Genomic DNA, 115,067 nt, shown 5'->3' on the forward strand with positions numbered 1-115,067 from the left:
ATACTGATCCGAGCGCTGATCCGGCGCGGCCCCCGACAGTTGCTCCGGCGAGGCATAGGTGATGGTCGCGGCCAGTGTCCCGGTGCGGGTGATCTGCGCGGAATCGTCGCGCAACCGCCCGATTCCGAAGTCGGTCAGCAGAATTCGACGTTCCTGCCCGGCGGCGTCACGACCGAGCAGGATATTGGCGGGCTTCACGTCCCGGTGGATCACGCCCATCGAATGCGCGTAGTCCAACGCCTTGGCCGTCTCCCCGACGATCCGCACGGCCTCGGCGGCGGGCAGGGTGAACGGGTCGAGCGCGGAGGCGTCGCCGCCGTCCACGTACTGCATGGCGATCCACAGCCGCCCGCCCGAGACGCCCCGATCGTGCACACCCACGATGTTCGGATGATCCAGCCGCGCAACGAGTTCGGCTTCCCGCTCGAACCGGGACCGAGTCTCGAGCTGGGTCACCAGCTCCCGCGCCAGCACCTTGATCGCCACCAGCCGGGGCAGCCGCGGATGCCGGGCGAGAAAGACCTCCCCCATCCCGCCCCCGCCGAGCTTCCGCTCGATCAGATACCCCGCGAATTCCGTACCCGCACGCACAATTCGGCCCTTCGCACCCCGCACATTCCCACGAACCTTACCCGCTCGGACCCGCCGTCTCAGCTCCTCGACACGGGCTCACCCACCGCCCCGCGCGGGTTCGGCCACCGCCCGCGGGCCGCGGCTACTCGGCCGTCCGGCGCCTCGCGAGCGCCGACCCGCGCGCGGGCCGCTCACCCTGTCCGGTTGCTCCAGGTATGCCCCGGTATTGCCACGGCGAACGGGCTGGAGCAGGCTGAGAGGCGTCGGCGGCGTCACCCCGGGCGTCGCCCCCGCAACAGAGGAGGTGGATCGAAGGTGTACGCACGCTCTAACACGATTCAGGCGCAGCTGTCCTCTATCGATGCCGGGATTGCATTCATGCGCGATGAAGTGATGTCCGAGTTGGGCGGTATGCCCGGCTGGGTGGGTCTGTCGCTGTTGGTGGACCGGGAATCCGGCCGCTGCATCGTCACCACCGCGTGGGAGTCCGAGAACGCGATGCACGACAGCGCCAGCCGGGTGCGCCAACTGCGCAACCGCGCCCGGGACATCTTCGGCGGTGACGGCCCGCTCATCGAGGAGTGGGAGATCGCCGCCCTGCATCGCCTGCACCACGCGGACGAGGGCGCGTGCGCCCGCGTGACCTGGACCCGGGCCGACGCCGATCGCATCGATTCGGCGATCAACGTCTTCCGCTCGATGGCCATGCCCGCCATGGAGCAGATGGACGGCTTCTGCAGCGTCAGCCTGATGGTCGATCGCTCCGCCGGGCGCGGCGTCTCCTGCGCCACCTTCGACAGCGCCGAGGCCCTGGCCCGAACCGCCCAGGAAGCCGCGGACATGCGGGCCAGGGCCGCCGCCCAGGCCGGCATCGCCGTCACCGAGGTCGCCGAGTTCGAACTGGCCCTCGCTCACCTCCGCGTCCCCGAACTGGTCTGACCCGCACCCCCGGATGGCGCGGTCGCCCCGGCCGCGCCACCCGGCTAATTTAGAACCCGTTTCAGCGGGCGGCGGCTTCCGGCCACCCGGCGATCGATGGGAGACGGGTATGTCGGGCAATGGCGGCGGTCGATTCGACGGCAAGGTCGCGGTGGTGACCGGAGCCTCCTCCGGCCTGGGCCGGGCGGTGGCGCGGCAGCTGATCGCGGGCGGGGCTCGCGTGCTGGGCGTCGGCCGCGACGAGGCGCGCCTGAAGGACACCTTCGACGGACCCGACACCGCCTGGCACGCCGCAGATCTCGCCGATCCGGCGGCGGCCGATCAGGTGGTGCGGGCCTGCGTCGACCGCTTCGGCGGGCTCGACATCCTGGTCAACGCCGCGGGCGCGCACACCATGCGCCACACCGGTCAGGTCACCGACGAGGAATGGCAGCACGACCTCGCCGTCAACCTCAGCGCGCCCTTCTTCCTCTCCCGCGCCGCCCTCCCCCACCTGCTCGAACGCACCGGCTGCATCGTCAACGTGGCCTCGATCGCGGGCGTGGAGGGCCAGGCCTACTCGGCGGGCTACTGCGCCGCCAAGCACGGCCTCATCGGCCTCACCCGGGCCATGGCCCTGGAGTTCGATGGCGCCGGCATCCGCGTCAACGCCGTCTGCCCGGGCGGCATGACCACGCCGATGCTCGAGAACTTCACTTTCCCCGAAGACCCCGACTACCAGCTCATCCTGAAGACCGCCAGCCCCCGCGGCCTCATGGAACCCGCGCAGGTCGCCAACATCATCAGCTTCCTCTGCTCCGACGAAGCCTCCGCCGTGCACGGCGCCGTCTACACCGTCGACAACGGCAAGATGGCTCTCTAGGCAGACGAATCGGCCCGGGCGACGCAGATGCCGTCGCCCGGGCCGATTCCGAGGTGGGTCGGGTTACTTCTTGCGGTCGCGCTTCTCGCGGACACGCACATTGACCCGGACCGGAGAACCGTCGAAGTTGAACTCCTCGCGCAGCTTCCGCTCGATGAAGCGGCGGTAGCCCGCCTCGAGGAAGCCGGTGGTGAAGAGCACGAACGTCGGCGGCCGGGTGGACGCCTGGGTGGCGAACAGGACTCGCGGGAGGCGGCCACCGCGCATCGGCGGCGGCGTGGCGGCGATGACCTCCTTGAGCCAGTTGTTCAGGCGGCCGGTGGAAATGCGCTTGTCCCACGACTCCAGCGCGGTCTCCATGGCCGGAACCAGCTTCTGGACCGCACGGCCGGTGTGCGCGGAGATGTTGACGCGCTGGGCCCAGCGGACCTGGACCATCTCACGGTCGATCTCGCGCTCGAGCATCTCGCGCCGATCCTCGTCGACCAGATCCCACTTGTTGTAGGCGATCACCAGGGCGCGGCCGGTCTCGGCCACCATGGAGATCACCCGCAGGTCCTGCTCGGTGACCGGCTCGGAGGCGTCGATCAGCATGACCGCCACCTCGGCGGCCTCGATCGCGCCCTTGGTGCGCAGCGAGGCGTAGAACTCATGGCCCGAGGCATTGCTCACCTTGCGCCGCAATCCCGCGGTATCCACGAAACGCCAAGGCTTGCCGCCCAATTCGACCAGCGAGTCGACCGGGTCGACGGTGGTGCCGGCGACATTGTGGACGACCGACCGTTCCTCCCCGACCAGCTTGTTCAGCAGCGACGACTTGCCCACGTTCGGCTTGCCGACCAGCGCCACGCGGCGCGGACCGCCGCTGAGACCCGTGCCCTCGCGGGGAGTCTCGGGCAGCTTCGCCAGAATCTCGTCCAGCAGATCACCGGTACCGCGACCGTGCGCGGCCGAGATCATGTGCGGCTCGCCCAGACCCATCGACCACAGCTCGGCCGCGTCGGCCTCCAGCTTCTGGTTGTCGACCTTGTTGGCGACCAGGATGACCGGAGTCTTGCTGCGCCGCAGCGTCTTCGCCACCGCCTCGTCGGCGGAGGTGGCGCCCGTGGTCACATCCACCACCACGACGATCGCGTCGGCGGTGTTCATGGCGACCTCGGCCTGCCGGGCCACCGACTGCTGCAGCCCCTTGGCGTCGGGCGACCAGCCGCCGGTGTCCTGCACCAGGAAACGGCGACCGGCCCAGGTGGCCTCGTAGGAGATCCGGTCGCGGGTCACGCCCGGAATGTCCTCCACGACCGCCTCGCGGCGGCCCAGAATCCGGTTGACCAGCGTCGACTTGCCGACATTGGGGCGGCCGACAATGGCCACCGTCGGCAGCGGAATGTGCTCGGCGTCCTGCTCGCCCTCGAATTCGGCGATATCCCAGTCGGATTCGTCCGACCAGATCCCATCGCCGGCGAAGGTGTCCTGCGTCACTGCGAGCCTCCCGCCGAAATCCGTGCGGCCACCACGCGATACAGCTCGTCGATGACCTCGTCCTTGTTCAAATCGCTGGTGTCGACCAGCTCCGCGTCCTCGGCGGGACGCAGCGGCGACACCTTGCGCGTCGAGTCCAGGGTGTCGCGGCGCTGCACATCGGCCAGCACACCCGCGAAATCGTCACCCCGGCCCTCGGCGATGTTCTGCGCGTTGCGGCGCTGCGCGCGGGCCTCGGCCGACGCGGTCAGATAGATCTTCACATCCGCCGCGGGCAGCACGGTGGTGCCGATGTCCCGGCCCTCCACCACGATTCGGCCCGCCGCCGCCGACAGCTCCCGCTGCAGCGCGACCAGCTGCTCGCGCACCTCGGGCACCGCCGACACCGCGGACACCGCCTGGGTGACCGCGTTGCCGCGGATCTCACCGGAGACGTCCTCACCGTCGAGCAGGATGACCTCCCGGCTCGGATCGGTGCCGATGGTCAGCGGCAGTTCCTTCACCGCGACGGCGATGGCGGCCGCGTCGTCCAGGTCCACGCCGCTGCGCAGCACGCGCAGCGTCGCCACCCGGTACATGGCGCCGGTGTCGAGGTAGCTGGCCTCGAGCCGGGTCGCCAGCATGCGCGACACGCTCGACTTGCCGGTGCCCGACGGGCCGTCCATGGCCACGACCAGCTTCGCGGAACCGGTCAGGGCGCCGGCCGCATCGATCAGAGATCCCACACCGTTCACAACGACACCGCCTCGTAGAGCTTCCCGACCTCGTCCCGGCCCAGCACGCGCAGCGTGCCCGGCCGCTGATCACCGAGCGCGATCGGCCCGACGTGCGTGCGCACCAGCGCGGTCACCGGATGCCCGACGGCGTCCAGCAGGCGGCGCACGATGTGCTTGCGACCCTCGTGCAGCACCACCTTCACCAGCGACTTGCCGTTGCCGACCTCGAGCACCTGGAACTTGTCCACCGACGCGGGCCCGTCCTCGAGCTCGACGCCGTCCTTGAGCTGCTTGCCGACCTCACGATTGCGGACCTCGCCGTTCACGGTGGCCAGGTAGGTCTTGGACACCTCGAAGGAGGGGTGCATGAGCCGATGCGCCAGATCACCGTCATTGGTGAGCAGCAGCAGGCCCTCGGTGTCGGCGTCCAGGCGGCCGACGTGGAACAGGCGCTGACCGGCGGCGATCCGCTCGGCCACGATATCGCCCACGCACGGGCGGCCCATCTCGTCGGACATGGTCGACTGCCAGCCCTTGGGCTTGTTCAGCGCCAGGTACACCTGCTCGGAGCGGATGACCACGCGCACGCCGTCGACCCGGACCACCGCGGTCTCGGGATCGATGCGCAGACCCTGCTCACGCACGATCTTGCCGTCCACCTCGATGCGCCCGGCGTCGATCATGTCCTCGGCCACGCGACGCGAGGCCACACCGGCCTTGGCCAGGACCTTCTGCAGGCGCTCACCCTCACCCCACGGCAGCTTCTTCGGAGCCCGCTCCTCGAAGTCCACGTGCTGGTGCCGGGCGGGCTTGGCATTGCTGATCAGCACGGGCGCGACGATCTTGCGCTCCGGCTTGGCGGTCTTCTTCTTGCCGGTGGTGTTCGGCGAGGTGTGCGGGGCCAGCGGGCGACCGCCGCCGATACCGCGAGACTGGTTGCCGCGCGCGGAGTTACCGCCCTGGCCGCCGAAGCCGGAGCCCGAGCCGCCGCGAGCGGGCGCGCCGCCACGGGAACCGCTTGCGCCCCACTGGCTTTCGCCGCGGGGAGCGGAACCGCCACGCGAACGATCGGAGTCACGACCGAACGAACCCGAGCCGCCACGCGAACGGTCGGAATCCCGGCCGTACGAACCCGCGCCACCACGCGAACGGTCCGAGTCACGACCGAACGAACCCGAGCCGCCACGCGAACGGTCGGAATCCCGGCCGTACGAACCCGCGCCACCACGCGAACGATCCGAGTCACGGCCAGAGGACCCCGTGCCACCGCGTGAACGATCCGAGTCCCGGCCGTACGAACCCGAGCCGCCGCGGGAGTCACCGCGGGAATTGCCGCCCCAGGAGGGCGAGTCGCCGCGCGAGCCGCGCGACGTGGAGCCGCCACGGGCTCCGCCATAAGAATTGCCGCCGGCAGCGGACCGGTCGTCTCCGGTCCGGCCTCGGGCGGCGCGGGAACCGCCACGGGGCGGTTCGCTGCCACGTTTCCTACGATCCGGTGTGCCATCTCGGCGAGCGGGTGTATTCACGTTGTCCTAATTTCAGTCTTCGGTGCCGAGGTCGATATCCGCCTCGGCCGGTTTCTTCAGCCTGGTGTACCGGGGGTCGGTCTCCAAGCTCTCGTTGATCTCGTCGATCAGGTCGACGCCCGGGAGCAGCGGGGCCAACGGCGGCAGATCCGCCAGTGACGCAAGCCCGATCCGTTCCAGGAACAGCTCGGTGGTGATGTACAGAGTGCCGTTGGTCTCCGGGTCCGCTCCGGCCTCCGCGATCAGCCCCCGCGCCAGCAGGGTCCTGATCACGCCATCCACGTTCACGCCGCGCACCGCGCTCACGCGTGCTCGGGTAACCGGTTGACGGTACGCGATCACCGCCATGGTTTCCAAAGCCGCGCGAGTCAGTTTCGATCGTGCGCCGTCCAACAGCATACGTTCCACATAGGGAGCGAATTCCGTCCGCGTGTAGTACCGCCAGCCGTCGCCGACGAACCTGAGATCCATGCCACTGCGCCGCGCGGTCAACTCCGCCGACATCTCCCGCAGCGCCGCCTCCACCCGGACCGGGTGATCCCGCAGTGCCGAGGCCAGCAGTTCCGTCGGCGCGGGCGCGTCGACCACCAGCAACATGGCCTCCAGCGCGGAGCGGAACTCCGCCTCCGACAGCTCGTCCTCGTCGTCGAACTCCTGCGGATCGACCGCGAGAGCGGGCGGCGCGGCGACTGCCCCCGTGTCCGCAGCTTCGGCCTGAGCCGCTTCGGCATCGGGCGTTTCGGCATCGGGCACTGTGACTTCGTTCGCTGCCGATGTGACCTCGTCCCGGAGCGCTGTGATTTTGGCCTCGCCCGGTGTGATGTCGGCCGCCCGCCCGGAGATTTCGGCATCAGACTCCGGGCTCTCGGTAGCAACCTCGAGCGGAAGAGCTTCGTCAGCGGGCACCACAGGCTCCGCCAGGGCCTCGGCACCGTCGGCGGTTGCCTCGACGCTTCCATCGCCGGGCTCGGCGGCCTCGGGCGTGGGTTCGGCGGCGGCCGCGGACTCGGTCGCGTCCGGTCCGGCCGCGCGGGCCTTGGCGGCCGCGGCCGCTTCGGCGATGATCTGCTCGGCCAGGGTCGGCCGGGGTGCGGGCTGGCTGCCGGCGGGCTGGTCCTGCGCGTCGTCATCCATGGTGTGCACCTCGGTCACCCGTAGTCCTCTTCAATCGTCACCGGTTGGGCGGGTTGGTCCTCGAGCTCGCCGATCCAGCTGACGGACAGCGGGCCCAGCGGGTCGGGCTGGTCGAACTCGATGGTCTTGCCGCGGTAGAGCTCGAGCAGCGCGAGGAAGCGGGCCACGATCTGGATCGGCAGCTCGCAGTCGGCGCAGAGTTCGTGGAAGGTCGTCCAGCCACCCGCGCCCGCGTTCTTGAGCATCTCCAGCACGAGCGCGGCCTGCTCGGCGATCGAGATGGCGTGGGCGTGGATGTGATCCAGCCCCACCCGCGGTCGCGGACGCGGCCGGAACACGGTGGCCGCGACCTCCGCGAATCCCGCGGCGTCCACCCCCAGCGTAACCTCGGGCAACAGCGCCAGATACCGCTCCTCGAGTGACACCGCGCGCGGATACCGTTGCAGCGCCGCCGCCTCCAGCTCGCCGAGCAGTTCCGCGACCTGCTTGAACGCACGGTACTGCAGCAGCCGGGCGAAGAGCAGGTCGCGCGCCTCCAGCAACTCCAGGTCTTCCTCGTCGGACACCTCGCCCGAGGGCAGCAGCCGGGCCGCCTTCAGATCGAGCAGGGTGGCGGCGATGAGCAGGAATTCGGTGGTCTGGTCCAGGACCTTGTCCGCCCGCAGGCCCTTCACCTCGGACAAGCGGGCGGTGAGTGCCTTGGTGTGGGCGATGAACTCGTCGGTCACCTTGTGCAGCGCGATCTCGGTGACGTCGAGGCGTCGCGAACTGATCAGTTGCAGCAGCAGGTCGAAGGGGCCCTCGAAGTTGGCCAGCTTCAGGTGGAATTTGCCCGGATTGTCCGAACTTTCGGATGCCACAGCGGCGTCCATCGCGGGGGGCTTCGCCACAGCGCCGGACCCCGCGATATCGGACACCACCGACGAACCCGGCGCGGTCGCGCTATCGGCGTTCTCGTCCGCACCGGCCCCGGCGATGTCCGCGACGACACCGGCCGGGTCCTGCCCGGCCACATCCGCATCGCCGATGTCCGCACCGGCAACGTCCTCACCAGCGCCGACGATGTCGCTCACTACCGGCGACCCGTCCCCGGGCATGCTGGAATCCGCGTCCGCGAGGTCGTGGCCGGACGCCGAGTCGAGAGGATCGCTCAACGGCCCGACCGCTGGATGACTTCCCGGGCCATGGCCCGATAGGCTTCCGCGCCACCGGATTTCGGCGCCCACGTGGTGATGGGCTCACCCGCGACGCTGGCGTCGGGGAAGCGGACGGTCCGCGAGATCACGGTGTCGTACACGAGGTCGCCGAACACCTCGACCACGCGCGTCATGACCTGGCGCGAATGCAATAGGCGGGCATCGAACATGGTGACCACGATGCCGTACAGGGTCAGCTCGGGGTTCAGCCGGTCCCGCACCTTCTCCACGGTGTCGTTGAGCAGGGCCAGTCCGCGCAGCGAGAAGTACTCGCATTCCATCGGGATGATGACGCCGTCGGCACAGGCCAGGGCGTTCACGGTGAGCAGGCCCAGCGACGGCTGGCAGTCGATGAGGATGTAGTCGTAGCGGTCGCGCAGCGGCGCCAGGGCGCGCCCCAGGGTCTGCTCGCGGCCGACCTCGTTGACGAGCTGGATCTCCGCGGCCGAGAGGTCGATATTGCTGGGCAGCAGATCCATGCCGTCGACCTTGGTGTTCATCAGCACGTCGTCGGGATTCACCTTGCCGGGGCCGACGAGCAGGTTGTGCACGGTCACGTTCAGATCGTGATGCGCCACACCGAGTCCCGCCGACAGCGCGCCCTGCGGATCCAGGTCCACCAGCAGCACCTTGCGCCCGTATTCCGCCAGCGCCGCACCGAGATTGATGGTCGAGGTGGTCTTGCCGACGCCGCCTTTCTGATTGCACATGGCGACGATCAGCGCGGGGCCGGTGTGGTCCGGTTCGGGCGGTTCGGGAATCTCGCGCAGCGGGCGTCCGGTGGGACCGACCTCTTTGCCGTCGGACACCACATCGGGTGCCTCCCACAGTGTTTGCGCGGCGGTTTCGATCCGCTGGCCCGCACCACCGGTAGTCGTCACGTCCGCTGCTCCTTCGACGTTCCTGCCCTTGCCCCGCCCACCGGCCTGGAATGGACGACGCACCCGGCCGCGTGTGCGATCGGGTTTCCTCCTAGACGCTACCGCCTGTTCGCGCGAGACCAACGTTCGGACACGCACCCTAAACCTGCACTTCAGACCCGGTACAGGCGCCCGAGCCGGGCCGAGGACCGGTCCTGGACGTCTCGTTGCACTGTGGCACAGCAGGTTACGGGTTCAGGGTCATGTTCCGCGCCCGAAGCACCGGATAAACCGGAATCGGCGGAATTGGAGGATACGGGTATGGCGCAACTGCGCCGCGAGCCCGGTCGGTGGAGTCCGGTTGCGGACAACGCGCTCTCACAGGTGCCCGTGGGCGTTCCACCAGTGACATCCCGTGCGTGCCACGCCCGCGGACCGCAGACCGGGTGGGAGAGCCTCGGGGCGACAATGCTTTTCGAGACCCGCGCCATTCGGGACGCCACGGCACTCTCACCGGGCGCGCGGGTGCGCGGTCGCCCAGACCTCGTGCAGCGTGCCGACCGTGACCAGGGTGTAGATCTGCGTGGTGGTCACCGAGGCGTGGCCCAGCAGTTCCTGCACGACCCGGACATCCGCGCCGCCGTCGAGCAGGTGGGTCGCGAACGAGTGGCGCAGGGTGTGCGGCGACACCTGCGCCGCGATGCCCGCGCGTTCGGCCGCGGATTGCAGGACCTGCCAAGCGGTCTGGCGGGACAGCCGGCCGCCGCGATGGTTGAGGAACAGGGCACTGTTGCCGCGGCCCCGCGCGGAGAGATCGGGGCGGCCGCGGACCAGGTAGTTGTCCAGGGCGGCCAGGGCGGGCCGGCCGATCGGGACCATGCGCTGCTTGCCGCCCTTGCCGCGCAGTACGACCGCGCGCTCGGCGGTGTCGATGTCGTCCACGTCCAGGCCGACGATTTCGGAGATGCGCGCGCCCGTGGAGTACAGCAATTCCAGCAAGGCCCGGTCCCGCAGCCCGCGCGGGCCGTCGGCGATGTCGCCGCCGGCCGCGTCGAGCAGCCGCGAGATCTGGTCGTAAGGAAGGGCTTTCGGCAGCCTGCGGGCGGGCGTCGGCGGTTTCACCGGATGGGCCACATCCGCGTCGGTGATCCCCTCCGCCGTCGCGAACCGGTGCAGCCCGCGCACCGCGACCAGCGCCCGCGACGCCGAGGACGCCGCCAGCGCGGGATGCTCGGCGTCGCCGGACCGCAGCGACACCATGTAGTCGGCAATGTCCGATTCGGCCACGCGCGCAAGCGTTTCCACCCCGCGCTCGGACAGGAAGTGCCGGTATCGCCCCAGATCGCGGCGGTAGGCGCTGAGCGTATTGCGCGCGGCGCCGCGCTCGACCGCCAGATGGTCGAGGTACGCGTCGATCTGCCGCTTCAGCACGGGTCACATCATTGCAGCAGCCACCGACGAACTCCCCCGGCCAAACCCTGGCAAACAGAACAAGTTTCCCAATCGGGATCTACTCCGCGTGCCCCCGCGCCTTGCGGTCCAGGAAGGCGGTCGGCAGGCCGGGCCACGGCGCGTCCGCGGGGCGCAGCACGGCCCCGGTGGCCCGGGCCGTCATCAGCGCGGTGACTCCGGCGACCGCGGTGGCATTGGTGATCTCCCCCGCCAGCGCGGCCTGCACCGCCTCCGCCAAGGGCATCCGCAGCAATTGGAGGTCGGCCTCCTCCATTTCCGGGTCGGGCCGGTCGGTTTCGTACAGCCCGGTGGCGAGATACACCCGCAGCGCCTCATCGGTGAACCCCGGCGACAGCGCCACATCCACCAGCACCGCCCACTCCCGCGCCGCCAGCCCCGTCTCCTCGGCCAGCTCCCGCTTGGCCGCCTCCAGCGGATCCTCCCCCTGCTTGTCCAGCAACCCGGCGGGCAATTCCAGCAACCGCCGCCCGATCGGATGCCGATACTGATTGATCAGCACCAGATTCTCGTCCTCGTCGAGCGCCGCCACCGCGACCGCCGCATGGTGCTCGATCACCTCCCGCTCGGCCACCTTCCCGCCGGGCATGACCACCTGGTCCAGCCGTAGCGCGACAATCGCCCCCGAGTACACGGTGCGACTGGACAGAACATCGAATTCGTGTGAACCGGGAACCGGACCGGAGGACGTCATCCGAGAACCGTAGCGCGAATCACCGTGCCGCCAGGACACACCGGACCCTCCGGCGGCGGGACCGTGGCGCACACCACGGGCACGCCGGCACGCCGAACGCGAGGCGCGGGCGGCACCCCCGGTGGAGCCAGGGCTCGAAACGCGAAACCGCCCGGCGCTCAGGGCGCTCGGGCGGTTTCGGGTTTCACCCTCGGTGGCGGGCTACTTGGAGACCTTCTCGCCTTCCGGCGCGGTGGCCTCGGCCGGGATCTCGACCGGGAGGCGTTCGGCGGCCTTGTACTGCAGCGCCGCCGAGATGAGCGCCGCGAACAGCGGGTGCGGGCGGGTCGGGCGGGACTTGAGCTCCGGGTGCGCCTGGGTGGCGACCAGGAACGGGTGCTGGTTCTGCGGGTATTCCACGAACTCGACCAGGTGGCCGTTCGGGGAGGTGCCGCTGAACTTCAGGCCGCTCTTGGCGATCTTGTCGCGGTAGGTGTTGTTGACCTCGTAGCGGTGGCGGTGCCGCTCGGAGACCTCGGTCTCACCGTAGGCCTGCGCGACCAGCGAATCCTTCTGCAGCACAGCCGGATACGCGCCGAGCCGCATGGTGCCGCCCAGGTCGGCCTCGCCGGCCACGATCTGCTCCTGATCGGCCATGGTCGAGATGACCGGGAACTTGGTGTCGGGCTCGAACTCCGCCGAGTTGGCGTCCTTCATGCCCACCGAGCGCGCCGCCTCGATGACCACGCATTGCAGACCCAGGCACAGGCCCAGCAGCGGAATTTTGTGCTCGCGGGCGAAACGAATGGCGCCCACCTTGCCCTCGATGCCGCGGATGCCGAAGCCGCCGGGGATCAGGATGCCGTCGACGTCGGCCAGGTGCGAGCGCGCACCGGCTTCGGTCTCGCACTCGTCGGACTGCACCCAGCGGATGTTGACCTTGGCCCGTGCGGCGAAACCGCCCGCGCGCAGCGCCTCGGTGACCGACAGGTAGGCGTCGGGCAGGTCCACGTACTTGCCGACCAGCGCGACGGTGACCTCTTCGCGCGGGTTGTGCACGCGGTCCAGTAGATCGCCCCAGACCGTCCAGTCCACGTCGCGGAAGGGCAGCCCGAGCTTGCGGACCACGTACGCGTCCAAGCCCTCCCGGTGCAGCACCTTCGGAATGTCGTAGATCGACGGCGCGTCCGGCGTCGAGATGCAGGCGTCCACATCCACGTCGCACATGAGCGCGATCTTGTTCTTCAGCGGCTGCGGCACATCGCGGTCGCAGCGCAGGATCAGCGCGTCGGGCTGGATACCGATATTGCGCAGCGCCGCCACCGAGTGCTGGGTCGGCTTGGTCTTGAGCTCGCCCGACGGGCCCAGGTAGGGCACCAGCGTGACGTGCAGGAAGAAGCAGTTGTCGCGCCCCACCTCGTGGCGGATCTGACGCGCCGCCTCGAGGAACGGCTGTGACTCGATATCGCCGACGGTGCCACCGATTTCGGTGATCACCACGTCGGGCGCCTGCCCGTGCAGATCGGGACCGGTCATCGCGAGGATGCGGCTCTTGATCTCGTCGGTGATGTGCGGGATCACCTGCACGGTGTCGCCGAGGTACTCGCCGCGACGCTCCTTGGCGATCACCTTCGAGTACACCTGGCCGGTGGTGACATTGGCGTCCCCGGACAGATCGCGGTCCAGGAACCGTTCGTAGTGGCCGACGTCGAGGTCCGTCTCCGCGCCGTCCTCGGTCACGAACACCTCACCGTGCTGGAAGGGGTTCATGGTGCCGGGATCGACGTTCAGGTACGGATCCAGCTTCTGCATCGTGACGCGCAGACCGCGCGACGTCAGCAGCTGACCGAGGCTGGAGGCGGTCAAACCCTTACCGAGTGAAGAGGCGACACCGCCGCTGACGAAGATGTGTTTCGTGGCCGCGCGCGCCGGAATCCGTGAATTACCCACGGGTCTTCACGGTAACACGGATTGCGGAGGCTGATCGCATGCCACGCGTGTTCGGCTGCCCGCGACCGACTCGGTTCCGCGTGTCGCGGGCAACCTTTCCGGTGCTCGGCGTTGGCTTTGTGTTCACCGCGGTCAATGCGGCATGGCGGCGACTGTGAGCGAGGTCGCCTTCGCACCCGTGCCGTAACGACCGGTACCGCCGTTCAGCTGCTCGGTGAGCCCGAGCACGGTGGTGATCCGCCCGATCTCGCGATCGGCGTTGTCGACGGTGGTGACGGCCGCCAGCCCCAGCTCGGAACGGGCCACCGCGATCGCGCCCGGCCCCTCGGCGGCCCCGTAGCGACCCGCCAGCACCACACCGGCGCCGTGGGACCGCAGCCCGCCCGCGAATCGGGCGATGATGGTGCCCCGGTTGTTCTCCTCGGCCCGCGCGCCGTCCCCGGTGACCACCACGGCCAGCTGGGCGGGCTGCACGTCCCCGGCGGGGGTCAGGAAGCCGCCGCCGCGCAGCGTCTCCAGGGCGAGGCCCCGCTCCTGCTGGGTGCCGCGTGGCTGCCCGCTGCCCGGATCGACCAGCAGCACCTGCCCGAGCAGATCGCCCGCGAGGCTGCCCTGGTCGACGGCGTCGACTTTGAGCTGCGCGCCCGCGGGCACCATGTTCACCAGCGCGGTCCGCAGCCGATCGCCCTCGGAGGAGTCGGTGAACGCGCCGGAGAGGCCGACCCGCCCGGTGACCGCGGCCCCGGCTGTGGTGAGTGCCGCGCTGACCGCGTCGACATCGCCGCTGTCCGCGTCGGGCGTGGTGAAGATCAGAACCGACCGATTGGCCAGAGCCCCGGTCAGCAGCTTGCCGGACGCGCCGGACAGGAAGGCGTCGGCCGCCTTCACCTGTTCGGTCAGCCGTCCGTTCTCGGCTCGCAGGTCGCCGACCTGCTGCCGCTCGCCCGTGCCGGAGAACAACCCGTTGCCTTGCGCCCGGGTGCCCAGCACCACGCCCACCGCCAGGGCCAGGAATACCGCGGCGATCGAAATCGCGTGGTGGCGAAAAGAAATCATTCGGTCCTCTACCTCTGCCGGTCCAATAGCCGCTCCACCCAGTGCCATCCGCGATCCCAGGTGTCGGAAATCCAGGTCACCGCTTCCGCGCCCATGTGCGTGGCCAGCACCGCGACCACCAGGGCCACCAGCGCGGCCAGCACCACCAGCGCGATCGCCCAGCCGGAACCCCGGTGCCGGTACAGCGAGGCCACGGCCTTGGCGTCCATGAGCTTGGTGCCCATCTTGAGACGGGTCAGGAAGGTCGCCGGATTGGAGTCGCGGCGGCCGCGGTCGAAGAAGTCGTCCAGCGAGGCCGCCGCGCCGACGGTCACGATCAGCGACGCGCCGTGGTGGTCGGCCAGCAGCAGCGCCAGATCCGAGGGCGCCCCCGAGGACGGGAACGTGGTCGCGCCGATGCCCAGATCCTGGATGCGCTCGAGCCCCTTGGCGTGGCCGTCGGTGTCGGCGGGCAGGATCACCTCCGCGCCGGACTTGAGCGTGGTGGCGGTGATCTCCTCCGGATCGCCGACGATCAGGTCGGGGCGATACCCGTGGCGGGTCAGGGTGTCCGCGCCGCGGCCCACGCCGATCAGGATCGGGGCGTACTCCTTGATGAACGGCTTGATGCGCTTGAGGTCCTCGATGTGCTCGGGACCGTCGGCCACCACCACGACATGCCGCTTCTTCATCTCGACCTCGACATCGGGCACGCCGATGCCGTCGATGAGCAAGGAGGACTCGGTGCGAATGAACTCTATGGTGTTGCCGGAGAACGCTTCCAGGTGGTCGGCGAGCCCGTTGCGGGCCTCGATCATGCGCTCGGCGATGGACGCCTCGGTGAGTTCGATGCCCTCCACGAGGGCCTCGGGCTCCTTCTTGGCGAGCTTGTCGGCGTAGACCACACCGCCCTCGACGCGCACCTTGGTGCCGTCCTTGATCTTCTTGAACACGTCCGAACTGACCGCGTCCAGCAACTGAATGCCGTTGGCCACCAGCACTTCCGGTCCCAGGTTCGGGTATCTCCCGGAGATCGAGGGTGAGGCATTGACCACCACCGCGACCTGGGCCTCGACCAGGCGGTCGGCGGTGAGCCGGTCGAGGTCGCACTCGTCGAGGACGACCACATCCCCCGGACCCACGCGCTGCAGCAAACGCCTGGTATTGCGGTCCACCCGGGCCATCCCGGTCAGACCCGGCAGCGTTTCGGTATTGCGCGACAGCAGGCCCATCATCTTCATAGCGACCGATGATCACCCCAAACTCTCAACCCATGGTGGAGGCGCGCCGGTCAGCATCACCATCTGATCGCCGAAATGTTGCTCGAGTCCCGGCGGTCACAGGTTGTCCGGTTCGCGGCTATCTTCTTACCGGCCGGTAAGGATATGCTCCGAGCACCGGCACGAAAGGAGACAATGCCGTCATGGCCAGCACCACGGTCGACACCGTCATTCCCGCCCCCCGCGACGTCGTGTACAAACTCTTCTCCGAGCGCGACAGCCTCAATCCCTTTCTGCCCATCAAGATCTCGCTGAAGAAGCCGGGCATCGGCAGCCCGTCCGGCGTCGGCGCCCAGTACCAGCTCGGCATCGCCGGCATCGGCCCGACCGAGGAGACCACCGAGCTCGTCCCCGGTGAGCGCATGGTCTACCGCGTCATCGCGGGCGCCCCGGTCAAGCGGCACGTCGGCACCATCGCCTTCTCCGACGCTCCCGGCGGCACCCGGGTCGTCTACACCATGGAATCCGAGCCGAGCCTCCCGCTGCCGGCCCAGATCCTCGAGCCCGGTCTGCGCGCCCTCACCAACGCCCTCATCGGCGGCGTGCGCAAGGCCGTGAAGTAGGACCGGCGCGACGAACGCACGAAAACCGGCCGGACCCGCTCGGGTCTCGGCCGGTTTTCTGTTCGGGGAGGCGTTATTCGCCGGAGGCGGCCGCGCCGACCTTCTCGGAGTGCGCGGTGGTGAGCAGCTCCCACGCGTGCGCGCGACCGGTCTCGGTGTCGCCCATGCCCGCCAGCATGCGAGCCAGCTCCACGACCCGTTCGTCCTGGGTCAGCGCCTTCACCCCCGACTTCACGGCCTGGCCGTCATCGAGTTTGTCGACCACCAGGTGGGTGTCGGCGAAGGCCGCCACCTGCGGCAGGTGGGTCACGACGATGACCTGATGGGTGCGCGCCAGACGCGCCAGGCGACGACCGATCTCGACCGCCGCGCGACCACCCACACCGGCGTCGACCTCGTCGAACACCATGGTGGTGCCGTGCTCGGAACTGGCCAGCACCACTTCCAGCGCCAGCATGATGCGCGAGAGCTCACCGCCGGAAGCGCTGCGGCTCAACGGCAGCGGATGCGCACCGGAGTGCGCGGCCAGCCGGAACTCCACCTCGTCGACACCGGTCGATCCGGCGTGCAGTTCCTGGCCGTCGATGACCAGCGGCGCCGAATCCTGCACGCCCGCCAGGATCGGACCGACGCCGACCTCGAGCCGCGCGCGGCCCATGGCGAGGCCGCCCAGTTCGGTGCTCACCGCACTGGCCAGCTTGCCGGCGGCCTTGCCGCGCGCGGCGGTCAGCTTGCGGGCGGTCTCGCGCACCTTCTCGGCGGCGGTCTCGACATCGGCGGCCAGCGCGGCCAGGGCTTCCTCGGACACGTCCAGCGAGGACAGCCGCGTGCGCGCCTCGTCGGCCCACTTGATGACGCCGTCGATATCGGGCGCGTACTTGCGGGTCAGCGTCTTGAGCTCGGCCTGCCGGGTCAGCATGGACTCCAGCGCGCCCGGATCCGACGGCAGATCCGAGAGATAGGAGCTGAGCTCGGTGGTCAGGTCCACCACCACCGAAATCGCCTCGCCCAGACGGGGAGCCAGCGCCGTCAGCTTCGGGTCGTCGGAGGATTCGATGCGCGCGCGGGCGGTGCCGAGCAGATCCAGCGCGCCCGCCGCCTCGCCCGGCGAATCCGCCGGACCGGCCAGCGCGTCGTGGGCGATGGACCCGGCCTCGCGCAGCGAGTCCAGATCCGAGAGCCGCCGCACCTCGCCGACGAGATGCTCGTCCTCGCCGGGTTCGGGTGCGATGGCGTCGATCTCGGCCAGCGACTGGGTCAGATGATCGGCTTCCAGCGCGAGCTCCCGGCTGCGCGCGGTGCGCTCCAGCAGCTGATTGCGCTTGTCCAGCCAGGCCTTTCGCGCCTTCTGATACTTGGCCAGCAGCGGGGCCACCGCATCGGAGGCGAACTGGTCCAGCGCGTGCAACTGCTGGTCCGGGCGCTGCAGCCGCAGCTGGTCGTTCTGGCCGTGCACGGTCAGCAGCGGACCGGTGAAATCCGAGAGCACCGAGGCGGGGACGGACCGGCCGCCCAGGTGAGCGCGGGAACGGCCGTCGCTGCCGACGGTGCGGACGGCGATGATGCTGCCGTCGTCATCGCGTTCGGCCCCGGTGGATTCCAGCACCTCCTCCACCTCGCCGACTGCGCCGTCGTGCACCTCGTCGACGGTGAAACGCCCCTCCACCACGGCTCGCGACGCGCCCAGGCGCACCCGGCCCGCGTCGGCGCGGGCGCCGCTGAGCAAATGCAGGCTCGTCACCACCATCGTCTTGCCCGCACCGGTCTCACCCGTCAAAACGGTCAGACCTTCGTGGAATTGTGCGGTGGCGGTGGAAATTACGCCCAGCCCGTCAATCCTGATCTCTGTCAGCACTCGTGCTCTCCGTCCGCTGTCGGCCTCTCCAGCCTGTCACGGGCAACTGGAATTTGCGCACCATCCGATCGGCGAACGGCGCGGAATCGAGCCGAACCCACCGCACCGGTTCGGTCCCGCGGACCGTCTCGACCCGGCCGCCCCGCGGCAATGCGAGGGTGCGTCGGCCGTCGAGAAAAACAATCGCGTCGTGTCCGGTCGCCACCGTTTCCACCGCGATCAGCGAATCCGGGCTGGTCACCAGGGGTCGCGCGAACAGGGCGTGGGCATTGGACGGAATCACCAGCAGCGCTTCGAGTTCCGGCCACACCACCGGACCGCCCGCCGAGAAGGCGTAGGCGGTGGACCCGGTCGGCGTGGCGATGAGCACACCGTCGCAACCGAACGCCGACACCGGGCGGCCGTCGACCTCGAGCACGACTTCGAGCACGCCCATGCGGGCCGCGTTCTCGATGCTGGCCTCGTTCAGCGCCCAGCCGCGTTCCACGATCGTGTCGTCGACGCGCACGGAGACGTCGATGGTCATCCGTTCCTCGACGGTGTAGTCGCGCCGCACCACCTGCGAGAGCGCCTCGTCGAGGTGTTCGGCCTCGGCTTCGGTGAGAAAGCCGATGCGGCCCAGGTTGATTCCGAGCACGGGCACCGACGCGGCGCGCGCGAGTTCGGCCGCGCGCAGGAACGTGCCGTCACCGCCGAGCGCGAGCACCATCTCGGTGCCGACCGCGGCGACCAGATCGTGCGTCATCACCCGCATCGGGTAGCCGTTGGAGGTGCCGTCGTCGTCGAGGTCGAAGCGGGTGCTGTAGGCCTCGTCCTCGAGCACCCGCAGCCCGATCCCGGCCCCGCACAGGATCTTCGCGACCCGATGCGCGGTATCGGTGATCTCCGGGCGTCCCGGATGTGCGACCAGCAGCACTTCCCTGGCCGGGCTCGCCGCGTTCACTGTGGACCCTCCTGCACCGCACGCTCGATCAGCGCCGCCACACGCGCCGCCTCGTCAGCATCGTAGGCGGCCGCACCGACGCCCGCGGCGTCGCCGGTCGCCACCGGTTCGGCCGGATCCGGCCCGACCGGCGCGGACTCCTTGCGCAGCCACAGGAAATACTCGACGTTCCCGGACGGACCGGGCAGCGGGCTGGCCGTCACGCCGCGCGTGCGCAGCCCGAGGGCCGCTGCCGCGGCGGCGACTTCGCGCACCACCTCGGCGCGCAACGCCGGATCCCGCACCACGCCACCGGAACCCACCCGCTCCTTGCCCACCTCGAACTGGGGCTTCACCATCGGCAGCAGATCCGCGCCCGGCGCGCAGCAGGCGGCCAACGCGGGCAGCACCAGCCCCAGGGAGATGAACGACAGGTCCGCGACCACCAGATCGACGGTGCCGCCGATGAGTTCGGGCGTCAGCGCCCGCACATTGGTGCGATCGTGCACCAGGACGCGGTCGTCGTTCTGCAGCCGCCAGATCAGCTGGCCGTAGCCGACATCGGCGGCCACCACCTCTTTCGCGCCCTTCGACAGCAGCACATCGGTGAAACCACCCGTGGACGCGCCCGCGTCCAGACAGCGCTTGCCGTCCACCGACACGCCCTGCGGCTCGAACGCCTCGAGCGCGCCCAGCAATTTGTGCGCACCCCGCGAGGCCCACTGCACCTCGTCGGGCTGCTCTCGCACCAGCAGGGGGGTGCTCGTTTCGACTCCGGTCGCCGGTTTGGTGGCGACCGACCCATTGATCAGGACGCGGCCCGCGTTGATCAGCTCGACCGCGTGTTCCCGCGACCGCGCCAATCCGCGGCGAACCAGTTCCGCGTCCACCCGCGCGCGCCTGGCCACCTCAGATCTTGTCCACCGTGGCCAGCGCCTGCACCAGCACCTCGTGCGCCTGCTCCAGAATCTTGGCCCGCCGCACGATGTCGGTGCCCTCCGAGTGCACGCTCGGCGCGCCCGGGAAGCCCGGATTCGGCGCGCCCGCCGACAATTCGGCCAGCAGCGCGTCCACCTCGGTCCGGACCCGATCCGGGTCGGCGAACTCCTGATTCGCGCCCGCCAGATGCTGTCCCGGCAGCGGCGCGCCCGGGCGGGGACCCGGCATACCGGGGTGCGCTCCGGGCGTGCCGGGATGTTGTCCCGGCACGGGAATCTGCGGTCGAGGCATGGGCATAGTCATCGTGGCGATAACGCTACCCGAACCCGCATTCGAACACACGTACCCCGCCGCATCCCGATCCGACCGCCGACCGGGGCGGCCGCGCCGACCACCCTCGGGTGCGGCTGACAGGACAAGGCAAATGGACAGCGACTTCGAGGAACTGATCGCCGAGGCCGACGCGGCCCCGGTGGGCGGGTGAGATTTCTCCTGGCTCGACGGGCGCGCCACCGAACAGCGGCCTTCCTGGGATACCGGCGGCAACAGGCAACGCGACTGGCGCCCGCGCGGGCCGCCCTGGATATCCGGACCGGCGGCGGCTGGGTGCTCGCCGAGGCCGCCGCCTTCCCGCCGACCATGGTCGCCACCGGATCGAGGCCGCCGGACCTGGCCCGGGCGACCCGGGCTGCTGCATCCACGCGGCGGTGGTCGCCGACCGGACCAACCGCCCCTGCCGTGTGAGGCTTGATACCTCGCGGCGTGCTAGATGGAGCGAATGGTGATCGCGCGGCCGGACGCCTTGGCCAGACGGTCGGCGATCGCCTCGGCGATATCGCCCTCCCCCGGCACCACCGGGTCGAGGTCGGCCACCGGCTGGTTCAGGGCATCCAGGGATTCGGCGATATAGGTCGGCATGCGATCGGCGGGCTGGGTGCGCAGATCCTCCAGCGTGCTCACGCCCGTGAGAACCATGAACGACTCCAGCCCGGTGGTGTGCGCGCCATCGATATCGGTGTCGAGGCGGTCGCCGACCACCAGCGCGTCACGGGTGCCCGCGCGTTCCAGCGCGTCCTCCATCAACGGCGCGTACGGTTTGCCGGCCACGATCGGCTCCAGTCCCGACGCGTGCCGCAACGCCGCCACCATGGACCCGTTGCCCGGCGCGAGACCGCGTTCGGTGGGCAGCGTCGCGTCGGTATTGGCGGCCACCCACAGTGCGCCCTGTCGCAGCGCGTAGGCGGCCTCGGCCAGATCCGGCCAGCCGGTCTGCGGCGAATGGCCCTGCACCACCGCGCTCGGCAGTGCGCCGTCGAAGCGACGGATCGCCTGCAGGCCCACGTTCTCCACCTCCGACATCAGGTCGTCGGTGCCGACCACGAGCACGGTGGACCCCGGCGGGATCCGCTGCGCCAGCAGCCGCGCGGCCGCCTGCGCGCTGGTCACCACCTCGTCCTCGTGCGCGTCGAAACCCAGGTCGCGCAGATGCAGCGCCACCGCGTCCGCCGAACGGCTCGCATTGTTGGTGACATACATCAGCCGCTGCGCGGGCGCACCCGCCGAGAGCGCTTCCGGCGCACCGGGAATCCGCTCGTGGCCGCGGAACAGCGTCCCGTCCAGATCCAGTAGCAAGGCCTCGAACCGGTCCCGCAATCGCATTACGCCGTCCCTCTCACTGTGCACAGAAACAGAAACGACCGTGCGGCTGCGCTGTGGCGCTGCCGCACGGTCGAGTTCACTTGCCGGTCCTAGTTCTCGGAGCCCTCGGCGGGCTTCGCCGACTTCTCCGGTCCATCGTCTTCGGAATCCCGCTCCGCCGCAGCCGAATCCGATTCGTCCTCGGCGTCTTCGTCTTCGGTGTCTTCGTCATCCTCGTCGAAGGCCGCGGTCCAGTCCGCGCCGTCGGCGTCACCCTCGCCGGAGAGTTCGGCGGCGCGTTCCTCGGCGTCGGTCTCGCCGTCGTGGTCCGCGGACGCCGCGTTCATGAACCAGGTCAGCGACTCGTCCTCGCGACCGGCGGCCAGCAGCGCCTCGGCGTAGGCGTAGAACAGCCGCGCGGCGGCCGAACCCGAGCGCGCCGGATCCAGCTCCGCGGTCTGCAGCGTCACCACGGCCTGGTCGAACTGACCCAGGTCCATACGCGCGCCCGCCACCACGATGCGCAGCTCGGTCGCTTCGTCGCCCTGCAGGGCGCGGGCCTCATCACTGCGGCCCAGCTCGATGGCGCGCTCCGGACGGCCCAGGCCCCGTTCGCAATCCGCCATGACGGCCAGCAGGCCGGAACCACCCGACATGCGCCGCGCGGTCCGCAGCTCCGACAGCGCCTCGGCCCACTCACCCGCGTGATAGGCCGCGACACCGGCGGTCTCGCGTACCACGGCGATCCGGCCGGCCCGCTGCCGGGCCGCCCGCGCGTGCTCGAGCGCCAGCTCCGGATCCTCGTCCAGCAACTGCGCCACCATCACCAGGTGCCGGGCCACCGTCTCGGCGTTGCTCTTGTCCAGGCTCAGCAGATCGCGCCGCACCGCCGGCTCGAGATCGGAGGGCTGCACGTCGTCCGGCAGGCCCGGCTCGTCGGGCCGACCCGACCGCCGCTCGCCCGGCCGGCCGCCACCGGCCCGCGCGCCTTCGCCGCCCCGGCGACGGTCCGCACCGCGATCGAACGACCGCTCGCCCGAACCGTTTCCGGCCTGCTCGAAATCCTTGTCCTCGCGGGCGGTCTCAGCACCGGTCGCGTCGACGTCGTCGCGCGCGAAGCTTCTCTTCTCCTCGCGCGGACCACGATCGCGATCGAATCCTCGTCCGCCACCACGGTTCTCACCGCCGCGGCTGAACCCGCCCTCGCGACGATCCCCACGACCCCGGTCGAATCCGCCTTCACGGCGCTCGCCGCGGTTGAAGCCGCCCTCACGACGGTCACCACCGCCACGGCTGAATCCACCCTCGCGGCGCTCCCCACCGCGATCGAAACCGCCCTCACGACGGTCACCGCCGCCACGGCTGAACCCGCCCTCACGGCGCTCGCCACCGCGGTTGAAACCGCCCTCACGACGATCACCGCCACCACGGTTGAAGCCACCTTCGCGACGGTCACCACCGCCACGGCTGAATCCACCCTCACGGCGCTCCCCGCCACGGTTGAAACCGCCCTCACGACGGTCACCACCGCGATCGAAACCGCCCTCGCGACGATCGCTGCCGCCACCACGATTGAAACCGCCCTCGCGGCGGTCGCCGCCCCGATCGAAACCGCCTTCGCGACGATCTCCGCCGCGGTTGAACCCGCCCTCGCGGCGCTCCCCACCGCGATCGAAGCCACCCTCGCGACGGGCACTGCCGCCACCACAGTTGAAGCCACCTTCGCGACGATCACCACCGCCACGGCTGAACCCGCCTTCACGGCGTTCGCCACCGCGATCGAAGCCGCCCTCACGGCGCTCCCCACCGCGGTGGAAACCGCCCTCGCGGCGGTCGCCGCGGTCCCGGTTGAATCCAGCGTCGCGATCGCCGCGGCTGTAACCGCCCCGGCTCCCGCCGTCACGATCGGAGCCGGTCCGGCCCTCGCCCCGATAGCCGCCGCGATCGCGGTCGCCCTCGGAGCGGTGGAAGCCGCCGCGCTCATTGTCCTTGCCGCGGTTGAAGCCGCCGCCACCACCGCGGTTGAAGCCGCCTTCGCGGCCGCCGCCGCCCTCGCGACGCGGACCACCGCCATACGACGGCCGGCCCTGCTCCCGGCGTCCGCCGTCCTCGCGTCGACCGTAGCCGCCCTGTCCGGATCCACCGTCATTGCGGCGGAAGGGTTTGCGGCCGTCGTTCTGCTCCGCCACGGTGATCCCTCTCTGTACTTTGTAGCCTGCGGTACCCGGCCACGGCGCTGGAGAGCGCGTGAGGAGGGCGGGTGGGCGATCCACCTACCCCAAATTCAATCACGCTGCCTCGAGCGTCAACGCAGCACCGGGTGCTTAAACGCCGATAAGGGGACCCAAGAGGGTCCCCTTATCGCGAAGGATGTTCCGGCGGTGTCCTACTCTCCCACACCCTGTCGAGTGCAGTACCATCGGCGCAGGTGGCCTTAGCTTCCGGGTTCGGAATGGGACCGGGCGTTTCCCCACCGCTATAGCCGCCGTAACTCTATGAAACTGTCACACAGAGAGCCAAACCCGGCACCCGCGAACGGGATTCGGATCTGTCTGCTCAGTGATCTGTGTGTTGTTTCAGATACTGCACAGTGGACGCGTAGCTTCTTTGTTGGTAAGTCCTCGGCCTATTAGTACCAGTCACCTCCATGCGTTACCGCACTTCCAGTTCTGGCCTATCAACCCAATGGTCTGTTGGGGGCCTTACCCCCTCGAGGGGGTGAGAAACCTCATCTTGGAACAGGCTTCCCGCTTAGATGCTTTCAGCGGTTATCCCTTCCGAACGTGGCCAACCAGCCGTGCTCCTGGCGGAACAACTGGCACACCAGAGGTTCGTCCGTCCCGGTCCTCTCGTACTAGGGACAGCCTTCCTCAAGTTTCTAACGCGCGCGGCGGATAGAGACCGAACTGTCTCACGACGTTCTAAACCCAGCTCGCGTGCCGCTTTAATGGGCGAACAGCCCAACCCTTGGGACCTACTCCAGCCCCAGGATGCGACGAGCCGACATCGAGGTGCCAAACCATCCCGTCGATATGGACTCTTGGGGAAGATCAGCCTGTTATCCCCGGGGTACCTTTTATCCGTTGAGCGACACCGCTTCCACTTGCCGGTGCCGGATCACTAGTCCCGACTTTCGTCCCTGCTCGACCTGTCGGTCTCACAGTCAAGCTCCCTTGTGCACTTGCACTCAACACCTGATTGCCAACCAGGCTGAGGGAACCTTTGGGCGCCTCCGTTACATTTTGGGAGGCAACCGCCCCAGTTAAACTACCCACCAGGCACTGTCCCTGAACCCGATCAGGGTCCGAGGTTAGAGGTCCAATACGATCAGAGTGGTATTTCAACGATGACTCCACGAACACTGGCGTGCCCGCTTCACAGTCTCCCACCTATCCTACACAAACCGTACCGAACACCAATACCAAGCTATAGTGAAGGTCCCGGGGTCTTTTCGTCCTGCCGCGCGTAACGAGCATCTTTACTCGTACTGCAATTTCGCCGAGTCTGTGGTTGAGACAGCTGAGAAGTCGTTACGCCATTCGTGCAGGTCGGAACTTACCCGACAAGGAATTTCGCTACCTTAGGATGGTTATAGTTACCACCGCCGTTTACCGGGGCTTAAATTCTCAGCTTCGCTCCGAAGAGCTAACCGGTCCTCTTAACCTTCCGGCACCGGGCAGGCGTCAGTCCGTATACATCGTCTTACGACTTCGCACGGACCTGTGTTTTTAGTAAACAGTCGCTTCTCACTGGTCTCTGCGACCCAACCCAGCTCCCACCGCAAGGGTGTTCACCAGACCGGGCCCTCCTTCTCCCGAAGTTACGGAGGTATTTTGCCGAGTTCCTTAACCACAGTTATCTCGATCGCCTTAGTATTCTCTACCTGACCACCTGTGTCGGTTTGGGGTACGGGCCGTGTACCAACTCACTAGAGGCTTTTCTCGGCAGCATAGGATCACTGAATTCGCCTCAATCGGCTACGCATCACCTCTCAGGCTATATGTCTGGCGGATTTGCCTACCAGACGCCCTACAGGCTTACACCAGGTATTCCATCACCTGGCCCAGCTACCTTCCTGCGTCACCCCATCGCTTACCTACTACAGCCAGGGTCATGCGCAGCCGCGTTCCCTCTCGCCCGAAGGCTCGATAAGACCGCATTTGGGCACTTAGCACAACTGATTCGATATTTGGCGCGGATACACGGGTACGGGAATATCAACCCGTTGTCCATCGACTACGCCTGTCGGCCTCGCCTTAGGTCCCGACTCACCCTGGGCGGATTAACCTGGCCCAGGAACCCTTGGTCATTCGGCGGACGAGTTTCTCACTCGTCTTTCGCTACTCATGCCTGCATTCTCACTCGCATGGCCTCCACGGCTGGATCACTCCGCCGCTTCCCTGGCCATACGACGCTCCCCTACCCACCCAGACGACTGGCCCGAAGGCGATCTGTATGTCTGAGTGCCGCGGCTTCGGCGGTGTACTTGAGCCCCGCTACATTGTCGGCGCAGAATCACTTGACCAGTGAGCTATTACGCACTCTTTCAAGGGTGGCTGCTTCTAAGCCAACCTCCTGGTTGTCTTCGCGACTCCACATCCTTTTCCACTTAGTACACGCTTAGGGGCCTTAGCCGGCGATCTGGGCTGTTTCCCTCTCGACTATGAAGCTTATCCCCCACAGTCTCACTGCCGCGCTCTCACTCACCGGCATTCGGAGTTTGGCTGACTTCGGTAAGCTTGTGGGCCCCCTAGGCCATCCAGTAGCTCTACCTCCGGTGAGAAACACGCGACGCTGCACCTAAATGCATTTCGGGGAGAACCAGCTATCACGGAGTTTGATTGGCCTTTCACCCCTACCCACAGCTCATCCCCTCAGTTTTCAACCTAAGTGGGTTCGGGCCTCCACGACGTCTTACCGTCGCTTCACCCTGGCCATGGGTAGATCACTCCGCTTCGGGTCCATAGTGTGCGACTCAGGGCGCCCTATTCGGACTCGCTTTCGCTACGGCTCCCCCACACGGGTTAACCTTGCCACACACCGATGACTCGCAGGCTCATTCTTCAAAAGGCACGCCATCACCTATTACAGCTCTGACGGATTGTAAGCGCACGGTTTCAGGTACTATTTCACTCCCCTCCCGGGGTACTTTTCACCTTTCCCTCACGGTACTAGTCCGCTATCGGTCACCAGGTAGTATTCAGGCTTATCGGGTGGTCCCGACAGATTCACAGCAGATTTCACGGGCCCGCTGCTACTCGGGTGCCCACCACATGAGCCAAGATGTTTTCGTCTACCGGACTCTCACCGTCTACGGTTGGCCATCCCAGACCAATTCGACTAACAACTTGGTTTCTTACTCATGCCCAATTCGGCAGAATTGGGAAGATGGGTCCCACAACCCCGGCTATGCAACGACTGCCGTCTATCACACACAACCGGTTTAGCCTCTTCCGCTTTCGCTCGCCACTACTCACGGAATCACTGTTGTTTTCTCTTCCTGTGGGTACTGAGATGTTTCACTTCCCCACGTTCCCTCCACACGCCCTATATATTCAGGCGCGGGTAACACGACATCACTCGTGCTGGGTTTCCCCATTCGGAAATCCTCGGATCTCAGCTTGTTTGACAGCTCCCCGAGGCTTATCGCAGCCTACTACGTCCTTCATCGGCTCCTGGTGCCAAGGCATCCACCGTACGCTCTTACACACTTACTAACAAAGATGCTCGCGTCCACTGTGCAGTTCTCAAACAACACACAAGTCCGAATCCGTGTTTCAGCACCAGCCCGAGCAAGCCCGGCGGTATGACTGAGAATTCAGCCTCGTCGTTTTGATTCCTAGAAAGAATCGCTTCCGCGTGTTCTTTCAGGACCCAATAGTGTGTCGGTATATTCACCGCGGGCCGGCCACATGGGACCAACCGCGATGCGATGAAAGTTGTCAGTGTTCCACCCATGAGCTCCAGCCGGACTACATGTGAGTCCGAAACTGTCTCTGCCAGAGGCGATCTCGACTGTTCGAGACACCATCTGGAGAAGTGCTCCTTAGAAAGGAGGTGATCCAGCCGCACCTTCCGGTACGGCTACCTTGTTACGACTTCGTCCCAATCGCCAATCCCACCTTCGACAGCTCCCTCCACAAGGGTTAGGCCACTGGCTTCGGGTGTTACCGACTTTCATGACGTGACGGGCGGTGTGTACAAGGCCCGGGAACGTATTCACCGCAGCGTTGCTGATCTGCGATTACTAGCGACTCCAACTTCACGGGGTCGAGTTGCAGACCCCGATCCGAACTGAGACCGGCTTTAAGGGATTCGCTCCACCTCACGGTATCGCAGCCCTCTGTACCGGCCATTGTAGCATGTGTGAAGCCCTGGACATAAGGGGCATGATGACTTGACGTCGTCCCCACCTTCCTCCGAGTTGACCCCGGCAGTCTCTCACGAGTCCCCGCCATTACGCGCTGGCAACATAAGATAAGGGTTGCGCTCGTTGCGGGACTTAACCCAACATCTCACGACACGAGCTGACGACAGCCATGCACCACCTGTACACCGACCACAAGGGGGGCCATATCTCTATGGCTTTCCGGTGTATGTCAAACCCAGGTAAGGTTCTTCGCGTTGCATCGAATTAATCCACATGCTCCGCCGCTTGTGCGGGCCCCCGTCAATTCCTTTGAGTTTTAGCCTTGCGGCCGTACTCCCCAGGCGGGGTACTTAATGCGTTAGCTACGGCACGGATCCCGTGGAAGGAAACCCACACCTAGTACCCACCGTTTACGGCGTGGACTACCAGGGTATCTAATCCTGTTCGCTACCCACGCTTTCGCTTCTCAGCGTCAGTTACTTCCCAGAGACCCGCCTTCGCCACCGGTGTTCCTCCTGATATCTGCGCATTTCACCGCTACACCAGGAATTCCAGTCTCCCCTGAAGTACTCTAGTCTGCCCGTATCGACTGCAAGCTTGCAGTTGAGCTGCAAGTTTTCACAATCGACGTGACAGACCGCCTACAAGCTCTTTACGCCCAGTAATTCCGGACAACGCTCGCACCCTACGTATTACCGCGGCTGCTGGCACGTAGTTGGCCGGTGCTTCTTCTACAGGTACCGTCACTTGCGCTTCGTCCCTGTCAAAAGAGGTTTACAACCCGAAGGCCGTCATCCCTCACGCGGCGTCGCTGCATCAGGCTTTCGCCCATTGTGCAATATTCCCCACTGCTGCCTCCCGTAGGAGTCTGGGCCGTGTCTCAGTCCCAGTGTGGCCGGTCACCCTCTCAGGTCGGCTACCCGTCGTCGCCTTGGTGGGCCGTTACCCCACCAACAAGCTGATAGGCCGCGGGCCCATCTCGCACCAGTAAACCTTTCCAACCCAGACCATGCAGTCCAGGCTCATATCCGGTATTAGACCCAGTTTCCCAGGCTTATCCCAGAGTGCGAGGCAGATCACCCACGTGTTACTCACCCGTTCGCCGCTCGTGTACCCCGAAGGGCCTTACCGCTCGACTTGCATGTGTTAAGCACGCCGCTAGCGTTCGTCCTGAGCCAGGATCAAACTCTCCGTTGAAGACTCTAGACACGCTCCGAAGAGCGAATCAGAAGTATCTCGAACCAGAGTCCGAAAACCTAGCAAAACAGTCGGCCGGAAAATTGACCGACTTAAATGTCCGACCCCATCACACGGGGGGTGTGAGGCCGGAACCAAATTTCAAAATTTGGCACTGACATTCATCGACACACTATTGAGTTCTCAAAGAACACACGCACACGACTTCGAACCTGAAGTTGATCAGATTCCCCATCGAGGCAACTTTTCCAGCCTAGTCATCGAACCTGACAGATGTCAAGAACTAATTTTCTGACTGGAAGGTGTTCACGTCCGGCGCTCCTCGTCCAACCTCGTTTCCGTTTCCGATTTCCAGCCTCTGAGCTGGGCTTTTCGGTCCCGGTCGGTGTCCGTGTCGCTCTGACCTGGACTAAGTTACGCGGCGGATAACGCCAGGTCAAATCCGCTGGTCGCCGGGGCGTTTGCGCAGGTGAACGAGCTGCGGATCGGGCGAATCGGGGGCCTGAGCCACCGGCTTGTGACTCAGGTCATTTCGATCTTGTTCGCCTATCGCGGATCGCGTCAGGCGCCCGCGCGGCGCACGCCGGCGAAGTTCTTCTTGCCGCGCCGCAGCACCAGCCAGCGTCCGTGCAGGTAGTCGGCCTCGGCGGGGATCCACTCGGGGTCGGCGACCTTCTCGTTGTTGACCGACGCGCCACCCTCGTTGACCGCGCGCCGGGCCGCGCTGCGGCCCTCGCACAGACCGGAGTCGACCAGCAGATCGACGATGGTCGAGGTGGGAGTGGCCTCGGCGAGCTTGCCGTCCACCGCGGATTCGGCGAGCGCCGCCGACAGTGTGGACTCGTTCAGTTCGCGCAGGTCGCCGCGACCGAAAAGGGCCTGGCTGGCGAGCTGCACCGCGTGGGTGTTCTCCTCGCCGTGCACCAGCGTGGTCATCTCCGCGGCCAGGCGCTTCTGCGCTTCGCGGGCGAAGGGCCGCTCGGCGGTGGCCTTCTCCAGTTCGTCGAGCTCCTCGCGGGACAGGAAGGTGAACCAGCGCAGGTAGCGGACCACGTCGGCGTCGGCGGTGTTCACGAAGTACTGGTACCAGGCGTACGGGCTGGTCATCTCCGGGTCCAGCCACAGGCTGCCGCCACCGGTGGACTTGCCGAACTTCTTGCCGTCGGCCGAGGTGACCAGCGGGACGGTGAGCGCGTGCACGTGCTCGCCGTCGACGCGGCGGTTGAGCTCGACGCCCGCGATGATGTTGCCCCACTGATCGGAGCCGCCGACCTGCAGCGTGCAGCCGTACTCGCGGCGCAGCTGCAGGAAGTCGTTGGCCTGCAACAGCATGTAGCTGAACTCGGTGTAGGACATGCCGTCCGACTCCAGGCGGCGCTTGACCGTGTCACGGGCCAGCATGACGTTCACCGAGAAGTGCTTGCCGATATCGCGCAGGAACGAGACCGTGCTGAGCGGTCCGGTCCAGTCCATGTTGTTGGCGATGATCGCCGCGTTGTCGCCGCCGTCCAGATCGACGAAACGTTCCAGCTGGGCGCGGATGCGGCCCGCCCACTCGGCCACGGTGTCGGTGGAGTTCATGGTGCGCTCGCCGACGTCGCGGGGATCGCCGATCAGACCGGTCGCACCGCCGGCCAGCACCACCGGGCGGTGGCCCGCGCGCTGGAAGCGCTTGAGCGCCAGCAGCGGGACCAGGTGGCCGGCGTGCAGGCTGGCCGCGGTCGGGTCGAACCCGGCGTAGAGGGTGATCGGGCCCTTGGCCGTGGCCGCGCGCAGGGCGTCCAGATCGGTGGACTGCGCGATCAGTCCGCGCCAGGTCAGTTCATCAATGATGTCGCCGCTCACGACCTCTATCTTTCCGCACGTGAATATGGCGGTTGCAGAGGGTTGAGCCGTCGCGGCGGATCGGTACAAGCCCGGACCGATCCGCCGCGTCGGCGGGTGGAACTACCGGAGACGCCCACAGGCCCGTCGCCGAAGCGACGGGCCGGGGGCCTGCGGTAGTCCGGTCACTTCACCAGGTCGGTGAAGGTGGCGAAAGAGGCGCGGCGCTCGTAGGCGATCCAGGCGAAGACGGCGACCAGGACCAGCGGGAAGATGGCCAGGCTCGGCGCGCCGAGCAGGAAGGCCTGGGTGGCGGCGGCGCACACCATGGTGATGGACAGGCCCGCGGCGGCCGGACCGGACAGGCGGGGGATCATCAGGCCCAGGCCACCGGAGACCTCGACCAGGCCGGTGAGGTAGCGGAACCAGTCGCCCCAGCCGATCTCGTTGTAGATGCGCACGGCGTCGGCCTGGCCCACGAACTTCGGCAGGCCGGAGGCGATGATGAAGAACAGCCCGAGGACGATCTGCAGGGTCCACAGCACGCGGTTGCGGAGCTTGGTCGGGGCGGCGACGGTGATGGTCGGGGTGGCGGCGATCGTGGTCATGTCGAATGTCCTTCCGGGGCTTGTCGGTTCGGTTTCGAACCGCTTGCTGGATAGGACGGGGGCCGTCGCGGAAAATCATCGCGGTCCCGAAAGTTTCATTTCCGCGCAGGTCAGGCTAGGCGTCGAAGGCTGCCTTGAGGGCGCTGAGGTGCACCCGGCTGGCGGTGGCGGCCGCCTCGGGGTCGCGGGCGCGGATGGCGTCGTAGAGGTGTTCGTGCGCGTCGTGATCGCGCTCGGGTGTGCGCATGGGGCGGATGCGCAGCATGTCGATCATGGCGTGGCGCGAGCGCGGGACGAAGGCGTTGAACAGCTCGAGCAGGATGTCGTTGTGGGCGGCGGCCACCACGGTGCGGTGGAAGGCGGTGTCGGCGTCGACCAGTCCTTCGACGGTGTCGCCGCTTTCGGCGCGGGCGGCCAGGGCGCGCAGCATGGCGCGCAGGTCGGCGGGGGTGCGCCGGCGGGCGGCCAGGGCGGCGCCCTCGGCCTCGATGGCGATGCGGGCCTCGATGACGGTGACGATGTCGCTGCGGCGCAGCACCGTGTCCCAGTCCTCGGGGGTGTCCAGGGCGGTGACGAAAACGCCCGCCCCCTGGCGGCTTTCGAGCACGCCGCGACCGGCGAGTTCGCGGATGGCCTCGCGCAGGGTGGAGCGGCCGACGCCGAGCTGGGCGGCGAGGGTGGTCTCGCCGGGCAGTTTGTGGCCCAGCTGCCACTCCCCCGCACGAATCCGGGTGAGCAGCACCTCGGCGGCTTGTGCGGCGAGCGGATGCCTCTGGACCTGCGCCACGTGTCGCTGTCCTCTCTACTTGTCTGAGGAGTTGTTTCCCTCTAGTCTAGTCCACATGCTGACCGGTGCCCTGCTTCTCCTTCGCTGCCGCGACGGGGTCTGATCGACCGGCACCCCGTCAGCGGGCTCGCGGTGCTGCGCCGGTCACCTCCTCCGACGCGAAAGCGATTGCCCCGTGCGCACTCCCCCGATCTGGAATCGTCAGCAGCCCTCCGCCATGCCGTCGCATCGGTATCGCGATGTGTACCAGCGTGTTTCGGTTCCGTTGACCGAACGCCACTGGCCGTCCAACCGGATCACCGAAGCCCCGCTGTGGGTGCCGGTGGATCTGCGCGACGGCAATCAGGCCCTGGCCGAGCCGATGGATCCCGTCCGCAAGCGCCGGTTCTTCGAACTGCTGGTGGCCATGGGCTACAAGGAGATCGAGGTCGGGTATCCCAGCGCCTCGCAGACCGACTTCGATTTCGTGCGGCTGATCGGCAGCGAGCGGCTGGCTCCCGACGACGTCACCATCGTCGTCTTCACCCCCGCGCGCCGCGATCTGATCGAGCGGACCGTCGAATCGGTGCGCGGCATCCCCAATGACGTGGTGATCCACCTGTACACCGCCACCGCGCCGACCTGGCGGAACGTGGTGCTGGGCAAGACCCGTGACGAACTGGCCGAGCTGATCACCGCCGGTGGGCGCGACGTCCTGGAACTGGCCGGGGATATGTCGAATGTCCGGTTCCAGTTCTCCCCCGAGGTATTCATGCTGACCGAGCCGGACTTCGCGCTCGACGTCTGCGACCGCATGACCGCGCTGTGGGACGCCACGCCCGAGCGGCCGGTCACATTGAACCTGCCCGCGACCGTCGAGGTCGCGACGCCGAACGTGTACGCCGACCAGATCGAGTACATGCACCGGAATCTGGCGCGGCGCGAGGCGGTGATCCTGTCGGTGCATCCGCACAACGATCGCGGTACCGGCATCGCGTGCGCGGAGTTGGCGGTACTGGCCGGGGCGCAGCGGGTGGAGGGGTGCGTGTTCGGCAACGGCGAGCGCACCGGCAATGTGGATCTGGCGACGCTGGCGTTGAATCTGCACGCGCAGGGCGTGAATCCGATGATCGACTTCTCCGATATCGACGAGGTGCGCCGGACCGTCGAGTACTGCACCGGGCTGCCGGTCCACGACCGGCATCCGTACGCCGGGGATCTGGTGTACACCGCCTATTCGGGCACCCATCAGGACGCGATCCGGAAGGGCTTCGCCGAACATCGGGAGCGGGCGGCGCGACTGGGTGCGCCGGAGCGTGAAATCGCCTGGGAGGTACCGTATCTGCCGATCGATCCGGCGGATGTGGGCCGTTCCTACGATGCGGTGATCCGGGTGAATTCGCAGTCCGGCAAGGGCGGGATCGCGTATCTGCTGGAGTCGGAGTACGGGCTGGAGTTGCCGCGCCGCCTGCAGATCGATTTCGCGCGCCACGTCCAGCGCCACACCGATCGGACCGGGACGGAGGTGTCGGCGCGGACGCTGTGGGAGCTGTTCGAGGCCGCCTACACGGGCGCGATCGTCGCGAGGACGCCCGTTGTCCCCGCCGACGCGACGGTCGAGGAGGCGGTGGAACTGCTGGGCCGCCACGGCTATTCGGTCGAGGTGCTGTCCATGACCCATCAGACCGTGGACCGGGCGGGGACGGCGCCGGCCGCCGCCTACCTGGAGTACCGGACCGCCGACGGCCCGGCCTGGGCGTTCGGTTCCGGTGAGACGGCGGCGCGCGCGACGATCGCGGCCCTCGTGGCCGCGGCCGGGTCGCGCAGCGCGGTGCTCATCTAGACGGCGCGGTCCTCATCCGGCCTGGGCGCCCAGTAATCGCTCCAGTTCGGTGACCCGGGCCTCCAGATCCGCGATGCGCCGGCGCAGATCGGATTCGGGGGCCTGGGCGGGACCGGCGAGGGGCCCGTCGGCGACGCGGGACACGCGGGAGCGGATGTCGGCGGGTTCGGCGCCGAGGCTGATCAGGATCTGCGGGGCGATGCCGTCGCCCTCCTCGATCAGGGCGAGCAGGATGTGCTCGGGCCCGATGTAGTTGTGCCGCAGCCGCATCGCCTCGCGCAGTGATCCTTCGAGGACCTTCTTGGAGCGCGGGGTGAAGGGCACGTGCCCGCTGAGCGGTTTCTGCTCGTGTTCGCCGACCGCCTGCCGGATGCGTTCGCGCACGCTGGAGACGTCGAGGCCGAGGTCGCCGAGCACGCGGGCGGCGATCGGGTCGTCGCCGGCGATGACGCCGAGCAGCAGGTGCTCGGTGCCGATCCAGTCGTGCCCGAGTGCCCGGGCTTCCTCCTGGGCGAGCACGATGGCGCGGCGGGACGCATCGGTGAACCGTTCGAACATGGGGCTTCCACCTAGGGGTGAGCTGTCGATCAATCCACCGTAGTCCTCCGGGCCGCCCACCGATACGGGCTCGGCCCGGAAGCGCGGTCTAGGCGGATCGGTCCAGTTTGGGGGCGCGCGGACTGCGCCGGTAGGCCGACACCGCCGGGGAGTCCGGCAGCCACAGACGCCACGGGCGGTCGGCGGCCAGGCTGACCCCGACCCGGGGTCCCACCGAGACGGCGGCGGAATCGGTGACTTCGGGTCCGAGTTCCAGCCGGATCGGCGCGTCCGGATCGAACAGGTGAGTTCCGTAGTCGTCCAGCCCGATTCCCAGCGCGCTGCCGACATTGCCGGGCCCGCGGGCCAGATCGGCGTCGGTCTTGGCGGCGGGGCGACGACCGCGTGCGACGTCGTGCCCGTCGATGATCTCGCCCGCCCGGATGAGCACCGCGCTGGCGGTGCCGTCGGGCCCGCTGACCACATTGACGCAGGTGTGCATGCCGTAACTGAAATAGACGTACAGCACCCCGGGCGGCCCGAACATGACCGCGTTGCGCGGAGTCCGGCCCCGCCCCGAATGCGCCGCCGGATCGTGCCAGGGCCCGGCGGGATCCCCGCCGTAGGCCTCGACCTCCACGATGCGCAGGGCCACCGGACCGGATCGCAGGACCCCGCCGAGCAGTCGCCGCGCCGCACGCAGCGGTTCGACGGCAAGCTCTTCGGCACTCACGGCGGATCATTCTTCCGCACGGTCGTCCCGGGCGCGGTGCCGGGACGACCGAGCGAGTGGCCCGGGTCAGTGCCGCGTGGCTACAGCCATTCGGCGACGCCGTGGTGACCCGAGCAGGTGCCGCGGCGGTGCTGGCTGAAGCTGTAGGTGCCGTCCTTGCAGCGTGCGGTGGCCCCGTCGGGTGCGGTGGCCGACTGTTCCGGACGGTGCACGCAGGCGCCGTCGGAGTTCTCGTATTCGCTTGCGGTGCAGGCGGCGTGGAGGACCGGCGCGGCGACCGCCGGTCCGGCGAGCGCGGCGCCCGTGCTGAGGAAGGCCGCGGCGGCCCAGGGCAGAATGTGGCGCGTCACGCGGCGCGTTGTCCAACCGTTCACTACGAGATCCCTTGCACATGAGCGTTTTCGACACGGGGGCGGTTGCCCCCGACGAGCGCCGAATAGTACGGGACCCGCACGGCGGTGCGGCCGGGTTCTTTATTCGCCTACCGATCCGGCGGCCGATTCGCCGGTGCCGACCGGCCGCTGGATTCCGGCCAGTTTGTCGGGGTTGACCTGGAAGCGGATGTTCTCGATGCGGCCGTCACGGATATCGAAGGTCAGCGCGCCCACCCGGTAGTCGCCGATCACGCCGACCACACCGAGTTCGCCATTGATGTAGGCGGATTCGAGGTGGATGCCGGCGCTGACCGGTTTCGCCATCGCGCCGAGCAGCCAGCGGGCCACGTGGTCGGGGCCGTACAGGGGACGGCGGGCGGCGGTGACCTTGCCGCCGCCGTCGTTCCAGAGGGTGACGTCGGGGGCGAGCAGTTCCATGAGGGCGTTGACGTCGCCGCCGTGCGCGGCGGCGAGGAACTTGTCGGTGATGTCGGTGCGGGTGGCGAGGTCGGTGTCGAAACGCGGCCGGCGCGAATGGACGTGGGAGCGGGCGCGGTGGGAGATCTGCCGGACGGTGGCCTCGGGGCGGTCCAGGAAGCCCGCGATCTCGGCGTGCGAGTAGCCGAATACCTCGCGCAGCACGAAGACCGCGCGTTCGACGGGGCTGAGGGTTTCGAGGACGACGAGCATGGCGGTGGAGACCGTGTCGGCCATGTCGGTCTCCTCGGCGGCGTCGGCGGTGTTCGTGAGCAGGGGTTCGGGCAGCCACGGGCCGACGTAGGTCTCGCGGGTGGCGCGGGCGGAGGTGAGGCGGTTGAGGGCCAGGTTGGTGACGGTACGGACCAGGTAGGCCTTGGGATGGGTGACCGAATCCCGGTCCACCTCATGCCATTTGATCCACGCGTCCTGCAGGACGTCCTCGGCGTCGGTCACGGTGCCGAGCATCTGGTACGCGGTGCCGAACAGCAGCCGGCGGTGGGCGACGAAGGGGTCGATCGGATCGTCCTGCATGGACACATACCTACCTCATGCCAGGCCGCGGGTCGCACGGCCACCATTGCTGAGCTGCGCGCTGACGGTCATGTGCTTGCTCAGCTTGTAGCTGGGCACCGGGCTGGCGCTGACCATCTCCTTGTAGGCGACGGCGGCGCGGCCCTTCAGGTACCAGCGGCGCGGGGTGTCGTCGGCGTTGGTGAACTGGATGACGGCGTCGTGGCGGCCCAGGCTGACCGGCTGGTGCAGGTAGCCGAAACGGAAGGGCTTCACGGTCTTTCCGCGCAGGCGTCGGGCGACGGCGTCGGCGGTGTACGCGCCGGTGGGGATGCCGCTCTGGCAGGTGCCGTGCAGGACGCCGAAGGGCATGCGGATCGCGGCGGCGTCGCCGATGGGCAGGATGTCGGGGTGCGAGACCGAGCGCAGGGTGGTGTCGGTGAGGATCAGGCCGCGGTCGTCGACGGCGATTCCGGCCTGCTCGGCCAGCGGCGACACGCGCACGCCCGCGGTCCACAGCGTCAGGTGCGAGGCGAGGAGTTCGCCGGTGGTCAGGCGGACGGCGTCGGGCAGCACCTTGGCGACCTGGACGCCGGTGTGGCGGACGATGCCGAGACGGTCGAGGGCGCGGTTCAGGTGGGCGCGGGCCTTGTCGCCCATCATGTTTCCGGGCTCGGCGGCGCTGACCAGGGTGACGGTCAGGCCGGGGTGGGCCTCGGCGATCTCGGTGGCGGCCTCGATGCCGGTCAGGCCGCCGCCGACCACGGTGACGGTGCCGGCGGTCGCGGCGATCTCGGTGAGGCGCTGCGAGAAGCGGCGGGCGCGGCGCGGGTCGTTGAGGGTCCAGGCGTGGTGGTCGGCGCCGGGGACGGTCGCGGTGTCGGTGCTGCTGCCCAGCGCGTAGATCAGGGTGTCGTAGCGCAGTTCTTCGCCGTCGTCGAGGGTGACGACGCGGGCGGCGGGGTCGAGGGCGACGGCGGCGGCGCGGTGGAAGGCCACGCCCGATCCGGCCAGCACGTCGGGGATGCGGTGGTCGGCCAGTTCCTGTCCGGCGGCGATCTGGTGCATGCGCAGGCGCTCGGTGAAGCGGTCGGAGGGGTTCACCAGGGTGATGCGGACCTCGAGCTTGCGGGTGCGGCGGGCGAGGCGGGCGGCGGCCATCATGCCGGTGTAGCCCGCGCCGAGGATGACGATCTCGTGGGTTGTGGTGGTGGCGTTCATGATCGGCTCCGTGGGGTCGTTCCTGCTGGGTCGGCTATGGGACAGGACAGCCCCCGAGAACGTGACAGTCAGGCGATGTGATGTGGGTCACCACGGAACATTCGGGTCAGGCGACCGGTTGGGACAGGGGATGGCCGGGCCCCCGGCCTGCGACAACAGCGTCGGAGTGAGGTGCGATGGCCGTACAGGTCGAGATCTGGACCGATATCAACTGCCCGTTCTGCTACCTGGGCAAGCGGCGATTCGAGGAGGCGCTCGACGCCTTCCCGCACAAGGACGCCGTGACGGTGGTGCACCGGTCCTTCGAGCTGGACCCGACGCTGCCCAAGGATCACAGCGACGCGGTGGTCCCGCACATCGCGGAAAAGTACGGGATCAGCGAAGCGCAGGCCGCCGCCAACGAGCGCGGTCTCGGGGCGCAGGCCGAGGCGGCCGGGCTGACCTACGTCACCTCCGGCCGCGATTTCGGCAACAGCTTCGATATGCACCGGCTGCTGCACTTCGCGCTGGAGCAGGGCCGTCAGGAGCAGATGCTGGACGCCTTGTACGCGGCCAACTTCGCCGAGGAGCGGGCGCTGTTCGGTGACACCGAGCGGCTGGTCGAGGTGGCGGCCTCGGCCGGATTCGACGAGGCGGCGGTGCGGGCGGTGCTCGCCGATCCCGAGGCCTACGCGGACGCGGTGCGCGCCGACGAGGCCGAGGCGGCACGGCTCGGGGCCCGCGGGGTGCCGTTCTTCGTGCTGGATCGCAAGTACGGGGTGTCGGGCGCGCAGCCGCCGGAGGTGTTCGCGCAGGCGCTGGAGCAGGCCTGGAGCGATCAGGCGCCCGAGCTGGCCATGGTCGCGGACGGCGACGCCTGCGGGCCCGACGGTTGCGCTGTGCCGCAGCGGGATTGAGCAGGCCACCGCGGCGGTGAGCGTCAGCGCCCGCTGCCGCGGTGCATCCGGAAGCCGACCGCGTCCACCGTCGGAATGTAGGCGCTGCGCTCGCCGGAGCGGAGGCGCAGGACGTCGTCGGCGATGACGAAGCCGTAGGCGACGACCATCAGCAGCACCAGCTGACCCCACGCCACCCAGACGATGCCCAGCGGCGTGGTGGCCAGCACCGCGACCGCCCCGACCAACCGCAGCCAGGCCCGAGGAATGCGCAGCGCCAGCCGGAACAGGGCCTGGCCGACGAAGAAGACCGCGACGCCGCCCGAAAGGGCCAGGGCCGCTGCGATGCTCGCGGGTTCGTTGCCGTGCGCGATGGTCATCGAGATGCCCGCGGCGGTCAGGATGATGCCGAGGATCAGCACGAACAGCGAATAGCCGTAGGCGTAGACGGCCGGGCGGATGCGGGCGGGGCCGGGCAGCGCGCGCAGGGCGTGCTCGCCGCGTTCGTCGTCGAAGCCGAAGTAGGCCCACCACAGCACATAGCCGAGGGTGAGGCCGAGGCCAGCGGTCGCGACGAGGCCGACGGTGAGGTCCATGCCGGTCAGGTTCGCGCCGATGGCGATGACGGATTCGCCGAGCGCGATGATCACGACCAGGCCGTGGCGTTCGCAGAAGTGGCTGGGGCGCACCGCGAATCCCTCGACGCGGATCAGATACGGCGACACCACCTGGATCACGACGGCGGCCGACCAGAGCACGGTCCGCAGGCCGCCGTGGGTGATGCCGCCCGCCAGCACCAGCAGCGCGCACAGGCCGTTGAGCGGCGCCAGCCGCCACATCGCCGAACTGGCTCCCGCACCGCCCGAGGTCGCGAACATGAAGCTGTGCACCGTGTTCACCAACAGGTATCCGAGCCCGAACGCCAGCCCGGAGCCGCCGAACGCGCTCGGGACGGCGATGGCGATGACGAAGAACCCGAACATGCCCAGCAGCAGGAAGGTGCGCCGGGAAGAGCTGTTCGGCGCGACCTCGTTGGTGAGGAACACGTACCCGCTGTACATCCACCAGATCAGGGCGAACATCAGTGCCACGTGCCCGAGTTCGGCCCAGCCCGGGTGATGGGTGAAGGCGTGGGTGAGCTGGGTGATGGTGAAGACGAACACGAGGTCGAAGAACAGTTCCAGGGTCGAGGCCCGGACCTGTCCCCCTTCGGCCTCGAGCTCGCGCGCCGAACCGGACATTTCGCTGGTCACGTGCAGATCGTAGAGCCGCCCCGCCGCCCCCGCCGCATTTGCCGCGCCACACCCGACCGCCGCGGGCCCGATTGCGACAGACCAGGCCACCCGCGCGGTGGAGCTTGTCGCGCGCAGATCGATCCGAACGTGAACTCGCCGCGGTCCGCTCACCGACGCGGGGCGGGCTGCACGGGTGACGAAACCATGACGTGCGGGGTGACATGGCCTCGACCAGGTGGTTTTGCCGGGTCGGCCACCTAGGGTGGAGTCGGGGTGGCAGGTCGATCGGGAGTTGTGAGGCGATGCGGATTCTGGTGGCGGACGACGATCCCGTGGTGCGGGAGGTGGTGCGGCGGTATCTGGAGCGCGATGGGCTCGAGGTGGTGGAGACCGCGGGCGGGGCGGCGACCGCGACGGCGTTGGCGCGCGACGATGTCGATCTGGCGGTGCTGGATGTGATGATGCCGGGGCCGGACGGGATCGAGTTGACGCGCGCGGTGCGGGCGGGGGCGCGGCCGGAGCTGCCGATCATTCTGTTGACGGCGCTCGGGGAGGAGGACGACCGGGTGATCGGATTGCAGGCGGGGGCCGATGATTACGTGACCAAGCCGTTCAGTCCCCGGGAGCTGGCGTTGCGGGTGGCGTCGGTGCTGCGGCGGACGCATCCGCAGCCGGTGGCCGAGGAGGTGTTGCGCGGCGACGGGGTGGAGCTGGATCGGGCGGCGCGGACGGTGACGGCGGGCGGGTCGCCGGTCGAGCTGACCGCCCGCGAATTCGATCTGCTGGCTTTCCTGCTCGCGCATCAGCGGCGGGTGTTCAGCCGCCAGGAGCTGCTGGCCGAGGTGTGGGGCTGGAGTTTCGGGGATCTGTCGACGGTCACCGTGCACGTCAAGCGGTTGCGGGCCAAGCTGGGTTCCGCGCATCGAATCGAGACGGTGTGGGGTCGCGGATACGCTTGGGGCCGAGCCGATCTCGGTGCGGAGGCGAGCGATGCCGACTGACACGCCCGGCCTGATCGGGTACGCGCTGGCGGGCACGCTGCCGGTGGTGGTGATCGGCGCGCTGCTGCTGCGCTACACCCGCGGTCGCGCCATGACCACGAGTATGGCCGTGCTGGTGCTGATTCCGACGCTGGCCACCCTGTGCGGCGTCGTCGCGGTGAGCGGTCTGATGTTCGGCGCCGAATTCGAGCGCACCGCCGTGGTGCTGGCGGTGGTCACCGCGGTGACGGTGCCCGCGGCGATCCTGCTGGGCCGCGAGCAGGCCCGCGCCACGGTGTGGGAGCGCGAGATGCTCGAGCAGGAGCGCGCCGCCGAACGGTCGCGGCGCGAGCTGGTGGCGTGGGTCAGCCACGATCTGCGGACGCCGCTGGCGGGGATCCGCGCCATGGGTGAGGCGCTCGAGGACGGGGTGGTGACGCGGCCGGAGGAGGTGCGCCGGTACGCGGATCAGATCGTGCGCGAGACGAATCGGCTCTCGGCCATGGTGGACGACCTGTTCGAGATGTCGAAGATCAACGCGGGGGCGCTGCGACTGCATCTGGAGCCGGTGGACCTGCGCGAGGTGATCGACGAGGTGCTGGCGACCAACCAGCCGACCGCCGCGCGCGCCGGAATCACCTTGTCTGCCACCCAGCCCGCCGACAAGCTGCTGGTGGCGGGCAGTGAGCGGGCGCTGGGCCGGGTGCTGACAAATCTGGTGGCCAATGCCATCGCGCACACCCCGCCCGGCGGGCGCATCGACATGTCGGCCGGCGCGACGGACGGGCAGGCGTGGGCGCGGGTCGACGACACCGGGCCGGGCATTTCCGAGACCGATCTGCCGCGCATCTTCGAGGTCGCCTATCGCGGCAGTTCGGCCCGCTCCCCCGGCGCGGCCGAATTGGGCAGCAGCAGCGGGATGGGGCTGGCCATCGCGGCCGGGCTGGTGGCCGCGCACCACGGCGACATCACGGCGCGGAACCGTCCGGAGGGGTCGCGATTCGAGATCCGGCTGCCGCTGCTGGACTCCGCCGGGCGGCGGTGAGCAGGCAGGCGGCGGCCACCGCCCAGACCACGGTCAGCGAGATCAGCAGGCCGACGGTGTAATTCCGGTCCAGGATGGTGTCGTTGCCGGGAACCGCGCCCTCGCGGCCGAGGACCGGGATCGCGAGCAGGATCAGGGCGAGGCTGACGAACGCGCCGACGGTGAAGACGGGCCACCAGCGGGCGGGGAGCACGGAGTGGCCGAGCGTGCCCGCGAGGGCGGCGACCGGGCCGAAGATCAGGTTCTCGGCCAGGATCGCGCCGACGAACCACAGCGCGATCGAGCGCAGGTCGGTGGTGCTCATCGCCAGCAGCAGGTCCACCCCGTAGGCGGCACAGCCGATTCCGAGCGCGCCGAGCAGGATTCGAATGGTCGTCACGCGATTTCCTCGATGGTCTTCAGCCATTTGGTCTGCAGTACGCCGGGCCGGTTCGGGGCGATGAGCCGGCAGGGGTAGCCGTGGTCCAAGGTCAGATCTTCGCCGTTGAGACGCAGTGCGATCAGGGTGGCGGCATCCACGACGTGGGTGTGCGGCAGCACGGAGGAACCGTAGATGCCGGTGGTCTCCAGCGACACGAAACGCACATCGCCGCCGCCATAGTCACCGGCCCGGGCCAGCAGGTCTCGCAGGCGTACGCCGGACCAGCGGCCCTGGGCGCTCCAGCCCTCGACGCAGGCGATCGGTAGCGCGCTGTCGTACTGCGGCAGGGCTTCGAGCTCGGTGCGGGAGAAGACGCTTTCCCGGCCACCGACTTTGACGGTCAGTGCGTACTGCGGCGAGCGAGCCATCTCGGTGACGGCTGCCGCCGCTGCCGTCCTGTTGATCGGAATTCCCTGCGGTCCTTCGCCACTGCGCGGGGCCAGCAGTGACGTCCAGCGCAGGAACGGAACCGATTGCCCGACCACCGCGATGCCGGTCACCACCGCGCCCAGCCCGGCCGCCGCCAAGACGGTTCGCCGCGAAATACCGTGGGGCACTTCTTCATCAGTGGGCTCGTCGACAGGTCTCGACAGCGCCTGACGCACGACGGGAAGCTTGACCGCCAGGTGCACGGCGACGGCCCCGAAGGCCACGTAGGCCATGGCGTGATGCGTGGTGGTGAAGAAGAACTTCCACGGGTAGTTCTGCGCGGTATTGAACAGGCCCGTCACGATCTGGAACAGCACCGCGCCGATGAGCACCGCCACCGACAACCGCTCCAGCGCCTCCGGGAGTCCGCGCCGCAGCGACGGTTTGATGAAGAACCGCGGATACACCGACCAGAGTTTCACCAGCAGCAGCGGGATCATCATGACCCCGACCGTGACGTGCGTGCCCTGGGTGAGCCGATACAGCCACACCGGGTGGGCGGGCCACCAGAACCAGTCGGGCGGATGCTGGATCAGGTGGCTGATCAGCCCCGTCACGAACAGGATCGTGATTCCCGCCCCGAGTGCCAGGCCGGTGCGCGCGGCCACGGCCGTCGAGCGGCCCGGACTCCACCGGCGGGAGAGCCTTTCCGGCAGCAGTAGTTCGGGCGGCCCGATCGGGTCGGGACCGGCGTCCGCGGTTTCGGTGGGCTGGCTCGGCAACACCGCGGGCTCCTTTCGAGAACTGAATATCAGAGTGGGACAGGCATTTTCGTGGTCACCAGCTCGGTGACGGCGCGGGCGAAGCGGCCCCGGGACACCGCCGCCACCGAGACGGCGTCGGCATAGGTGTCGACGTCGGTGAGCGTGGGCAGCGCGTGCACCCGTAATCCGCTGTGCCGCAGGGCAGTCGCGGTGAGCTCGCCGGTCCGGTCGGTCGACATGGGGATGTCGGCGAGCAGATGCGCGGCGCGCGGCCCGGACAGGCCCAGCGCCCACCAGCCGCCGTCGGTGGCCGGTCCGAGGACGGTGTCGCCGGTGGCGACCAGGCGGGCGGCCGAGCGGGCGAGCAGGACCGGGTCGGCCTGCGGGGTGTCCATGCCGATCTGCAGCACCGGGACGCCGAACTCGGCGGCGTCGACGTGGGCGTGGGCGAGGCGCTCGCCGAAGCTGTCGCCGCGCTGCGGGATCACGGTTACTTCGCGCAGCGCCGCGTTCAGTTCGACCGAGCGCTCGGCCCGGTCCAGGTCACCGGTCCAGGCGACGACAGGGTGGCGGATGCCGCTCTCGCGCACCGCGTCCAGGGTGTCGAGCAGGGCGCAGGCCGCCAGGTAGGCGGCGTCGACCGGCGAGAACTGCGGGGTGAGGCGGGTTTTGGCGAAGCCCGGGATGGGCGATTTGGCCATGATGAGCAGGGTGGCGGGAACGGTGTCGTCGAGCGGGGCGTGGTCTATGTCGGTGGTCATCGCACACTCCAGAAGTCACGGGCGGCCCGCAGGGTGCCGCGCCAGGAACCGGAGACCTTGGACTCGCCGTGAGTCCGCGGCCGATAGGTGATGTCGCGCTCCAGCACCAGCCAGCCCGCACGGGCCGCGCCGGTGAGCAACGCCAGCGGATATCCGGACCGGGCGTGCAGGTGGCCGAGCGCCTGCAATCGGTCGCGGCGGGTGACGCGCATGGCGGCGATATCGTGCACCGGTAGGCCGTACCGGCGGCGCAGCCGGAAAGCGAAGGCCCAGTTGCCGATTCGCGCGTGCACCGGCAGCGCGCCGGGGACGGCGCGGCGGCGGCCCACCACCATGTCGACGTCGGGGCGGAATTCGGCCACCAGCCGGGGTAGTTCGCCCGGGTCGAGGGAGCCGTCGCCGTCGAGGACGGCGACCAGTTCGGTGCGGGCGGCATCGACGCCGGCCTGGACGGCGCTGCCGTATCCGGGCATCGATTCGGTCACCACGGTCGCGCCCGCCGCGCGGGCCACCGCCGCGGTGCCGTCGGTGGAGCCGTTGTCCACCACGATCACCCGGTACCCGATGGGAATCGCCGACAGTACGCCGGGCAGGGCTTCCGCCTCGTCCCGGCAGGGGATCACCACCGTGACCCCGGGCTCGGAGTCCAACTCGGTCATGGCCTCGACGGTAAGCCCAAACGGGGCATTCGACCGCCGGGACACGCATGACGAAAGTATGACGGGAGCAGCAAGAATGTCGATCCGGACAGTTCCGGCGGGTTTCGGGGCCTATGGTTTCCGGCATGGCGAACGCTTCCGCGACGAGGGTCGCGCGCTACGTCTCCACTCGCGTCGACGGCTACGGCGCACTCGCGGCCTTCGTTCTCGTCCTGGCCGCCTTCCTGATTCCGCGAATCGAGGGCAAACCCTGGCGGGACACGTTGTACGCCGGGGCCGCACCGCTCTTCGGCGGCTGGCTCCCGCATCTGGGCTGGGGCACGGTCCCGGCGGTGGCGATCGCGGCGGCGGTGGTGCGGTTCGGCCCGGACCTGGCGCGGCGGCTGTCGTTCGGGCGGCTGCTGCTGGCCACCTGGGCGACGGCGGCGGCGTGGGCGTTCGCGCTGGCCATGGTCGACGGCTGGCAGCGGGGCTTCGCGGGGCGGCTCACCACCCGCGACGAGTACCTGCACGAGGTCGGCGGGGTGCACGACATCGGGGCCATGGTGCGCGGATTCTCCGGCCGCATCCTGGATTTCCAGCCCGACTCGTGGACCACGCACGTGTCCGGGCATCCGCCGGGGGCGCTGCTGGTGTTCGTGCTGCTGGACCGGATCGGGCTGGGCGGCGGGGCGTGGGCGGGCCTGGTGTGCCTGGTCGTGGGGACGAGCGCGGTGGCCGCGGTGCCGTTCACCTTGCGGGCCTTGGGCGCCGAGCATCGGGCGCGCGCGGCGACGCCGTTCCTGGCCCTGCTGCCCGCGGCGATCTGGATCGCGGTCTCGGCCGACGGCTTGTTCGCGGGCGTGGCGGCGTGGGCAGTGGCGCTGCTGGCGCTCGCCACCCGGCTCGAGCGGGGCTGGATCGCGGCCGCGCTGGGGTCGGGCTTGCTGTTCGGGTTCACCGTGTTCCTGAGTTACGGCCTTGTGCTGATGGCGATTCCGGCCGCGGCGGTGCTGCTGGCGCGGTCACCGCGGCCCGCGCTGCCGGCGCTCGCGGGAGCGCTGGCGGTGGTGGCGGCCTTCGCGGCGGCCGGGTTCTGGTGGTTGACCGGCTATCACCTGGTGGTGCAGCGGTACTACCAGGGCATCGCGCACGAGCGGCCGTACGGGTACTGGGTGTGGGGCAATCTGGCCGCGACGGTGTGCGCGGTAGGTCTGGCCACCGCCGCGGCCGGCTGCCGGGTCCTGGTCGAGCTGGAGATCCCGCCGGTACGCCCGCTACGGGAATGGTTGTCGCGCTGGCGTACTCACGTCGATCCCGCCGCGCTGATGGCGGGAGCCGGGCTCACCGCGATCCTGATCGCCGACATCAGTGGGTTGAGCAAGGCCGAGACGGAACGGATCTGGCTGCCCTTCGACGTGTGGGCGCTGGCGGCGACCGCACTGCTCCCCCGCCACAGTGCCCGGTTCTGGCTCGTGGTGCAGGCGGCGGGGGCGCTGATCGTCAATCATCTGATCCTGACGAACTGGTGACCGCGGCGAGCGGATTCACCGCCAGGTAGGCGCCCCCTCCCCGCAGGCGGCGCGCAACGGCGCGGACGAGAATTCGGCCAGGCCCGCGGTCGGGGTGACGGCGGCGGTGAAACCCAGTGCGCGCCGGGCCCGTTCGGGTCCGGCCACGATGTGGCGGACGTCGCCGGAGCGGTATTCGCCGGTCACCACCGGCTGTTTGCCCCCGCACGCGGTGGCCAGGGTGGCCGCCACGTCGCCGATCGTGATGGGAATTCCCGAGGCGATATTGAGCGGGGTGAACGCCGTCAGCGGCTGTTCGAGGGCGGCCACATTGGCGGCGGCGATATCGCGGACGTGCACGAAATCGCGGGCCTGGGTGCCGTCCTCGAAGACGCGCGGGGCCTCGCCTGCCTCGAGCGCCGACCGGAAGATGGCGGCGACACCGGAATACGGTGTGTCCCTGGGCATGTCGGGGCCGTAGACATTGTGGTAGCGCAGTGCGGTGACGGTGCCGCCGGTGGCCGCGGCCCAGGCGGTCGCGTAATGCTCCTGCGCGACCTTGGAGGCGGCGTAGAGGCTGCGCGGCCGCAGCGGCGCGTCCTCGTCGATCGGCGCCCAGGACAGTGGGCGGCCGTCGGGGCCGCGGTGGTCGAAGCGCCCGGCGTCGAGGTCGGCGCGGGTGCGCGGGGCCGGGTCGACCGGGTCGCCCGCGGAGTCGACGTAGCGTCCCTCGCCGTAGACCACCATGGACGAGGCCAGCACCAGATGGCGGCAGCGGGCCCGGTCCATGGCGGCGAGCAGGACCGCGGTGCCGAGGTCGTTGTGGCTGGCGAAGGCGGGCGCGTCCTGCGCGCTCACCCCCGCGCCGACCACGGCCGCCTGGTGGCAGACCGCGCCGACGCCGGTCAGCAGCTCGGCCAGGGCGTCCGGGTCGCGGACGTCGGCCTGGATGACGCCGGGCGGCGGGGCGGCGTCGCGGCCGTGGGCGGCGGCGAGCATGAGGTCGACCGCGACGACCTCGTGGCCGGCGGCGAGCGCCGCGCGGTGGATGTGCGAGCCGATGAACCCGGCTGCGCCGGTCAGGAGTACACGCATGCGGCGATTCTGGCCGCAGTGCCGCCGGAATGCGCCCGGACCGGCCGAGGTCGCCGGGTTCGTCACGATTTGGTCAGATCGCGGCGGGCCGGCACGGGGGGTCTTGCCACGCGTCGCCGACCGGCGCACAATTCATCACGTAGTGAATTCAACACTCGATGAATTGAGGGTGACCGTGACGGCACCAGCGACAACCACCGACGCCATCGCCATCGAGCACCTGGAAGTGCGCCGCGGCGGGCATCAGGTGCTGCAGAACATCTCCCTGACCGTGCCGAAGGGCAGCATCACCGGACTACTCGGACCGTCGGGGTGCGGCAAGACGACGCTCATGCGCAGCATCGTCGGCACGCAGATCATCGAATCCGGCACCGTGCGGGTGCTCGGCGACGAGGCCGGATCGCGCGCGCTGCGGCGGCGGGTCGGGTACGTGACCCAGGCGCCCAGCATCTACGACGACCTCACCGTCGCCGACAATGTGGCCTACTTCGGCGCGCTGTACGGGGCCTCGCGCGCCGACGTCGACACCGCCCTGGCCGCGGTCGGTTTGAGCAGTCACTCCGGCCATCACGGCAGTGAGCTGTCGGGCGGGCAGCGCACCCGGGTGTCCCTGGCCTGCGCGCTGGTGGCCGACCCGGAGCTGCTGGTGCTCGACGAGCCGACCGTCGGCCTGGACCCGGTGCTGCGCGCCGATCTGTGGGAGCAGTTCGACGCGCTCGCCAAACAGGGCCGGACGCTGCTGGTGTCCAGTCACGTCATGGACGAGGCCGAACACTGCGATCGGCTGCTGCTCATGCGCGAAGGCCGCCTGCTGGCCCAGCTCACCCCCGCCGAATTGCGTTCCGACACCGGCGAATCCAGTCTGGAGAACGCCTTCCTCAAGCTGATCCGGATGGGAGAAGAGCTGTGACCGCGACCCTTTCGCGCCCGGCGGGCCCGCGCCCGTTGCGCTGCTACACCGCCACCACGGTGCGCATCCTGCGGCAGTTGCGCGCCGACCACCGCACCGTCGCCATGATCGTGCTGGTGCCCGCGCTGCTCATGACGCTGCTGTACTTCGTCTACAAGAACTATCCGATGATGCCCGGCGCGCCCCGGCTGTTCGATCGGATCGGCATCACCATGCTCGGCATCCTGCCGTTCGTGGTCATGTTCCTGATCACCGCCATCGCCATGCAGCGCGAACGGGTCTCGGGCACCCTCGAACGGCTGATGACCACCCCGCTGTCCAAGCTGGATCTGCTCGCCGGGTACGGCACCGCGTTCTCCATCGCGGCGGCCGCGCAGGCGGGGGTGGCGTGCCTGGTGGCGTTCTGGCTGCTGGGCCTGAACGCGGCGGGCAGTCCCGCGCTGGTGGTGCTGATCGCGGTCATCGACGCGGTGCTCGGCGTCGCGCTGGGCCTGCTGGCGAGCGCGTTCGCCCGCACCGAGTTCCAGGCCGTGCAGTTCATGCCGGTGATCGTGCTGCCGCAGTTCTTCCTGTGCGGGCTGCTGGTGCCGCGTGGTCAGCTGCCGAGCTGGCTGGAGGCGATCAGCAATGTGCTGCCGCTCAGCTACGCCGTCGACGCGCTCGAGCAGGTGTCGACGCATACCGGAGCGACGGGCCAGATGTGGCGCGACATTCTGATCGTGGCCGTGTTCGCCGCGGTGGCATTGGTTTTGGCGGCCGCGACCCTACGTCGGCGGACCGCGTGACGGGTGGCTCCGGCACGCGCAGCGGCCGCCGTCCCGGCAACTCCGGCACCCGGGAGGCGATTCTCGACGCCGCCCGGGTGCGGTTCGCCGAGGTCGGCTTCGACAAGGCCTCCATCCGGTCGATCGCGACCGCGGCCGCCGTGGATCCGGCGCTGGTGCACCACTACTTCGGCACCAAGCACCAATTGTTCGCGGCGGCACTGCAATTGCCGATCGACCCGCAGGAGATCCTGGCCGGATTCGCCCTGGTCCCCCTGGAACAGCTGGGCGAGCACATCATCCGCACGGTGGTCGGCATCTGGGACTCCCCCGTCGGCATGCCCGCGGTCGCCGCCTTCCGCAGCATGCTCGCCAGCGACGATCCCACGCTGGCGCGCACCTTCCTGCTGGAGGTGGTGCTGAAAGAGATTCGCCCGCGCGTGGATTCGCCGCCCGGCACCGGCGCGCAACGCGCGGTCCTGGCGGCCTCGCAGCTCGCGGGGCTGCTGGTGACCCGCAAGATCCTGCGGCTGGAACCGATCGCCTCGATGCCGATCGACCAGCTGGCCGGCGCCATCGGTCCCACGCTGCAGCGCTACTTCACCGGCGACCTCGACGGGCTCACCGGGGCTGAGCGAACTCAGCCCGGGCCGTGATCAGTCCTGGCCCAGGAACAGAATGTGCTCGTCGTCGGAGACATCGCGGGCCTCGTCCACGAGCAGGACCGGGATGCCGTTGTCGACCGGGTAGGCGCGGCGCAGGCGCGGGTTGTAGAGCACGGTGTCACCGGTGGCGGTGTGGACCAGCTGCAGGGGGCCCTTGTCCTGCGGGCAGGCCAGCAGGGTCAGCAGGGTGGGGTCCAGGATTTCCTCCGACATGTCCGACAACCTACCGGTCGGGCGTCGCGGCGACGGAATCGGCGGGGCGGCGGAAGCTGATGTGGCGGTGGCCGAAGAAGCTGGCCACCGCGACCAGGCCCATGACCACGACCGCGGCCGGTTCGGCCGGGGCGTGCGCCAGCGAGACGGCCAGCTGCAGCAGCACCATGTTCAGCACCATGCCGACGGCGTTCACGCCGACGAAGGCCACGAAGTCGCGCAGCACGTGGCCGCGCACCCGGAACACCAGGGTGCGGTGCAGGGCGAAGGCGATCACCATGCCGACCGCGTAGGCCAGCGCCACCGACAGGGCCGCGGCCACATCCTTGGACACCGTGTCGCCGAGCACGGTCAGCCAGACGATGGTGAGCACCATGCCCATCAGCGTGTTGAACCCGCCGACCAGCGCGAAGGCCACCTCCTGGCGGCGAACCAGGCGCAGCAGCGGACCGGCCGGCGCGTTCTCGCCGTGCCCGGGCGCGCTCGCATCAGGGCCGGGCGAGTGGCCGGCGGTGACCGCCGTGTTGTCGGCCGGCCGGTGCCGCGCGTCGGTCACTTCGACGAACCCACCAGTTCGCGATCCTGCTCGTCGTCGAGCTGTTCGGCGGCGGGCGCGTCCGCGCCACGGCGGCGGGAACGGACGTAGAGCCACTGCAGCAGGCCCAGGCCGACGAGTCCGGCGCCGGCGCCGGCGATTCCGATCTTCCAGCCCGGCGGCCGCCAGCTCAGTTCCAGTTCGGCGTTGTCGGTGCCGGCCGGAATGTCCACGGCGACGAACACTTTCGACACGGTGTGGAACGGGATGGTCTTGCCGTCGAGGGTGACCCGGTAGCCGGGCCAGCCCAGGCGGGCGAAGGTGACGCGGCCGCCGGTCTCCGAGGACACCCGCACCCGGCTGGTGGTGTCGGTGTCCTCGATCGAGGTGGCGGTGACGTCGTGGGCATCGCCGACGCGGCCGTTGACCGTGGAGATCGGGCCGTTGTCGCGTTCGAGCACCCAGATGTACTTCTCGTGGCCGGGGACGTCCACGAAATGCCAGCCCTCGGGAGCGGGCTGGTCACCGGCCTCGGGGAGCATGGCCTTCTGCAGCACCACCCGGTCGATGAGCATGAGGTCGGCCAGGATTCGGCCGGTGGTCGGCTCAGGGCTGAACAGGCGGTGGTAGGCATCGGGGCAGACGCTGGAATCCCAGCGCATGCAGAGCATCTCGCCGAAGTAGAAGTGCCCGTTCGGGGTGTACCCGTTGACGTAGTCCTTTTCCAGGTCCTTGGCGTAGTTGCCCCACACCAGCGATCCGTAGGCCCCGTCGAGGCTCTTGTCGGCGGGTTGCAGCAGGCCGCGTTCGGAGAGCTGAATGGTGGTGCCGCCGGAGAACTTCGGGAACGCGGCCATGGCCTCGGTGCGATTCGCGGGCAGGTTCCACGACATCGGGGTGGGCTGCACCCACCACACCTGGAACCAGGCGATGGGCACCATGGCGGCGATCACCAGCGCGGTGGCCCCGGACGCGCCGCGGGTGCGGCCCAGCCACACCGCGCCGAATCCGAGCGCGATCACGACCGCCGCCGAGCCCAGATGCCACAGCACCTGATGCGGGTCGGCGGAGAAGGTGCGCACCCACAGGGCGAGGACCAGCACCAGCGCAGCGATGATCCGGTTGTTGCGATCCTTCAGCGTGGCGAAGCGGCCCAGCAGCACGCACACCAGCACCAGCAGCCCGAGCGCCAGCATGGGCAGCACGCGGGCGGGCCAGCGCAGCGGGCCGACGGTGCCGGGCCCTGCGGTCCACATCAGCGCCATCAACGCGAGCAGGGCGATGGCGACGAACTGCTTCCAGTGTTTCTGCGCCGCCTTCCAATCCACGAAGGCCAGCGCCGGGATCAGGAACCAGGCGATGTAGGTCATGGGCAGCGGCTGCACATAACCCCACCAGGAGTTGAACGCGGGCATGGTGGTGGGCAGGCTGGCGTTCAGCGACTCCGACCACGGCACGGTCAGGAACTGGTCGTTATTGATCTGCGAATTGCCGCGCCAGCTCACCTGCGCCGACAGCATCGACGGCAGGAAGGTCAGCAGGCCCGCCAGGCCCGCGCAGCCCGCGGCGGCGGCCAGGCGCAGCAGCGGCCCGAACGCGGCGCGCCACTGCGGCCAGGTGCGCGGGCCGCGGACCACCAGGAAGCCGACGGCCACCGCGATGAGCATGAGCACGGCCTCGACCGCGGGGAACACGTACTGCACCGAGATGGCCAGGTACAGGTAGACGAAGACCGGGATCGGACCGCCCTGGCCGCGCAGGTAGCGCTCCGAGGACGCCCAGGCGTGGATCATCCACGCGGTGCCCGCCATGGCGGTGAACCAGCTGGCCTCGTCGAAGAACAGAAAGAAGCCGGTGAACGGCATGGCCACGCCGGCGACCGCGGCCCACTGCGGGCGCGCGCCGTACGCCAGGCAGACGCGGTACACGCCGAGCCCGGTGATGATCGCGTAGATCGCCTTCACGATGGTGGCGTACAGGGCCAGGTTCGGCACCGAGGGCGCGATCAGGTCGATCAGCAGCTGCGGCGGGTTGAACAGTCCCGCTTCCTCATTGGTGTAGTTGCCGGTCATCCACTGCTGCGGCTGCAGCAGCGGGAAGTGGCCTTCGCGGAAGGCGCGGCCGAAGAACACCCACAGTCCGGTGTACTGGGATTCGGTGTCGTCGGTGAAGAAGTGGCGGGGATTGGCCAGCACCACGGCCAGGTAACCGAGGATCACGCCGAGGGCGGTCACCCCGCCCCAGCGATACACCTCGCGCCGGGTCGCGCGGCGCGCCGCGTCGTCTTCGTCCGGCCCGGATTCGGCGGCCCCGACCGCCTGGGAAACTGAGCTGTCCACCACGAGTTCCAGACCCTACAGGGCGGTGCTGTCGATGGCACTTACGCCGGTGCGTCGATGGCACTTACGCCGGTGCGTCGACGGCACTTACGCCGGTGCGCTGACGGCGGCGAATCCCGGGGGTCGTCCATCCCGCTTACGCCGATCCGTCGCGTCCGGCGGGGATGGGGAATGATGGGCCGATGTCAACACTTCGCGCCGAATGCCGCGCCGAGCAGCGTGTTAGAGTTCACGACGGCTCGGGCTCCGGTTTCCGGTGTGGAGTTCCGGCGCACTCCGTCATCGAAAGTACATTCAGCTGATGCCGATTCCGTCCGCCCGCACCTACGCGAGCGACCCCAGCGTGACCTCCGGCGAGCGCCCGGAGCGGGTGCACGCGGTCTCCGTCGTGGTGCCCGTGTACCGCGGTGAGGACACCATCGCCTCGCTGGTCAGTGAACTGGACAAGCTCGGCGAGCCGGTGACCACGCCGCGCGGCGCGAGCTTCCGGGTCGAGGAGATCGTGCTGGTGCACGATCACGGCCCCGACCGCTCCGACGTGGTGCTGCGCGAGCTCGCCGAGACCTACCCGCAGGTGCGGGTGGTGTGGCTGAGCCGTAACTACGGTCAGGACGCCGCCACCATCGCGGGCATGGCCGCCGCCCAGGGCGACTGGACGGTCACCATGGACGAGGACGGTCAGCACGATCCGGCGTTCATCGCCGACTTCCTCGACGCCGCCCTCACCGAGCGCGCCGATCTGGTCTACTCCAAGCCGGTCAACACCCGCCCGCACGGCTTCCTGCGCAACATCACCTCGCGCGGGGCGAAGCTGGTGCTGGCGACCCTGTTCGCCTTCCCCGACTCGACCCGCTTCGAGAGCTACCGGCTGATCCGCGGCGACATCGCGCGGCAGCTGGCCCGGGTGGCCTCCAACGGCGTGTACCTGGACGTGGCGCTCACCTGGGTGGTGGGCGACGTGGCTCAGGTGCCGGTGCAGCTGCGCGCCGAGGGCCGCGAGGAGTCCGGCTACAACTATCGCCGGCTGTTCTCGCTGTTCTGGAAGATGGTGCTGTGCAGCGGAACCCGCGGCCTGCGCCTGGTCAGCATGCTGGGCGTGACACTCGCGCTGGGCGGGCTCGGCATGGCGGGCTGGGTGGTCTACCACGCGCTCACCAACAGCGGCCGGGATCCGGAGGGCTGGGCGTCGCTGATGACGGTGCTGCTGCTCTGCTCGGGCGCGGTGCTGTTCTCGCTGGGCCTGATCGCCGAATACCTCGGGGTGGCACTGCATGTGCTGGTCGGTAAGCCCCTGTATCTGACGGTGGATTCGCCGACGCCGCGCCCGGAGCAGGGCGTGGGCGTCGGAATCCGCCACACCGCAACTCGTTTCGACGGTATCGAGGGGGATCCCCGCGCGTGAGCAGTGACCGCATCATCTTCAGCCGCCCGTTCCGCGCCGCGCGCGAGCTGCCGAATGTGGAAGCCGTGCTGACGTCGGATCACAGCCACGGCGACGGTCCGTTCACCGCCGCGGCGACCGCGAAGCTGCGCGACATCACCGGCGCGCCGCACGCGCTGCTGACCACCTCCTGCACGCACGCGCTCGAAATGGCCGGGCTGCTGCTGGAACTCGGGCCCGAGGACGAGGTGATCGTCCCGAGCTTCGCGTTCACCTCGACCGCCACCTCGATGGCATTGCGCGGCTCCACCGTGGTGTTCGCCGACATCGATCTGGCGACCGGCAGCCTGGACCCGGAGTCGGTGGCCGCCGCGGTCACCCCGCGCACCAAGGCCGTGGTGGTCATCCACTACGGCGGTGTGGCCGCGGATATGGAAGGGCTGCAAAGGCTGGCGGACGCGCACGGTTTCGCCATCATCGAGGACAACGCGCACGGCCTGGGCGGCTCCTACCGCGGCCGTCCGCTCGGCAGCATCGGCACGGTGGGCGCGCTGTCGTTCCACGACACCAAGAACGTGCACTGCGGTGAGGGCGGCGCGGTGCTGCTCACCGATGAGATCCTCATGGCGCGTGCGGAGATCATTCGCGAGAAGGGCACCGACCGGGCGCGGTTCCTGCGCGGCGCGGTGGACAAGTACTCGTGGCAGGACATCGGATCCTCGTATCTGCCCAGTGAATTGAACGCGGCGGTGCTGGACGCGCAGCTGGCGGAGTTCGGCACCATCCAGCGCAACCGGCACCGGGTGTGGGACCACTACGCGGCGACGTTGCCGGAGTGGGCCGCCCGCAACGACATTCGGCTGATGTCGGTGCCGACGGACCGGGAGCACACCGCGCACCTGTACTACCTGCGGGTCCCGACCGAGGACCGCCGGGACGCGCTCATCGCGCATCTGTCGGGTCTGGGCATCGTGGCCCCCTTCCACTACGTGCCCCTGGACTCCTCCCCCGCTGGTTTGAAGCTGGGCCGCACGCCGAACCCGTGCGTGCGCAGCGCCGAGTTCTCCGCCACCCTGGTTCGGCTGCCGCTGTGGCCGGGCCTGACCGAGGCTCAGCTGACGCGGGTCGTCGAGGGCGTCACGAGCTTCGCCGTCTAGCCCTCGGGGACGACCGGAACGCATACCTGGTACCGCAAGTCACGGTCCCAACCTGGGCATATGACCAACTGTGAGCTGAAAATTTTCTGAGAGAATTTTTCTCGAAATCGCTCACGGGCAGTGTGGAGCGGATACCTTTCACATCCAGTCGGCGTGTCTGGCCGGCAGGATTGAGAGGTAAACCTAATGGGCAAGATGCAGCGAGCTGGTTACGGTGCGGGCGCGTTCGGCGCCATGGCCGCTGTCGCGGTACTGGCGGCACCCTCCGCCAGCGCCGTCATCAACAACGTGATCGTGGCAAGCACCAACCCGGTGGTCGGCTGCTCCTACCTGGTCACGGCGAACACCTCGCTGCTGGGCAGCGTCTTCACCGTCACCTTCCTCGACAACGGCGTCGAGTTCGGCAAGTCCAGCGTCGTCCTGGCCGCGAACCAGGCCACCATCAACTGGACCCCGAAGACCGCGGGCAAGCACACGATCACCGCCAAGCAGGAGCTGATCAGCAGCCAGTCGACCGACGTCACCGTCTCCGAGCAGAGCATCGTGTCGAAGCTGCTCGGCACCGGCAGCGCCTCCTGCACCTCACAGAGCAGCCTGAGCGCGCAGTAATCCGCCACATCGGCTCGACGCCCCCGGAGACTTCCTCCGGGGGCGTTCGCCGTTCGAGCGGGCCGACTGCACGAAAAAGCGCCCCGGCACGGATGCCGGGGCGCTTCTCAGGGGTCGATCAGGCGAACAGACGCGACGCCAGTTCCGGGGTGAGCACCTCGTAGGCGTCGGTGGTGCGGTTGTACCACCAGGTCCGGTCGTCGGGCTCGGCCCGGCCCGCGGCCTGGACCGCGCGGGTGGAGGGCCGGAAGGTGGAGCTGCGCGGAATGTCGTCGACCACGTAGACGATGTCGGGCCGCTGCTCCGGGGCCAGAGCCCGGACCGCCTCGGTGACGTCCTTGGGGGCCAGACCGAATCCCTGGCGGACGCTGACCGCGGCCACGGCCAGCACGCGGTCGCGCGCCGGGAGGGCGAAGGCCACCTCCATGTCGACCGCGGTGATGTCGTTGAGGACGTCCACGATCGGCTGGGTGTAGACCGGGCCGCGCGGCGTCGGGATCACCGTGTCGCGGCGGTCCATCAGCCAGTAGTCGCCGTCGCTGTCGCGGCGGAAGAGGTTCTCGGTCGGCATCCAGGCGTCGCCGGGAGTGAATACCCCGCGCAACCCTCCCGCGGACAGGTCGACGGTGTCGGTCACCGTGCCGATCAGCAGGCCCACCTCGTTGTCGGCGCAGCGCCGCGCGAAACCGCTGTCCTCGGTCAGGATCTCGTCGGTCAGCGGGTCGTAGGCGATGAGCTCCACCTTCGCGGTGCCCGGGACCGGCCGGCCCTTGGAACCGATCTTCGCGCCGGCCACGTTGGCCAGCACCACGTCGCCCTCGATGGAGGCGTAGAACTCGACCACCTTGGCGGGGGTGAAGCGTTCCTCGGTGCGCCGCCACAGGCCCGCGGGCATGCCCGAGCCGATGAACAGGCGGATCGGGTGCGGGTGCCCGGCGACGAAGGTGTCGGTGTCGAGGATGTCGCGCAGCATGGTCCAGGTGTAGGTGACCACGGTGACGCCGTAGCGGTGCACCTCCTCCGCGAACCGGGGGGGCTCGAGCGAACGGGCCAGCGCGATGCGGCTGCCGCCGGCGACCGCGCCGCCCAGACTCACCAGCAATCCGGACGAATGGTGCAGCGGCGCAAGGCAGTACACGGTGTCGTGCCGGCCCAGGTCGGCGGCCGAGGCGGTGCCGAAGGCCGACAGCGCCCAGCGGTGGTTGGTCACGTACTTGACGTCGAACTTGTCGCCGGTGCCGGTGACCAGGATGAAGGCCAGCTCCCGGGCCAGGCCCGGATTCGGGCGGTACCAGGCGGGCAGCTCCACCTTGTCGGGGTCGATCTGTTCCATGTCGACCACGTCGGCGCCGAGCGGGACGTCCAGGTCGCGGGCATCGCCGCCGCCCAGCACCAGCACCCGGTGCCCGGTGGCCGCGGCGCTGGCCAGGTTCTCCGGATCGGCGATGAGCAGCTTGGTTCCGGTCAGCTCGGCGATCTTGGACAGTTCGCTGCCCGGCGCGAGCAGCACCGCCACCGCGCCCAGGCGCGAGAGGGCGGCGATGGCGGCCAGGGCGCTGGGCCGGGTCTCCATGACCACGCCGACCCGGGTCGCGGGGCGCACGCCGACCGAGATCAGTCCGCGCACCACATTGTCGATGCGCTGGTTGACCGCCTCCTGGGTGTGCACGCGGTCGTCGAACAGGAACAGGTCCCGGCCGGGCGCGCGGCGGGCCTGCTCGGCGAGCAGGCGGCCCAGCGAGATCCGGGTGTGCGGCTGGATCATGCCCAGCCGGGTCAGCCGGGGCAGCGCGCGGGCGGCCTCGCTGGTGAGCTCGACGGTGCCGCGCAGGGTCTGCCCGGCCACGCCCTCGATGGTCTTGCCGACGCTGGTCCCGGCCTCGGCCAGGGTGCCCAGGGCGTGCACCATCCGGGTCAGCCCGGTGCGCGGGCCGCCGCGGACCACCTCGGTGCTCATCCGCTCGACCTGCTCGGGCAACTCGCCGCGGCCGCTGACGTGGTTGACCCAGTCGCGGACCACGGGCCAGGTCTGCTTGGTGGCGGTGGATCCCGACACCAGTCCGAAATGCCCGGCCACGATGCTGGTTTCGTACACCTCGGCGTTCGGGGCGGCACGCACGATGCCGCGAACGGCGGCGGGCTGGCCGATGTCGTCGACCTCGCCGACGAAAGCCAGGATCGGGCACTTGATCTCGGCCAGCGAGATGAGCTGGTCGCGGATCACGAAGCCGCCCAGCATCATTCGATTGTGCTTGACGAACTGCTGCAGCAGGTCGGTGAGCGCCGGGCCCGGATAGCCGAGCCAGCCGTCGACCTCGAGGAAGCGGCGCTGACGCTCCTTGGGCAGCAGCGCCTCACGATTGTGCAGCTGGCGCAGGAAGTCCAGCCGGGAGCGCACCGTCTTGACCGGGTCCAGGGCCTGGAAGCCCAGGCGCACCATGGAATCGGTGATGGGCAGCCGGTTCAGCACGTGGTCGGTGAGGAAATCCGCGGCGTCGGCGGCCAGCCCGTGCGGCAGACCGAACGGCATGCCGGCCACGGCGTCGACCGGGCTGCCGAAGGTCACGATGGACTCGATGCCCTTGCCGTAGCGGTAGGCCGCGGTCTGATACGCGAACATGCCGCCCTGCGAGTAGCCCATGAGATGGACGGCGCGCCCGGTGATCTCGGTGACGGTGTCGATGGCGCTCGAGACCGCCAGCACGTGGTCGGCGAGGTCGCGGTCCCAGCCGCCCTCCTCGGTGGCGGGCGAGCCGAAATCGACCACCCAGCAATCGATTCCGCCCTGGTGCAAAATGCCGACCGCCCCATCGGCGGCATTCACGTCCCAGATCTCGGCGGTCACCATGATGGGCGGCACCAGCACCACCACGGGGCGCTCGGCCCCGGTGTCATCGGGGAAGTAGTGCCGCAGGCGGTACATCCGCTTCCGCTCCACCACTTCGTACGGTGACGATTCGATGTCGTGAACCAGCCCCCCGAACCGGATCACCTCCAGCCCGTTCTGCGCGGTCGCGACCAGTCGCTCGATCGGACCCACGACGGACCTCGTATTGAATTTCACGGCTTCTCTCCCAGACATTTCCTGGCCTTGACCAGCGTCACCCGCCCCGACGCGTCCCGATGAGCTTGCCATACCCCCAGCCTACTGCGCTGGCGCTGTGACCAGCACCATGCGAGCTATTCGTGGCTAACCAAACCGGGCGTTCGGGGTTTACGGGATACAGCAACATTCCAGGCATCATGTTTTGCCTTTTCGGTCCGCCGCACCGGACGGAGCTCTACCATCGGTATCGCTGGAACGCAGTGTCGCGCTTGTCAATTCACTCACTTGTCTCATTTCCGCAGGCCCCGTCCGGGCCTGCTGCTCTGCCGTGGACTCCACCGCCCTCTGACCGCGGTGGCCCTTCTAGGTGAGGACCGCAGCATGACCATCGAATTGCCCATCGAGCTCACAAACGGCCAACGCAAGTCCCTCAGCACCGCGGCGGCCAGCCAGCTGGCCCACACCACCAAATCCGAACCGCAGATGCAGGGCATCAGCTCCCGCTGGCTGACCCGCTCCCTGCCGTGGACCCAGGTGAAGGGTGGTGTCTACCGGGTCAACCGCCGCCTCACCCACACCGTCGGCAACGGCGAGGTGGAGTACATCATCAACGGCCCGCACGCCCGGGTCATCCCGCTCGAGCTGCAGGAGTTGCCGCAGCTGCGCGGCTTCGACGACGAAGAGGTGCTGGCCGCCGTGGCCGGGCGCTTCGAGCAGCGGGACCTGCCCGCCGGCACCGTGGTCGCCGAATTCGGCAACCCCATGGACCAGGTGCTGCTCATCGTGCACGGCAAACTCTCCAAGATCGGCGCCGGCGAGTACGGCGAGACCACCAAGCTCGGCATGCTCGGCGGCGGCGACTTCTTCGGCGACGAGACCCTCACCAGCGGCGACGCCATCTGGCCGGTCACCATCAAGACGGTCACCCCGACCACCATGCTGGTGCTGGCCCGCTCCACCGTGGAGGCGCTCACCGAGAACATTCCCGCACTGGCGGAACATCTTTCCGCGGTGGCCACCGCGCCCGCGCTGCCGCAGAACAAGTACGGCGAGGCCGAGATCCTCATCTCCTCCGGCCATTCCGGGGAGCCGATGCTCGAGGGCACCTACGTCGACTACGACGACCAGCCCCGCCAGTACGAGCTGAGCCTGGGCCAGTCGGTGCTGCGCGTGCACACCCGCGTCGCCGACCTGTTCAACGATCCGATGGATCAGATCGAACAGCAGTTGCGCCTGACCATCGAGGCCCTCTACGAGCGCCGCGAATACGACCTGGTCAACAACCCGGCCTTCGGTCTGCTCAACAACTGTGACCTCAAGCAGCGCATCTACACCGAATCCGGTGCGCCCACCCCGGACGATATGGACGACCTGCTGTCCATGCGCCGCAGCACCAAGCTGTTCCTGGCCCACCCCAAGGCGATCGCCGCGTTCGGCCGCGAATGTTCCAAGCGCGGACTGTATCCGGACCCGGTGGAGGTCGACGGCCATCGCGTGCCGGCCTGGCGCGGGGTGCCGATCTTCCCGTGCGGCAAGATCCCGGTCTCCGACACCCAGACCACGTCCATCCTCGCCATGCGGACCGGCGAGAAGGATCAGGGCGTGATCGGCTTGCACCAGACCGGAATTCCGGACGAGTACGAGCCCAGCCTGAACGTGCGATTCAAGGGCATCGACGATCAGTCGATCATCTCCTACCTGGTCAGCTGCTACTACTCGGCCGCCGTCCTGGTCCCCGACGCGCTCGGCATTCTCGACAATGTGCTGGTCGCCCGTCAGTCCGACTGAGCGAGGTGTCCACCCATGTCGGTGCTCTCCCGCGCCGCGGCCCCGCCTGCCACCCATGAGGTGGCGGCGGCCGTCGCCGCTCTGCTGACCAATCTCGACACCACCGCACCCGAGACCCTGTTCGCCGCCGCCGAAGCCGCGGCGGCCCAGGGTGATCGATCCCTCGGCCTGGCCGATCCCGGCCACGGCGCGCCCGAGGAGCTCTCCCCCCGACGGCTGCTCGGCCCCTCAGGCCTCGGAGCCCCGAGTCTCCGCGTGAACCTACCCACCCCCGGGGTGATCACGGAGCTCGCGGGACTGGCATCGCGTCCGCCGTCGCCTGCCGGCGGCGCGGTGCCGACGCCGCGGCCGCCGATCTCCCCGGCCCGGCCGCGGGGTCCCATCCCCCGGTCCCTGGGTTCCGGGCCGATTCCCACACCCTCGGCCACTCCGCCGGCCGCACCGGTCACCCCGGTCTCCGGTGCGGTTCCGAGTTCGGTTGACCCCCGCCCGTTCTCGCACGGACCGACCGGTATCGGGACTGCCTCCACCCATCGGGGCCGGCCGCGCGGGTCGATGATTCCCACGCTCTACTGTCCGCCGCCGGTCCGGGACAACCCCGCGCTCGCGGAGGCGGTGAACGTCGGAATCATCGCGTGGGCCGAGGAGATCGGGCTCTACGAGGGCCGGCTCGACGATCTCCGCAAGGCCGACTTCGGCCGGTTGATCATGCTCGCGCATCCGGACTGCGACGATGCGGACCGATTGCTGGCCGCCGCCAAATGCGCGGTCTCGGAGTGGTCGGTCGACGACTACTACTGTGAGGAGGACGCCAGCGACATCGCGCCGGACGGCACCAAGTCCAGCGCGGAGGCCGAGCTGGGGCCCCGGCTCGAATTGGCCGCCGCCGCCATGGATCCGGTGCACCTGCCACCCCGCTACCAGGTCAAGGTGGAGGAGGCGATGCGCGCCGATCCCATCCTGCGCGCCTTCCGCACCTCCTTCGAGCACCTGTCGCGGTTCGCGACCCCGGCCCAGGTGGCCCGGTTGCGCACCGAGATCGCGGGCTGGTTCATCGCGCTCGGCGCCGAGGCGGGCTGGCGGACGGCCGGCCGGATGCCGCCGGTGTGGGAATACCTGCTGAACCGGCAACCGCACAGCTTCCTGCCCTGTATGGCCCCGCTGGACGCGGTCGGCGGCTACGAGCTACCCGCCGCGGAGTACTCCGATCCGCGGGTCCGGCGGGTGGTCACCACCGCCGCGCTGGCCAGCCAGATGGTCAACGACCTCTACTCGATGGCCCGCGAGGACCTCTCGGGCGGACGGGAATTCAACCTCCCGACCGTGCTGGCCGCCGAGGAGAACTGTTCCCGGCGCGAGGCCGTGCGGCGCACCGCCGAGGTCCACGACGAACTGGTGCACCGCTTCGAGGCCGAGGCGGGCGCGCTCGCCGCCACCGGATCCCCGGAACTGCGCCGCTTCCTGACCGGGTTGTGGTCCTGGATGGGCGGCAACCGCGCCTGGCACGCGGACAGTCGCCGCTATAACGACAACCCCTGAGCCGCTCCACATTCCGAGTGACCCGGTCTTCCCGTCCCGCATCCCGATGTGTTCGTTCGCGCAGTACTTCCAGTGTCATATCACCCATTCGAGAGGATGACCTGCCATGACCGCGCTCCACCCCCAGACCGACGCCGTGCTGAAGACCGAGTACCAGAAGTCGGTCGCGTCGTACTGGAACAACAACCCCAACGACGACCGGGTCAACACCAAACTCGGCGAGGTGGACGGGCTCTATCACCACCACTACGGCATCGGCGAACCCGATCTGTCGGTCCTCGAGGGTCCGGAGGAGACCCGTCAGGAACGCCTGGTCAAGGAACTGCACCGGCTCGAGACGGCCCAGGCCGACTTACTGCTCGACCAGCTCGGCGACGTCCGCCCCGGCGACGCGCTGATGGACGGCGGATCCGGCCGCGGCGGCACCAGCTTCATGGCCAACCAGCGTTTCGGCTGCCGGATGGACGGCGTCACCATCTCCGAGTATCAGGTGGGCTTCGCCAACGACCAGGCCCGCGAGCGCGGCGTCTCGGACAAGGTCGGGTTCCACTTCAAGAACATGCTCGACACCGGGTTCGAGTCCGGCTCCAAGCGCGGCATCTGGACCAACGAGACCACCATGTACGTGGACCTGTTCGAGTTGTTCGCCGAGTTCTCCCGGCTGCTCGAACCGGGCGGGCGCTACGTCTGCATCACCGGCTGCTCCAATGACGTGTTCGGCGCCCGGTCCTCCTCGGTGAGCTGGATCGACGCCCACTACGGCTGCAACATCCACCCGCGCAGCCAGTACTTCAAGGCGCTGGCGGCCAACAACCTGGTCCCGGTCGCGGTCAAGGACCTCACCCCGGACACCATCCCGTACTGGGAGCTGCGCACCCACTCCGAGCTCGCGACCGGAGTCGAGAAACCCTTCCTGACCTCGTACAAGGAGGGCAGCTTCCAGTACCTGATGATCGTCGCCGATAAGGTGGGCAGGTGACCGGCACCCTTGACGCATCCGGCACCACCCCGGTGGCGGCATCCGACGCCACCCCGGTGGCCGACCGTGAGACCCTGCTCGTCGAACTCGTCGACGAGCAGGGCGACGCGCGCGGATCGCTGTCGGTGGCGGCGGCGCACACCGCGCCCGGACAGCTGCACCGAGCGTTCTCGGTGCTGCTGTTCGACGCCGGTGGGCGGGTGCTGTTGCAGCAGCGGGCCGCGGTGAAGACCCGCTTCCCGCTGCTGTGGACCAATACCTGCTGCGGGCATCCCGAACCCGGGCAGCCGGTGCTGGAGGCGGCGGCCAAGCGGCTGCACGAGGAACTCGGCGTCACCGCGGATCTGTCCGAGGTGGGCGCGTTCACCTACCAGGCCACCGATCCGAACACCGGCCGCGTCGAATTCGAGTACGACCACGTCGTGATCGGGCGGCTGGACGAGGCCGTCCCGCACCCGAATCCGGACGAGGTGGCCGATACCGCGTGGATCCGGCCGGACGCCCTGGCCGAGGATGTGGCGAACGAGCCCGCCCGCTACACCCCCTGGCTGAGCGGAGTACTGAAGGTCATCGCCGCACGCGGCTGACCGCCACCGCCGACCGTCGGCGCCACCGCCGACCGCCGCCCGGCGACATCCCGCCGCCCGGCGCCCGGCGACATCCCGCCGCCGGGCCGCACCACCACGGTGCGATGCGACCCGAGCAGCTCCCGGGCCGGTGGATATCAGGCGAGGGCGGGCTCGCGCTCCGCGTCCAGCAGCCAGTCGTTGGGCGCGAAGAGCTCGAAATGCACTCGGTCGGAAGGGATTCCGATGGATTCGAGCTGGGCGCGGACGTGGTGCAGGAAGCCGGTGCCGCCACACAGGTAGTAGTCCGCGTCCTGAGGGAGATCGATCCGGGTCACATCGAGCAAGCCGTGGCCGTCCGCCTCGTACCAGGCGCGGAGATACACGTTCGCGAGCCGGGTGGCCAGATCGGCGACCGTCTCGCGCAGCGGGTGCGCGGTGGTGGAGCGGTCGGCGTGCAGGATGACGGTTCGGCGGGTAGGAGCTTCGGCCGCCAGGTATTCCAGGATTCCGGCCATCGGAGTCACGCCGATGCCCGCGGAGATCAGCACGACCGGCGTGGTGGCCTCGGTGTCGATCGTGAGATCGCCGAAGGGCAGCGTGATCTCGAGGGCATCGCCCACCACGACGGTGTCGTGCAGCCAGGTCGAGACCTCGCCGGCGGGCGTGCCCGCCTCGGCGAGCACCTTGCGCACCGTGAACGCGAGCCGGCCGTCGCCCCCGCGGTTGACCAGGCTGTACTGGCGCAGCTGACGCGCACCGTCGGCCAGCCGAGCGCCGACCGAGATGTACTGTCCCGGTGCGAATCCGGGCAGCGGGGCCGCCGGGTCGGCGGACTCGACCACGAAGGTCGCCACCCCCGAGGGGTCGTCGATGCGCTGCACCACGCGGGTTGCGCGGAACACGTCGCCGGGCTCGACCCCGGCCGCGTCGTAGAGCTCGCGTTCGAAATCGATGAGGGTCCGCGCCATCAGCCAGTACACGCGATCCCAGGCCGCGGCGATCTGAGGGGTCACCACGTCCGCGCCCAGCACATCGACGATGGCGGCGAACAGGTGCTCGTGCACGATGCCGTACTCGGGTTCGGTGACGCCGAGCGAAGCGTGCTTGTGGCCGATGCGGGCCAGCAGTTCCCGTGGATGCGGCAGATTCGGGTCCACGAGGTGGGTGGCGAAGGTGGCGATGGAGGCGGCGAGAGCCTTCTGCTGTGCGCCGTCGTGCTGATTGCCGCGATTGAAGCGGTCGCGCAGCAGTTCTGGATGGGCGGCGAACATCTTGGTGTAGAACAGCGCGGTGATCCGGTCGATGTGCGCGGCCACCAGCGGCAGGGTCGCGCGGATCACCTCGGCATGCTCGGGTTCCAGGTCGACGGCGTTGTGCAGTGTGGAATCCGGCGCGAGCCTCATGAGGTCTCCTAGGTATCGATGAGTGCGACTGCCGGGAATACCGGCATATGCAGCAACTCCACGGTGCGCTGATCCACCAGATCGGACAGCAGGTACCGATCGAGCTCGGCATAGAATGCGTTCTGCGCGGCCCGGAGGACACCCCGCAATCGGCAGGCATTCGCGAGCGGGCACGGATTGTCGCCGACGCAGTCGATGACTTCGTCGTCGCCTTCGAGCTGACGGACAATGGTGCCGATGGTGGTGGTTCGGCCGGCCTCGGTCAGGAAGATCCCGCCGGTGCGCCCCCGCTGCGACTCGACGTAACCGAGTTCAGCGAGTTTGGAGACGGCCTTGGCAACGTAGTTCTCGGAGGCGTTCACCTGTCGCGCAATGAGTTTGACGGTGACGCGTTCCTCGGCCCCACTACTGACCGCCAGCCGCATGAGCGACCGCAGGCCGAGATCGGTGAACCGGGAGAGCTGCATGAGATCCACCGTAGCTAATTCCGATTCCGAAAAGCAGATTATCTTGGTGTGCGCTTTAATACGTGAATCCGTGCGGATTATGTAACCTGCACCACACCAATACACCACTCCTTATGACCAATACAGCAAATCCCTGGCAGCGACCGGCGCCGCTGCCAGGGATTTCGGTGAGGGAGAAGCGTTTCCCTCAGGCCGCGACCATCAACTTCGTGCGCGTGGCCAGCCCGTAGTAGATGACCAGCGCCAACCCGCAGCCGATGAACCAGCTGTACTGGGCCGCGGTGTGCATGCCGTACACGTTCTTGGCCAGCACCGGGAACACCGCCGCGATGGCGCCGATCACGGTGGCGATCACCGCGACCGGGTTGAATCCCTTGCGGTACCAGTACTTCCCGGTCTCGGCCATGGTGAACAGCTCGTCGACCACGATGGTCTTCTGGCGCACCAGGTAGTAGTCGGCGATGAGCACGCCGAACAGCGGTCCGATGAACGCGCCCAGCACTTCCAGGGTGTAGTGGATGACGTCGGGGTTGTTGTACAGGTTCCACGGCGTGATCAGCACCGACCCGACCGCCGCGATCATGCCGCCCATCCGCCAGGAGATCTTCTGCGGGCTCACGTGCGAGAAGTCGAAGGCGGGCGAGATGAAGTTCGCGACGATATTGATACCGACCGTGGCGATGGTGAAGGTCAGCGCGCCGAGCACGATCGCGAAGGTGGAGTCGATGCGCGAGACGGTCTCGACCGGATCGGTGATGAGCTCGCCGTACACCGGGATGGTCAGCGAGGCGGTGATCACCACGAGCAGTGAGAAGGCCAGGAAGTTGACCGGCAGCCCGAGCAGGTTGCCGCGTTTCACCGCCGCCATGGACTTGCTGTAGCGGGAGAAGTCGCCGAAGTTCAGCATGGGCCCGCAGAAGTAGGACACCACCAGCGCGATCGCGCCCAGCAGCACCGGCAGGGCGTCCCAGCCGTGGTACTTCACCGCGCCCAGCTGCAGGTCGATCGCGCCCCAGCCGGCCTTGTAGATCAGATAGCCGCACAGGAAGAACATGACGACATACACGGCGGGACCGCAGAAGTCGATGAACTTGCGGATGGACTCCATGCCCTGCCAGAACACCGCGGCCTGCACGATCCACAGCACCAGGTAGGCGCCCCAGCCGAGCAGCGACAGGCCGAGGAAGCCGTAGTCGCCGGACTTGGCGTAGGGGGCCAGGCTCGGGAAGAGCTTGACCGCCACCACGATCAGCGCGGCCGAGGCCAGGTAGGTCTGAATCCCATACCAGGCCACCGCGATCAGGCCGCGAATGATGGCCGGGATATTGGCGCCCTTCACGCCGAAGGCGCTGCGGCACACGACCGGGTACGGGACGCCCGCGCGCTGGCTGGGCGCGGCCACGAGGTTGCACAGGAAATATACGATCGTGATGCCGATGAGCAGGGCGACCAGCACCTGCCAACCCGCCAGGCCGAGCGCGAAAAGGCTACCGGCGGTAACGTATCCGCCGACGCTGTGCACATCCGACATCCAGAAGGCGAAGATGTGGTACGAGCCCCAGGTCTGTTTCTTCAGGGGGGCGAGATCGTCATTGGTGAGCCTGAGGTCGTAGTCTGGAGCGGGCGGCGGCGCCGCTGATTCCGCACCCGCCGATGCGGGAGTGACGATGTCGGTCATGGGGTTGCATCCGATCCGAAAGCCGATGAGTGTGCTCAAGGTAGGAACGAGCCGTTCCCCATGGATTGCTTTTCGGTTTCCGGGTCATTGCGTGATCCGTATATCTTTTCCGACCAGCCCGTTCACACGTGCTTCACATTTCTCGGGCGCAGGGTGCGGAATTCGCCATTGTCCACCGCGTCGCGCCACCCCGCGGGTGAGGTGAATTCCTGGCAACATGGCGCGCATGGAGCTCATGGCGCGGATCGAGGCGGCGGCGACCCTGCTCGAACCGGTGATCCGCCGGACGCCCGTGGTCGGTTCGCGGGTGCTGGCGGAGCGGGTCGGGCACCCGGTGTGGCTGAAGTGCGAGAATCTGCAGCGCACCGGCTCGTTCAAGCCGCGTGGCGCCTACAACCGGATCGCGAATCTGTCGCCCGCCGAGCGGGAGCGCGGTGTGGTGGCGGCCAGCGCGGGCAATCACGCGCAGGGGGTGGCCTGGGCGGCGACCTCGCTGGGCCTCGAGTCCACGGTGTTCATGCCGGTCGGCGCGGCCCTGCCGAAGCTGGTGGCCACCCGGGCGTACGGCGCGACCGTGTACCAGGTGGGCGACACCGTCGACCAATGCCTGTTCGCGGCAAAGGAATTCGCCGACCGCACCGGGGCGACGCTGGTGCACCCGTTCGATCATCTCGATATCGTGGCCGGGCAGGCGACGGTGGGGCTCGAAATCCTCGACCAGCTCCCGGATGTCGGCACCGTGCTGGTCCCCACCGGTGGCGGCGGCCTCCTGGCCGGTGTGGCGGCGGCCCTGCAACGACTGCGTCCGGAGGTCCGGGTGATCGGGGTTCAGGCCGCCGAGGCGGCCGCCTGGCCGGCCTCTCTGGCCGCGGGGAAACCGATTGCCCTGGAACAGATGTCCACCATGGCCGACGGCATCGCGGTCGGCCTGCCCGGCGAGGTTCCCTTCGAACACGTCCTCGACTCCGCGCCTACCATCGTCACCGTCGACGAGGACGCCCTGTCCAGGGCCCTGCTGCTGTGCATGGAACGGGCCAAGCTGATCGTCGAGCCCGCGGGCGCGGCCGGTGTCGCCGCTCTGATGGCCTGCACCGCAGACGAACTCGCCCTCGAGGGCCCGGTCTGCGCCATCCTCTCGGGCGGCAATATCGACCCGCTGCTGCTGACACGCGTCATCGGCCACGGCCTCAGCGCCGCGGGCCGCTACCTGGCTGCCCGCATCACCATCTCCGACCGCCCCGGCAGCCTGTCGCGTCTGCTGTCCGAGCTGAGCCGCACCGGCGCGAGCGTCCTCGACGTCGCCCACTCCCGCACCGGTGCCTGGCTCGGCATCGACGAGGTCGAGGTCCTGCTCACCCTGGAGACCCGCGGCCCCGCCCACCGCGACGAGGTCCTCACCACCCTCGCCGACGCGGGCTACGAGGTCCGGGTCCAGGACTGAGGTTGTCGCCGAACCTCAGTGCGCCCCACCGAGTTCCAATGCCAGCACCCCCGCGATGACCAACGCGATCCCCCCGATCTGCACCGCCGTGATCCGCTCGTCCAAGAACAGCGCCCCGATGGTCGCCACCGCCACCACCCCCACCGCCGACCAGATCCCATACGCCACCCCGATGGCCATCCCCCGCTTCAATGCCTGCGAAAGAAAGTAGAACGCCGCCCCATACCCGATCACCACGATCACCGACGGCACCACCTTGCTGAACCCGTCGGAGATCTTCAGCGACACCGTCGCCGTCACCTCACACGCGATCGCCAACGCCAGAAACACCAAGGTCATAGCCGAAGGATAACTGCCCGAACGACCCTCGGGCAGGCGGTGAGGCCCGCGCTGCTGACCCGCTAGAGGTGCACCAGCGCGGTCATCGGGGCGACCCCCAGCGTCGTGAGCACGGCGACCCCGTCGGCCGCCTCCGCGCCACCGGCGAGAATCCTGGTTCGCGCCGCCTGATAGCGGCAGCCCGCGGCATCGAAAGTGGTTGCGGTGAACAGCAGCCGGTCGCGGTCCTTCGCCACCAGCGCCTCGGCGCGGTCGACGATGGCCGCGGCCACCGGGTTTCCGGCGACCGCGGTCCGAGCCTGGTCGAATTCACCTGAGGTATCGGGATTCCCGGCGATCGCCGCCGCCTCGGCGTGCAGGGCGAGGTACCAGGGCAGCCAGGCGCCCGGCACGCGCTCGGCCGCCTCGGTGACGGTGAGTTCCGTGCGTTCCAGGGCATCCTCGGGCTGGCCGTGGTGCAGCATCAGGAGGGCGTCGAAGACCGCCTGATAACCGTCGGCGTCGGCGGCCGGGGTGCCGAGTTGCTGGAGGACGCCGGTCCATTCGCGTTCGGCGTCGAAGTCGTCGCGCAGGCCGTGGATCATGCGGACCCCGGCCACCGCCGCGCCGAGGGCCGAGCGGGCGGGCCGGTCCTCGCGATGCCAGGCTTCGAGGAAGCGCGCCCCGTGGGTGAGGACGTCGTCGACGTTGCCGGCCAGGGCGTCCGCGACCAGGAGGCGGCTGGTGGCGGTGTGGCCGACCTCGGCCAGCATCGGGTGCTCGGCCAGTTGCCGCCCCCACCGCCGGGCCCCGGCGAGATCGCCTGCCCCGAGCCCGAATTCGGTGGCTTGGCCGAGCGCGTCGACCAGTTCGTGGGTGCCGAGCGGGTTGTCCGGCGTGGTGGACAACAGCCGGATGCGCCGCCGGGCGGTCGCCGCGGCGGCCCGCAGATCCCCGGCGCGACTCTGTGCGGCGGCGAGCGCGTCGAGGGCGGCCGATTCGGCGAACGGATCCCGGGTGCCGTGCGCGAGCTCGACGGCGCGCTCCGCCCGCGACAGCGCTTCCAGCGCAGCGATGTCCGAACCGCCCTGTGGCGCGGTGAACGGATTGGCGAAGACGATGGTCTCGGCCAATTCGACCGCCGCCCGGGCAGCCTCGGCCCGCACCGCGTCACCGGCAGCGCCAACAGTGCCGGCTCGCGGGCCTCGCGCCGACAGCGCGACTGTCGTCCGCGCGGCACAGGACGGACCCGCCGACGCGTCGGCATCTCCCACCGGAATGCCTTCGGCCGCAGCGATATCCGAGTCGGCGACAGCGGTCGGCGCATCGTCGTCCCCGGCGGGCGAGGCCGGGTCGATCAGCGCTCGTGCCGCGGTGATGAGCGTTTCCGCGTCACGCCGGTCAGGGAGGTGCTCGAACTTGCCCCAGAAGCGATAGGTGCAGGATGCGGCCGTGGCCAGGTCGATGGCCGCGGCGGCGGGATCACCGGCGCGCTGGGCGAATTCGGCGGCGGAGCGGTGCAGGCGGTACATGTCGTCGCCGTTGCCGCCGCAGCCCGCCGCGGCGGCCGACTGGCGGAGCAGGTCGGCGGCGACGGCGGGATCGTCGCAGAGGTAGGCGGCTTGTTCGTGGCGCCATTGGGATTCGCCGGTGTGGTGGCGGGCGAACAGCAGGCGGGCGAAGCCGCAGGCCAGTTCGAACGCGTCGGCCCGCTGATCCGGGCGTTCGAAGGCCCAGCCGAGGGCGGCGCGGAAATCGTCCGCGGCGATATCGAATCGGGGCCGCCAGCCGTCGCGGACGGACCCGAGCTCGGTGGCCTCCGCCGCGCACCAGCGCAGGTGGGCGGCGCGGGCGTCGTCGATCTCACCGGCGGTGTCGAGCTGTTCGAGGCCGTACTGGCGGATGGTCTCCAGGGCGCGGAACCGGGTGCCGGTCGGGGTGTCGGTGACGACGAGCAGGCTCTGCTCGGCGAGCCGCGCCAATCCGGCCGCGACCGTGCCCTTGTCGACGTCCGCGGCCGCGGCGGCCGCCTCGACGGGAAAGGCGGCCATGAACACCGAGATCCGGCGCAGCAGGGTGCGGTCCTCGGGTTCGAGCAGGGCGTGGCTCCAGTCGAGGGCGGCGCGGACCGAGCGGTGCCGGTCGTCGGCGCGGGCGCCGCCCGACAGCATGCGCAGCTGGTCGTCCAAACCGGCGGTGAGGCCGTCCAATCCGAGGGAGGTCCAGCGGGCGGCGGCCAGTTCGATGGCCAGGGCCACGCCGTCGAGGCGCCCGCAGAACGCGGCGACCTGGTCGCGCAGCGCGTGGTTGGGCGGCCAGCCGCCGGCGGCCGCGCGATCCATGAACAGGGCGACGGCGTCCGAATCGCCGTCTCCGGCAAGCGACATCGGCGGCACGGTGTAGGCGTGTTCGAACGGCACCAGCAGGCGGGCGCGGCTGGTGGCGAGCACGCGCATGCCGGGGCAGGTGGCCAGCAGCTCTTCGATGAAGGGGGCGACGCCGTCGCGGACGTGTTCGCAATTGTCCAGGACCAGTAGGGCATTGCGGTCGGCGAGCGCGGCCAGCACGGCGCGGTCGAAGGGGCGGCCGGGCTGTTCGCCGATGCCGAGGGCCATGGCGACGGTGCCGGCGACCACGCAGGTGTCGGGGCTGGCGAGCGGCACCAGGTCGACGAACCACACGCCGTCGGCGAAATCGGCGGCCACCTCGGCGGCGACGGCGAGAGCCAGCCGGGTCTTGCCGACGCCACCCGGTCCGACCGCGGTCACCTGACGTTGTGTCCGGAGCAGTTCGGCGAGTTCGGCGCGTTCGCGGGTGCGTCCGATGAACGAGGTCAACGGTTTCGGGAGCACGGGCGCGGCCTGCGGGCTGGCGGTGCGAGTGGCGGCCGCGTGCTGGGCCAGGGCCCGGCGGTCGGGCACGTCGAGTTTGCGCAGCAGCGAGGAGACGTGGCTCTCCACCGTGCGCACCGAGATGAACAGTCGCGCACCGATCTCGGCATTGCTGAGGTGCTCGCCCACCAGGGCCAGCACCTCGGCTTCGCGGGTGGAGATTTCCAACGTCACAGCCATGAACCCAGTCTGCCGTATGGGATCGGCCGCGGCGGTACGGACGGGCTCGGTGTCGCTCTCCGTGGTGGATTCCGTGGTCGCCACGGATGTGACCGAGGGGTCCCGGCGGCGAAGCTGGAAGCACACCGAACGAACACCCTCTCACCAGGAGAAACAATGACCACCCAGGGCATCAAGACCGTGCTGCACCCCGTCGCCGACCTGGCCGCCGCCAAGACCGTGTACGCCGCTCTGCTGGGCCTCGAGCCGCAGACCGACTCCCCCTACTACGTGGGCTTCGAGGTCGAGGGCCAGCACATCGGCCTGGTCCCGGCGGGCAGCCCGCAGAGCCCGGAATCCCCCGTCTCCTACTGGCACGTCGCCGACATCGAGGCCAAGATCACGGCGCTCACCGCTGCCGGCGCGGCGGTGCAGCAGGCCGCCCGCGAGGTCGGCGGCGGCCGCCTGGTCGCCACCGTCACCGACCCCGACGGCAATGTCCTGGGCCTCATCCAGGACCGCTGACCACCCTCCCCCTCGCCCGATCCTCTTCTCCCCCACTCCCGCAAAGGAATCCAGCCATGGCCACCGAGAACCCCGCCCAGAAGACCACCGTCGGTTTCAGCGCCGACGAGCGCGCCGCCATGAAAGCCCACGCCGAGGAACTGAAGACCGCCGCCCGCCGCCGCAACTCCCGCTCCGCCAAGGCCGACGGCGAGCAGGACGTACTGGCCAAGATCGCCGAGATGGACGACGCCGACCGCGCGATCGCCGAACGCCTGCACGCCCTGGTCAAGTCCATCGCCCCCGAACTCGGCGCGAAGACCTGGTACGGCATGCCGTCCTACACCCGCGACGGCAAGATCGTGTTCTTCTTCCAGCCCGCCGCCAAGTTCAAGTACCGCTACGCCATCCTGGGCTTCAACGACGCCGCCAACCTGGACGACGGCGAGATGTGGCCGGTCAACTACGCGCTGCGGAGCATGACGCCCGCCACCGAGGCCCGCATCACCGAACTCGTGCGGCAGGCCCTGAGCTAGTCCCCGGAGCTCGGAAACACCCACGGGCGAACTTTCCCCGGCCGGATTCGAATCCTTTTCCGGCCGGGGACGCTCTTATGGTGGTGACTGTACGAATCGAAGTGAGAGAGCAGGGCGTGGAACGCGGCTGGGCCGGTGAGCAGCTGGTGACGGCGGCCCAGAACGGTGACCGCGAGGCGATCGCCGCCGTCGTGTACGGCGCGCATCCGCATGTGCGCAGATTCGCGCAGCATCTGTGCGCCTCCGACACCGATGCCGAGGACGCCACGCAGGAAGCGCTGATCATCCTGTACCGCAAGATCGGCACGCTGCGCGCGACCACCGCGCTGGCGTCGTGGATGTTCCGCATCGTCCGCAACGAGTGCCTGCGCCGGGCGCGCCGAGTCCTGGACCACGCGCCACGGACCGAGACCGGCGATGTCGTCCGCTCCGCCGAGGACGAGGTGCTGCGGCGGCTGGACGCAGACCAGCTGGCCGAGGCGATCACGGCCCTGCCCGAGGTGCAGCGCCGGGTGCTGATCATGCGCGATGTACTGGGCTATCCCGGCCGCGCGACCGCCGACGCGCTCGGATTGAGCACCGCGGCAATGAAATCGCAGCTGCACCGCGCCCGCGCCGCGGTCCGCCAGGGTCTCGACGACCGTCGCTGACCACCGGACCGGTCGCACCACCGGTCATCTCACGCCATCCGGCCATGTCGTACCACCCCATGCGAAGGGACGCCCCGCCATGCTCACCACCGAACACTCCGCGCCGAACCTGGATCTGATCGATACCGCCGGACAGCCCTGGCGGCTGTCGGACAGCCGCGACGCGCGCGGCACCCTGCTGTATTTCATGCGCTCGACCTCGTGCCCGATCTGCAACCGGCACGTCCGTGATCTGATCGCGCGGCGCGACTTCTTCGACGACGAGAACATCCGGGTGGTGATCGTGGTCCCCGAGGATCGCGACGCCGCTCTGGCCTGGAAGACCAAGCACGCCATACCGTTCGCCGTCCTGACCGGCTCAACCGGCGACCCGCACCAGTCGGTCGGCCTGACCCGCCGGATGTTCGGTTCGATGCAGCAGTCGGGGACGGTGCTCATCGACGCCGACGGCACCGTCCGCCACGCCCACGGCGCGACCATGCCGGTCAGCAGCTACGACCGGAAGGGCATCACCGCGGCCGTCCTCGCCCTGCGGGACACGCGGAATTAAATAGGGTGCGGTGGGTGCGGGCCTGTGGTTACAGTGCTCGGCATGTGGCTGTTCCTGTTCTCCTGAGCGCGATTCGCGTCTGACGCCCGGCGGTCTGTCGTCTCGACCGCCCGTGGCTTTCCCGATTCCGACCGGCATCCGATCCGGTTAGTCGGTCACGCATATTTCTAGGAGGACTTGTGCCCGAGCACTTCTCGCTGCCCGCAACTCCCGCGTCGCCGGCAATTCCCGCGTCGCTTGCAAGTCCGGCGTCGCCCGCTGTCCCCGCGTCGCCCGACATCCCTGTCGACGCTCCCGAGGAGCCTCGGCTCTCGCGGGCCGAACGCCGCGGCAAAGGCGCGCGGAAACAAAACAATCGCGACGGCAAGGTGCACGACTCCGGTCGCGCGTCCGTGCCCGCCGCGAAACACATGAATTACCGTCGCGGATGACGAACGGCCCGTGGGGGTTCCGGAGCAGGAACCCCCACGGGCCGTTGTCGACGGTGAGTCAGCCCAGCCAGGCGCGCTGGGTGGCGGCCGTGCCGCGCACCTCTTCGAGCTGTTTGGCGACCTGGGTTCCGGCGGTGCCGCCGCGCGCGTTGCGGGAGGCGATGGAGCCCTGCACCGTCAGCACCTCACGCACGGCGGGGGTGAGCGCCGGGTCGACGGCCGCGAACTCCGCGTCGGTCAGCTCGTCCAGTCCGACGCCGCGCGCCTCCGCGGCGCGGACGCAGCCGCCCGCGGCCTCGTGCGCGACGCGGAACGGAACGCCCTGGCGGACCAGCCATTCGGCGATGTCGGTGGCGAGGGTGAAGCCCGCCGGGGCCAGCTCGGCCATGCGGTCGGTGTGGAAGGTCAGGGTGGAGACCAGGCCCGCGATGGCGGGCAGCAGCAGCTCCAGCTGGGCGACCGAGTCGAAGACCGGTTCCTTGTCTTCCTGCAGGTCGCGGTTGTAGGCCAGCGGCTGCGCCTTCAGGGTGGCCAGCAAACCGGTCAGATTGCCGATGAGGCGCCCGGCCTTGCCGCGGGTCAGCTCCGAGACGTCCGGGTTCTTCTTCTGCGGCATGATCGACGAGCCCGTGGACCAGGCGTCGGCCAGGGTGATGTAGCCGAATTCCGGTGTGCTCCAGATGATCACCTCTTCGGCCATGCGGCTGAGGTCGACGGCGATCATGGACAGCACGAACGCGGCCTCGGCGGCGAAGTCGCGCGAGGAGGTGGCGTCGATGGAGTTCGCGGCCGAGGAGTCGAAGTTCAGTTCGGCGGCGATGGCTTCCGGGTCCAGGCCCAGCGAGGAGCCGGCCAGCGCGCCGGAACCGTAGGGCGACACCGCGGCCCGCTTGTCGAAATCGCGGATCCGGTCGATGTCGCGCAGCAGCGGATGCGCGTGCGCGAGCAGGTGATGGGCCAGCAGCACCGGCTGGGCGGCCTGCAGGTGGGTCTTGCCGGGCATGACCGCGTCGGGGTGCGCGGCGGCCTGCGCGACGATGGCGTCGACCACGTCCAGCAGGCCGGCGGCGATGTGCCGCACCGCGTCCCGCAGCCACATGCGGAACAGCGTGGCCACCTGGTCGTTGCGGGAGCGGCCCGCGCGCAACCGCCCGCCGAGCTCGGTGCCGACCCGGTCGATCAGGCCGCGCTCGAGCGCGCCGTGCACGTCCTCATCCGATTCCAGCGGCCCGAACGCGCCCGAGGCCACATCGGCCGCCAGCTGATCCAGTCCGGCCAGCATGCCCTCCAGATCCGGCGCCGAGAGCAGCCCGGCCTTGTGCAGCACGCGCGCGTGCGCCTGGGAGGCGCGGATGTCGTACGGCGCGAGCGCCCAGTCGAAGTGGGTCGACTTGCTCAGCGCCGCCATCGCCGCGGCGGGACCGGACGCGAAGCGTCCACCCCACAGCGCGCCTTCATTGGTGCTGCCGCCCTGGCTCATAGCGTGTCGTCTCCTCGGGGTCGGAGTGCGGTCATCAGAATGTGGTGGCCCATACCGGCCTTGACCGTCTCCGGGACGGTACGGCCGCGGTCCTCGAGCAGCGTGACCGGGTCGCCCTCGGTCACCAGCCACTGGTGCATGGCGAACCAGGTGCGGGGGTCCTTGCGGTCCTCCCACGGGTAGAACAGGTTTTCCAGGTCGATCTTCACGCCGGCGTCGGCCATCACCTTGGCGCGGCGTTCCCGGAACTGGTCGGCCATGTCCTTGTCGGTGCCGAGGTTCAACGCCACCCGGCTGCCGGGCGCGCTGAGTTCGGCCACCTGCTGGAGCAGTTTGTCCTGGGCGTGGCCGGGCAGGTACCGCAGCAGCCCCTCCGCCAGCCAGGCGGTCGGCTCGCCGGGTTCGAAACCCTTGTCCAGCAGGGCTTTCGGCCAGTCCTGCCGCAGGTCGATCGCCACTTCGCGGCGGTCGGCGGCGGGTTCGTCGTCGGCGAGGGCTCGGGCCTTGAACGCCAGCACCTTCGGCTGATCCAGTTCGAAGATGCGGGTGCCCTCGGGCCATTCGAGCCGGTAGGCGCGGGCGTCGAGCCCGGCGGCCAGGATCACGATCTGCCGGATCCCGGCGCGCTGGACGGCGGCGAAGTACTCGTCGAAGTAGATCGTGCGAGCGATCAGGACACTGCCCATCGACCAGTTGCTCAGGTCGGTGTCCGCGCCACCCTGCTCACTGTCGCCGAGGTTGCGCATCCCGGCCATGAGGTTGTTCCAGCCGTCGGAGCCGACGGCGCTCACCAGTTTCGCGGCGTACGGATCCTGGAACAGCGCGTCCTCGCGGCCGCTCTCGTGGGCACGCAGGGCCGCGACGCCGAGGGCGGTCGCGCCCACGCTCTCCGTGATGTCCCAACTGTCGTCATCGGTTCGCATGGGCGCGTCTCCTTCGGCCGGGTGCGTGCACTGCCCGGATCGACGCTACTACTTGCTGTTGAGGTCCCGTCGGGCCGCGACCTTGGAGGACAGGCCGTGGATCTGGACGAAGCCCTTGGCCAGCGACTGGTCGAAGGTGTCGCCCTCGTCGTAGGTGGCGAGGTTGAAGTCGTAGAGCGACTCGTCGGAGCGACGGCCGTTGACGACCACGCTGCCGCCGTGCAGCACCATGCGGATCTCACCGGAGACGTGCTGCTGGGTGTCCTGCACGAACGCGTCGAGGGCGCGCTTGAGCGGGGAGTACCACAGGCCGTCGTACACCAGCTCGCCCCAGCGCTGCTCGACCTGGCGCTTGTAGCGGCCCAGCTCGCGCTCGATGGTGACGGCTTCCATCTCCTGGTGGGCCGCGATCAGCGCGATGGCGCCGGGGGCCTCGTAGATCTCACGGCTCTTGATGCCGACGAGACGGTCCTCGACCATGTCCAGACGGCCCACGCCCTGACGGCCGGCGCGCTGGTTCAGCTCGGTGATGGCCTCGAGCATGGTGACCGGGCGACCGTCGATGGCGACCGGGACACCCTTGTCGAAGGTGATGATGAGCTCGTCGGGCGCCTCGAAGTTGACGGTCGGGTCCACGGTGTAGTCGTAGACGTCCTTGGTCGGGGCGTTCCACAGGTCCTCGAGGAAACCGGTCTCGACCGCGCGGCCCCACAGGTTCTGGTCGATGGAGAACGGCGACTTCTTGCTCACGTTGATCGGGAGCTTGTTCTCGCCGGCGAACTCGATGGCCTTCTCGCGGGTCCAGGCGTAGTCGCGGACCGGGGCGATGACCTTCAGGTCGGGGGCGAGCGCGCCGATGCCGACCTCGAAGCGGACCTGGTCGTTGCCCTTGCCGGTGCAGCCGTGCGAGACGGTGTCGGCGCCGTGGTACTCGGCGGCCTCGACGAGGTGCTTGACGATCAGCGGCCGGGAGATGGCCGAGACCAGCGGGTAGCGGCCCATGTAGAGGGCGTTGGCCTGCACGGTGGGCAGGCAGTACTCGTTGGCGAACTCGTCGCGGGCGTCCACGACGATGGACTCGACCGCGCCGCAGTCCAGCGCGCGCTGGCGCACGTCGTTCATGTCCTCGCCGCCCTGGCCGAGATCGATGGCGACGGCGACGACCTCGGCGCCGGTCTCCTTACCGATCCAGCTGATGGCGACCGATGTGTCCAGTCCGCCGGAGTAGGCGAGTACGACGCGCTTGGTCATAGTCCGTGTGCTCCTCAGTAGTCCGTTTAGGCCCTCGACCGGTGCGCTGCCCGCGGTCCCTTCCCGGTCCCATGGTGCGCTCCGTCGTCCTGCAAATGATTATGCATGACGATGCAATCCCATTCATAACCGGGGTCCCCGCCTGCGCCGATCGCCGCGCCCGTCACCCTCGGGAGCCTTGCCTCGACACCGGAACAGGAATACAGTACGTACGTACGGTTTGGGAAATTCGACGATCGGAGGACCCCATGTGGGACCCGGAGACCTACCTCGCCTTCGACGATCTGCGCGCGCGACCGTTCTTCGATCTGGTCAACCGTGTGCGCGCCGACCGGCCCCGGCGCGTGGCCGACGTGGGCTGCGGCCCCGGCAATCTCACCGCGACCCTCACCGAGCGCTGGCCAGACACCACCATCGAAGCCTTCGACTCCTCCCCCGACATGGTCTCCGCCGCACGCGAACACGGCATCGACGCCACCGTCGCCGACGTCCGCGACTGGCATCCCGCCCCCGACACCGACGTGGTGGTCACCAACGCGGTCCTGCAATGGGTCCCCGATCACCTTGCCCTGCTGCCGACATGGATCGACGCGCTCCCGGGCGGCGCGTGGCTGGCCCTCCAGGTCCCCGGAAACTTCGACGCCCCTTCGCATGTCGCGATCCGCGACGTCGCATCGTCACCGCGCTGGCGCGAGCGTCTCTCGGCCGCGGGCATTCTCGACCGCCAGGCCGTCCCCGACCCCGCCGGATACGCCTCCGTCCTGGCCGCCGCCGGATGCGCGGTCGACGCCTGGGAAACCACCTACCTCCAGCCCCTGACCGGCGAAGACCCGGTCCTGCACTGGATTACGGGTACCGCCCTGCGCCCGGTCCGCGACACCCTCGACGACCACGAGTGGGAGCGGTTCCGCGGCGACCTCGCCCCGATCCTGCGCGAGGCCTATCCCCGCCACCCCGACGGCACGACGTGGCTGCCGTTCCGCCGCGTCTTCGCGGTGGCGCACAAGGCCGAGTGAACACTCGGGCCGGGTGAACGCCGGGCTGGGTGAACGCTCAGGCCAGCTGTTCGATCTTGGCGGCCAGTTCGGCGCCGGTCATGGGTTCGCGGGCGATGACGGCGATGGTGTCGTCGCCGGCGATGGTGCCGACGACCTCCGGGAGGGCGGCACGATCCAGCGCACTCGCCAGGAAGTGGGCCGCGCCCGGTGGGGTGCGGAGGACAGCGATATTGCCGCTGGCGTCGGTGGAGACCAGTAGGTCGCCGAGGAGTTTCGAGAGCCGTTCGGTGCCGCCGGTGACGCCGCGGACGGGGCTGCCGTCCTCGGGGACCACGTACACGCCCGCGCCGCCGTCGGCGGCGCGCAGCTTCACCGCGCCCAGCTCGTCGAGGTCGCGGGAGAGGGTGGCCTGGGTGGTGTCGATGCCCTCGCCGGAGAGCAGGGCGGCCAGTTCGGACTGGCTGCGGACCTCGTGCTGGGCCAGGATCGCGACGATGCGGGCCTGCCGGCCCGCGCGCGTGCGTGCGATGGCCGCACCGGACCTACCCGAAGCCGGTGCGGCCGTGCGTCGTTCGCCGCTGCTCACCTGTCGCCTCGCGCGAATCGTTCCAGCAGCCAGACCAGCAGGGCCTTCTGGGCGTGCAGGCGGTTCTCGGCCTCGTCCCAGACCGCGCTGTGCGGGCCGTCGAGGACCTCGTCGGTGATCTCCTCGCCGCGGTGGGCCGGAAGACAGTGCAGGACCGTCACGTCCGCGGCCGCGCGGGCCAGCAGCTCGGCGTTGACCTGGAACGGACGGAACGGGGCGACGCGGTCGCGGCCGTCGTTCTCCTGGCCCATGGAGGTCCAGGTGTCGGTGACCAGGGCGTCGGCGCCGTCGACGGCGGCGAGCGGGTCGTGGGTGAGGGTGATGGTCGCGCCGGTCTCGGCGGCCCGCTTCTGGGCGGCGTCGACGATCCAGCCGAAGGGTTCGAAACCCTCGGGGGCGGCGATGGTGACGTTCATGCCCGCGGTGACGCCGCCCAGCATGAGCGAGTGCGCCATATTGTTCGCGCCGTCACCCAGGAAGGTGAGGTTGCGGCCGGTCAGATCGTCGCCCTTGCGCTCGCGCAGGGTCTGCAGGTCGGCCAGCACCTGGCACGGATGGAATTCGTTGGACAGCGCGTTGACGACGGGAACCGTTGCGGCTCCGGCCATCTCGTCCAGGCGGGCCTGTTCGAAGGTGCGCCACACGATGGCGTCGACGTAGCGGGAGAGCACGCGGCCGGTGTCGGCGAGGGTCTCCTCGCGGCCCAACTGGGTGTCGCGGCCGTCCACCACGACGGCGTGGCCGCCGAGCTGGGCGATGCCCATCTCGAAGGAGAAGCGGGTGCGGGTGGAGTTCTTCTCGAACATGACCGCGACGCCGCGCGGGCCTTCCAGGGGCTTGCGGGCCAGCGGCGCGGCCTTCAATTCCGCGGCCAGGGCGAGGATCTCGGCCTGTTCGGCGGGGGTGACGTCGTCGTCGCGCAGGAAATGCCGGATGGTCACTTGGACTCCTTCTGGGCCTGGGCGGCATCGAGGATGCCGGGCAGGTCGGACAGGAAGTTCTCGGCCTGGGTCTCGGTGAGCACCAGGGGCGGCGCGAGCCGGATCACATTGGGCTTGGCGGGATTCAGCAGGTATCCGGCCTCGCGGGCGGCGAGATCGACCTCGGCGGAGACGTCGTCGGTCAGCTGGATGCCGATGAGCAGGCCCGCGCCGCGCACGTGATCCACCAGCGGGTGCCCGAGGTGCTCGATGCCGTCGACGAGGATCTTGCCGACCTTCTCCACGTGCGAGAGCAAACCCTCTTCATCGATGGTCCGCAACACGGCCAGCGCGGCCGCCGCGCACACCGGGTTGCCGCCGAAGGTGGTGCCGTGCATGCCCGGCTGCAGCAGATCCGCGGCCGGGCCCTGGGCCAGCACCGCGCCGATCGGCAGGCCGCCGCCGAGACCCTTGGCCAGGGTGATGACGTCGGGCACGATGCCCGCGGCCTGGTGGGCGTAGAACGCGCCGGTGCGGCCGATGCCGGTCTGCACCTCGTCCAGGATCAGCAGCGCGCCTTGGTCCTTGGTGATGGCGCGGGCCTTGGCCAGGTAGTCGGCCGGGGGGACCACGACGCCGCTCTCACCCATGATGGGTTCGATGAACACCGCGGCGGTGTCCTGGTCGACGGCGGCGGCCAGCGCGAGCGCGTCACCGTAGGGCACGTGCACGACGCCGGCGGGCATGGGCTCGAACGGCTCCCGCTTGGACGGCTGGCCGGTGAGCGCGAGCGCGCCCATGGTGCGGCCGTGGAACGCCTCCTCGCAGGCGACGATCTTGGTGCGTCCGGTCAGTCGCGCCATCTTGAACGCGGCCTCGTTGGCCTCGGTGCCCGAGTTGCAGAAGAACGCCTTGCCGTGGCCGTCGCCGAAGTGCGCGAGCAGCCGCTCGGCGAGTTCGATGACCGGTTCGGACGCATAGAGATTCGACACGTGGCCGAGGGTGCCCAGCTGCTGGGTGACGGCCGACAGGATGGCCGGGTGCGCGTGGCCGAGGCTGTTGACCGCGATGCCGCCCAGGAAATCGAGGTAGCGCTTGCCGTCGGCGTCGTACACCACCGCGCCCGCGCCGCGCACCAGCGCGACCTTCGGGGTGCCGTAGTTGTTCATCAGGGCGGTCTGCCACCGCTGCTGAATGTCGGCTGTACTCATGAGATCTCCTGTGCGGGGGTGACCATCGTGCCGATGCCCTCCCCGGTGAACAGTTCCAGCAGGACCGAGTGCGCGACACGCCCGTCGATCACGTGCGCGGTCGGGACGCCGCCCTCGACGGCGCGCAGGCAGGCTTCCATTTTGGGCACCATGCCCTCGTCCAGCGACGGCAGCAGTTTGGCCAGTTCGTCGGTGTCGATGCGGCTGGTCAGCGAGGACCGGTCGGGCCAATTCGTGTACAGGCCCTCGACATCGGTGAGGATGACCAGCTTCTCCGCGCCGATGCCCTCGGCGAGCGCGGCCGCGGCGGTGTCGGCGTTGATGTTGTGCACCACGCCGTCGGCGTCGGGGGCGATGGTGGACACCACCGGAATCCGGCCCGCCGCGATCAGATCCAGCACGGCCGAGGGTTCCACGGAGGTGACGTCGCCGACCAGTCCGATATCGGTGGCCTCGCCGTCGACCTGCACGGTGCGGCGGGTGGCGGTGAACAGGTGCGCGTCCTCACCGGAGATGCCGACCGCGTACGGGCCGTGGGCGTTGATGAGCCCCACCAGTTCCCGGCCCACCTGTCCGAACAGCACCATCCGGACCACGTCCATGACCTCGGGCGTGGTGACCCGGAAGCCGCCGCGGAATTCGCCCGTCATGCCGAGCTTCTTCAGCATGGCGCTGATCTGCGGGCCGCCGCCGTGCACCACCACCGGGTGCACGCCGACCGTGCGCAGGAACGCCATGTCGGCGGCGAAGGCGCGCTTGAGGTCGTCGTCGATCATGGCGTTGCCGCCGTACTTCACGACCACGATCTTGTCGCGGAACTTCTGCAGCCACGGCAGCGCGTCGGCGAGGACGTGCGCCTTGTCGAGGGCCGAAAGCTGTTTCACCACATCGCTCATGAGCTGTAGGCCGAGTTCTCTTCGACGTAACCGTGCGACAGGTCGGTGGTGCGGATCGTGGCCTCGCCGTCGCCGAGGTTCAGTTCCACCAGCACCTGGATGTCGGGGCCGGACAGGTCCACCTCGCGCGCGCCGGGCGCGCCCGCGCCGTCGATGCACACCGGGGATCCGTTGAACGACACCGAGACCCGGTTCGGATCCAGTTCGATGGGCGCGATGCCGATCGAGGCCAGCACCCGGCCCCAGTTCGGGTCGGAGCCGAAGAAGGCGGTCTTGACCAGGCTGTCGCGAGCCAGGGCCCGCGCGCCGATCAGCGCCTCTTCCTCGGTGACCGCACCCTTCACGGTGATGTGCACGCGCTTGGTGACGCCCTCGGCGTCGGACATGAGCTGCTCGGCGAGGTCGTCGCAGACCGCGAGCACGGCCGCGTTCAGGTCGGCCTGGCTCGGGTTGACCCCGGACGCGCCGTTGGCCAGCAGCAGCACGGTGTCGTTGGTGGAGCAGGAGCCGTCCACGTCGAGGCGGTCGAAGGTGTAGCGGGTGGCGTTGCGCAGCGCCTCGTCCAGCTGGGCCGGGGTGGCGGCCGCGTCGGTGGTGAGCACCACCAGCATCGTGGCCAGCGACGGCGCGAGCATGCCCGCGCCCTTGGCCATACCGCCGACGTTCCACTTGTCCCGGTGGTGGAAGGCGGTCTCCTTCGGCACCGTGTCGGTGGTCATGATGGCGCGCGCGGCCTCGGCGCCGCCAGACAGGCCGCCGCCCATCTCGTGCACGATCTCGGTGACGGCGGGGATCAGCTTGTCCATGGGCAGCCGGTCACCGATCAGACCGGTGGAGCAGACGGCGATCTCGCCGGCGCCGGTCTCGGTTCCCCAGTTGCTCAACGCCTTCGCGAGTTCCTCGGCGGTGGCGTGGGTGTCCTGGAAGCCGCCGGGGCCGGTGCAGGCGTTGGCGCCGCCGGAGTTCAGGATGACGGCGCGCAGGTGGCCGCCGGTCAGCACCTGCTGCGACCACAGCACCGGTGCGGCCTTGACCTTGTTGCGGGTGAACACGCCCGCGGCCGCGTAATCGGGGCCCTCGTTGAACACCAGCGCCAGGTCGGGCTTGCCGCTCTGCTTGATGCCCGCCGTGATACCGGCCGCCCGGAAGCCCAGCGGCGCGGTGACGCCCTGGGACCGCACCAGCTTGCCGTTCCCCACAGCCGCGCTGTCGTTGCTGACGATGTCGTTGCTCACGGTGCCACTCCTACGGTGGAAAGTCCTGCGGTCTCGTCGATTCCGAGGGCCAGGTTCATCGATTGCACCGCGGCCCCGGCGGTGCCCTTGGTCAGGTTGTCGATCGCGCCGATGACCACCAGCAGTCCGGCGTCGGTGTCCACGGTGACCTGGAGGGTGACGGCATTGGAGCCGAGCACCGAACCGGTCTGCGGGAGCACGCCTTCGGGCAGCAGATGCACGAAAGGCTCGTCGGCGTACGCCTTCTCGTAGACGGCCCGGGCCTGGGCGGCGTCCACGGTGGTGGGGGCGGTGCAGGTGGCGAGGATGCCGCGCGGCAGCGGGGCCAGTACAGGGGTGAACGAAACGCTCACATCGGCACCGGTCGCGCCGCCGGAAAGCTGGGCGGCCTTCAGGTTCTGCGCGATCTCGGGGGTGTGCCGGTGCGCGCCCGCGATGCTGTAGGCCCGCATCGAGCCCATCACCTCGGAGCCGAGCAGGCCCACGTCGAGTTTGCGGCCCGCGCCCGAAGTGCCGCTCACCGCAACCACATTCACCCGCGGTTCGATGATGCCCGCCGCGACGGCCGGGGCCAGCGCCAGACTCGACACGGTGGGGTAGCAGCCGGGGACGGCGATCCGGGTGGCGCCGCGCAGCTTGTCGCGCCCGCCCGGCAGTTCGGGCAGCCCGTAGGGCCAGTGGCCGGCGTGCGGGGTGCCGTAGTACTTCTCCCAGGCCTCGCCGTCGGTGAGCCGGAAGTCGGCACCACAGTCGATGATGATCGTGGAGTCCGGCAAGGCCGTGGCGATCGCCGCGGACTGGCCGTGCGGCAGGCCCAGGAAGACCACGTCGTGGCCGGAGAGTTCCTCGACGGTGGTGGGCGCGAGCACCCGGTCGGCGAGCGGCAGCAGATGCGGCTGCAGCTCACCGAGGGTGGTGCCGGCGTTGGAGCCCGCGGTCAGCGCCCCGATCTCGAGGCGCCCGCTTCGGTAGGCGGGGTGTCCGAGGAGCAAGCGCAGCACTTCACCGCCCGCGTAGCCGCTCGCACCAGCTACCGCGACCCGCAGGGGCACGTTCGAGGTATCCACCATGTGATGATTATGCACGACTGTGCAAGCTCATTCACAACCGGGCGGAAATCTGACAGGAAGCGCCGCTTACGGCACACTCGACAACGCCATGTACGACGACGCCACCCAACCGCTGCCGGTCGTCGGCCCCCAGCCGGGCCGCTCACGCCGGGCACCGGAGACGCCGAATCCCGCACCTCGCCGTTCGCGGCGCGCCCAGGGCGACTCGAATCCCCCGCGCGCGGGCCGCCGTCGTAGCGAGGATCGACAGGGCGGCGGCGAGAAGCCGGGCCGCGGCGCCGACCGCCGCGAACGCACCCCCGCCGAACGTGCGCGCGACAAGAAGCTGCGGCTGGTCGGACGCGGCGCCATGGCCATGGTCGCGGCGAGCGTGATGGGCATCACCGGCATCGTCTGGTACGGCGAGACCACCTTGGACCAGGGCTTCACCCGCTCCGGCGCGATCTCGCCCGAGGACGTGAACCTCGACGGCGACATCAACATGCTGCTGATCGGTCTCGACACCCGAAAAGACCTGAACGGCAACGACCTTCCCAAGGACATCCTCGACCAGCTGCACGCCGGCGACGGCTCCGAGGGCGGCTACAACGCCAATTCGCTGATCCTGGTGCACATTCCGAAGGACCTCAAGCACATCGTCGCGTTCTCCATCCCACGCGACGACTACGTGCCGGTGCAGGGCATTCCGGGCTACGACCACGCCAAGATCAAGGAGGCGTACGGCCTCAAGAAGTACACGGTCGAGGAGAAACTCAAGGCCAAGGGCATGGCCGAGGGCCCCGAGCTGGAGCGGCAGGGCCGGGAAGCCGGGCGCGCCAGCATCGTTCAGACCGTCAAGGCGCTGACCGGTGTCCCGATCAACCGGTTCGCGGAGATCTCGCTGGCGGGCTTCTACGATCTGGCGACCGCGCTGGGCGGCGTCGACGTGTGCCTCAACCACGCCGTGGACGACAGCTACTACTCGGGCGCGCAGTTCCCGGCGGGACCGCAGCATCTGGACGGTTCGGACGCGCTGGCGTTCGTGCGGCAGCGGCACGGCCTGGAGAACGGCGACCTGGACCGCACCCACCGGCAGCAGGCGTTCCTGACCTCGGTCGCGAACTCCATGAAAAGCTCTGGCACACTGACCAATCCGGGTCGGCTCAAGGCGCTGATCGATGTGGCGCACAAGGACGTGGTGCTCTCCGACGGCTGGAGCCTCACCGATTTCGCCACCACCCTGGGTCGCGCGGACTCGCCGTCGGTGGAGTTCCGCACGCTGCCGGTGCTGCGCTACGACAATGTCGACGGCCAGGACGTGAATGTCATCGATCCGGTGGCGATCAAGAAGACGGTGCGCGAGGCGTTCGGCGTCTCGACTCCGGCCGCGCCCAGCGCCCCGATCGTCACGCCCACCTCGACGCTGGACGTGGTCAACGCCAGCGGCACCCCCGGTCAAGCGGCCAAGGTGTCGAAGCTGCTGACCGCCAAGGGATTCCCGGCCGGTGAGGTCGCCAACGCCTCCTACGCCGACGGCACCAGCTCGACCGTGTACTACGGCACCGGCGCCGACACCGACGCCAAGCAGGTGTCGGAGATGTTCGGCGGCCTGCCGGTCAGCCCGTCGACGTCGGTGTCGGCCGGGCACGTGAAGCTGGTCGTCGGCAGCGACCTCGAGATCCCGACGTCCCTGGACCCGACGGCCACCTCCACCACGCCCACCACCACCGCCAACGGCTCCAGCACCAGCCTGGCCGCGACCACGGACACGACCACCTCGGACGCGCCCGACTCCGGCAAGCCGGTGACCACCACCATCGGCTCGAAGATCCCCTGCGTGAACTGATCCCACCCGCGTGACTTGCCAGCGCCGCGACCCGCGTGACCCACCGTCGACGAACGGAGTGCCGCCATGACGAAGACCGATCTCTTCCGCAGTCTGCACCACGGTGACCGGCCGCTGGTCCTGCCCAACGCGTGGGACTACGGGTCGGCGGCCATGCTCGCCGAGGCGGGGTTCCCGGCGCTGGGCACCACCAGCCTGGGTGTCGCGGCCGCTGCCGGACTGCCCGACGGCACCGCCGCCACGCGTGCCGAGACCCTCGCGCTGGCGCAGCGGCTCGGCCGGCTGACCATCCCGGCCACCGTGGACATCGAGGGCGGGTTCAGCACCGACGCGCACGAGGTGGCGGAGTTCTGCGCGGAACTCGCGCACGCGGGGATCGCGGGAATCAATCTGGAGGACAGCCGATCCAATACGGCGTTGGCGGATCCTCGTGAGCACGGCGAGCTGATCGCGGCGGTGAAGGCTCGCGTGCCCGAGCTGTTCGTCAACGCGCGCACCGACACCCACTGGCTCGGCATCGACGCGGACTCCACGCTGGAGCGGGTCCAGCATTACGAGAAGTGTGGCGCGGACGGCATTTTCGTGCCCGGGATCACCGACACCGACGGGATTCGGGCGCTCGCGACGGCGTTGAGCGCGCCGTTGAACATCCTGTTCTCCCCCAGCGGGCCGACGGTGGCCGAGCTGGGCGGGTTGGGTGTCCGGCGGATCAGCACCGGGTCACTGCTGTACCGCGCGGCCCTGGCGGCCGCGGTGCACACGGCGGAATCCGTGGCTCACGGTCATCCGCTGGTCGCCGAGATCCCCAGTTACGCAACGATTCAGCGCGTACTGGAGCCTTGACCTCCGCGGCGGCCGGTCACCGAGCGAGCACGCGCGCGAGTTCGGCGGTCCGCAGCTTGTCCGGGTTACGGATCGCGTAGAGCCCGGTGATGCGGTCGCCGGTCATTTCGATCAGCTGCACGGTGTCGAGCCGGCCATCCGCGGTGCGCAACAGGACGGCAGGCAGTGCGTTGTACGTGCCGAACTCGACGGTCATGTCCGCGATGCCGTTCCGCGCCAGCCGCACCAGGTAGATCGCGACCCGATCCGCGCCCACGACGGGTTTCCGGGCCGCGGTGACCTTTCCGCCGCCGTCGGAGATCTGGACGACGTCCGGCGCGAGGACATCCATCAGCGTCTGCGTGTCGCCGGTCTGTGTGGCCAGCAGGAACCGTTCGATCACCGCCCGGCTCGTCTCGGCGCCGGGTTCGAACCGCTTGCGGCGCTCCCGCACGTGCGCGCGAGCCCGATGCGCGATCTGGCGAACCGTGGCATCGGATTTGCCGACCATTCCGGCGATTTCGACGAAACTGTGGCCGAACACCTCCGACAGCACGAACACCGCCCGCTCGGTCGGCCCCAGGGTTTCCAGTACCAGCAGCATGGCCATCGACACCGATTCCGCCAGTAGCACATCATGTTCGGCGTCGGCGTCGGTGCGGATGGGTTCGGGCAGCCAGCTGCCCACGTATTCCTCACGGCGTCGGCGCACCGTGCGCAGATGATTGAGCGCCTGTCGCGTCACCACGGTGGTCAGGTACGCCCGCGGATTCTCCACCCGCGCCCGGTCCGTCTCCCGCCACCGCAGGTAGCTGTCCTGCACCACGTCCTCGGCGTCGGCCGCACTACCGAGCAGCTGGTAGGCGACGGTGAACAACAACGGTCGCAGTCCATCGAACTCGTCCACCCCGGCCGCGTCATGTGTGTCCGTCCCCATGCCCGAAGCCTAGCCAGTAGCCCCACGTCAACTCGCTGGACACCATGTACAGTCAACCCGAATGCCCGCCGTCCCGAGGGGAAATCCAATGACCGGCGCCGACCCCGGCAAGCTGACCCTGATGGGCCGCTTCAACTTCTACTCCAGCACCTACCTGGGCGGCGTGGCCCGCTTCTACGCCCGCGTCCACCGTCGTCTCTACACGCGTTTCGGCGGCACCCGCTTCGCCACTCTCTTCGGCGACCCTGTCTTCGAGCTGACGGTTCCCGGACGCAAGTCCGGCGAGCCGCGTCCAGTCATGCTGATGCTCGTCCGGTCCGGCGACGATCTGCTGGTCTGCGGTTCCAATGGCGGCCATCCCGGTGTGCCCAACTGGTGGAAGAACCTTCTTGCCACCGATCAGGCTCAGGTTCGGATCGGGCGCGACAGTTTTCCCGTCACCTACCGGGTGGTTACTGATTCGGCCGAATATGACGTGCACTGGCGCACTCTCGCTGCTACGTACCCACACTTCAATACTTATCGGGCGTTGAGCCCGCGGCAGTTTCCTATCGCTGTCCTCAGCCGCGTGTAGGTAGCGACGAAAAACCAAAGACCCAAAGACAAAGAGATAAAGGACGCCTGGAGAAGGAAGAGAGGGTGGCCGAGCTTGCGAGGCCCCTCACCTACCAGCCCCCACCGGAGAAGACAGGAGAAGGAAGAGAGAGTGGCCGAGTTTACGAAGCTCCCTCACCTACCAGCCCCCACCGGAGAAGACAGGAGAAGGAAGAGAGAGTGGCCGAGTTTACGAAGCTCCCTCACCTACCAGCCCCCACCGGAGAAGACAGGAGAAGGAAGAGAGAGTGGCCAAGTTTACGAAGCTCCCTCACCTACCAGCCTTCTCGAGGTTCGGCCGTGCATCGTCCCGGTGTAGGGGGACAGCGGCGGGTGGGCTACTCGAAGTGGCTTGTCGTCCAAGGGTTCTTCGGGTCTTCTCTCTCGTGATGCGTGTAGCCCGTGGGCCGGGGGCGGCGGGTAGCGGCTCCCCGGCCCGGCGTCAGCCCACGTCCGGCAGGGCAGGCGACGCAACCACACTCCGCGTAGCTTTGCGCACGCCGGTCAGGCACGAACGGCTCGGTTTCGACGACACCCGTGAGCGCCACTGCCGACAACTCGAATCGACCGCAGCAGCGATCACCTGCCCCACATGATGACGATCGTTCACACGCGGGATCCCGGTGGGATCAACACTCTTCGGAGCGATCCACCCCGTTCGGCCCGCGTAGGGCGAATCTTTACCCATCACAACGGTTTTCCACCCATCCGGGCCATCATTGATCAACGCGTGGCAGCGATCACACGCGAACGCCAAATTATCGATATCAGTCGGCCCACCTTTGGCCCAATCGGTGATGTGGTGGGCTGCGCACATACTGGCTGGCTGCTCACACCCAGGTCGGGTACACCCTTTATCGCGGGCCAGGAGTGCGAGGCGTTGGGCTTCGCTGGCGGTGCGGCGGGAACGCTGCAGATACAGCGGCATCCCGTCCCCGTCGAGAACCGCGATCACCGGATGCGAGTCCGCGGCCATCTTCAACGCCTCGGCGACCGACACCTGGGTCCCGGACGCGGTGGTGGCGACCCCGGTCCCGTTCTCGAAATCCGACAGGCTCATCGTGAACACAACCTGGACCGGCATCCCACGATGCGAACCCAGATCACTCACATCCACACCGGGCTGCAGCAACGCGAACAACGCGTCATGGGTGCGCTGCCCCGCATCACGACGGTCACGACCGGCAGCAGCATCCAGGACAGCGTTCTCGATGAAACCGTCACGCGCGGTCGGGCTCTCAGCGTCCTCCAAGTTGCACATACCGGGCCGCGCCAGCTTCGCAAAAGCAGCGTCCAGCAGCGCCCGCAGCTCGGGGGTGATCCACCCTTCGATCCGCGTCATCCCGTCCACACCGGGACGGCACAACGTGATCCCGCGACGGCGACGACGATCCGCGTCGGAGACAACCTTCCCATCAGGATCCAAGCGCGCGAGAATGTCACGCCCGATCTTCAACAAATCATCCGGCCACCCGTTACGGGAGTAATCGACCAGGATCTGCTCGGCCTCAGCACGAGCCTCAGCGGGAACATCAAGGGGCAGGTGGTTCATCACATCCATGATGTGACGCACATGATCACGCGAAATCTCACCCGCCGCAAACGCTTCAGCCGCCATAGGCAACACCGGCGGCGCGACATGGCCCGTCTGCTGCACGAATTCCCCACAGTGGTGAGTGACCTTCACCCGCACCGACGCGTCATAACGGGACAGCCCGAGGGTATGACGCAGAAACGGCACCATCTTCCCCGCGCCACTGCGCGAATGCAGCGAACGTTCTCCGGCTTCGATGATCAGACGGGTATCCAGAGCGGCGAGCTGACGCTTACAGGTTTCGAGCTGCCGCATCAACGACACAACATCCCCGTCGGAGAACTCCACCATCCCGTTCTGAACGGATTCGGTCAGGCTCGCCACCGCGGCCGCCAGTTCAGCGATACCACAGTCGTCGAGTGTCACCCCATTCGAATCCATGCCTCTATTCTACCGCGATAGAAGAGCGGTAATAGCTGAATTCTATTGTGATACAAGCATTTTCACTCAAGAAGACCCATCGTGGTTCAGGCCACAAAAAAGGGAGGCGGCCGACCGCTTCCCTCTTCAATGTATATCGCACCCCGCCCCTTGCGGCAAGACCCCCACCATGCTGCAAAATCGCTGCCCGTAGTGAAAACCCACGGAAACGGAGTAGTGCGAGTGCGTAGTACCGATGCCGACGCGATCATCGTGGGTGCGGGCCCGACGGGCCTGATGCTGGCTGCCGAACTGCGGCTGGCCGGGGTGCGGCCGATCATCCTGGAGCGGCAGCCGCAGCTGCGGACCGTGCCGAAGGCCAATGGACTGGGCGGGCAGATACTGCGCTTGCTGGACTATCGGGGGCTGACCGAGCGGCTCGGCGAGATCGGGGTGGACGCCGGTCCCACGGCGGCGATCCCGTTCGGCGGTTTGCATGTGGACTTCAGCCCCTTGGCTGATTCGCCGTTGCAGGCCATGCACCTGCCGCAGCCGAAACTCGAACAGCTGCTGGATGATTGGGCGACCGAGCTCGGCGCGGAAGTGCGCCGGGGCCATGAGGTGACCGCCCTCGAACAAGACGACGCCACGGTCACACTGGACGTGCGCGGCCCGGACGGTGACTACCGGCTCACCGCGCGCTATGCGCTGGCCTGCGACGGTGCGCGCAGCCGCATGCGCGATCTGGCGGGCGTCGGTTTCCCGGGCGCCACCTATCCGGAGGTCAACCGGTTGGGGCAGGTCAGTGTGCCGGATTCGGTGACGCAGCGCGAGAACGGGGACCTCGACGTCCCCGGGTTCGGCACCGTCGCAGCCGGTTTCACCCGCACCGAGCACGGCGTGTTCGCGATGGGGTCGCTCGCCCCGGGCACGATGATGATCCAGACCACCGAGGACACCATCGACGACACCGACGACAACGAGCCGCTGACCCTGGCCGAGCTGCAGGACAGCATCCGACGCATCCTCGGCGTCGACCTCCCGCTCGGTGACCCGATCCGGCTGTCCCGCTATCAGTTCCAGGCCCGCCAGGCCGAACGGTACCGGGCCGGAAGGGTTTTCATCGCCGGTGATGCCGCCCACGCCTTCCCCATGACGGGTGTCGGCCTCAACGCGGGCATGCTCGATGCGATCAACCTGGCTTGGAAGCTGGCCGCCGACCTGCACGGGCGGGCGCCGGAGGGGCTGCTGGACACCTATCACGAGGAGCGGTACTTCGCCGGCACCCGCATCATGATGCAGACCCAGGCTCAGGTGGCCTTGCGGCGCGGTGACGATCCGGCGGCGCTGGCGCTGCGGGAACTGTTCCAGGAACTCCTCACCGACGAGCCCGCCCTGCGCCGGGTCGGAGCGCTCATCGCGGGCACCGAGCTGCGCTACCCGCTGCCGAACCCCAACCAGCACCCCTTGACCGGCACCGTCGCCCCGGACCTGCCGCTGCGCACCGATGAAGGAGACACCCGCGTCGCCGAGCTCCTGCACACGGCCCGCCCGGTTCTGCTCGTCCTGGCCGACCGCCCGGACCTTCGCGCCATCGCCGAGGAGTGGTCGGGCCGTGTCGACCTCCGGGTCGCCACCACCGACGACCGTCCCGCCGACGCCCTGCTGATCCGCCCGGACGCCCACATCGCCTGGGCCGCAACGGTGGACGAACCCGCGGACCCGGCCGAGTCGGCGCTGCGGGACGCGCTCACGACCTGGTTCGGCGCCTCCGAAACGGCGAAGACCGAGGTGCGGGTCGGGGCGGTCAGCGACTGACCGGATCGGCCACACCACTGATCCGCCCTGCCTGAGCCCTCGGCCGAACCCCGCTTCCGGCGTTCAATTCCTGCATGCCGCCCCCGCGGCATCGGAGCGAAATCGCTGGGAAGGACCGGGAAATGACCGAGTATGTAGAGCTCGAGCACGGGCGGATCGCGTGTGACGTGACCGGTGACGGCCCCTTGGTGGTGCTGTCGCACGGGATGGGGACCTGGCGGCGGGATTTCCGTCATCTGGTCGCCCCGCTGGCCGCCGCCGGGTACCGCGTGGTGAACGTCGATATGCGCGGGCACGGCGAGTCCAGCGTGGACTGGCCGTCGGTGACCGGCAAGGCCGCCATCAGCCGGACCGACGTGGCCCTCGACTTGCTCGGAGTCATCCGGCATTTCGGGGGTCCGGCGGTGATCGTCGGGCATTCGCTGTCGGGTGGTTCGGCCACCGTCGCGGCGGCGGAGGCACCGGAGCTGGTGTCGGCGATCGTCGAGATCAACCCCTTCACCCTCACCCAGAGTGTGGACTTCGGGGCGCTCTGGTCGGATCGCCGCCACCGCCGCGGCTTGCTGGAGCTGGTCGGCACCCAGCTGTTGAAGTCGCCCCGGCTGTGGTTCCGGTACCTCGACGGCGTGGCCTACCCGACCGCGCCCGCCGATCACGACCACTACCTCGCCGAGCTGCGGACCCTCTTGGAACGCCCCGGCCGTTGGGCGGAGTTCATGAAGACCGGCAAGACCACCCCGGCCGACGCCGCGGCCCGGCTGCCCGAGGTCCGCTGTCCCGCACTGGTGATCATGGGCTCGGATGATCCGGACTACCCGCACCCCGAGGACGAAGCCCGCGCGATCGTGGCGGGCCTGCCGACCGGGCTCGGCCAGTACGTCCTGGTCGATCAGGGCGGCCACTATCCGCACGCCCAGTTCCCCGACCGGGTGGCCGCGCTGCTGATCCCGTTCCTGGACCGCCACACCACCCGCGATCCGGCCGGATCGGTCAGCCACTGACCGTGGCAGCCGGGCGCGCCGACTGCGATGATCGGGAGGTGCCCGCGCCTCGCACCATCGTCTTCGTCGTCTTCCCAGGCATGCAGATCTCCGAACTGGCGGGACCGCTCGATGTGTTCGCGCTCCTCAACACCATCGTCGAGACGCCGCCGGATCGGCTGCCACCGGAATTGCGTGGTCCGGCCGGCGCTCTCGGCGAGACCGCGGACGCCTCGGACGGCGACTCCCCCGCACTGCCGTATCGGCTGCTGACGGCGTCGCCGGGCGGGCTGCCCATCGACGCCGATGGCGGACTGACCCTCTCGGTCGCGCATTCGCTCGAGGACATCGCCGCCGGGGACGACTTCGACACCCTCATCGTGGTGGGCGGCGATGTCCACGGTCCCGGGGCGGCGGCGGTGGTCCCCGCTCTCCCCGCCCTCGCCCGCAAGGCTCGCCGGGTGACGTCGGTGTGCGCGGGTGCGCTGCTGCTGGCCGCCGCGGGCCTGCTCGACGGCTATCGGGCCACCACCCATTGGGGTTCGACCGCGCTACTCGCCCAGCGCTATCCGCGGGTCACCGTCGAACCGGACCGCATCTACGTCCGCGACCGCAATCGCTGGACCTCGGCGGGCATGTCCGCGGGCGTCGATCTGGCGCTGGCCCTGGTCGAGGACGACCACGGTCGCGAGACGGCCGCCATGATCGCGCGGGTGTACGTGGTGTTCACCCGCCGTCCGGGCGGTCAGGCCCAGTTCAGCGCGCAATTGCGCAGTCAGCCCGCCCGCACGCCCGCCATCCGGGCCGTGCAGCGGTGGCTCCCCGATCACCTCGGCGACGAGCTCACCGTCAGCGGGCTGGCCGCACGCGCGGGGATGAGCGAACGTCATTTCGCCCGCGCCTTCCACGCCGAAACCGGCTGCACCCCGGCGGCATTCGTGGAGGATCTGCGGGTCGAGGCGGCCCGGCGACTGCTGGAGTCCACCGAACTGACCATCGGCGCGATCGCCCGGCAGGTCGGCTACCGCCACGGGGAGACCCTGCACCGGGTGTTCGCCCGCCGCCTGGCCACCACGCCCGAACGCTACCGCCAGCATTTCGCCCTGGGCCCGGTTCAGCCCACGGGCACCAGCGAGTAGATCCACCACGGCCGCTGCGGCAGTTCGAATTTGAAGAGCTGGACGTGCATGCTCACCCATTCACCGGTCTCGGGTGAGCGCACCCGGATGGGACGGCGCTCGATATCGGCGGGCGAGACCTCGGTCGACCAGAACCGCTCCCATTCCGGTGCGGCACTGCACCGCTCGATGATGGCCGCGATCCGTTCGGGCGAGTGGATCGGCGCGGCCATGAACCGGAAGCCGAACACCATGAAATGCGCCTCGCGCTCCCAATCCTCGATGACCTCCCGCGCCCGCGGATCCAGCATCATCCATTCGAGGATGATGTCGCCCGGCTCCAGGCCCGGAAACGCCCGCAGGTAGGCGTCATTGGCGGCGACCAGGTCGACGGTGGGCATCATCTGGAAGCAGGCCGGATGCGGCAGCCCGCGCAGGAACTCCAGTTCATAGGGTTCGGGTGGCGTGAAATCGGTGCCGAAACCGAGCAACTCGGGCTGCAGCAGGGTGGCGGCGTGCTCGCGTGCCTGCACCGGCACATCCAGTGCCGTGAACAACGCACCGAGGGCGACCGGGGTGGGCTGTCGGGTGCCCTGTTCGATCTTCTGGATCAGGGCTTCCGAAACGCCTGCGCGGCGGGCCAGTTCGGCGCGGGTCAGCCCCGCGGCCTCGCGTCGCGCGCGTACATAATCCGCGATCTCCGCACGCGACGCCCTCACCCATACCTCCCGAACCGACCGAAGAACGTGTGCGGCCGCGGAATTCGCACCGCCGCAGGTCAAGCTACCGGAGCCGGTGACTGGGACAAATTGGGACAGCGCCGCGCATTGACCCGCACCGCTGCCGCTGGCGATGCTTTCTACGCCGTACGAGGTACCGCACGGCGATATCGGGTGTCTGCGAGGGGACGGCACGAACGCGGGCACCTCGGGTCGCCGTTGTCCGTGAGGCGTGCCGAAAGACAGGCCCGGGTCGCGCCGGTGGACCCGATGAAGGGTCCACCGGCGGCGCGGTATCGCCGGTCGCACAACGGTTTTCACCAAGACTGTCAGGCGACCGCGATGTGCTGGTGGTCGGTGCGGATGCGGCCGTCCGCGTCGAGCGCCAGCACGTCCAGGCCGCCGCCGACCACGGCGCCGTCCTCGGTCACCATGGACCAGGTGACGGCGATGACATGGTGCAGCAGCGCCGTCGCCTCCCCGCGCCGCACGAAGCGGTGGCCGGTGCCGATGAACATGTCGTAGGCGCGCTCCACGCGACGCTCGAGAGCGTGGTGGCCGCGGACCTCGAGGGCCGGGATCGGAAAGTTCAGCTCGGCGGCCGCGTTGCGCATGTCCTCGGGCGGATCGACGAGGAGCTGCGCGCCGTCCTCGGCCCACAGGTCGGCGATGAGCTTGCGGCGCACCTGCGGGTCGGGCTCGTTCCACTGCGCGATGTAGCGATCGGTGAGGTCATTGATGTCGACGGCGGTCTCGTTGCTGTTCGTCATGACCATGAGTCTGCGAGGAATCAATGGGGTGCGCGATTCCCTCCAGGGAATGACGAGCACAGCCCTCCAGGGAATGACGAGCACAGCCCTCCAGGGAATGACGAGCACCACCCTTCAGGGACCGGCGAACACCGCCCCGGCGGGAACGAGCCAGGGCCGCACGCGGATTCCGCGTGCGGCCCCGTGACAGATTCCGGCCGTCAGTTCCCGGCGAGCACCGCCAGCACCGGCTCGGACAGGAAGAAGGGCTCCAGCCGCTCGCGGATCAGCTTGGCCAGCACGCCGTTCCGCTTGGCGGCCTCCACCACGGCCGGGCCGTAGCGCAGGATCTCCTCGGCGATGACCGCCTCGGACAGGCCCAGCTCGGGCAGCATGGCGGCCAGGGTGTGGTCGCCGTACTTCTCGAAGAACACCTCGACGCCCTGGTCCACCAGCACGCCGACGTATTCCTTGTTGCGGGTGGTCACCGCGATCCGGTGAATGATCAGCGCCAGATCCTTCAGGTCCTGCTGCGACAGGTACTCGCGCAGGCCGCTGACCGGTTCCCCGGCGTGCAGGTCCCAGAACTCCATGGCGGCGTCGTGCACGGGCGCGTCGCGCAGCATCTCGCGGATGGCGTTATTGGTCCGCTTGAGCGCGAATTGCGCTCCCTTCCCGGCCATTTCGCCGATGAAGGTGCCGCCGGCCTTCTCCGCCGCCTTGCGCGCGGTCTTGGCGGCGTTGGTGCCCATCGACACCAGCGAGCCGACCCCGGGAATCTTCGAGGCCATCTGCTTGTTGGTCTCCATGAGATCGTCGACCAGCTTGTCCACGAACTTGGCGGCTACGGTCGCGATCAGGGGGCTCTCGGTGAGGCGTTCCAGGATCCGTTCCTGGGCCTGGTGCATGCCGAAGAGCTTCTCCAGCAGCTGTTCGACCGGTTCGCGGTCGACCACGTCACCGAGGGTGTACTCGGTGTTCCCCGCGATGTCCTCGTAGAGCGTGTCGGCCAGCGTGCCGACCATCTCGCCCAGCACCGGGCTGCCGCCGATGAGGTCGATGACATTGGCGACGGTCTGCTTGGCCTGATCGATCTCGACCACGTCGCGGAAGATGATGGTGTCGGCGACGCCGATCACCGCTTCCACATCGCGGGCGATCACTTCGGCGAAGCGGTCGCCGGAGACCTCGGCGACAATGAAGTCGACCTGGAGATCCAGCAGTTTCTCGGCAATTTCGCGCGGCTCGGTCAAAGGTTCCACCCATTCTCGGACGGAACGCCGGACCTACTCGGAATCGTTGCCCTGCATCGATTTTCGAATTTGATCCAGTCGTTCCCGCGCGGCCTCGGCCCGCGCTTCCCACTGTTCCTCTACGCTACGGCCCACTGGTGTCTGCCGATCGAGCTCGCCCATCCCCTGCGAGGTCCCGTAGCGCTGCTCGACCTTATCGCGAACTGACTCGAAAGTAGGGACGCCGGCGGAGGAATAGCCGCCGACCGAGGGCGCGGTGGGGATACCCGCAGGCGGTACCGGTATCCCGGTCGCCACCGGACCCGCTCCGACCTGCCCGGATCCCCCGACCGTCTCAGACTGTGAATAGCCCGCCACCGGCAGGGTGTCAGGAGTCACATCGATGACATCCGGGGCATGACCGAGAGTGTCCGCCAGGGATCGCGCCACCGCGTGCAGGGCGGCCAGACCGGCCCGGCCCTCGGTGGCGGCCCCGACCACACCCGCGAGTTCGGCGTCCGGCAGCTGCGCCAACAGCGCCGCGAGTTCCTGGGCATCGCTCATGGATTCCAGGCTACGCATTGACCGCGCCCCGCGGGGTGACGTACCGTGAGGGCGTCGCGATCCCGTGGACGCAGGTTGACGCAGAGTCCCTCCCACCGTGATTACCTCCCCCACCCGAGCAGGTCCCGCCCTTCGCGGGGATCACTCGATATTCATCCGCGGTGACCCACCGCCCTCGGCCGCATCCCGGCGCCACAGCAAGGAGAAACACCATGACAACCACCGAAATCCGGCCCACGGTCGTATCCAGCGATCCGGCCCCGGCCCTCGACCACATCGAAACACTCACTCCCACAACGGGAATCCTGGATCTACAGGGCCAGAACGGCGTCCTGCGCCGCGACGGCTACCTGCCCGGTCCCCGCGACGTCCACGTCCCGGCCCGCCTGATCCGCACGCACCGACTGCGCCGCGGCGACCTCATCGCCGGACTGGCGCAGCCGAATCCCAAGGGCGGCAAGCAAGCTCCCCTCGTCCGCGTCGACACCGTCAACGGCCGGGCGGCCGCCGAGCTCGGCGCCCGACCACACTTCCGGGACCTGACCCCCATCCACCCGAACGAGCGGCTGCGGCTGGAAACCCAGCCGAACAAGCTCACCACCCGCGTCACCGACCTGATCATGCCGATCGGCAAGGGCCAGCGCGCGCTGATCGTCGCACCGCCCAAGGCGGGCAAAACCTCTGTGCTGCAGTCGATCGCGCACGGCATCGCCGTCAACCACCCGGAGGCGCACCTGATGCTGGTCCTGATCGGCGAACGCCCCGAGGAGGTCACCGACCTGTCCCGCGGCGTCCCCGCCGAGGTGGTCGCCGCCACCTTCGACCACTCCCCCGCCGAGCAGACCGCACTGGCCGAACTGGCCATCGAACGGGCACAGCGCCTGGTCGAGGAGGGCCGCGACGTCGTCGTCCTGCTCGACTCGCTCACCCGGCTGGCCCGCGCCTACAACACCTCCGGACCGGCCTCGGGCCGAATCCTCTCCGGCGGTGTGGATTCCACCGCGCTGCTGCCGCCCAAGCGGTTCCTGGGCGCGGCCCGCAATATCGAGAACGGCGGCTCACTGACGATCGTGGCCAGCGCGCTCGTCGAAACCGGTTCGCTCGCCGACACCGTCATCTTCGAGGAGTACAAGGGCACCGGCAACGCCGAGCTCAAACTGGACCGCACCCTGGCCGGCCGCCACGTGTTCCCGGCCGTGGACATCGCCAAGTCCAGCACCCGCCGCGACGATCTGCTGCTCGATCCCGCCGAACGCCAGGCCGTCGCCACCCTGCGCCGCACTCTCGCCGATCTGGACGATCAGCGCGCCCTCGACCTGCTCCTCGACGGCCTGCGCAAGACCGGCGGCAATGCCGAGTTCCTCGCCAACATCATCCGGAAATGAGCCGCCTGGGCGGCAGTACGCCCGCCGCCCAGGACGCGACCCGCTCGGCCCAGCCGGGGAATCCGATCAGATTGTTGTGCAGCCCGCCCGGATAGATCACCAACTCCTTGGGCTCCGGCGCCGCCGCGAACAACTCCCGCCCCATCCGCACGGGCAACAGCTCATCCGCGTCCCCGTGCATGATCAGGACCGGGCAGCTCAACCGCCGGATCCGCCGCAGACTCGGATAAGCGTTGGGCACGAAGATCTTCGGCAGGAACGGATACACCGCCGTCGCCGCGTCCCGCATGCTCGTGAAGGTCGACATGAGCAGCAGCGCCGCGGGCGGCGCCGCATTCGCCAACTCCAGCATCACTCCCCCGCCGAGCGACTTGCCGAGATACACCACCCGCTCGGCATCCACCCCGGGCTGCGCCAGCAACGCCTCCCGCGCGGCCCGCACATCCTGATACGTCCCGCTCTCGCCCGGCCGCCCGGTACTGCGCCCGTACCCCCGGTAGTCGAAGATCATCACATCGAATCCGGCCGACGCCAGCATGCCCAGCATCGGTGACCGATCCCCGATGTTCCCGCCATTGCCGTGCGCGAACAGGATGTGCCCCACCGGTTCCCCTACCGCCGGCACGAACCACGCGTTGACGGTCTCCCCGTCCGAGGTCCGCAAGTACAGATCCGCATAGACGAACCCATACGTTTCGGGGGTCTCCATGATGCCGCGCTCACCCGGTTGATAGCTGAGGGCGTTGAGGACGGGCGTCGCCGGATGCCACATGGTTCATTCATACCGAAAGGGCCCCGATCCACCGGGATCGGGGCCCTTTCGCGGGTGGCCTGGGATCAGCCGCGCAGCACCGCGCCCACCGCGTCCGAGGCGCGGGCGACCGCCGCGTCGCGGGCGGCGCTGGCCTCGTCCTCGGTGAGGGTGCGGTCGGTGGCGCGGAAGCGCAGGGCGTAGGTCAGGGACTTGCGGCCCTCACCCGCCTGCGCGCCCTCGTACACATCGAACAGGGAGATGTCCTCGAGCAGTTCGCCCGCGCCGGTGCGCAGCGCGTTCTCCACCGTCACGGCGGGGACGGCCTTGTCGACGCTGACCGAGACGTCCTGCAGCACCGCGGGGAACGCGGAAACCACCGGGGCGGGCCGGATCTCACGCAGCGGCAGGGCGTCGAGGTCGAGCTGGAAGGCGCAGGTGCGCGGCGGCAGGCCGGAGCGCTCCAGCACGGCGGGGTGCAGTTCGCCCGCGTGGCCGACGACGACGCCGTCCACCAGCAGCTCGGCGCAACGGCCCGGGTGCCACGGAAGGAATTGCGCCGCACGGCGTTCGATCGTCAGACCGGCGGCCTGGGCGATCGCGTCGACCAGGGCGAAGGCGTCCGACGCCTCGACCGGGCGGCCCGGGCCCCACGGTCCACGCGGCTCGCGACGGCCGGTGAGGACCGCGCCGACCCGGGTCGGCTGCTCGGGCAGCGAGTCGAGCAGGACCTGGATCTCGTCGTCGGTCGGGCGGCGATCCACGGGCAGCAGACCGACAGGCGCGGTCCGCTCGGTCGGCAGGGTGACCTGACCGATCGCGTAGATCGCGAGATCGCGCTGGCCGCGGGAGATATTGCGGGCCGCGATCTCCAGCAGACCGGGCAGCAGCGTGGTCGACAGTTCCGCGCGCTCGACGTCGAGCGGGTTCAGCACCCGCAGCGTGTTGCGGCGCGGGTCGTCGGCGTCCAGGCCCCAGGCGTCGAAGACACCGGCCTGCATGAAGACCGGCGCGGGCACCTCGACGCAGCCCTCGAACGCCAGCGCCTTGCTCACGGCGCGGCGACGCAGCTGGGCGGCGGTGAGGCCGCGTCCGGCCGGGGCGGTGGGCAGCACCGACGGGATCTGGTCCAGACCCTCCAGGCGCAGCACCTCCTCCACCAGGTCGGCGGGCTGGGTGAGGTCGGGACGCCAGGACGGCGGGGTCACGATCAGCTGCGGGTGACCGGCCTCGCTGACTCCCACCTCGATGGCGCAGCCGACCTGCTGCAGGCGGCGGGTGGCCGCGCCGGGCGCGTAGTGCACGCCCGCGGTGCGGTCGGCCAGGTCGATGTCCATGGTGATCGGCGCCGCGGCCGGAGTGGGCACGCGCACGTCGGTCAGCACGGATTCGACGGTGCCGCCGGCGATCTCGGCCAGCAGGGTGGCGGCGCGATCGAGGGCGGCGATATTGACCTCGGGGTCCACGATCCGCTCGAAGCGGCGGCTGGCCTCGGAGCCCAGCTTGTGGCGGCGCGCGGTGCGGGCCACGGCCACCGGGTTCCAGGTGGCGGCCTCGAGCAGGATGTCGGTGGAGGTGTCCGACACCTCGGTGCTCGCGCCGCCCATGATGCCGGCCAGCGAGATGACGCCGGACTCGTCGGCGATCACCACGTCCTCGGCGTCGAGGGTGCGCTCGGCCTCGTCGAGGGTGCGCAGGGTCTCGCCGGTGTTGGCGCGGCGCACCACGAATCCGCCGCGCACCTTGGCGGCGTCGAAGGCGTGCAGCGGCTGACCGAGTTCGAGCATCACATAGTTGGTGACGTCCACGGCCGGGGAGATCGGGCGCACGCCCGACAGCAGCAGGCGGCGCTGCAGCCACCACGGGCTCACGGCCTTCGGGTCGATGCCGGTGACGCGGCGCACCGCGAAACGCGTGCAGCCCGACGCGGGTTCGATCTTCACCGGCCACGCCTCGACCTCGGAGTCCGGCAGCAGCCGCACGGCCGGATCGCCGTACTCCAGGTCGAAGCCGCAGGCCAGCTCACGCGCCAGACCGCGCGCGGAGAACGCGTAGCCGCGGTCGGGGGTGATGGCCAGCTCGATGATGGTGTCGCCCAGGCCCAGCAGCTCGTTGGCGTCCGCGCCGGGCTCGGCGGTGCCGGGCTCGAGCACCAGGATGCCGCTGTGGTCCTTGCCGATGCCGAGTTCGGCGACCGAGCAGATCATGCCGTTGCTGGTGTGGCCGTAGGTCTTCCGCGACGAGATCTTGAATCCGCCGGGCAGCTCGCCACCGGGCAGCACCACCACGACCAGGTCGCCGACGGCGAAGTTCCGTGCGCCGCAGACGATCTCCTGCAACTCGGCGTTGCCGACGTCGACCTTGCAGAAGCGGATCGGCTTCTTGAACTCGGTCAGCTCGGTGATCTCGGCGACCCGGCCGACCACCAGCGGCTTGTCGATGTCACCGCCGATGGGCGCCAGATGGTCGACCTCTTCGACCTCGAGACCGACCCGGACGAACCCCGCGTCGAGCTCCTCGGCCGTCACCGACCACCCGGGGGTGGTCCGCTGCAGGATGTCCGTCAGCCAGGACTGAGCTACTCGCACTTGACGTTTCGCTTCCTCGTATCGGGGTCAGGTCAGGACTGGATGCCGAACGGCAGCGTGAACCGCACATCGCCCTCGACGATGTCGCGCATGTCCGGCAGGCCGTTGCGGAACTGCAGGGTCCGCTCCAGACCCATGCCGAACGCGAAGCCGCTGTACACCTCGGGGTCGATGCCGCTGGCGATGAGCACCTTCGGGTTCACCATGCCGCAGCCGCCCCACTCGACCCAGCCGGGGCCGCCCTTCTTGTCCTCGAACCACACGTCCACCTCGGCGGACGGCTCGGTGAAGGGGAAGAAGCTGGGCCGCATGCGGGTGGTGGTGTTCGGGCCGAACAGCGCCCGCGCGAAACCGTCCAGGGTGCCCTTGAGGTGGGCCATGGTCAGGCCCTTGTCGATGGCCAGGCCCTCGATCTGCGAGAACACCGGGGTGTGGGTGGCGTCCAGCTCGTCGGTGCGGAACGTGCGGCCCGGGCACACCACGTAGATCGGCAGCTCGCGAGACAGCATGGTGCGCACCTGCACCGGCGAGGTGTGGGTACGCAGCACCTGCCGCGACCCTTCCGGCGCGATGTGGAAGGTGTCCTGCATGGTGCGGGCCGGATGGTCGGGCAGGAAGTTCAGGGCGTCGAAGTTGAAGTGCTCGGTCTCGACCTCGGGACCCTCGGCGACCTCCCAGCCCATGGCCACGAACACGTCCGCGACCCGCTCGGACAGCACCGAGATGGGGTGCCGCGCGCCGGGGGCGCGCCGGTCGGCGGGCAGGGTCACGTCGATGGTCTCCGCCACCAGGACCGCCGCGTCGCGCTCGGCGAGCAGCTCGGCCTGGCGGGTCTCGTAGGCCTGCGACACCCGGCCGCGCGCCACGTTCACCCGCTTGCCCGCGTCGGCCTTCTCCTCCTTGGGCAGCGTGCCCAGGGACCGCTGCGCCAGCGAGATCGGCGACTTGCCACCCATGTACTCGGTCTTGGCCGTGGCCAGCTCGTCCAGGGTCGAGGCCGAGGCGAACGCCTTCTCCGCGGCTTCCGCGGCGGCGGAGAGCGACTCCTCGCTCAACGCGGCGGTCTGCTCGGCACTGTTGTCATCGGCCACGATGGTTCGTCACTCCCCAGGCTGGTTACGGGTCGGGCGGAAAGTCTTATCGGCAATGGTTACTGCCCACCCATTCTTGCTGGTCGCATCGTAAACCTTGTAATCAGCCCACCTCACCTGGATTTTCCCAGCTCGCGCCCACCCTTCGGCGTGGTGGTGACCACAACGGTGGTACCAATGGACTCGTGAAGTCCCGGCCCCTGACCTTGATCGACGACTCCGACCGCCTCATCGAGTACTCGGCGGCGATGGACCGCATGCAGGAGATGTGGGAGGAGCGCGTCGCCGACCAGCGACCCGACACGCTGTGGCTGCTGAGCCACGAACAGACCTTCACCATCGGCCGGCGCACCCCCGAGCAGCACCTGCCGGCCCCCGACACCGACATCCCGGTCTTCACCACCAACCGGGGCGGCCAGCTCACCTACCACGCGCCCGGCCAGCTGGTCGGCTATCTCATCGTGAAGCTGCGGCCAGGCGAGGGCGTCGTGGATCTGATCCGCGATGTGGAACTGCGCATCGTCGCGGCGCTGGCCGACCTCGGCATCCCGGCCGAGCGCCGCGTCACCCCGCCCGGCTCGGAGCTGCTCACCGGCGTCTGGACCCGCGATACCGGCCGCAAGATCACCTCGATCGGCATGCGCGTCGGCCGCAATGTCTCCACCCACGGGTTCGCCCTCAATGTCACCGGCGACCTGTCGCCCTGGAAGCTGGCCGTCGCCTGCGGACTGCCCGATGTCGACATGACGTCGGTGGAAAGGGAACTGGACACCGACGCGGCCCCGACGATGGAGCGCGTCGTCGCGACCATCGCCGGGGCCTTCGAGGCGAGCGCTACCCCGTCTCCCCTGCCCTGACCGGGACCCGCCGGATCGCGGTCACGATCGGCGCGGTTCCCAGCGCGGCGAACAGGGCCACCGCGATGTAGACCAGCTGCTCGGGAATCCGGAACCACAACGGTGTGGCCGCCTGACCGTCGAAGGAGACATTGTCCACGGCCGCATGGATATTCGCGGGCAGCAGCAGGACGAACAGCACGGCCAGGGCCGGACCCGCGAGTCGGCGGAACGGGACCAGGATCAGCCCGAGCGCACCCAGGTACTCCAGAACGCCGGTCGCGTAGACGGTGAAGTCGGGGAACGGCACGAACGACGGGACCATGGCGACCAGGTCGCTGTGATGCGGCATGACCGTCACCGAGTCGGGGACGAAGTGCGCGGTGCCGGTCATGACGAGCATGAACGCCAGGCCGTGCGCGGCGGCGGACCGCCAGGCCGCGAAGCGGGCCACGCCGAGAGCGCCGAGCAGCCGCAGCACCAGGGTCGGGATCGCCAGCAGCAGGAGGGTCTCGAACATGATGCTTCTCCCTTCGATTCGATCCGGCTCAGTGCGCGAGAACGGTTGCGCCGGAATCCGATTCGGCAGCAGCGCGACGGCCGGGCAGCAGCAGCGCCACGAACGCGCCCAGCGCCACGATGACCGAGCCGACCTTCACCGCCGGGATCAGGCCGTCGACGTAGTCCGCCGGGCTCAGATACGAGCCGTGCGAGGCGAACACCGAGGCCAGCACCGCGACACCCATGGCCACACCGACCTCACGGATGGTGTTGTTGGCCCCCGAGGCCATGCCCTGGTCCGCCGGTGACGCCGTGGCCATCACGACGGTGGCCGTGGGCGCGAAGGTCAGGCCCATGCCCACGCCGCCGAGGACGAACGGCAGCACGAAGTGGCTGTAGGACACGTCCACGCTCGTGGTGAGGGCCATCCACAGCAGCGCGGCCGCCAGCAGCGCCTGACCGATCGACACCAGCACCCGCGCGCCGACCCGGTCCACGATCAGACCGGCCAGCGGGGCCACCACCATCGGGGCCATGGTCCACGGCAGCGTCCGCACACCGGAAGCGAGCGGCGAATACCCCTGCACCACCTGGAAGTACTGGGCCAGCAGGAAGATCGAGCCGAAGGTGCCCAGCGAGAAGGTGAACGACACCACGTTGATGACGTAGCCGCGCTTGCGGAACAGGCGCAGCGGCAACATCGGATCGGCGGTCCGGCTCTCCCAGACCACGAACGTCGTGAGCGCGATCGCGCCGCCGATCAGCCCGGTCAGCACCTTGGCCGAGGTCCAGCCGTCGTCGGCGCCGTGGATGACGCCCCACACCACCGCGAGCACGCCGCCCGCCGACAGCAGCAGGCCGAGCAGATCCAATCGCCTTGCGCCGCCGAAGGATTCGTTCAGCACCCGAGCCACCAGCGGCACCGCGATCAGGCCGATCGGCACGTTCAGCCAGAAGATCCACTGCCAGTTCAGGCCGTCGACGACCGCGCCGCCGACCACCGGGCCCAACGCGATGCCCAGGCCGGAGATGCCGCCCCAGATGCCGATGGCGGCGCTGCGCATCTTCTCCGGCACCGCCGCGGACAGCAGCGTCAGCGACAGCGGCATGACGGCCGCCCCGCCGAAGCCCTGGGCCGCGCGGGCGGCGATGAGCATCCACGGTTCGGTGGCCAGCGCGCACGCGGCCGAGCCGAGCGTGAACAGCGCGATGCCGCCCAGGTAGACGCGCCGGCGGCCGAGCCGGTCGCCCAGCGCGGCGGCGGTGAGCAGCAACGAGGCGAAGGCCAGGGTGTAGGCGTTCACGAACCACTGCAGGTCCGAGAGCGAGGCGTGCAGTTCGGTGCGGGTCACCGGCAGCGCGTTGGTCACCACGAGGTTGTCGAGCGTGACCATGAACATCGGAATGCCCACGGCGGCGAGGACGGCGGCGAGCGGGCGCTGCCGGGCCTGTTCGGCCACCTTACCGGTGAGCGAGGAGGTTTCGAGTGTCTCAGTCATGTCCGATCCCCTTGTTGTAATCGACTGATAACTAGAGAGTATGCATCGACTGATAACATGTCAACGGGAAGGATGATTCCCCAACGACCAGGAGGCGCGCCCACCATGACCAGGACCCGGATGACGGCCGAGGAACGCAGCGAGGAAGTGCTGCGCGCGGCCATCTCCGCCTTCGCCGAATCCGGTTACGCGGCAACGAAAACCGATGAGATCGCCCGCCGCGCGGGCGTCTCGCAGCCGTATGTCATCCGGCTGTTCGGCACCAAGTTGCAACTGTTCCTGGCGGTGCTGGAACGAGTCTGCGATCGCGTCGACGGGCTCTTCCGCGAGGGGGCCGCGCAGGCCCCCGCCGACGCGACCCCCAAGGAGCGACTCGACGCCATGGGCGAACGCTTCGGCGACTTCCTGCTCGACGGCGACCTGCCACGGGTCTTTCTCCAGGGGATCGCCGCGGCGGGCACGGACCCCGCCATCGGCGACGTCATCCGTGCCCGCTTCGGCAATATCTACCTGGTCGCGCGGGAGCTCACCGGGGCGTCGGCCTACGAGGTCCGCCGCTTCATGGGCACCGGCATGCTGCTCACCAATATGACGGCCATGGGACTCACCGGCCCGAACCCGATCGCCGCGCCCTGGGCCGAGGAGATCATGGAGAACCTGGAAGCCGACGGCATCTGAGCGGGATCAGGCGCGGTGCTGCACCCGCGAGCTCGAGTAGAGGCAGATAGCCGCGGCGGCAGCCAGATTCAGGCTCTCCGCGCGACCATGGATGGGAATCCGGATCCGGTGGGTGGCGCGGGCGGCGATGGCCTTGTCCAGGCCGTGCGCCTCATTGCCGAACAGCCACGCGACCGGGCCGCTCAGGATCTCGTCGGCGTCGTCGAGGTCGACCTCACCCTTGGCGGTGGTGGCCAGGATCGCGATGCCCGCCGCCTCCAGCGCGTCGAGGGTGGCGTCGATATCGCGGGAGCGGGCCACGGGGACATGGAAAAGGCTTCCGGCACAAGCGCGTACGCATTTGCCATTGTGCGGGTCCACCGAATCACCCGCGAGCACAACGCCGTCCGCGCCGACGGCGTCGGCCACGCGGATCAGGGTGCCCGCGTTGCCCGGGTCGGCGATCTCGACGGGCACGGCGAGCATGCGCGGGGCGGCGTCGAGCACCTCACGCAGCGGCACGTCCACCTGGCGGCACACCGCGACCAGGCCCGGCGGAGTCACGGTCTCCCCCAGCATCTCCGCGGCGCGGTCGGTCACCATCGTGGTCCGCACCCCTCGAGCGGCGGCCCCGGCGACCAGCGCGTGCTCGCGTTCGGCGGCCTTCTCCGAGAAGAACAGCTCCTCGACCCGGCCGGTGTCCAGCGCCGCCTCGACCGAATTCGCGCCCTCGGCCAGGAACAGGCCGGTCTTGCGGCGGACCGGACTGCGGTGCAGCTTGACCGCCGACACGATCCGGGAGTTACGCCAGTCGATGGAATCAGCGCTCACGGCCACCTGTCCCTTGGGAGATACGCGGAGATACGAGAAGAAAAGAAACGACCCGCGGAACATCGTCCGCGGGTCGTTTCGGCTATTGCTTTGTCACGCAGACCGAATCAGGCGGCCGGGGCGTTGACGTCGGCCGGCAGGGCAGCCTTGGCGGCGGCGACCAGCTGGGCGAAGGCCTCGGCGTCGGAGACGGCGAGCTCGGCCAGGATCTTGCGGTCCACCTCGATGCCGGCGGCCTTGAGGCCCTGCATGAAGCGGTTGTAGGTCATGTCGTTCAGACGCGCGGCGGCGTTGATACGAGTGATCCACAGCTGACGGAAGTCACCCTTCCGCGCCCGGCGGTCCCGGTAGGCGTAGGTGAGCGAGTGCAGCTGCTGTTCCTTGGCCTTGCGGTACAGGCGCGACCGCTGACCGCGGTAGCCCTTGGAGGCCTCGAGAACGGAACGGCGCTTCTTCTGAGCGTTGACGGCCCTTTTGACGCGTGCCACTTTTCAGTCCTTGATCGAATAGGGGGTGCGGCGATCGCACCCGGAGGTTGGTCGGTCGGCTCAGCCGAATTACTTGGCGAGCAGCTTCTTGACGCGAGCGACGTCGGCCTTGGCGACGACCTCCACGCCGTCCAGACGACGAGTCCGGGTGGTCGGCTTGTGCTCGAGCAGGTGGCGACGGTTCGCCTGCTGACGCAGCAGCTTGCCGCTGCCCGACACCTTGAATCGCTTCGAGGCGCCGCTGTGGCTCTTCATCTTCGGCATGGATTCCTCAGTTCTGTCGTGCCGGAGGCGCGCGAGTACCACACGCCTCCGGAGCTTCTCGTTATTACTGCTGCGGGGTGGCCGATTCGGCAGCCGGAGCCGCGGTCTCGGCCGGGGCCGCCTCGGCGGGAGCCGGCGCGGGCGCACTGCTGCGCTGCTGCGTCGAGCTCGCGTCGTTCTGGGCCTTCACCCGCGTCTTCGCGCCCTTGTGCGGCGCGAGGACCATGGTCATGTTTCGGCCGTCCTGCTTGGCCGAGGTTTCGACGAATCCGAGGTCGGCGACGTCGGCGGCCAGTCGCTGCAGGAGCCGGAACCCGAGTTCGGGGCGCGACTGCTCGCGACCACGGAACATGATGGTGACCTTGACCTTCGACCCCGCCTCCAGGAAGCGCATCACGTGGCCGCGCTTGGTGGCGTAGTCGTGGTCATCGATCTTCGGGCGGAGCTTCTGCTCCTTGATCACGGTCTGGACCTGGTTCTTCCGGGACTCACGCGCCTTCTGCGCGGTCTCGTACTTGAACTTGCCGTAGTCCATGATCTTGCACACCGGCGGGCGTGCATCGGGCGCGACCTCGACCAGGTCGAGGTCAGCTTCCTGAGCGACGCGTAGTGCATCTTCAACACGCACGATCCCAACCTGCTCGCCGCCGGGTCCGATGAGTCGGACCTCGGGAACGCGGATGCGATCGTTGATGCGGGTCTCAGTGCTGATGGGGCCTCCTAGGTCAAGCGGTTCGTCAACGACCGCAAGCAATAACTGCAACCCCAATTTCAACACGAAAGCCCCGCTCCGGTATTTCACCGGCACGGGGCCCGAGTCGACCGATCCGCGACGCAAACAGCTCGCATCGCACCGCACGCAGGAAAAACCCACGCGCAGAACCCATCACGTAAATGATGGGCGACCGGACCGTTCAACCTCGCGCTGTCAGCGCTGGTTGACGGTGGGAGTCGGGCTCCACTTGATGCCCCGAGTCGGTTGCAGGAACCAGTCCAGGGCGGTCGTCGCGGAAGAGTCTAACACTCATAGCGGTGAGCTCCGAATCGGCCGCCCCCGCGACCAGCGCCGACCCGCGCGATGGCATTCTCTACCCCATGAGCGAGGCTACCCTGAACGACGATTCCGCCCTCATCGACGGCGAGGTCGTGCGCGAACTGGCCGAGATCCCCGCGGTCGAGGTCATCAGCCGCGCCGCCGTCATGCTGATGAGCTCCGCGGCCGAGAAGCTCGGCCTCGGCGAACCGGACCCGGCCAGCAGCCCCCACCTGGACCTGGACGAGGCGCGTCGTGTCATCACCGCGCTCGCCGGTCTGGTCACCGCGTCGGTCGAGTACCTCGGCCCGCACGCCGGTCCGATCCGCGACGGCCTGCAGTCGCTGCAGCGCGCGTTCCGCGAATCCTCGGAATACCCCGATGCCCCGGGCGCGGGCCCGGGCGAGAAGTACACCGGCCCGGTGTACTGACCGAGCCGCTATCGATCTGTCGAAAACGGCCCGCCCGAGTTCTTTCGGGGCGGGCCGTTTTTGTTCGAGCGGCCTCTACGTCCTGGGGCCGATGCCGTCGAGGAGCGTCGCGACGACCGCCGCGGGCTCGACGGCGGGCGGTGACATGCCAGGCAGCACCGCGTTGAGGACCCGGTCGTGGCAGACGCCGACCAGGACGGCCGCCACGGCGGCGGTGTCGGCGTCGGGGGCGAGGCGGCCGAGTCGCCGCTCACCGGCCAGGTAGTCCGAGAGCAGTACTCGCCAGTCGGGCTGATCGGTCGGCAGTTCGGCGAAGCGATCCAGCACGGCCGGAGCGGACAGCAGGCCCGCGAAGATCGGCAGCACCGCGCGGTGCAGGTCCAGGCCCGCGCTCAGATATATACGGAGATTCTCCGCGACGGTCGCTTCCCCCGGGGCGGGCAGTGCGCCGAGCGCGCGGTGCGCGGCGTCGACGTGCGCGCGGACCGCGGCGGCGAGCAGGGCGTCCTTGTCCGGGAAGTGGTTGTAGAGGACGCCGTCGGCCACCCCGGCCGCGCGCGCGATGGCGCGCACGGTGAGGGTGGCGGCCGAGCCGTCGGCGAGCAGGCGCTGCGCGATGACGACGAGGTGATCGCGGAGGGTGTCGTCGGTGGCGCGCAGCGCCGCGGCCTTGCGGGGGGACATGGATCGTTACGGTAGCGGGGTCGCGGCCGTCACGAGCCAGGCCGACCCGCGCAGCACGATGCCGCCGGAGGTGGCGTAGGGAATCAGGGCCGTGGAGATCGCCTGGCGGACTTCGGCGTCGGTGGCGAACCCGGCCAGGGAGCGGTGATGGCGGACCGGGCCCCAGCCCATGATGAAGTCGGTGGCATCGGAGATGTCGTCGCCCCAGATGCCATCGGCCTCACGGTAGTCGACGCCGATCTCCCTGAAACCCGCGGCGGACAACAGGCCCCGAATGCGGTCGGGCTCGGAGAACGGGCCTTCGGCGGGGCTGACCGCGAAATCCCCGAGATGGGCTGCGGCGGCGCAGAACACGGCGCCCAGATCGGTACCCGGGAGCGGGGTCATGGCGGCGAAGGCCAGGCGGCCGCCGGGGCGCAGGGCGCGGGCGATATTGGCGAAGGCCGCCACCGGGTCGGCGAAGAACATGATGCCGAAGCGGCTCAGCGCGGCATCGTAGGCGGCGGCGGGGAAGGGATGGATCTGGGCGTCGCCCTGTTCGAAGCCGACATTGGGGACGGCTTCGGCGGCGGCCCGTTCGCGGGCGCGGGCGAGCATCGGGCCGGAGAGATCGACACCGGTCGCGGAGCCGGCGCCGGCGCGGCGGGCGGCGGCGCGGGTCAATTGGCCGTTACCGCAGCCGATGTCGAGGACGCGGTGGCCGTCGGCGATGCGGGCGGAGGTCAGCAGGGGTTCGTCGAAGCCGTGGTTCACGGCGTCGTAGCGGTCGTAGTGGCCTGCCCAGTGTTCGCCTTCGTAGCCGTTCCAGGCTTCGGACTGGGCGGTATTCACGATCTCGGTCATGCTCGACTCCTATTATGAACGATTGTTCATGAACGCACGTTCATATTGCGCGCGGCCGGGGGAACGTGTCAATACCCGCCCCGGGTAACGGTTTACGCTGAATGTTCAGCGACCGGATGGCAAACAGCCAGCGACGGAGGGGCATCCGGAGAATCGGGCGCATCGGCTTGCCGCGATCTCGGCCGGATTGTTAACGCTCGACCGGACATGCGACATAGCTGGTTGCGGGCTGATCGCCTGTGCGGCTGGATGATCGAAACAGCGTGGCGACATCGAGCCGGTGCTGGTTGGATGCCGGAGTATCGCACCGATCGGCGCGAGCGCGGGCGACGTCCTGCATACTACGACGGGCAGCGGCAAGGCTGCCCTCACTACGAGATCGAATGGACTTCGGGGGTTGTACATGAATGACCTGATATCCCAAGGGAACCGCACGTCCGGCAGCCGGATTCGGCGCGGCGTCCTCCCGATCATGATCGCCGCGGCCGCGGCCGCCGCGCTGGTGGCGGGCTGCACCTCGTCCTCCAACTCGGACAGCAAGGCCACCACCTCGCAGGCCGCGCCGCCGGCGCAGCTGCCCGAGGGCGCGCAGATCGTCGCCGAATCGGCCAAGACCACCCAGACCCTGCAGTCGGTGCACGTGGTGCTGGACGTGAAGAACCTGCCCACCCTGTCGGTCAAGAGCATCAAGGCCGACGTCACCAACCAGCCGCAGGGCCAGGGCCAGGCCATCGGCGACGCCGAGGTGAAGGTCAAGCAGGACGGCGACTTCACCAAGACCAAGTTCATGGTCGTCGACAAGACCCTCTACACGGGTGACGGCACCAAGTACGCCCCCGTCGGCCCCGCCGAGAAGATCTACGACCCGGGCGTCCTGCTCGACAAGGACAAGGGTCTGGCCTACGCCATCTCGCAGGTGAAGAACGCCAAGGCCGAAGGCCGCGAGAAGATCGACGGCGTCGACACCGTGAAGGTCAGCGGCACCATCTCCGCCGACGTCATGGACCCGGTCGTCCCGCAGATCGGCAAGGACGGCGGCGAGTTCCCGATCACCCTGTACATCAAGGACGTCGCGCCGCCGAGCGGTACGGGCACCACCCTGCCCTCGAACGCCGCCTCGCCGGGCACCGGCCCGAACCTGGTGCGCGCCATCGTCACCAAGGACGCGGGCACCGTCACCGTGACGTTGTCCGACTGGGCGAAGCCGGTGCACGTCACCAAGCCCGGCGGCTAGTCACCCGTCTATCCGCCCTGTGAGTGGGGAGCCGGTTCGGGGAACGAGCAACGGCGGCAACAGCTGTCGTCCGACCCCGGCCGGCTTTCGCATTTTTTCCGGGCCGCTGTTAACAAAAGCCCACTTAAGAGATTGTTCAGTGAATTGCAAGCCGCAACGCCGACGATTCCATCCGTAAGTTCGAACGCGGTGTGTGCGTGTGGAGGAAAGCTATGACGATCGAACGGCCCGAGGCCGAGGCGACGATCGAACGGCAGGCGCCAGCAGATGAATTCCGCCGGCCCCCGCTCGACGGACCGCCGCCGATTTCCAACGTCTGGGTCTACGACGGGAAAGCCTACGACCTCTCCGACTGGATTTCCAAGCATCCGGGCGGCGAGTTCTTCATCGGCCGCACCAAGAACCGCGACATCACCTCGATTGTCGGTTCGTACCACAAGAATCCGGAAGCCATCGGCAAGATTCTGAAGAAGTACGCGCTCGACCGCGACGCCCTGCCGGAGGACATCCACCCCAAGGCCAACGCGCCCGCGTTCCTGTTCAACGAGGGTTTCGACAGCTGGCGCGACACCCCGAAGTTCAGCTTCGACAACAAGGACGACCTGCTGCACAAGGTGAAGGCGCGGCTCAAGGAACCCGAGCTTGCCGCCCGGATCCGGCGCATGGACACCTATTTCAATATCGTGGTCGCCATTCTCGCGGTGGCGTACTTCGCGGTGCAGGGCCTGCGGTTGTTCGAGCGGTCCTGGATGCCGTTGCCGGTCTTCGTGATCGCCATGG

Annotated in this window: 102 protein-coding genes, 3 rRNA genes and 2 pseudogenes (2 of these 107 cut by a window edge); 37 read left to right on the forward strand and 70 right to left on the reverse strand. The window is 68.9% G+C overall.

Going from position 1 to position 115,067, the window contains the following annotated elements:
- On the reverse strand, window positions 1–591 hold the beginning of the coding sequence (locus ACQPYY_RS22220) for a bifunctional serine/threonine-protein kinase/ABC transporter substrate-binding protein (protein ID WP_433590858.1). It extends 1,668 nt beyond the left edge of the window; 591 of the gene's 2,259 nt are visible here — the first part of the coding sequence; the start codon lies at window positions 589–591; the stop codon falls past the left edge of the window.
- Between the two features lie 297 nt (window positions 592–888).
- Here ACQPYY_RS22220 and ACQPYY_RS22225 point away from each other — a divergent pair, with 297 nt between their 5' ends.
- Together ACQPYY_RS22225 and ACQPYY_RS22230 are read left to right on the forward strand one after the other, a co-directional pair.
- Window positions 889–1,512, forward strand: coding sequence for a hypothetical protein (locus ACQPYY_RS22225; RefSeq protein ID WP_379104905.1), 624 nt, complete (start codon window positions 889–891; stop codon window positions 1,510–1,512).
- Between the two features lie 109 nt (window positions 1,513–1,621).
- Entirely contained in the window at window positions 1,622–2,374 is a 753-nt protein-coding gene (locus ACQPYY_RS22230) for an SDR family NAD(P)-dependent oxidoreductase (RefSeq protein ID WP_433590859.1), read from the forward strand.
- Window positions 2,375–2,437: 63 nt separating this feature from the next.
- Here ACQPYY_RS22230 and der read toward each other — a convergent pair whose 3' ends face one another.
- The 11 genes from der to steA all read right to left on the reverse strand — a co-directional run bounded on the left by der (window position 2,438) and on the right by steA (window position 15,654).
- A complete protein-coding gene (gene der / locus ACQPYY_RS22235; RefSeq protein WP_379104909.1) occupies window positions 2,438–3,853 on the reverse strand; it encodes a ribosome biogenesis GTPase Der in 1,416 nt (471 codons plus the stop codon).
- Window positions 3,850–4,578: a (d)CMP kinase gene (cmk, locus tag ACQPYY_RS22240; protein WP_433590860.1), complete on the reverse strand. Its 729-nt coding sequence runs from the start codon at window positions 4,576–4,578 to the stop codon at window positions 3,850–3,852. Before cmk ends, der begins: the two co-directional genes overlap by 4 nt.
- A gap of 5 nt (window positions 4,579–4,583) precedes the next feature.
- Window positions 4,584–5,399, reverse strand: coding sequence for a pseudouridine synthase (locus ACQPYY_RS22245; protein WP_433590861.1), 816 nt, complete (start codon window positions 5,397–5,399; stop codon window positions 4,584–4,586).
- Window positions 5,400–6,107: 708 nt separating this feature from the next.
- A complete protein-coding gene (gene scpB / locus ACQPYY_RS22250) occupies window positions 6,108–6,728 on the reverse strand; it encodes an SMC-Scp complex subunit ScpB (RefSeq protein ID WP_357287243.1) in 621 nt (206 codons plus the stop codon).
- A 515-nt stretch (window positions 6,729–7,243) separates the two neighbouring features.
- The gene (locus ACQPYY_RS22255; RefSeq protein ID WP_433594702.1) at window positions 7,244–8,101 is read right to left on the reverse strand and encodes a segregation and condensation protein A; all 858 of its coding nucleotides are present in this window, start codon (window positions 8,099–8,101) and stop codon (window positions 7,244–7,246) included.
- Between the two features lie 278 nt (window positions 8,102–8,379).
- Window positions 8,380–9,276 carry a ParA family protein gene (locus tag ACQPYY_RS22260; RefSeq protein WP_379104972.1) on the reverse strand — a complete coding sequence of 299 codons (897 nt, stop codon included), beginning with the start codon at window positions 9,274–9,276 and terminating at the stop codon, window positions 8,380–8,382.
- Between the two features lie 519 nt (window positions 9,277–9,795).
- Window positions 9,796–10,716 carry a site-specific tyrosine recombinase XerD gene (xerD, locus tag ACQPYY_RS22265; RefSeq protein ID WP_357287039.1) on the reverse strand — a complete coding sequence of 307 codons (921 nt, stop codon included), beginning with the start codon at window positions 10,714–10,716 and terminating at the stop codon, window positions 9,796–9,798.
- 79 nt (window positions 10,717–10,795) lie between these two features.
- A complete protein-coding gene (locus ACQPYY_RS22270; protein ID WP_379104915.1) occupies window positions 10,796–11,449 on the reverse strand; it encodes an NUDIX domain-containing protein in 654 nt (217 codons plus the stop codon).
- A gap of 201 nt (window positions 11,450–11,650) precedes the next feature.
- Complete coding sequence (locus tag ACQPYY_RS22275; protein WP_433590862.1) at window positions 11,651–13,378, reverse strand: CTP synthase; 1,728 nt, start codon at window positions 13,376–13,378, stop codon at window positions 11,651–11,653.
- Window positions 13,379–13,510: 132 nt separating this feature from the next.
- Complete coding sequence (locus tag ACQPYY_RS22280; RefSeq protein WP_433590863.1) at window positions 13,511–14,434, reverse strand: copper transporter; 924 nt, start codon at window positions 14,432–14,434, stop codon at window positions 13,511–13,513.
- Between the two features lie 8 nt (window positions 14,435–14,442).
- Window positions 14,443–15,654, reverse strand: a complete 1,212-nt coding sequence (steA, locus tag ACQPYY_RS22285) for a putative cytokinetic ring protein SteA (protein ID WP_433590864.1) — start codon at window positions 15,652–15,654, stop codon at window positions 14,443–14,445.
- A 182-nt stretch (window positions 15,655–15,836) separates the two neighbouring features.
- On the opposite strand from steA, the gene ACQPYY_RS22290 reads away from it, so the two are divergent.
- The gene (locus ACQPYY_RS22290; RefSeq protein ID WP_357287026.1) at window positions 15,837–16,256 is read left to right on the forward strand and encodes an SRPBCC family protein; all 420 of its coding nucleotides are present in this window, start codon (window positions 15,837–15,839) and stop codon (window positions 16,254–16,256) included.
- A 73-nt stretch (window positions 16,257–16,329) separates the two neighbouring features.
- Here ACQPYY_RS22290 and recN read toward each other — a convergent pair whose 3' ends face one another.
- From recN to ACQPYY_RS22310, 4 genes are read right to left on the reverse strand one after another with little or no spacing between them, the layout of a single operon-like run.
- A complete protein-coding gene (gene recN / locus ACQPYY_RS22295) occupies window positions 16,330–18,111 on the reverse strand; it encodes a DNA repair protein RecN (RefSeq protein ID WP_379104923.1) in 1,782 nt (593 codons plus the stop codon).
- Window positions 18,089–19,054: an NAD kinase gene (locus ACQPYY_RS22300; protein WP_379104925.1), complete on the reverse strand. Its 966-nt coding sequence runs from the start codon at window positions 19,052–19,054 to the stop codon at window positions 18,089–18,091. The genes recN and ACQPYY_RS22300 overlap by 23 nt, the downstream gene beginning before the upstream one ends.
- Window positions 19,051–19,941 carry a TlyA family RNA methyltransferase gene (locus tag ACQPYY_RS22305; RefSeq protein WP_433590865.1) on the reverse strand — a complete coding sequence of 297 codons (891 nt, stop codon included), beginning with the start codon at window positions 19,939–19,941 and terminating at the stop codon, window positions 19,051–19,053. Before ACQPYY_RS22305 ends, ACQPYY_RS22300 begins: the two co-directional genes overlap by 4 nt.
- 1 nt (window position 19,942) lies before the next feature.
- Entirely contained in the window at window positions 19,943–20,263 is a 321-nt protein-coding gene (locus ACQPYY_RS22310) for a hypothetical protein (protein WP_433590866.1), read from the reverse strand.
- Between the two features lie 133 nt (window positions 20,264–20,396).
- Between ACQPYY_RS22310 and ACQPYY_RS22315 the strand changes: the two are divergent.
- Window positions 20,397–20,711, forward strand: a pseudogene (locus tag ACQPYY_RS22315) (SAM-dependent methyltransferase); the annotation flags it as partial.
- Window positions 20,712–20,737: 26 nt separating this feature from the next.
- Here the strand turns inward: ACQPYY_RS22315 and ACQPYY_RS22320 are convergent.
- The 8 genes and pseudogenes from ACQPYY_RS22320 to ACQPYY_RS22355 form a co-directional block, all read right to left on the reverse strand.
- On the reverse strand, window positions 20,738–21,631 hold the full coding sequence (locus tag ACQPYY_RS22320; protein WP_433590867.1) for an HAD-IIA family hydrolase: 894 nt from the start codon (window positions 21,629–21,631) through the stop codon (window positions 20,738–20,740).
- Window positions 21,632–21,885: 254 nt separating this feature from the next.
- Window positions 21,886–22,839, reverse strand: a pseudogene (locus ACQPYY_RS22325) (hypothetical protein); the annotation flags it as partial.
- A gap of 1,144 nt (window positions 22,840–23,983) precedes the next feature.
- Window positions 23,984–24,100 (reverse strand): 5S ribosomal RNA (rrf, locus tag ACQPYY_RS22330).
- Window positions 24,101–24,219: 119 nt separating this feature from the next.
- Window positions 24,220–27,327 (reverse strand): 23S ribosomal RNA (locus ACQPYY_RS22335).
- A 333-nt stretch (window positions 27,328–27,660) separates the two neighbouring features.
- Window positions 27,661–29,177, reverse strand: a 16S ribosomal RNA gene (locus ACQPYY_RS22340).
- The 16S, 23S and 5S rRNA genes sit together here, the layout of an rRNA operon.
- 561 nt (window positions 29,178–29,738) lie before the next feature.
- Window positions 29,739–31,022, reverse strand: coding sequence for a tyrosine--tRNA ligase (gene tyrS, locus ACQPYY_RS22345; protein WP_379106680.1), 1,284 nt, complete (start codon window positions 31,020–31,022; stop codon window positions 29,739–29,741).
- 164 nt (window positions 31,023–31,186) lie between these two features.
- Entirely contained in the window at window positions 31,187–31,609 is a 423-nt protein-coding gene (locus tag ACQPYY_RS22350) for a DoxX family protein (RefSeq protein ID WP_433590868.1), read from the reverse strand.
- Between the two features lie 115 nt (window positions 31,610–31,724).
- On the reverse strand, window positions 31,725–32,396 hold the full coding sequence (locus ACQPYY_RS22355) for a FadR/GntR family transcriptional regulator (RefSeq protein WP_433590869.1): 672 nt from the start codon (window positions 32,394–32,396) through the stop codon (window positions 31,725–31,727).
- Window positions 32,397–32,613: 217 nt separating this feature from the next.
- Between ACQPYY_RS22355 and ACQPYY_RS22360 the strand changes: the two genes are divergently transcribed.
- Complete coding sequence (locus tag ACQPYY_RS22360; protein ID WP_433594703.1) at window positions 32,614–34,218, forward strand: 2-isopropylmalate synthase; 1,605 nt, start codon at window positions 32,614–32,616, stop codon at window positions 34,216–34,218.
- A gap of 12 nt (window positions 34,219–34,230) precedes the next feature.
- On the opposite strand, the gene ACQPYY_RS22365 is transcribed toward ACQPYY_RS22360, so the two are convergent.
- The 5 genes from ACQPYY_RS22365 to ACQPYY_RS22385 all read right to left on the reverse strand — a co-directional run bounded on the left by ACQPYY_RS22365 (window position 34,231) and on the right by ACQPYY_RS22385 (window position 38,073).
- Window positions 34,231–34,776, reverse strand: coding sequence for a Clp protease N-terminal domain-containing protein (locus ACQPYY_RS22365; RefSeq protein WP_379106686.1), 546 nt, complete (start codon window positions 34,774–34,776; stop codon window positions 34,231–34,233).
- A gap of 88 nt (window positions 34,777–34,864) precedes the next feature.
- Window positions 34,865–35,488: a DNA-3-methyladenine glycosylase gene (locus ACQPYY_RS22370; RefSeq protein WP_379106688.1), complete on the reverse strand. Its 624-nt coding sequence runs from the start codon at window positions 35,486–35,488 to the stop codon at window positions 34,865–34,867.
- Window positions 35,489–35,568: 80 nt separating this feature from the next.
- Window positions 35,569–35,838: a DUF3761 domain-containing protein gene (locus ACQPYY_RS22375; RefSeq protein ID WP_433590870.1), complete on the reverse strand. Its 270-nt coding sequence runs from the start codon at window positions 35,836–35,838 to the stop codon at window positions 35,569–35,571.
- Window positions 35,839–35,961: 123 nt separating this feature from the next.
- On the reverse strand, window positions 35,962–36,873 hold the full coding sequence (locus tag ACQPYY_RS22380) for an RNA polymerase sigma-70 factor (protein ID WP_379106692.1): 912 nt from the start codon (window positions 36,871–36,873) through the stop codon (window positions 35,962–35,964).
- Window positions 36,874–36,888: 15 nt separating this feature from the next.
- On the reverse strand, window positions 36,889–38,073 hold the full coding sequence (locus tag ACQPYY_RS22385; RefSeq protein ID WP_433590871.1) for an NAD(P)/FAD-dependent oxidoreductase: 1,185 nt from the start codon (window positions 38,071–38,073) through the stop codon (window positions 36,889–36,891).
- A 176-nt stretch (window positions 38,074–38,249) separates the two neighbouring features.
- Between ACQPYY_RS22385 and ACQPYY_RS22390 the strand changes: the two genes are divergently transcribed.
- Window positions 38,250–38,969: a DsbA family oxidoreductase gene (locus ACQPYY_RS22390; RefSeq protein WP_433590872.1), complete on the forward strand. Its 720-nt coding sequence runs from the start codon at window positions 38,250–38,252 to the stop codon at window positions 38,967–38,969.
- 23 nt (window positions 38,970–38,992) lie between these two features.
- On the opposite strand, the gene ACQPYY_RS22395 is transcribed toward ACQPYY_RS22390, so the two are convergent.
- Entirely contained in the window at window positions 38,993–40,201 is a 1,209-nt protein-coding gene (locus ACQPYY_RS22395) for a low temperature requirement protein A (RefSeq protein WP_433590873.1), read from the reverse strand.
- 284 nt (window positions 40,202–40,485) lie between these two features.
- On the opposite strand from ACQPYY_RS22395, the gene ACQPYY_RS22400 reads away from it, so the two are divergent.
- Window positions 40,486–41,184 (forward strand): response regulator transcription factor, encoded by a 699-nt coding sequence (locus tag ACQPYY_RS22400; protein WP_433590874.1) that lies wholly within the window; start codon window positions 40,486–40,488, stop codon window positions 41,182–41,184.
- Complete coding sequence (locus ACQPYY_RS22405) at window positions 41,174–42,208, forward strand: sensor histidine kinase (protein WP_433590875.1); 1,035 nt, start codon at window positions 41,174–41,176, stop codon at window positions 42,206–42,208. The genes ACQPYY_RS22400 and ACQPYY_RS22405 overlap by 11 nt, the downstream gene beginning before the upstream one ends.
- On the opposite strand, the gene ACQPYY_RS22410 is transcribed toward ACQPYY_RS22405, so the two are convergent.
- From ACQPYY_RS22410 to ACQPYY_RS22425, 4 genes are read right to left on the reverse strand one after another with little or no spacing between them, the layout of a single operon-like run.
- Window positions 42,132–42,587 carry a hypothetical protein gene (locus tag ACQPYY_RS22410; protein WP_433590876.1) on the reverse strand — a complete coding sequence of 152 codons (456 nt, stop codon included), beginning with the start codon at window positions 42,585–42,587 and terminating at the stop codon, window positions 42,132–42,134. The two genes, ACQPYY_RS22405 and ACQPYY_RS22410, sit on opposite strands and share 77 nt — an antisense overlap.
- On the reverse strand, window positions 42,584–43,783 hold the full coding sequence (locus ACQPYY_RS22415; protein ID WP_433590877.1) for a molybdopterin-dependent oxidoreductase: 1,200 nt from the start codon (window positions 43,781–43,783) through the stop codon (window positions 42,584–42,586). Before ACQPYY_RS22415 ends, ACQPYY_RS22410 begins: the two co-directional genes overlap by 4 nt.
- Window positions 43,784–43,809: 26 nt before the next feature.
- Entirely contained in the window at window positions 43,810–44,523 is a 714-nt protein-coding gene (locus ACQPYY_RS22420) for a TIGR04282 family arsenosugar biosynthesis glycosyltransferase (RefSeq protein ID WP_433590878.1), read from the reverse strand.
- The gene (locus tag ACQPYY_RS22425) at window positions 44,520–45,182 is read right to left on the reverse strand and encodes a glycosyltransferase family 2 protein (protein WP_433590879.1); all 663 of its coding nucleotides are present in this window, start codon (window positions 45,180–45,182) and stop codon (window positions 44,520–44,522) included. Before ACQPYY_RS22425 ends, ACQPYY_RS22420 begins: the two co-directional genes overlap by 4 nt.
- Before the next feature lie 125 nt (window positions 45,183–45,307).
- On the opposite strand from ACQPYY_RS22425, the gene ACQPYY_RS22430 reads away from it, so the two are divergent.
- Window positions 45,308–46,693, forward strand: coding sequence for a hypothetical protein (locus tag ACQPYY_RS22430; protein ID WP_433590880.1), 1,386 nt, complete (start codon window positions 45,308–45,310; stop codon window positions 46,691–46,693).
- A gap of 15 nt (window positions 46,694–46,708) precedes the next feature.
- On the opposite strand, the gene ACQPYY_RS22435 is transcribed toward ACQPYY_RS22430, so the two are convergent.
- Window positions 46,709–47,767 (reverse strand): NAD-dependent epimerase/dehydratase family protein, encoded by a 1,059-nt coding sequence (locus ACQPYY_RS22435; protein WP_433590881.1) that lies wholly within the window; start codon window positions 47,765–47,767, stop codon window positions 46,709–46,711.
- A 175-nt stretch (window positions 47,768–47,942) separates the two neighbouring features.
- On the opposite strand from ACQPYY_RS22435, the gene ACQPYY_RS22440 reads away from it, so the two are divergent.
- Genes ACQPYY_RS22440 through ACQPYY_RS22450 form a run of 3 tightly spaced genes read left to right on the forward strand, consistent with a single transcriptional unit; the run spans window position 47,943 to window position 50,097 of the window.
- A complete protein-coding gene (locus ACQPYY_RS22440) occupies window positions 47,943–48,677 on the forward strand; it encodes an ABC transporter ATP-binding protein (protein ID WP_379106718.1) in 735 nt (244 codons plus the stop codon).
- Entirely contained in the window at window positions 48,674–49,462 is a 789-nt protein-coding gene (locus ACQPYY_RS22445; protein ID WP_433590882.1) for an ABC transporter permease, read from the forward strand. The genes ACQPYY_RS22440 and ACQPYY_RS22445 overlap by 4 nt, the downstream gene beginning before the upstream one ends.
- The gene (locus ACQPYY_RS22450) at window positions 49,459–50,097 is read left to right on the forward strand and encodes a TetR family transcriptional regulator (protein ID WP_433590883.1); all 639 of its coding nucleotides are present in this window, start codon (window positions 49,459–49,461) and stop codon (window positions 50,095–50,097) included. Before ACQPYY_RS22445 ends, ACQPYY_RS22450 begins: the two co-directional genes overlap by 4 nt.
- Here ACQPYY_RS22450 and ACQPYY_RS22455 read toward each other — a convergent pair whose 3' ends face one another.
- The 3 genes from ACQPYY_RS22455 to ACQPYY_RS22465 are packed head-to-tail and all read right to left on the reverse strand — an operon-like array spanning window position 50,098 to window position 53,106.
- Complete coding sequence (locus ACQPYY_RS22455) at window positions 50,098–50,319, reverse strand: Trm112 family protein (protein ID WP_379106724.1); 222 nt, start codon at window positions 50,317–50,319, stop codon at window positions 50,098–50,100.
- A gap of 10 nt (window positions 50,320–50,329) precedes the next feature.
- The gene (locus ACQPYY_RS22460; RefSeq protein WP_433590884.1) at window positions 50,330–50,875 is read right to left on the reverse strand and encodes a GtrA family protein; all 546 of its coding nucleotides are present in this window, start codon (window positions 50,873–50,875) and stop codon (window positions 50,330–50,332) included.
- Window positions 50,872–53,106 carry a hypothetical protein gene (locus ACQPYY_RS22465; RefSeq protein WP_433594704.1) on the reverse strand — a complete coding sequence of 745 codons (2,235 nt, stop codon included), beginning with the start codon at window positions 53,104–53,106 and terminating at the stop codon, window positions 50,872–50,874. Before ACQPYY_RS22465 ends, ACQPYY_RS22460 begins: the two co-directional genes overlap by 4 nt.
- A 457-nt stretch (window positions 53,107–53,563) precedes the next feature.
- Here ACQPYY_RS22465 and ACQPYY_RS22470 point away from each other — a divergent pair, with 457 nt between their 5' ends.
- The 3 genes from ACQPYY_RS22470 to ACQPYY_RS22480 all read left to right on the forward strand — a co-directional run bounded on the left by ACQPYY_RS22470 (window position 53,564) and on the right by ACQPYY_RS22480 (window position 56,340).
- Window positions 53,564–54,595: a glycosyltransferase gene (locus tag ACQPYY_RS22470; RefSeq protein WP_433594705.1), complete on the forward strand. Its 1,032-nt coding sequence runs from the start codon at window positions 53,564–53,566 to the stop codon at window positions 54,593–54,595.
- Window positions 54,592–55,731 carry a dTDP-4-amino-4,6-dideoxygalactose transaminase gene (gene rffA / locus ACQPYY_RS22475; RefSeq protein ID WP_433590885.1) on the forward strand — a complete coding sequence of 380 codons (1,140 nt, stop codon included), beginning with the start codon at window positions 54,592–54,594 and terminating at the stop codon, window positions 55,729–55,731. Before ACQPYY_RS22470 ends, rffA begins: the two co-directional genes overlap by 4 nt.
- 195 nt (window positions 55,732–55,926) lie before the next feature.
- Window positions 55,927–56,340: a hypothetical protein gene (locus tag ACQPYY_RS22480; protein ID WP_433590886.1), complete on the forward strand. Its 414-nt coding sequence runs from the start codon at window positions 55,927–55,929 to the stop codon at window positions 56,338–56,340.
- Between the two features lie 118 nt (window positions 56,341–56,458).
- Here ACQPYY_RS22480 and ACQPYY_RS22485 read toward each other — a convergent pair whose 3' ends face one another.
- Complete coding sequence (locus ACQPYY_RS22485) at window positions 56,459–59,422, reverse strand: AMP-binding protein (RefSeq protein ID WP_433590887.1); 2,964 nt, start codon at window positions 59,420–59,422, stop codon at window positions 56,459–56,461.
- A 345-nt stretch (window positions 59,423–59,767) separates the two neighbouring features.
- Between ACQPYY_RS22485 and ACQPYY_RS22490 the strand changes: the two genes are divergently transcribed.
- The 4 genes from ACQPYY_RS22490 (at window position 59,768) to idi (ending at window position 64,279) form a co-directional block, all read left to right on the forward strand.
- Entirely contained in the window at window positions 59,768–61,174 is a 1,407-nt protein-coding gene (locus ACQPYY_RS22490) for a family 2B encapsulin nanocompartment shell protein (protein WP_433590888.1), read from the forward strand.
- Window positions 61,175–61,189: 15 nt separating this feature from the next.
- A complete protein-coding gene (locus ACQPYY_RS22495; RefSeq protein ID WP_433590889.1) occupies window positions 61,190–62,713 on the forward strand; it encodes a family 2 encapsulin nanocompartment cargo protein terpene cyclase in 1,524 nt (507 codons plus the stop codon).
- 106 nt (window positions 62,714–62,819) lie between these two features.
- Entirely contained in the window at window positions 62,820–63,692 is an 873-nt protein-coding gene (locus tag ACQPYY_RS22500) for a geranyl diphosphate 2-C-methyltransferase (RefSeq protein ID WP_433590890.1), read from the forward strand.
- On the forward strand, window positions 63,689–64,279 hold the full coding sequence (idi, locus tag ACQPYY_RS22505) for an isopentenyl-diphosphate Delta-isomerase (RefSeq protein WP_433590891.1): 591 nt from the start codon (window positions 63,689–63,691) through the stop codon (window positions 64,277–64,279). The genes ACQPYY_RS22500 and idi overlap by 4 nt, the downstream gene beginning before the upstream one ends.
- A gap of 137 nt (window positions 64,280–64,416) precedes the next feature.
- Here idi and ACQPYY_RS22510 read toward each other — a convergent pair whose 3' ends face one another.
- From ACQPYY_RS22510 to ACQPYY_RS22520, 3 genes are all read right to left on the reverse strand, one after another.
- On the reverse strand, window positions 64,417–65,664 hold the full coding sequence (locus ACQPYY_RS22510) for a globin domain-containing protein (protein WP_433590892.1): 1,248 nt from the start codon (window positions 65,662–65,664) through the stop codon (window positions 64,417–64,419).
- A gap of 8 nt (window positions 65,665–65,672) precedes the next feature.
- A complete protein-coding gene (locus tag ACQPYY_RS22515; RefSeq protein ID WP_433590893.1) occupies window positions 65,673–66,131 on the reverse strand; it encodes an RrF2 family transcriptional regulator in 459 nt (152 codons plus the stop codon).
- A gap of 187 nt (window positions 66,132–66,318) precedes the next feature.
- On the reverse strand, window positions 66,319–67,809 hold the full coding sequence (locus ACQPYY_RS22520; protein WP_379106743.1) for an NCS1 family nucleobase:cation symporter-1: 1,491 nt from the start codon (window positions 67,807–67,809) through the stop codon (window positions 66,319–66,321).
- A gap of 217 nt (window positions 67,810–68,026) precedes the next feature.
- On the opposite strand from ACQPYY_RS22520, the gene ilvA reads away from it, so the two are divergent.
- Window positions 68,027–69,250, forward strand: coding sequence for a threonine ammonia-lyase (gene ilvA / locus ACQPYY_RS22525; protein ID WP_379106745.1), 1,224 nt, complete (start codon window positions 68,027–68,029; stop codon window positions 69,248–69,250).
- Window positions 69,251–69,265: 15 nt separating this feature from the next.
- Here ilvA and ACQPYY_RS22530 read toward each other — a convergent pair whose 3' ends face one another.
- Both ACQPYY_RS22530 and ACQPYY_RS22535 read right to left on the reverse strand, forming a co-directional pair.
- On the reverse strand, window positions 69,266–69,589 hold the full coding sequence (locus ACQPYY_RS22530) for a DMT family transporter (protein ID WP_433590894.1): 324 nt from the start codon (window positions 69,587–69,589) through the stop codon (window positions 69,266–69,268).
- A gap of 62 nt (window positions 69,590–69,651) precedes the next feature.
- The gene (locus tag ACQPYY_RS22535) at window positions 69,652–72,639 is read right to left on the reverse strand and encodes an ATP-binding protein (protein WP_433590895.1); all 2,988 of its coding nucleotides are present in this window, start codon (window positions 72,637–72,639) and stop codon (window positions 69,652–69,654) included.
- Between the two features lie 156 nt (window positions 72,640–72,795).
- Here ACQPYY_RS22535 and ACQPYY_RS22540 point away from each other — a divergent pair, with 156 nt between their 5' ends.
- The 4 genes from ACQPYY_RS22540 to ACQPYY_RS22555 all read left to right on the forward strand — a co-directional run bounded on the left by ACQPYY_RS22540 (window position 72,796) and on the right by ACQPYY_RS22555 (window position 74,858).
- On the forward strand, window positions 72,796–73,143 hold the full coding sequence (locus ACQPYY_RS22540; RefSeq protein WP_379106751.1) for a VOC family protein: 348 nt from the start codon (window positions 72,796–72,798) through the stop codon (window positions 73,141–73,143).
- Window positions 73,144–73,199: 56 nt separating this feature from the next.
- A complete protein-coding gene (locus tag ACQPYY_RS22545; protein WP_379106753.1) occupies window positions 73,200–73,658 on the forward strand; it encodes an iron chaperone in 459 nt (152 codons plus the stop codon).
- Window positions 73,659–73,759: 101 nt separating this feature from the next.
- On the forward strand, window positions 73,760–74,308 hold the full coding sequence (locus ACQPYY_RS22550) for an RNA polymerase sigma factor (RefSeq protein WP_379106755.1): 549 nt from the start codon (window positions 73,760–73,762) through the stop codon (window positions 74,306–74,308).
- A 79-nt stretch (window positions 74,309–74,387) separates the two neighbouring features.
- Window positions 74,388–74,858, forward strand: a complete 471-nt coding sequence (locus ACQPYY_RS22555) for a peroxiredoxin family protein (protein ID WP_433590896.1) — start codon at window positions 74,388–74,390, stop codon at window positions 74,856–74,858.
- A gap of 489 nt (window positions 74,859–75,347) precedes the next feature.
- Here ACQPYY_RS22555 and argH read toward each other — a convergent pair whose 3' ends face one another.
- From argH to ACQPYY_RS22570, 3 genes are read right to left on the reverse strand one after another with little or no spacing between them, the layout of a single operon-like run.
- Entirely contained in the window at window positions 75,348–76,769 is a 1,422-nt protein-coding gene (gene argH, locus ACQPYY_RS22560) for an argininosuccinate lyase (protein ID WP_433590897.1), read from the reverse strand.
- A complete protein-coding gene (locus ACQPYY_RS22565) occupies window positions 76,766–77,692 on the reverse strand; it encodes an SAM-dependent methyltransferase (protein ID WP_433590898.1) in 927 nt (308 codons plus the stop codon). The genes argH and ACQPYY_RS22565 overlap by 4 nt, the downstream gene beginning before the upstream one ends.
- Window positions 77,693–77,740: 48 nt before the next feature.
- Window positions 77,741–78,943: an argininosuccinate synthase gene (locus ACQPYY_RS22570; protein ID WP_357097064.1), complete on the reverse strand. Its 1,203-nt coding sequence runs from the start codon at window positions 78,941–78,943 to the stop codon at window positions 77,741–77,743.
- A 248-nt stretch (window positions 78,944–79,191) separates the two neighbouring features.
- On the opposite strand from ACQPYY_RS22570, the gene ACQPYY_RS22575 reads away from it, so the two are divergent.
- Window positions 79,192–79,959 (forward strand): trans-aconitate 2-methyltransferase, encoded by a 768-nt coding sequence (locus tag ACQPYY_RS22575; RefSeq protein ID WP_433590899.1) that lies wholly within the window; start codon window positions 79,192–79,194, stop codon window positions 79,957–79,959.
- 37 nt (window positions 79,960–79,996) lie between these two features.
- Here ACQPYY_RS22575 and ACQPYY_RS22580 read toward each other — a convergent pair whose 3' ends face one another.
- From ACQPYY_RS22580 to argC, 6 genes are read right to left on the reverse strand one after another with little or no spacing between them, the layout of a single operon-like run.
- Window positions 79,997–80,527, reverse strand: a complete 531-nt coding sequence (locus ACQPYY_RS22580) for an arginine repressor (RefSeq protein WP_379106767.1) — start codon at window positions 80,525–80,527, stop codon at window positions 79,997–79,999.
- Window positions 80,524–81,468 carry an ornithine carbamoyltransferase gene (gene argF / locus ACQPYY_RS22585; RefSeq protein WP_433590900.1) on the reverse strand — a complete coding sequence of 315 codons (945 nt, stop codon included), beginning with the start codon at window positions 81,466–81,468 and terminating at the stop codon, window positions 80,524–80,526. The genes ACQPYY_RS22580 and argF overlap by 4 nt, the downstream gene beginning before the upstream one ends.
- Window positions 81,465–82,658, reverse strand: a complete 1,194-nt coding sequence (locus ACQPYY_RS22590) for an acetylornithine transaminase (RefSeq protein ID WP_379106771.1) — start codon at window positions 82,656–82,658, stop codon at window positions 81,465–81,467. Before ACQPYY_RS22590 ends, argF begins: the two co-directional genes overlap by 4 nt.
- On the reverse strand, window positions 82,655–83,554 hold the full coding sequence (gene argB / locus ACQPYY_RS22595) for an acetylglutamate kinase (protein WP_357288456.1): 900 nt from the start codon (window positions 83,552–83,554) through the stop codon (window positions 82,655–82,657). The genes ACQPYY_RS22590 and argB overlap by 4 nt, the downstream gene beginning before the upstream one ends.
- Window positions 83,551–84,753, reverse strand: a complete 1,203-nt coding sequence (gene argJ, locus ACQPYY_RS22600; RefSeq protein WP_433594706.1) for a bifunctional glutamate N-acetyltransferase/amino-acid acetyltransferase ArgJ — start codon at window positions 84,751–84,753, stop codon at window positions 83,551–83,553. The genes argB and argJ overlap by 4 nt, the downstream gene beginning before the upstream one ends.
- Window positions 84,754–84,785: 32 nt before the next feature.
- Window positions 84,786–85,859, reverse strand: coding sequence for an N-acetyl-gamma-glutamyl-phosphate reductase (gene argC / locus ACQPYY_RS22605; protein WP_433590901.1), 1,074 nt, complete (start codon window positions 85,857–85,859; stop codon window positions 84,786–84,788).
- 88 nt (window positions 85,860–85,947) lie between these two features.
- Here argC and ACQPYY_RS22610 point away from each other — a divergent pair, with 88 nt between their 5' ends.
- Window positions 85,948–87,684 carry an LCP family protein gene (locus ACQPYY_RS22610; protein ID WP_433590902.1) on the forward strand — a complete coding sequence of 579 codons (1,737 nt, stop codon included), beginning with the start codon at window positions 85,948–85,950 and terminating at the stop codon, window positions 87,682–87,684.
- 66 nt (window positions 87,685–87,750) lie between these two features.
- Window positions 87,751–88,527, forward strand: a complete 777-nt coding sequence (locus ACQPYY_RS22615; RefSeq protein WP_433590903.1) for an isocitrate lyase/PEP mutase family protein — start codon at window positions 87,751–87,753, stop codon at window positions 88,525–88,527.
- A gap of 16 nt (window positions 88,528–88,543) precedes the next feature.
- Here ACQPYY_RS22615 and ACQPYY_RS22620 read toward each other — a convergent pair whose 3' ends face one another.
- On the reverse strand, window positions 88,544–89,443 hold the full coding sequence (locus ACQPYY_RS22620) for an RNA polymerase sigma-70 factor (protein WP_433590904.1): 900 nt from the start codon (window positions 89,441–89,443) through the stop codon (window positions 88,544–88,546).
- Between the two features lie 88 nt (window positions 89,444–89,531).
- Between ACQPYY_RS22620 and ACQPYY_RS22625 the strand changes: the two genes are divergently transcribed.
- Window positions 89,532–90,017: a nitroreductase/quinone reductase family protein gene (locus tag ACQPYY_RS22625; RefSeq protein ID WP_433590905.1), complete on the forward strand. Its 486-nt coding sequence runs from the start codon at window positions 89,532–89,534 to the stop codon at window positions 90,015–90,017.
- A gap of 462 nt (window positions 90,018–90,479) precedes the next feature.
- Here the strand turns inward: ACQPYY_RS22625 and ACQPYY_RS22630 are convergent, their stop codons facing one another.
- Window positions 90,480–92,012, reverse strand: a complete 1,533-nt coding sequence (locus ACQPYY_RS22630; RefSeq protein WP_433590906.1) for a DUF222 domain-containing protein — start codon at window positions 92,010–92,012, stop codon at window positions 90,480–90,482.
- Window positions 92,013–92,234: 222 nt separating this feature from the next.
- Between ACQPYY_RS22630 and ACQPYY_RS22635 the strand changes: the two genes are divergently transcribed.
- From ACQPYY_RS22635 to ACQPYY_RS22645, 3 genes are all read left to right on the forward strand, one after another.
- Window positions 92,235–93,809 carry an FAD-dependent monooxygenase gene (locus ACQPYY_RS22635; RefSeq protein WP_433590907.1) on the forward strand — a complete coding sequence of 525 codons (1,575 nt, stop codon included), beginning with the start codon at window positions 92,235–92,237 and terminating at the stop codon, window positions 93,807–93,809.
- A 122-nt stretch (window positions 93,810–93,931) separates the two neighbouring features.
- Window positions 93,932–94,810, forward strand: coding sequence for an alpha/beta fold hydrolase (locus ACQPYY_RS22640; RefSeq protein ID WP_433590908.1), 879 nt, complete (start codon window positions 93,932–93,934; stop codon window positions 94,808–94,810).
- Window positions 94,811–94,848: 38 nt separating this feature from the next.
- A complete protein-coding gene (locus ACQPYY_RS22645) occupies window positions 94,849–95,928 on the forward strand; it encodes a GlxA family transcriptional regulator (protein WP_433590909.1) in 1,080 nt (359 codons plus the stop codon).
- On the opposite strand, the gene ACQPYY_RS22650 is transcribed toward ACQPYY_RS22645, so the two are convergent.
- The 4 genes from ACQPYY_RS22650 to ACQPYY_RS22665 all read right to left on the reverse strand — a co-directional run bounded on the left by ACQPYY_RS22650 (window position 95,904) and on the right by ACQPYY_RS22665 (window position 99,171).
- Window positions 95,904–96,626 carry a helix-turn-helix domain-containing protein gene (locus tag ACQPYY_RS22650; RefSeq protein ID WP_433590910.1) on the reverse strand — a complete coding sequence of 241 codons (723 nt, stop codon included), beginning with the start codon at window positions 96,624–96,626 and terminating at the stop codon, window positions 95,904–95,906. The two genes, ACQPYY_RS22645 and ACQPYY_RS22650, sit on opposite strands and share 25 nt — an antisense overlap.
- A gap of 329 nt (window positions 96,627–96,955) precedes the next feature.
- Window positions 96,956–97,396, reverse strand: coding sequence for a hypothetical protein (locus tag ACQPYY_RS22655; RefSeq protein WP_433590911.1), 441 nt, complete (start codon window positions 97,394–97,396; stop codon window positions 96,956–96,958).
- 200 nt (window positions 97,397–97,596) lie between these two features.
- The gene (locus ACQPYY_RS22660; protein WP_379106797.1) at window positions 97,597–98,637 is read right to left on the reverse strand and encodes a hypothetical protein; all 1,041 of its coding nucleotides are present in this window, start codon (window positions 98,635–98,637) and stop codon (window positions 97,597–97,599) included.
- A 24-nt stretch (window positions 98,638–98,661) separates the two neighbouring features.
- Window positions 98,662–99,171: a hypothetical protein gene (locus ACQPYY_RS22665; protein WP_433590912.1), complete on the reverse strand. Its 510-nt coding sequence runs from the start codon at window positions 99,169–99,171 to the stop codon at window positions 98,662–98,664.
- Between the two features lie 212 nt (window positions 99,172–99,383).
- On the opposite strand from ACQPYY_RS22665, the gene rho reads away from it, so the two are divergent.
- Window positions 99,384–100,556 carry a transcription termination factor Rho gene (gene rho / locus ACQPYY_RS22670; protein WP_433590913.1) on the forward strand — a complete coding sequence of 391 codons (1,173 nt, stop codon included), beginning with the start codon at window positions 99,384–99,386 and terminating at the stop codon, window positions 100,554–100,556.
- On the opposite strand, the gene ACQPYY_RS22675 is transcribed toward rho, so the two are convergent.
- From ACQPYY_RS22675 to pheS, 3 genes are all read right to left on the reverse strand, one after another.
- Window positions 100,543–101,328, reverse strand: coding sequence for an alpha/beta hydrolase (locus ACQPYY_RS22675; RefSeq protein ID WP_433590914.1), 786 nt, complete (start codon window positions 101,326–101,328; stop codon window positions 100,543–100,545). The genes rho and ACQPYY_RS22675 overlap by 14 nt on opposite strands.
- A 65-nt stretch (window positions 101,329–101,393) precedes the next feature.
- Window positions 101,394–103,895, reverse strand: coding sequence for a phenylalanine--tRNA ligase subunit beta (pheT, locus tag ACQPYY_RS22680; protein ID WP_379106805.1), 2,502 nt, complete (start codon window positions 103,893–103,895; stop codon window positions 101,394–101,396).
- A 32-nt stretch (window positions 103,896–103,927) separates the two neighbouring features.
- Window positions 103,928–104,986 (reverse strand): phenylalanine--tRNA ligase subunit alpha, encoded by a 1,059-nt coding sequence (pheS, locus tag ACQPYY_RS22685; protein WP_357285968.1) that lies wholly within the window; start codon window positions 104,984–104,986, stop codon window positions 103,928–103,930.
- A gap of 185 nt (window positions 104,987–105,171) precedes the next feature.
- On the opposite strand from pheS, the gene lipB reads away from it, so the two are divergent.
- Window positions 105,172–105,843, forward strand: coding sequence for a lipoyl(octanoyl) transferase LipB (gene lipB / locus ACQPYY_RS22690; RefSeq protein ID WP_433590915.1), 672 nt, complete (start codon window positions 105,172–105,174; stop codon window positions 105,841–105,843).
- Here lipB and ACQPYY_RS22695 read toward each other — a convergent pair.
- Window positions 105,821–106,342, reverse strand: coding sequence for a DoxX family protein (locus tag ACQPYY_RS22695; protein ID WP_433590916.1), 522 nt, complete (start codon window positions 106,340–106,342; stop codon window positions 105,821–105,823). The genes lipB and ACQPYY_RS22695 overlap by 23 nt on opposite strands.
- 28 nt (window positions 106,343–106,370) lie before the next feature.
- A complete protein-coding gene (locus ACQPYY_RS22700) occupies window positions 106,371–107,822 on the reverse strand; it encodes an MFS transporter (RefSeq protein ID WP_433590917.1) in 1,452 nt (483 codons plus the stop codon).
- 105 nt (window positions 107,823–107,927) lie between these two features.
- On the opposite strand from ACQPYY_RS22700, the gene ACQPYY_RS22705 reads away from it, so the two are divergent.
- Window positions 107,928–108,500 carry a TetR/AcrR family transcriptional regulator gene (locus tag ACQPYY_RS22705; protein ID WP_357285957.1) on the forward strand — a complete coding sequence of 191 codons (573 nt, stop codon included), beginning with the start codon at window positions 107,928–107,930 and terminating at the stop codon, window positions 108,498–108,500.
- Window positions 108,501–108,506: 6 nt separating this feature from the next.
- Here ACQPYY_RS22705 and ACQPYY_RS22710 read toward each other — a convergent pair whose 3' ends face one another.
- From ACQPYY_RS22710 to infC, 4 genes are all read right to left on the reverse strand, one after another.
- Entirely contained in the window at window positions 108,507–109,310 is an 804-nt protein-coding gene (locus ACQPYY_RS22710) for a TrmH family RNA methyltransferase (RefSeq protein ID WP_433590918.1), read from the reverse strand.
- A 107-nt stretch (window positions 109,311–109,417) separates the two neighbouring features.
- A complete protein-coding gene (gene rplT, locus ACQPYY_RS22715; RefSeq protein ID WP_040807291.1) occupies window positions 109,418–109,798 on the reverse strand; it encodes a 50S ribosomal protein L20 in 381 nt (126 codons plus the stop codon).
- 69 nt (window positions 109,799–109,867) lie between these two features.
- Window positions 109,868–110,062, reverse strand: coding sequence for a 50S ribosomal protein L35 (gene rpmI / locus ACQPYY_RS22720; protein WP_033090982.1), 195 nt, complete (start codon window positions 110,060–110,062; stop codon window positions 109,868–109,870).
- A gap of 64 nt (window positions 110,063–110,126) precedes the next feature.
- Window positions 110,127–110,825: a translation initiation factor IF-3 gene (gene infC / locus ACQPYY_RS22725; protein WP_357286021.1), complete on the reverse strand. Its 699-nt coding sequence runs from the start codon at window positions 110,823–110,825 to the stop codon at window positions 110,127–110,129.
- Window positions 110,826–111,157: 332 nt separating this feature from the next.
- Between infC and ACQPYY_RS22730 the strand changes: the two genes are divergently transcribed.
- Window positions 111,158–111,526, forward strand: a complete 369-nt coding sequence (locus ACQPYY_RS22730; RefSeq protein WP_213560615.1) for a DUF1844 domain-containing protein — start codon at window positions 111,158–111,160, stop codon at window positions 111,524–111,526.
- Window positions 111,527–111,601: 75 nt separating this feature from the next.
- On the opposite strand, the gene ACQPYY_RS22735 is transcribed toward ACQPYY_RS22730, so the two are convergent.
- Together ACQPYY_RS22735 and ACQPYY_RS22740 are read right to left on the reverse strand one after the other, a co-directional pair.
- Window positions 111,602–112,210, reverse strand: a complete 609-nt coding sequence (locus ACQPYY_RS22735) for a TetR/AcrR family transcriptional regulator (RefSeq protein WP_433590919.1) — start codon at window positions 112,208–112,210, stop codon at window positions 111,602–111,604.
- A 6-nt stretch (window positions 112,211–112,216) separates the two neighbouring features.
- Window positions 112,217–113,053, reverse strand: coding sequence for a class I SAM-dependent methyltransferase (locus ACQPYY_RS22740; RefSeq protein ID WP_433590920.1), 837 nt, complete (start codon window positions 113,051–113,053; stop codon window positions 112,217–112,219).
- 403 nt (window positions 113,054–113,456) lie between these two features.
- On the opposite strand from ACQPYY_RS22740, the gene ACQPYY_RS22745 reads away from it, so the two are divergent.
- Both ACQPYY_RS22745 and ACQPYY_RS22750 read left to right on the forward strand, forming a co-directional pair.
- Window positions 113,457–114,287, forward strand: a complete 831-nt coding sequence (locus ACQPYY_RS22745; RefSeq protein ID WP_433590921.1) for an LppX_LprAFG lipoprotein — start codon at window positions 113,457–113,459, stop codon at window positions 114,285–114,287.
- A gap of 305 nt (window positions 114,288–114,592) precedes the next feature.
- A protein-coding gene (locus tag ACQPYY_RS22750) for a fatty acid desaturase (protein ID WP_433594707.1) crosses the window boundary here: on the forward strand, window positions 114,593–115,067 show its beginning. 917 nt of this gene lie beyond the right edge of the window; only the first 475 of its 1,392 coding nucleotides appear in the window; its start codon is at window positions 114,593–114,595; its stop codon lies beyond the right edge, outside the window.

This window comes from Nocardia sp. CA-145437 (assembly GCF_050956485.1).
GTDB lineage: Bacteria > Actinomycetota > Actinomycetes > Mycobacteriales > Mycobacteriaceae > Nocardia.

Bases quoted from the DNA above. Each gene is read 5' to 3' on its own strand.
- ACQPYY_RS22230 (WP_433590859.1), top strand. From the start codon at position 1,622: ATGTCGGGCAATGGCGGCGGTCGATTCGACGGCAAGGTCGCGGTGGTG.
- ACQPYY_RS22255 (WP_433594702.1), bottom strand. From the start codon at position 8,101: ATGGACGCCGCTGTGGCATCCGAAAGTTCGGACAATCCGGGCAAATTC.
- ACQPYY_RS22270 (WP_379104915.1), bottom strand. From the start codon at position 11,449: ATGACGTCCTCCGGTCCGGTTCCCGGTTCACACGAATTCGATGTTCTG.
- ACQPYY_RS22280 (WP_433590863.1), bottom strand. From the start codon at position 14,434: ATGATTTCTTTTCGCCACCACGCGATTTCGATCGCCGCGGTATTCCTG.
- steA (WP_433590864.1), bottom strand. From the start codon at position 15,654: ATGAAGATGATGGGCCTGCTGTCGCGCAATACCGAAACGCTGCCGGGT.
- ACQPYY_RS22290 (WP_357287026.1), top strand. From the start codon at position 15,837: ATGGCCAGCACCACGGTCGACACCGTCATTCCCGCCCCCCGCGACGTC.
- ACQPYY_RS22310 (WP_433590866.1), bottom strand. From the start codon at position 20,263: ATGCCTCGACCGCAGATTCCCGTGCCGGGACAACATCCCGGCACGCCC.
- ACQPYY_RS22320 (WP_433590867.1), bottom strand. From the start codon at position 21,631: ATGCGATTGCGGGACCGGTTCGAGGCCTTGCTACTGGATCTGGACGGG.
- ACQPYY_RS22350 (WP_433590868.1), bottom strand. From the start codon at position 31,609: ATGACCACGATCGCCGCCACCCCGACCATCACCGTCGCCGCCCCGACC.
- ACQPYY_RS22360 (WP_433594703.1), top strand. From the start codon at position 32,614: ATGCCGTCGCATCGGTATCGCGATGTGTACCAGCGTGTTTCGGTTCCG.
- ACQPYY_RS22365 (WP_379106686.1), bottom strand. From the start codon at position 34,776: ATGTTCGAACGGTTCACCGATGCGTCCCGCCGCGCCATCGTGCTCGCC.
- ACQPYY_RS22380 (WP_379106692.1), bottom strand. From the start codon at position 36,873: ATGCAGGACGATCCGATCGACCCCTTCGTCGCCCACCGCCGGCTGCTG.
- ACQPYY_RS22385 (WP_433590871.1), bottom strand. From the start codon at position 38,073: ATGAACGCCACCACCACAACCCACGAGATCGTCATCCTCGGCGCGGGC.
- ACQPYY_RS22390 (WP_433590872.1), top strand. From the start codon at position 38,250: ATGGCCGTACAGGTCGAGATCTGGACCGATATCAACTGCCCGTTCTGC.
- ACQPYY_RS22400 (WP_433590874.1), top strand. From the start codon at position 40,486: ATGCGGATTCTGGTGGCGGACGACGATCCCGTGGTGCGGGAGGTGGTG.
- ACQPYY_RS22405 (WP_433590875.1), top strand. From the start codon at position 41,174: ATGCCGACTGACACGCCCGGCCTGATCGGGTACGCGCTGGCGGGCACG.
- ACQPYY_RS22420 (WP_433590878.1), bottom strand. From the start codon at position 44,523: ATGACCACCGACATAGACCACGCCCCGCTCGACGACACCGTTCCCGCC.
- ACQPYY_RS22425 (WP_433590879.1), bottom strand. From the start codon at position 45,182: ATGACCGAGTTGGACTCCGAGCCCGGGGTCACGGTGGTGATCCCCTGC.
- ACQPYY_RS22430 (WP_433590880.1), top strand. From the start codon at position 45,308: ATGGCGAACGCTTCCGCGACGAGGGTCGCGCGCTACGTCTCCACTCGC.
- ACQPYY_RS22435 (WP_433590881.1), bottom strand. From the start codon at position 47,767: ATGCGTGTACTCCTGACCGGCGCAGCCGGGTTCATCGGCTCGCACATC.
- ACQPYY_RS22455 (WP_379106724.1), bottom strand. From the start codon at position 50,319: ATGTCGGAGGAAATCCTGGACCCCACCCTGCTGACCCTGCTGGCCTGC.
- ACQPYY_RS22480 (WP_433590886.1), top strand. From the start codon at position 55,927: ATGCAGCGAGCTGGTTACGGTGCGGGCGCGTTCGGCGCCATGGCCGCT.
- ACQPYY_RS22485 (WP_433590887.1), bottom strand. From the start codon at position 59,422: ATGTCTGGGAGAGAAGCCGTGAAATTCAATACGAGGTCCGTCGTGGGT.
- ACQPYY_RS22490 (WP_433590888.1), top strand. From the start codon at position 59,768: ATGACCATCGAATTGCCCATCGAGCTCACAAACGGCCAACGCAAGTCC.
- ACQPYY_RS22495 (WP_433590889.1), top strand. From the start codon at position 61,190: ATGTCGGTGCTCTCCCGCGCCGCGGCCCCGCCTGCCACCCATGAGGTG.
- ACQPYY_RS22500 (WP_433590890.1), top strand. From the start codon at position 62,820: ATGACCGCGCTCCACCCCCAGACCGACGCCGTGCTGAAGACCGAGTAC.
- ACQPYY_RS22510 (WP_433590892.1), bottom strand. From the start codon at position 65,664: ATGAGGCTCGCGCCGGATTCCACACTGCACAACGCCGTCGACCTGGAA.
- ACQPYY_RS22515 (WP_433590893.1), bottom strand. From the start codon at position 66,131: ATGCAGCTCTCCCGGTTCACCGATCTCGGCCTGCGGTCGCTCATGCGG.
- ACQPYY_RS22520 (WP_379106743.1), bottom strand. From the start codon at position 67,809: ATGACCGACATCGTCACTCCCGCATCGGCGGGTGCGGAATCAGCGGCG.
- ilvA (WP_379106745.1), top strand. From the start codon at position 68,027: ATGGCGCGCATGGAGCTCATGGCGCGGATCGAGGCGGCGGCGACCCTG.
- ACQPYY_RS22530 (WP_433590894.1), bottom strand. From the start codon at position 69,589: ATGACCTTGGTGTTTCTGGCGTTGGCGATCGCGTGTGAGGTGACGGCG.
- ACQPYY_RS22535 (WP_433590895.1), bottom strand. From the start codon at position 72,639: ATGGCTGTGACGTTGGAAATCTCCACCCGCGAAGCCGAGGTGCTGGCC.
- ACQPYY_RS22540 (WP_379106751.1), top strand. From the start codon at position 72,796: ATGACCACCCAGGGCATCAAGACCGTGCTGCACCCCGTCGCCGACCTG.
- ACQPYY_RS22545 (WP_379106753.1), top strand. From the start codon at position 73,200: ATGGCCACCGAGAACCCCGCCCAGAAGACCACCGTCGGTTTCAGCGCC.
- ACQPYY_RS22555 (WP_433590896.1), top strand. From the start codon at position 74,388: ATGCTCACCACCGAACACTCCGCGCCGAACCTGGATCTGATCGATACC.
- argH (WP_433590897.1), bottom strand. From the start codon at position 76,769: ATGAGCCAGGGCGGCAGCACCAATGAAGGCGCGCTGTGGGGTGGACGC.
- ACQPYY_RS22565 (WP_433590898.1), bottom strand. From the start codon at position 77,692: ATGCGAACCGATGACGACAGTTGGGACATCACGGAGAGCGTGGGCGCG.
- ACQPYY_RS22570 (WP_357097064.1), bottom strand. From the start codon at position 78,943: ATGACCAAGCGCGTCGTACTCGCCTACTCCGGCGGACTGGACACATCG.
- ACQPYY_RS22575 (WP_433590899.1), top strand. From the start codon at position 79,192: ATGTGGGACCCGGAGACCTACCTCGCCTTCGACGATCTGCGCGCGCGA.
- ACQPYY_RS22590 (WP_379106771.1), bottom strand. From the start codon at position 82,658: ATGAGTACAGCCGACATTCAGCAGCGGTGGCAGACCGCCCTGATGAAC.
- argB (WP_357288456.1), bottom strand. From the start codon at position 83,554: ATGAGCGATGTGGTGAAACAGCTTTCGGCCCTCGACAAGGCGCACGTC.
- argC (WP_433590901.1), bottom strand. From the start codon at position 85,859: ATGGTGGATACCTCGAACGTGCCCCTGCGGGTCGCGGTAGCTGGTGCG.
- ACQPYY_RS22610 (WP_433590902.1), top strand. From the start codon at position 85,948: ATGTACGACGACGCCACCCAACCGCTGCCGGTCGTCGGCCCCCAGCCG.
- ACQPYY_RS22615 (WP_433590903.1), top strand. From the start codon at position 87,751: ATGACGAAGACCGATCTCTTCCGCAGTCTGCACCACGGTGACCGGCCG.
- ACQPYY_RS22620 (WP_433590904.1), bottom strand. From the start codon at position 89,443: ATGGGGACGGACACACATGACGCGGCCGGGGTGGACGAGTTCGATGGA.
- ACQPYY_RS22625 (WP_433590905.1), top strand. From the start codon at position 89,532: ATGACCGGCGCCGACCCCGGCAAGCTGACCCTGATGGGCCGCTTCAAC.
- ACQPYY_RS22630 (WP_433590906.1), bottom strand. From the start codon at position 92,012: ATGGATTCGAATGGGGTGACACTCGACGACTGTGGTATCGCTGAACTG.
- ACQPYY_RS22640 (WP_433590908.1), top strand. From the start codon at position 93,932: ATGACCGAGTATGTAGAGCTCGAGCACGGGCGGATCGCGTGTGACGTG.
- ACQPYY_RS22655 (WP_433590911.1), bottom strand. From the start codon at position 97,396: ATGACGAACAGCAACGAGACCGCCGTCGACATCAATGACCTCACCGAT.
- ACQPYY_RS22665 (WP_433590912.1), bottom strand. From the start codon at position 99,171: ATGAGCGATGCCCAGGAACTCGCGGCGCTGTTGGCGCAGCTGCCGGAC.
- rho (WP_433590913.1), top strand. From the start codon at position 99,384: ATGACAACCACCGAAATCCGGCCCACGGTCGTATCCAGCGATCCGGCC.
- ACQPYY_RS22675 (WP_433590914.1), bottom strand. From the start codon at position 101,328: ATGTGGCATCCGGCGACGCCCGTCCTCAACGCCCTCAGCTATCAACCG.
- ACQPYY_RS22695 (WP_433590916.1), bottom strand. From the start codon at position 106,342: ATGTTCGAGACCCTCCTGCTGCTGGCGATCCCGACCCTGGTGCTGCGG.
- ACQPYY_RS22700 (WP_433590917.1), bottom strand. From the start codon at position 107,822: ATGACTGAGACACTCGAAACCTCCTCGCTCACCGGTAAGGTGGCCGAA.
- ACQPYY_RS22705 (WP_357285957.1), top strand. From the start codon at position 107,928: ATGACCAGGACCCGGATGACGGCCGAGGAACGCAGCGAGGAAGTGCTG.
- rpmI (WP_033090982.1), bottom strand. From the start codon at position 110,062: ATGCCGAAGATGAAGAGCCACAGCGGCGCCTCGAAGCGATTCAAGGTG.
- ACQPYY_RS22730 (WP_213560615.1), top strand. From the start codon at position 111,158: ATGAGCGAGGCTACCCTGAACGACGATTCCGCCCTCATCGACGGCGAG.
- ACQPYY_RS22735 (WP_433590919.1), bottom strand. From the start codon at position 112,210: ATGTCCCCCCGCAAGGCCGCGGCGCTGCGCGCCACCGACGACACCCTC.
- ACQPYY_RS22740 (WP_433590920.1), bottom strand. From the start codon at position 113,053: ATGACCGAGATCGTGAATACCGCCCAGTCCGAAGCCTGGAACGGCTAC.
- ACQPYY_RS22745 (WP_433590921.1), top strand. From the start codon at position 113,457: ATGAATGACCTGATATCCCAAGGGAACCGCACGTCCGGCAGCCGGATT.